Annotated in this window: 98 protein-coding genes, 1 pseudogene and 1 riboswitch (1 of these 100 running past the window's edge); of the genes and pseudogenes, 70 read left to right on the forward strand and 29 right to left on the reverse strand. The window is 73.2% G+C overall.

Annotated features, from left to right (window positions below; all coding sequences use genetic code 11):
* Window positions 1-330: 330 nt before the first annotated feature.
* Window positions 331-3,846: an ABC transporter ATP-binding protein/permease gene (locus BUS84_RS30840; RefSeq protein WP_074317844.1), complete on the forward strand. Its 3,516-nt coding sequence runs from the start codon at window positions 331-333 to the stop codon at window positions 3,844-3,846.
* A 45-nt stretch (window positions 3,847-3,891) separates the two neighbouring features.
* Here the strand turns inward: BUS84_RS30840 and BUS84_RS30845 are convergent, their stop codons facing one another.
* The 4 genes from BUS84_RS30845 to BUS84_RS30865 all read right to left on the reverse strand — a co-directional run bounded on the left by BUS84_RS30845 (window position 3,892) and on the right by BUS84_RS30865 (window position 8,213).
* A complete protein-coding gene (locus BUS84_RS30845) occupies window positions 3,892-4,959 on the reverse strand; it encodes an NADH:flavin oxidoreductase/NADH oxidase (RefSeq protein WP_074317846.1) in 1,068 nt (355 codons plus the stop codon).
* Between the two features lie 67 nt (window positions 4,960-5,026).
* A complete protein-coding gene (locus BUS84_RS30850) occupies window positions 5,027-6,331 on the reverse strand; it encodes a dicarboxylate/amino acid:cation symporter (protein ID WP_208869945.1) in 1,305 nt (434 codons plus the stop codon).
* A gap of 267 nt (window positions 6,332-6,598) precedes the next feature.
* Complete coding sequence (locus BUS84_RS30860) at window positions 6,599-7,255, reverse strand: DUF998 domain-containing protein (protein WP_074317853.1); 657 nt, start codon at window positions 7,253-7,255, stop codon at window positions 6,599-6,601.
* Complete coding sequence (locus tag BUS84_RS30865; protein ID WP_074317855.1) at window positions 7,248-8,213, reverse strand: glutathione S-transferase family protein; 966 nt, start codon at window positions 8,211-8,213, stop codon at window positions 7,248-7,250. Before BUS84_RS30865 ends, BUS84_RS30860 begins: the two co-directional genes overlap by 8 nt.
* A gap of 109 nt (window positions 8,214-8,322) precedes the next feature.
* Between BUS84_RS30865 and pcaF the strand changes: the two genes are divergently transcribed.
* From pcaF to BUS84_RS30890, 5 genes are all read left to right on the forward strand, one after another.
* Window positions 8,323-9,528: a 3-oxoadipyl-CoA thiolase gene (gene pcaF / locus BUS84_RS30870; RefSeq protein ID WP_074317857.1), complete on the forward strand. Its 1,206-nt coding sequence runs from the start codon at window positions 8,323-8,325 to the stop codon at window positions 9,526-9,528.
* 152 nt (window positions 9,529-9,680) lie between these two features.
* Window positions 9,681-10,493, forward strand: coding sequence for an SAM-dependent methyltransferase (locus tag BUS84_RS30875; protein WP_074319228.1), 813 nt, complete (start codon window positions 9,681-9,683; stop codon window positions 10,491-10,493).
* Window positions 10,494-10,497: 4 nt separating this feature from the next.
* Complete coding sequence (locus BUS84_RS30880) at window positions 10,498-12,663, forward strand: putative bifunctional diguanylate cyclase/phosphodiesterase (protein ID WP_074317859.1); 2,166 nt, start codon at window positions 10,498-10,500, stop codon at window positions 12,661-12,663.
* Between the two features lie 55 nt (window positions 12,664-12,718).
* Window positions 12,719-13,219 carry a DUF456 domain-containing protein gene (locus tag BUS84_RS30885; protein ID WP_074317860.1) on the forward strand — a complete coding sequence of 167 codons (501 nt, stop codon included), beginning with the start codon at window positions 12,719-12,721 and terminating at the stop codon, window positions 13,217-13,219.
* 313 nt (window positions 13,220-13,532) lie between these two features.
* The gene (locus BUS84_RS30890; protein WP_074317862.1) at window positions 13,533-15,119 is read left to right on the forward strand and encodes an amino acid permease; all 1,587 of its coding nucleotides are present in this window, start codon (window positions 13,533-13,535) and stop codon (window positions 15,117-15,119) included.
* An 18-nt stretch (window positions 15,120-15,137) separates the two neighbouring features.
* On the opposite strand, the gene BUS84_RS30895 is transcribed toward BUS84_RS30890, so the two are convergent.
* Window positions 15,138-16,205, reverse strand: a complete 1,068-nt coding sequence (locus BUS84_RS30895) for a PQQ-dependent sugar dehydrogenase (RefSeq protein ID WP_084757650.1) — start codon at window positions 16,203-16,205, stop codon at window positions 15,138-15,140.
* A gap of 166 nt (window positions 16,206-16,371) precedes the next feature.
* Between BUS84_RS30895 and BUS84_RS30900 the strand changes: the two genes are divergently transcribed.
* The 8 genes from BUS84_RS30900 to BUS84_RS30935 all read left to right on the forward strand — a co-directional run bounded on the left by BUS84_RS30900 (window position 16,372) and on the right by BUS84_RS30935 (window position 26,903).
* Window positions 16,372-17,736 carry a glutamine synthetase family protein gene (locus BUS84_RS30900; protein ID WP_074317864.1) on the forward strand — a complete coding sequence of 455 codons (1,365 nt, stop codon included), beginning with the start codon at window positions 16,372-16,374 and terminating at the stop codon, window positions 17,734-17,736.
* Window positions 17,737-17,844: 108 nt separating this feature from the next.
* The gene (locus BUS84_RS30905; protein WP_074317866.1) at window positions 17,845-19,200 is read left to right on the forward strand and encodes an aldehyde dehydrogenase family protein; all 1,356 of its coding nucleotides are present in this window, start codon (window positions 17,845-17,847) and stop codon (window positions 19,198-19,200) included.
* 44 nt (window positions 19,201-19,244) lie between these two features.
* Window positions 19,245-19,511: a recombinase family protein gene (locus tag BUS84_RS30910; protein WP_143728576.1), complete on the forward strand. Its 267-nt coding sequence runs from the start codon at window positions 19,245-19,247 to the stop codon at window positions 19,509-19,511.
* 53 nt (window positions 19,512-19,564) lie between these two features.
* Entirely contained in the window at window positions 19,565-20,914 is a 1,350-nt protein-coding gene (locus tag BUS84_RS30915) for an RNA-guided endonuclease TnpB family protein (protein WP_208869767.1), read from the forward strand.
* Window positions 20,915-20,933: 19 nt separating this feature from the next.
* Window positions 20,934-21,701: a 3-oxoacyl-ACP reductase gene (locus BUS84_RS30920; RefSeq protein WP_208869949.1), complete on the forward strand. Its 768-nt coding sequence runs from the start codon at window positions 20,934-20,936 to the stop codon at window positions 21,699-21,701.
* On the forward strand, window positions 21,698-22,453 hold the full coding sequence (locus BUS84_RS30925) for a gamma-glutamyl-gamma-aminobutyrate hydrolase family protein (protein ID WP_074317873.1): 756 nt from the start codon (window positions 21,698-21,700) through the stop codon (window positions 22,451-22,453). Before BUS84_RS30920 ends, BUS84_RS30925 begins: the two co-directional genes overlap by 4 nt.
* 48 nt (window positions 22,454-22,501) lie before the next feature.
* Window positions 22,502-23,053, forward strand: a complete 552-nt coding sequence (locus tag BUS84_RS30930; protein WP_074317875.1) for a pyridoxamine 5'-phosphate oxidase family protein — start codon at window positions 22,502-22,504, stop codon at window positions 23,051-23,053.
* 190 nt (window positions 23,054-23,243) lie between these two features.
* Entirely contained in the window at window positions 23,244-26,903 is a 3,660-nt protein-coding gene (locus tag BUS84_RS30935) for a SpoIIE family protein phosphatase (protein ID WP_074317877.1), read from the forward strand.
* A 60-nt stretch (window positions 26,904-26,963) separates the two neighbouring features.
* Here BUS84_RS30935 and BUS84_RS30940 read toward each other — a convergent pair whose 3' ends face one another.
* Window positions 26,964-27,278: an STAS domain-containing protein gene (locus tag BUS84_RS30940; RefSeq protein WP_208869768.1), complete on the reverse strand. Its 315-nt coding sequence runs from the start codon at window positions 27,276-27,278 to the stop codon at window positions 26,964-26,966.
* 95 nt (window positions 27,279-27,373) lie between these two features.
* Between BUS84_RS30940 and map the strand changes: the two genes are divergently transcribed.
* Both map and BUS84_RS30950 read left to right on the forward strand, forming a co-directional pair.
* A complete protein-coding gene (map, locus tag BUS84_RS30945; RefSeq protein ID WP_074317881.1) occupies window positions 27,374-28,231 on the forward strand; it encodes a type I methionyl aminopeptidase in 858 nt (285 codons plus the stop codon).
* Window positions 28,228-28,941, forward strand: coding sequence for a VIT1/CCC1 transporter family protein (locus tag BUS84_RS30950; RefSeq protein ID WP_074317882.1), 714 nt, complete (start codon window positions 28,228-28,230; stop codon window positions 28,939-28,941). Before map ends, BUS84_RS30950 begins: the two co-directional genes overlap by 4 nt.
* Window positions 28,942-28,947: 6 nt before the next feature.
* On the opposite strand, the gene BUS84_RS30955 is transcribed toward BUS84_RS30950, so the two are convergent.
* From BUS84_RS30955 to BUS84_RS30985, 7 genes are all read right to left on the reverse strand, one after another.
* On the reverse strand, window positions 28,948-29,685 hold the full coding sequence (locus BUS84_RS30955; RefSeq protein ID WP_074317884.1) for a hypothetical protein: 738 nt from the start codon (window positions 29,683-29,685) through the stop codon (window positions 28,948-28,950).
* 151 nt (window positions 29,686-29,836) lie between these two features.
* Complete coding sequence (locus tag BUS84_RS30960; RefSeq protein ID WP_074319229.1) at window positions 29,837-30,337, reverse strand: nitroreductase/quinone reductase family protein; 501 nt, start codon at window positions 30,335-30,337, stop codon at window positions 29,837-29,839.
* 64 nt (window positions 30,338-30,401) lie between these two features.
* Window positions 30,402-33,194, reverse strand: a complete 2,793-nt coding sequence (locus BUS84_RS39165) for an FtsX-like permease family protein (protein WP_084757653.1) — start codon at window positions 33,192-33,194, stop codon at window positions 30,402-30,404.
* Window positions 33,191-33,925, reverse strand: a complete 735-nt coding sequence (locus BUS84_RS30970) for an ABC transporter ATP-binding protein (RefSeq protein ID WP_074317886.1) — start codon at window positions 33,923-33,925, stop codon at window positions 33,191-33,193. Before BUS84_RS30970 ends, BUS84_RS39165 begins: the two co-directional genes overlap by 4 nt.
* Window positions 33,922-34,524, reverse strand: a complete 603-nt coding sequence (locus BUS84_RS30975; RefSeq protein WP_074317888.1) for a PadR family transcriptional regulator — start codon at window positions 34,522-34,524, stop codon at window positions 33,922-33,924. Before BUS84_RS30975 ends, BUS84_RS30970 begins: the two co-directional genes overlap by 4 nt.
* A gap of 52 nt (window positions 34,525-34,576) precedes the next feature.
* Complete coding sequence (locus BUS84_RS30980; protein WP_074317889.1) at window positions 34,577-35,014, reverse strand: ferritin-like domain-containing protein; 438 nt, start codon at window positions 35,012-35,014, stop codon at window positions 34,577-34,579.
* Complete coding sequence (locus BUS84_RS30985; RefSeq protein ID WP_244298782.1) at window positions 35,011-35,538, reverse strand: ferritin-like domain-containing protein; 528 nt, start codon at window positions 35,536-35,538, stop codon at window positions 35,011-35,013. Before BUS84_RS30985 ends, BUS84_RS30980 begins: the two co-directional genes overlap by 4 nt.
* Window positions 35,539-35,692: 154 nt before the next feature.
* Here BUS84_RS30985 and rimP point away from each other — a divergent pair, with 154 nt between their 5' ends.
* The 17 genes from rimP to BUS84_RS31070 all read left to right on the forward strand — a co-directional run bounded on the left by rimP (window position 35,693) and on the right by BUS84_RS31070 (window position 53,494).
* Window positions 35,693-36,379 (forward strand): ribosome maturation factor RimP, encoded by a 687-nt coding sequence (rimP, locus tag BUS84_RS30990; protein ID WP_074317891.1) that lies wholly within the window; start codon window positions 35,693-35,695, stop codon window positions 36,377-36,379.
* Window positions 36,376-37,419: a transcription termination factor NusA gene (gene nusA / locus BUS84_RS30995; RefSeq protein ID WP_074317892.1), complete on the forward strand. Its 1,044-nt coding sequence runs from the start codon at window positions 36,376-36,378 to the stop codon at window positions 37,417-37,419. Before rimP ends, nusA begins: the two co-directional genes overlap by 4 nt.
* A gap of 16 nt (window positions 37,420-37,435) precedes the next feature.
* Window positions 37,436-37,768 carry a YlxR family protein gene (locus BUS84_RS31000; RefSeq protein ID WP_074317894.1) on the forward strand — a complete coding sequence of 111 codons (333 nt, stop codon included), beginning with the start codon at window positions 37,436-37,438 and terminating at the stop codon, window positions 37,766-37,768.
* Between the two features lie 93 nt (window positions 37,769-37,861).
* Window positions 37,862-40,885: a translation initiation factor IF-2 gene (gene infB, locus BUS84_RS31005; RefSeq protein WP_074317896.1), complete on the forward strand. Its 3,024-nt coding sequence runs from the start codon at window positions 37,862-37,864 to the stop codon at window positions 40,883-40,885.
* A 90-nt stretch (window positions 40,886-40,975) separates the two neighbouring features.
* The gene (locus tag BUS84_RS31010) at window positions 40,976-41,272 is read left to right on the forward strand and encodes a DUF503 domain-containing protein (RefSeq protein ID WP_074317898.1); all 297 of its coding nucleotides are present in this window, start codon (window positions 40,976-40,978) and stop codon (window positions 41,270-41,272) included.
* 126 nt (window positions 41,273-41,398) lie between these two features.
* Window positions 41,399-41,890, forward strand: a complete 492-nt coding sequence (rbfA, locus tag BUS84_RS31015) for a 30S ribosome-binding factor RbfA (RefSeq protein ID WP_074317901.1) — start codon at window positions 41,399-41,401, stop codon at window positions 41,888-41,890.
* Window positions 41,887-42,945 carry a DHH family phosphoesterase gene (locus BUS84_RS31020; protein ID WP_074317902.1) on the forward strand — a complete coding sequence of 353 codons (1,059 nt, stop codon included), beginning with the start codon at window positions 41,887-41,889 and terminating at the stop codon, window positions 42,943-42,945. The genes rbfA and BUS84_RS31020 overlap by 4 nt, the downstream gene beginning before the upstream one ends.
* Window positions 42,946-43,071: 126 nt before the next feature.
* Window positions 43,072-43,479, forward strand: coding sequence for a hypothetical protein (locus tag BUS84_RS31025; protein WP_074317904.1), 408 nt, complete (start codon window positions 43,072-43,074; stop codon window positions 43,477-43,479).
* Window positions 43,479-43,688: a DUF6186 family protein gene (locus BUS84_RS31030; RefSeq protein WP_208869951.1), complete on the forward strand. Its 210-nt coding sequence runs from the start codon at window positions 43,479-43,481 to the stop codon at window positions 43,686-43,688. Before BUS84_RS31025 ends, BUS84_RS31030 begins: the two co-directional genes overlap by 1 nt.
* Window positions 43,689-44,218: 530 nt before the next feature.
* Complete coding sequence (locus BUS84_RS31035; protein WP_074319232.1) at window positions 44,219-45,550, forward strand: MATE family efflux transporter; 1,332 nt, start codon at window positions 44,219-44,221, stop codon at window positions 45,548-45,550.
* A 55-nt stretch (window positions 45,551-45,605) separates the two neighbouring features.
* Window positions 45,606-46,490, forward strand: a complete 885-nt coding sequence (truB, locus tag BUS84_RS31040; protein WP_074317909.1) for a tRNA pseudouridine(55) synthase TruB — start codon at window positions 45,606-45,608, stop codon at window positions 46,488-46,490.
* Between the two features lie 121 nt (window positions 46,491-46,611).
* A complete protein-coding gene (locus BUS84_RS31045) occupies window positions 46,612-47,541 on the forward strand; it encodes a bifunctional riboflavin kinase/FAD synthetase (protein ID WP_074317911.1) in 930 nt (309 codons plus the stop codon).
* Window positions 47,542-47,740: 199 nt separating this feature from the next.
* Window positions 47,741-48,010, forward strand: a complete 270-nt coding sequence (rpsO, locus tag BUS84_RS31050; protein ID WP_074317913.1) for a 30S ribosomal protein S15 — start codon at window positions 47,741-47,743, stop codon at window positions 48,008-48,010.
* A gap of 226 nt (window positions 48,011-48,236) precedes the next feature.
* Window positions 48,237-50,633: a polyribonucleotide nucleotidyltransferase gene (locus tag BUS84_RS31055; RefSeq protein ID WP_074317915.1), complete on the forward strand. Its 2,397-nt coding sequence runs from the start codon at window positions 48,237-48,239 to the stop codon at window positions 50,631-50,633.
* 49 nt (window positions 50,634-50,682) lie between these two features.
* Window positions 50,683-52,080, forward strand: a complete 1,398-nt coding sequence (locus BUS84_RS31060; RefSeq protein WP_074319233.1) for a M16 family metallopeptidase — start codon at window positions 50,683-50,685, stop codon at window positions 52,078-52,080.
* Window positions 52,081-52,187: 107 nt separating this feature from the next.
* Window positions 52,188-52,955, forward strand: a complete 768-nt coding sequence (gene dapB, locus BUS84_RS31065) for a 4-hydroxy-tetrahydrodipicolinate reductase (protein ID WP_074317917.1) — start codon at window positions 52,188-52,190, stop codon at window positions 52,953-52,955.
* Between the two features lie 68 nt (window positions 52,956-53,023).
* On the forward strand, window positions 53,024-53,494 hold the full coding sequence (locus BUS84_RS31070) for a GNAT family N-acetyltransferase (protein ID WP_074317919.1): 471 nt from the start codon (window positions 53,024-53,026) through the stop codon (window positions 53,492-53,494).
* 94 nt (window positions 53,495-53,588) lie between these two features.
* Here BUS84_RS31070 and BUS84_RS31075 read toward each other — a convergent pair whose 3' ends face one another.
* Window positions 53,589-55,694: an amylo-alpha-1,6-glucosidase gene (locus BUS84_RS31075; RefSeq protein ID WP_074317921.1), complete on the reverse strand. Its 2,106-nt coding sequence runs from the start codon at window positions 55,692-55,694 to the stop codon at window positions 53,589-53,591.
* A gap of 146 nt (window positions 55,695-55,840) precedes the next feature.
* Between BUS84_RS31075 and BUS84_RS31080 the strand changes: the two genes are divergently transcribed.
* The 4 genes from BUS84_RS31080 (at window position 55,841) to BUS84_RS31095 (ending at window position 60,203) form a co-directional block, all read left to right on the forward strand.
* Window positions 55,841-56,830, forward strand: coding sequence for a LacI family DNA-binding transcriptional regulator (locus tag BUS84_RS31080; protein WP_074317923.1), 990 nt, complete (start codon window positions 55,841-55,843; stop codon window positions 56,828-56,830).
* A gap of 24 nt (window positions 56,831-56,854) precedes the next feature.
* The gene (locus BUS84_RS31085) at window positions 56,855-58,105 is read left to right on the forward strand and encodes a sugar ABC transporter substrate-binding protein (RefSeq protein ID WP_074317926.1); all 1,251 of its coding nucleotides are present in this window, start codon (window positions 56,855-56,857) and stop codon (window positions 58,103-58,105) included.
* Between the two features lie 87 nt (window positions 58,106-58,192).
* A complete protein-coding gene (locus BUS84_RS31090) occupies window positions 58,193-59,314 on the forward strand; it encodes a carbohydrate ABC transporter permease (protein ID WP_074317928.1) in 1,122 nt (373 codons plus the stop codon).
* A gap of 1 nt (window position 59,315) precedes the next feature.
* Window positions 59,316-60,203: a carbohydrate ABC transporter permease gene (locus BUS84_RS31095; protein ID WP_074317930.1), complete on the forward strand. Its 888-nt coding sequence runs from the start codon at window positions 59,316-59,318 to the stop codon at window positions 60,201-60,203.
* 43 nt (window positions 60,204-60,246) lie between these two features.
* Here the strand turns inward: BUS84_RS31095 and BUS84_RS31100 are convergent, their stop codons facing one another.
* The 3 genes from BUS84_RS31100 to BUS84_RS31110 all read right to left on the reverse strand — a co-directional run bounded on the left by BUS84_RS31100 (window position 60,247) and on the right by BUS84_RS31110 (window position 62,371).
* A complete protein-coding gene (locus tag BUS84_RS31100) occupies window positions 60,247-60,627 on the reverse strand; it encodes a VOC family protein (RefSeq protein ID WP_074317931.1) in 381 nt (126 codons plus the stop codon).
* Between the two features lie 77 nt (window positions 60,628-60,704).
* A complete protein-coding gene (locus tag BUS84_RS31105) occupies window positions 60,705-61,679 on the reverse strand; it encodes a sigma-70 family RNA polymerase sigma factor (protein WP_074317933.1) in 975 nt (324 codons plus the stop codon).
* A gap of 95 nt (window positions 61,680-61,774) precedes the next feature.
* Complete coding sequence (locus BUS84_RS31110; RefSeq protein WP_074317935.1) at window positions 61,775-62,371, reverse strand: GNAT family N-acetyltransferase; 597 nt, start codon at window positions 62,369-62,371, stop codon at window positions 61,775-61,777.
* Window positions 62,372-62,406: 35 nt separating this feature from the next.
* Between BUS84_RS31110 and BUS84_RS31115 the strand changes: the two genes are divergently transcribed.
* Window positions 62,407-63,681 (forward strand): glycosyltransferase family 87 protein, encoded by a 1,275-nt coding sequence (locus BUS84_RS31115; protein WP_074317937.1) that lies wholly within the window; start codon window positions 62,407-62,409, stop codon window positions 63,679-63,681.
* On the opposite strand, the gene BUS84_RS31120 is transcribed toward BUS84_RS31115, so the two are convergent.
* Window positions 63,580-64,131 carry a GNAT family N-acetyltransferase gene (locus BUS84_RS31120; protein WP_074317939.1) on the reverse strand — a complete coding sequence of 184 codons (552 nt, stop codon included), beginning with the start codon at window positions 64,129-64,131 and terminating at the stop codon, window positions 63,580-63,582. The genes BUS84_RS31115 and BUS84_RS31120 overlap by 102 nt on opposite strands.
* Before the next feature lie 80 nt (window positions 64,132-64,211).
* On the opposite strand from BUS84_RS31120, the gene BUS84_RS31125 reads away from it, so the two are divergent.
* The 5 genes from BUS84_RS31125 (at window position 64,212) to BUS84_RS31145 (ending at window position 69,991) form a co-directional block, all read left to right on the forward strand.
* Entirely contained in the window at window positions 64,212-65,441 is a 1,230-nt protein-coding gene (locus tag BUS84_RS31125) for a winged helix-turn-helix domain-containing protein (RefSeq protein ID WP_074317941.1), read from the forward strand.
* A gap of 4 nt (window positions 65,442-65,445) precedes the next feature.
* Window positions 65,446-66,087, forward strand: a complete 642-nt coding sequence (locus BUS84_RS31130) for a DUF2752 domain-containing protein (protein WP_074319234.1) — start codon at window positions 65,446-65,448, stop codon at window positions 66,085-66,087.
* Between the two features lie 448 nt (window positions 66,088-66,535).
* Window positions 66,536-67,276, forward strand: coding sequence for an FAD-dependent thymidylate synthase (gene thyX, locus BUS84_RS31135; protein WP_074319235.1), 741 nt, complete (start codon window positions 66,536-66,538; stop codon window positions 67,274-67,276).
* 47 nt (window positions 67,277-67,323) lie between these two features.
* Complete coding sequence (gene dapA / locus BUS84_RS31140; RefSeq protein ID WP_074317944.1) at window positions 67,324-68,250, forward strand: 4-hydroxy-tetrahydrodipicolinate synthase; 927 nt, start codon at window positions 67,324-67,326, stop codon at window positions 68,248-68,250.
* A 52-nt stretch (window positions 68,251-68,302) separates the two neighbouring features.
* Window positions 68,303-69,991, forward strand: coding sequence for a ribonuclease J (locus BUS84_RS31145; RefSeq protein WP_074317946.1), 1,689 nt, complete (start codon window positions 68,303-68,305; stop codon window positions 69,989-69,991).
* A 62-nt stretch (window positions 69,992-70,053) separates the two neighbouring features.
* Here the strand turns inward: BUS84_RS31145 and BUS84_RS31150 are convergent, their stop codons facing one another.
* Window positions 70,054-71,694: a type III secretion system chaperone family protein gene (locus tag BUS84_RS31150; protein WP_084757657.1), complete on the reverse strand. Its 1,641-nt coding sequence runs from the start codon at window positions 71,692-71,694 to the stop codon at window positions 70,054-70,056.
* Complete coding sequence (locus BUS84_RS31155; RefSeq protein ID WP_074317948.1) at window positions 71,691-72,161, reverse strand: type III secretion system chaperone family protein; 471 nt, start codon at window positions 72,159-72,161, stop codon at window positions 71,691-71,693. The genes BUS84_RS31150 and BUS84_RS31155 overlap by 4 nt, the downstream gene beginning before the upstream one ends.
* 113 nt (window positions 72,162-72,274) lie before the next feature.
* Between BUS84_RS31155 and BUS84_RS40970 the strand changes: the two are divergent.
* Window positions 72,275-73,756, forward strand: a pseudogene (locus BUS84_RS40970) (DNA translocase FtsK 4TM domain-containing protein); the annotation flags it as partial.
* Window positions 73,757-73,864: 108 nt separating this feature from the next.
* A complete protein-coding gene (locus BUS84_RS40975) occupies window positions 73,865-76,219 on the forward strand; it encodes a DNA translocase FtsK (RefSeq protein ID WP_425293512.1) in 2,355 nt (784 codons plus the stop codon).
* A gap of 54 nt (window positions 76,220-76,273) precedes the next feature.
* Here the strand turns inward: BUS84_RS40975 and BUS84_RS31175 are convergent, their stop codons facing one another.
* Window positions 76,274-76,519: a hypothetical protein gene (locus BUS84_RS31175; protein ID WP_074317950.1), complete on the reverse strand. Its 246-nt coding sequence runs from the start codon at window positions 76,517-76,519 to the stop codon at window positions 76,274-76,276.
* Window positions 76,520-76,610: 91 nt separating this feature from the next.
* Window positions 76,611-76,925, reverse strand: coding sequence for a DMT family transporter (locus BUS84_RS31180; RefSeq protein WP_074319237.1), 315 nt, complete (start codon window positions 76,923-76,925; stop codon window positions 76,611-76,613).
* 60 nt (window positions 76,926-76,985) lie between these two features.
* Window positions 76,986-77,058: riboswitch (guanidine-III (ykkC-III) riboswitch) on the reverse strand.
* A gap of 119 nt (window positions 77,059-77,177) precedes the next feature.
* Between BUS84_RS31180 and BUS84_RS31185 the strand changes: the two genes are divergently transcribed.
* The 9 genes from BUS84_RS31185 (at window position 77,178) to pspM (ending at window position 86,259) form a co-directional block, all read left to right on the forward strand.
* Window positions 77,178-78,101, forward strand: coding sequence for an ornithine cyclodeaminase family protein (locus BUS84_RS31185; RefSeq protein ID WP_074319238.1), 924 nt, complete (start codon window positions 77,178-77,180; stop codon window positions 78,099-78,101).
* A gap of 146 nt (window positions 78,102-78,247) precedes the next feature.
* On the forward strand, window positions 78,248-78,814 hold the full coding sequence (locus tag BUS84_RS31190; protein WP_074317951.1) for a LemA family protein: 567 nt from the start codon (window positions 78,248-78,250) through the stop codon (window positions 78,812-78,814).
* 12 nt (window positions 78,815-78,826) lie between these two features.
* A complete protein-coding gene (locus BUS84_RS31195) occupies window positions 78,827-80,713 on the forward strand; it encodes a DUF2207 family protein (protein WP_074317954.1) in 1,887 nt (628 codons plus the stop codon).
* 86 nt (window positions 80,714-80,799) lie between these two features.
* Window positions 80,800-82,332, forward strand: a complete 1,533-nt coding sequence (gene rimO / locus BUS84_RS31200; RefSeq protein WP_074319239.1) for a 30S ribosomal protein S12 methylthiotransferase RimO — start codon at window positions 80,800-80,802, stop codon at window positions 82,330-82,332.
* Window positions 82,333-82,409: 77 nt separating this feature from the next.
* Entirely contained in the window at window positions 82,410-83,003 is a 594-nt protein-coding gene (pgsA, locus tag BUS84_RS31205) for a CDP-diacylglycerol--glycerol-3-phosphate 3-phosphatidyltransferase (protein WP_074317957.1), read from the forward strand.
* Between the two features lie 152 nt (window positions 83,004-83,155).
* The gene (locus BUS84_RS31210; protein ID WP_074317959.1) at window positions 83,156-83,755 is read left to right on the forward strand and encodes a CinA family protein; all 600 of its coding nucleotides are present in this window, start codon (window positions 83,156-83,158) and stop codon (window positions 83,753-83,755) included.
* Window positions 83,756-83,907: 152 nt separating this feature from the next.
* Entirely contained in the window at window positions 83,908-84,366 is a 459-nt protein-coding gene (locus BUS84_RS31215; protein ID WP_074317966.1) for a helix-turn-helix domain-containing protein, read from the forward strand.
* Between the two features lie 202 nt (window positions 84,367-84,568).
* Window positions 84,569-85,450 carry a PspA/IM30 family protein gene (locus BUS84_RS31220; RefSeq protein ID WP_074317969.1) on the forward strand — a complete coding sequence of 294 codons (882 nt, stop codon included), beginning with the start codon at window positions 84,569-84,571 and terminating at the stop codon, window positions 85,448-85,450.
* A 23-nt stretch (window positions 85,451-85,473) separates the two neighbouring features.
* Window positions 85,474-86,259 carry a phage shock envelope stress response protein PspM gene (gene pspM / locus BUS84_RS31225; RefSeq protein WP_074317970.1) on the forward strand — a complete coding sequence of 262 codons (786 nt, stop codon included), beginning with the start codon at window positions 85,474-85,476 and terminating at the stop codon, window positions 86,257-86,259.
* Window positions 86,260-86,300: 41 nt separating this feature from the next.
* Here pspM and BUS84_RS31230 read toward each other — a convergent pair whose 3' ends face one another.
* Together BUS84_RS31230 and BUS84_RS31235 are read right to left on the reverse strand one after the other, a co-directional pair.
* The gene (locus BUS84_RS31230) at window positions 86,301-89,987 is read right to left on the reverse strand and encodes a hypothetical protein (RefSeq protein WP_074317972.1); all 3,687 of its coding nucleotides are present in this window, start codon (window positions 89,985-89,987) and stop codon (window positions 86,301-86,303) included.
* Between the two features lie 169 nt (window positions 89,988-90,156).
* Window positions 90,157-91,002 carry a DNA-formamidopyrimidine glycosylase family protein gene (locus BUS84_RS31235; RefSeq protein WP_074317974.1) on the reverse strand — a complete coding sequence of 282 codons (846 nt, stop codon included), beginning with the start codon at window positions 91,000-91,002 and terminating at the stop codon, window positions 90,157-90,159.
* Between the two features lie 109 nt (window positions 91,003-91,111).
* Here BUS84_RS31235 and BUS84_RS31240 point away from each other — a divergent pair, with 109 nt between their 5' ends.
* The gene (locus BUS84_RS31240; RefSeq protein ID WP_074317976.1) at window positions 91,112-92,356 is read left to right on the forward strand and encodes a hypothetical protein; all 1,245 of its coding nucleotides are present in this window, start codon (window positions 91,112-91,114) and stop codon (window positions 92,354-92,356) included.
* 7 nt (window positions 92,357-92,363) lie between these two features.
* On the opposite strand, the gene BUS84_RS31245 is transcribed toward BUS84_RS31240, so the two are convergent.
* From BUS84_RS31245 to BUS84_RS31255, 3 genes are all read right to left on the reverse strand, one after another.
* Window positions 92,364-92,624, reverse strand: coding sequence for a CPCC family cysteine-rich protein (locus BUS84_RS31245; protein ID WP_074317977.1), 261 nt, complete (start codon window positions 92,622-92,624; stop codon window positions 92,364-92,366).
* A gap of 25 nt (window positions 92,625-92,649) precedes the next feature.
* The gene (locus BUS84_RS31250) at window positions 92,650-93,219 is read right to left on the reverse strand and encodes a GNAT family N-acetyltransferase (RefSeq protein ID WP_074317979.1); all 570 of its coding nucleotides are present in this window, start codon (window positions 93,217-93,219) and stop codon (window positions 92,650-92,652) included.
* A 401-nt stretch (window positions 93,220-93,620) separates the two neighbouring features.
* A complete protein-coding gene (locus BUS84_RS31255; RefSeq protein ID WP_074317981.1) occupies window positions 93,621-98,189 on the reverse strand; it encodes an ATP-dependent helicase in 4,569 nt (1,522 codons plus the stop codon).
* A gap of 178 nt (window positions 98,190-98,367) precedes the next feature.
* Between BUS84_RS31255 and BUS84_RS31260 the strand changes: the two genes are divergently transcribed.
* The 10 genes from BUS84_RS31260 to BUS84_RS31305 all read left to right on the forward strand — a co-directional run bounded on the left by BUS84_RS31260 (window position 98,368) and on the right by BUS84_RS31305 (window position 108,755).
* On the forward strand, window positions 98,368-98,754 hold the full coding sequence (locus BUS84_RS31260) for a hypothetical protein (protein WP_074317983.1): 387 nt from the start codon (window positions 98,368-98,370) through the stop codon (window positions 98,752-98,754).
* Window positions 98,755-99,062: 308 nt separating this feature from the next.
* Window positions 99,063-101,897: a Na+/H+ antiporter subunit A gene (locus tag BUS84_RS31265; protein WP_074317985.1), complete on the forward strand. Its 2,835-nt coding sequence runs from the start codon at window positions 99,063-99,065 to the stop codon at window positions 101,895-101,897.
* Complete coding sequence (locus tag BUS84_RS31270) at window positions 101,894-102,373, forward strand: Na(+)/H(+) antiporter subunit C (RefSeq protein WP_074317987.1); 480 nt, start codon at window positions 101,894-101,896, stop codon at window positions 102,371-102,373. The genes BUS84_RS31265 and BUS84_RS31270 overlap by 4 nt, the downstream gene beginning before the upstream one ends.
* 22 nt (window positions 102,374-102,395) lie before the next feature.
* Window positions 102,396-103,901 carry a Na+/H+ antiporter subunit D gene (locus BUS84_RS31275; protein WP_074317989.1) on the forward strand — a complete coding sequence of 502 codons (1,506 nt, stop codon included), beginning with the start codon at window positions 102,396-102,398 and terminating at the stop codon, window positions 103,899-103,901.
* Window positions 103,898-104,512: a Na+/H+ antiporter subunit E gene (locus BUS84_RS31280; RefSeq protein WP_074317991.1), complete on the forward strand. Its 615-nt coding sequence runs from the start codon at window positions 103,898-103,900 to the stop codon at window positions 104,510-104,512. The genes BUS84_RS31275 and BUS84_RS31280 overlap by 4 nt, the downstream gene beginning before the upstream one ends.
* Window positions 104,509-104,772, forward strand: coding sequence for an MrpF/PhaF family protein (locus tag BUS84_RS31285; protein ID WP_143728578.1), 264 nt, complete (start codon window positions 104,509-104,511; stop codon window positions 104,770-104,772). The genes BUS84_RS31280 and BUS84_RS31285 overlap by 4 nt, the downstream gene beginning before the upstream one ends.
* Window positions 104,769-105,131 carry a monovalent cation/H(+) antiporter subunit G gene (gene mnhG, locus BUS84_RS31290; protein ID WP_074317993.1) on the forward strand — a complete coding sequence of 121 codons (363 nt, stop codon included), beginning with the start codon at window positions 104,769-104,771 and terminating at the stop codon, window positions 105,129-105,131. The genes BUS84_RS31285 and mnhG overlap by 4 nt, the downstream gene beginning before the upstream one ends.
* A gap of 183 nt (window positions 105,132-105,314) precedes the next feature.
* Window positions 105,315-106,682 carry a hemolysin family protein gene (locus BUS84_RS31295; protein WP_074317995.1) on the forward strand — a complete coding sequence of 456 codons (1,368 nt, stop codon included), beginning with the start codon at window positions 105,315-105,317 and terminating at the stop codon, window positions 106,680-106,682.
* Complete coding sequence (locus BUS84_RS31300) at window positions 106,679-107,743, forward strand: hemolysin family protein (RefSeq protein WP_074317997.1); 1,065 nt, start codon at window positions 106,679-106,681, stop codon at window positions 107,741-107,743. The genes BUS84_RS31295 and BUS84_RS31300 overlap by 4 nt, the downstream gene beginning before the upstream one ends.
* An 82-nt stretch (window positions 107,744-107,825) precedes the next feature.
* Window positions 107,826-108,755: a sporulation protein gene (locus BUS84_RS31305; protein WP_074317999.1), complete on the forward strand. Its 930-nt coding sequence runs from the start codon at window positions 107,826-107,828 to the stop codon at window positions 108,753-108,755.
* A 10-nt stretch (window positions 108,756-108,765) separates the two neighbouring features.
* Here BUS84_RS31305 and leuE read toward each other — a convergent pair whose 3' ends face one another.
* The gene (gene leuE, locus BUS84_RS31310) at window positions 108,766-109,437 is read right to left on the reverse strand and encodes a leucine efflux protein LeuE (RefSeq protein WP_074318001.1); all 672 of its coding nucleotides are present in this window, start codon (window positions 109,435-109,437) and stop codon (window positions 108,766-108,768) included.
* On the reverse strand, window positions 109,437-110,678 hold the full coding sequence (locus tag BUS84_RS31315) for a bifunctional pyridoxamine 5'-phosphate oxidase family protein/GNAT family N-acetyltransferase (protein ID WP_074318003.1): 1,242 nt from the start codon (window positions 110,676-110,678) through the stop codon (window positions 109,437-109,439). Before BUS84_RS31315 ends, leuE begins: the two co-directional genes overlap by 1 nt.
* 34 nt (window positions 110,679-110,712) lie before the next feature.
* Between BUS84_RS31315 and BUS84_RS31320 the strand changes: the two genes are divergently transcribed.
* The 5 genes from BUS84_RS31320 to recA form a co-directional block, all read left to right on the forward strand.
* The gene (locus BUS84_RS31320) at window positions 110,713-112,053 is read left to right on the forward strand and encodes an aminotransferase class I/II-fold pyridoxal phosphate-dependent enzyme (RefSeq protein WP_074318005.1); all 1,341 of its coding nucleotides are present in this window, start codon (window positions 110,713-110,715) and stop codon (window positions 112,051-112,053) included.
* A 325-nt stretch (window positions 112,054-112,378) separates the two neighbouring features.
* Window positions 112,379-113,083 (forward strand): UdgX family uracil-DNA binding protein, encoded by a 705-nt coding sequence (locus BUS84_RS31325; RefSeq protein ID WP_074318006.1) that lies wholly within the window; start codon window positions 112,379-112,381, stop codon window positions 113,081-113,083.
* Between the two features lie 236 nt (window positions 113,084-113,319).
* A complete protein-coding gene (locus BUS84_RS31330) occupies window positions 113,320-114,705 on the forward strand; it encodes an MFS transporter (protein WP_074318008.1) in 1,386 nt (461 codons plus the stop codon).
* 4 nt (window positions 114,706-114,709) lie between these two features.
* Entirely contained in the window at window positions 114,710-114,910 is a 201-nt protein-coding gene (locus BUS84_RS31335) for a DUF3046 domain-containing protein (RefSeq protein WP_074318010.1), read from the forward strand.
* A 184-nt stretch (window positions 114,911-115,094) separates the two neighbouring features.
* Window positions 115,095-115,343, forward strand: the beginning of a protein-coding gene (gene recA / locus BUS84_RS31340; protein ID WP_074318012.1) for a recombinase RecA. Its footprint extends 798 nt past the window's final position; only the first 249 of its 1,047 coding nucleotides appear in the window; its start codon is at window positions 115,095-115,097; its stop codon lies off the right edge, out of view.

The raw sequence follows: 115,343 nt of genomic DNA on the forward strand, positions 1-115,343 counted from the left end.
GCAGGGGCCGGACGAGCCCATGATTGCCGCCGATCGGGGCTTGCCGTACCCAGCGCGGGATCACTGCGGACGGGGACCACCGACGGGTTGGGGACCGCAGCGCCCACCGTCCCCTCGGCGCTGTCCGGGGAGGGTCCGGTGGTGGCCGTGACCGGCTGGTCCTTCGACCCGACCGGCCCGATCGACGACGTGCGGGAGGCGCTGCTCGGTATCGTCCGTCGGGTTGCCCGGGCCTGACCGGAAGCCCTGCTCAGAGCGGGTAAATCGGTTGAGGGGGAGGGGCGCAACAGGCACGCTGGATTCTCCGCCACCCACGTCCGGAGGACACCGATGCGCCTGCTCCGTGATCTGTGGGGCACTTCACCACGTCGCCTGACGATCGTCGCCGTCCTGATCGTGCTCGGCGCCGCCGGCCAGGCGGGCGCGTCGGCGCTGGCGGGGGCGGTGCTGGTGCATCGCTCGGCCGGCTTCTTCGCCGTACTGGCCGCGGCGCTGGTCGCCGTGGTGCTCACCGATCTGGCGGTGAGCCTGCTGATGGCCGGCCTGACCGCCGACTGGTCCGCCGACGTGCGTCGGCGGCTCTGCCGGGTCGCGCTCGGGCAGGACCTGCCCACCCTGGAGACCACCCCCGTGGGTGAGCTGCTCGACCGCATCGACGGGGACGTCTACCAGGTGGCGTCGGCGGTCCGCAACCAGGGCACCCGGCTCGCCCAGGGCCTCTGCGTCGGCCTGCTGTCGATGGTCGTCGCGCTGGCCGTGTGGTGGCCGGCCGGGATCGCGATGCTGCTGCTCACGGTGGTGCTCGCCGTCGGCCTGCGCCGGCCCACGGCGCGGATCGGTCCGGCCCGGATGGCCGAGGAGGAGGCATGGTCGGACCTGGCCGCGGTGATGGAGGAGGCGGTGCACGGCCAGGACGACGTACGCACCAGTCTGGCCCGGCCGTACGTGCTGCGGCTGTACGCCCGGCGGGCCGCCGCCGTGCTGTCCCGGGGGCGTCTGGTCTGGGTGTTGTCCGCCCGGGTGGCTGCGGCCGCCACCGCGACGATCCGGGGCGGCATCGGGGTGGTCGTGCTCGGCGGTGCCTGGGCGTTGGCCACCGACCGGATCGACGCTGCCCGCCTCACCGCCATCTGGCTGCTCGCCCTCGCCTTCGGTGCCACCGCGGAACACGTCAGCCGGATGGTGCCGGAGCTCCAGGAGGCCCTCGGCGCGTGGGCCCGGGTGCAACTGCTCCAGAAGGCCCGGCAGGAGCCCCTCGGCGGGGCCAGCCCGACCGACGGTGACCTGCGCATCCGCGACCTGACGTTCGGGTACCAGGTGAGTGGGCCGGAGAGCGGCCGGGGGGCCGCGCTGCGCGGGGTCAGCCTCACCTTCGCGCGTGGCCGCTCGTACGCGCTGATCGGGCGGACCGGCTCGGGCAAGTCGACCCTGGCGAAGGTGCTCACCAGGGCCGTCGACGTGCCGCCGGGAACGGTCTTCCTCGGCGGCACCGACCTGTGCGACCTCGACGTCGAGCAGCTGCGCCGCTGGGTGGCGCTGGTGCCGCAGCGCACCGAGATCCTGGCCGGCACGCTCGCCGAGAACGTCGCGCTCTTCGACCCGGAACTGCTCGACGCCGCAGCCCGAGCGCTCGACGAGCTGGGCCTGGCCGGCTGGATCGCCGAACTGCCGGACGGGCTGGCGACCCGGCTGGGAGAGGGCGGGCACGTGCTCTCCGCCGGTCAGGAGCAGCTGGTGGCGTTCGCCCGGATCCTGGTCCGCGACCCGCACGTGGTGATCCTCGACGAGGCCACCGCACGGTTGGACCCGGTCACCGAGGCACGGGTGCAGCGGGCCACCGAGCGGCTGCTGCGCGACCGGATCGGCATCGTCATCGCGCACCGGCTCTCCTCCGTGCGCCGCTGCGACGAGGTGGTGGTGCTGGCCGACGGCGCGGTGGTCGAGGCCGGGCCGCTGGAAACGTCGACGCGCTTCGCCGAGCTGCTCGCGACCAGCCACGCCGCCGCGTACGCCGCAGTGGTGCCGGCCGGCCGCAGCGGCGCCGGCACCGACCTGCTGGTCGGCCCCGACCCGGCCGATGCCTGGCCGAGCGGGCCGGTGACCGCGCCGGTCGGGCCGGTCGAGCCGGTCGAGCCGAAACGTGCCGACCCGCCGCCACTGCCGCCCGTTCCGCCGGCCCGGACGCTGCGGGAGATCGTCCGACTCTGCACCAACGACCCCCGGTACGGGCTGGCCGCGATCGCGCTGTTCCTCGGGCTCTCCCTGCTCGGGCTGGATGGCCCGGTGCTGCCCTGGCTCTGGGCCGACCTGGTCGACGGGACCGGCAACCCGTACCTGCCGGCCCTGGGGATCGTGGCCGGGCTGCTGGTCACCCTGCCGCTGCCGTTCTACACCCACGTCTGGTTCCCGCAGTGGTGGGTACGGCAGATGCTGCGGATCGGCCTGCGCCTGGTGCACGGCCAGACCGGGCCGCGCCGGGTCAGCTCGCACACCCCGGCCGAGGTGGTGGCGCAGGGCGGTGACACCGAGCGGGTGGTCCAGCTCGCCGACAACGTGCTGGACCAGGCCGTCGCGCTGGTCCTGGTGGTCGCCATGACGGCGGTCACCGGCAGCGTCGTACCGGCGCTGTTCTTCCTCGGCACGATGGTCGTCTCCGGGCTGGCCGCGACGCTGTTCGGGCCGAAGCTCGAACGGGCGGCCCGGGCGACGGTGGCGGCGCGGGCCGCCTTCGCCACCGCGCTGGTCTCCGCGCTCTCCGCGGCGCGGACGGTGAAGCTCGCCGGCGCGACCGCGGCGGTGCTACGCCACCTCGCCGATCTGGACGTGCTGCGCAGCGACCGGCAGCGGCGGGAGATCTCGGTGCAGGTGTGGTCGCGTTCCACGCCGTCGGTGGCCAGCGGCCTGCTACCGATCGGCGCGTGGGCGCTCTACCTGACCGGTGAGCTCTCCGCCGGGGCGGTGCTCGTGGCCGTCTCCACCCTCGGCGCGGCCCGCTGGTTCGCCTGGACCACCGCGTCGTTGATCTCCCAGCTGCCCTCCGCGCGGGTCTGGACCCGGCGCACGGTGGCGATGACCGGGGTGGGCGGGTACTCGGCGGGGGTGCCCGCGGTCGACCTGGCCGCCGGGACGGCGCCCGCGCCGACCCCGCCGCCCCGGCACCCGCTACGCCGGCTGGAGCTGCGCGGTTTCGGCGTGGTGCACTCCGACGGCACGGTGGCCGTCCGGGACGTGGACCTGACCGTGCAACGCGGGCAGCTCGTTCTGGTCGTCGGGCCGGTCGGCTCGGGCAAGTCGTCGCTGCTGCGGGCGTTGGCCGGGATCGTGCACCACACCGGGGAGCTGTCCTGGAACGGTGACCCGGTCACCGAGCCGGAGCTGTTCCTGCGCCCCAACCAGGTCGGCTACGTCGGCCAGTTGCCCCGGGTGCTCTCCGGCACGGTGGCCGACAACATCGCGCTCGGCCACCAGGTGGACGCGGCCGGGGCGGTCAGCACCGCCCAGCTCGACCACGACCTCGCCGCCGCAGGCGGCGGGCTGGGCCTGCTCATCGGGCACAAGGGCACCCGGCTCTCCGGAGGCCAGCTGCAGCGGCTGGCGCTGGCCCGGGCGCTGGCGCCGCGTACCGAACTGCTGGTCGCCGACGACGTGTCGTCGGCGCTGGACGTCACCACCGAGCTGGCGCTGTGGCAGGCGCTGCGCGCCCACGGGGTGACGGTGGTCGGCTCGACCGCGAAGCGCGCCGCGCTGGTCCGCGCCGACCACGTGGTGGTGCTGCTCGGCGGCACGGTGGCCGCCCAGGGTGCCTGGCGGGACCTCGAGGGCGACTGGTCGCACCTGGCCGGCTGACGTTCGGGCGGCTGCCCTGCCAGGCAGCCGCCCGAACGGCGGGGATCAGTTGGCGCGGGCGTACTGGGCGGGCCCGGTGTACGCGACGCCGAGCTTCGCGGCTGCCCGGCGCGGCCAGTACGGGTCGCGCAGCAACTCCCGGCCGAGCAGCACCAGGTCGGCCTCGCCGCCGGCGACGATCTGCTCGGCCTGCTCCGGCTCGACGATCAGGCCGACCGCGCCGGTCGGCACGCCGGCCTCGCGGCGGATCCGGGCGGCCAGCGGCACCTGGTAGCCGGGGCCGAGCGGGATGCGGGCGTCCGGGCGTACGCCTCCGGAAGAGGCGTCGACCAGGTCCACGCCGACACCGGCCAGCTCGCCGGCGAGCACCACGCTGTCCTCGATCGTCCAGCCACCCTCGACCCAGTCGGTGGCGGAGATCCGGGTGAGCACCGGGACGTTCTCGCCGACCGCGGCGCGCACCGCGCGGGCCACCTCCAGGGTGAGCCGCATCCGGGCGGCCCGGTCGCCGCCGTAGGAGTCGGTGCGGTGGTTGGTCAGCGGCGAGAGGAACTCGTGCAGCAGGTAGCCGTGCGCGGCGTGGATCTCCACGGCCGCGAAGCCCGCGGCCAGGGCGCGTTCGGCGGCGGTGGCGAACGCCTCGACCACACCGTCGATGCCGGCCGCGTCGAGGGCGGTCGGCACCCGGTAGTCGGCGACGAACGGCTCGGACCCGGGGCCGACCGGCCTCCAGCCGCCCTCGGCGTCCGGCACGCCGCCGCGGCTCGGGGCCCACGGCCGGTACGTGGAGGCCTTGAACCCGGCGTGCGCGAGCTGGACCGCGGGCACCGCGCCGTGACCGGCGACGAACGCGGTCACCGGACGCCACGCGTCCACGTGTGCGCCGGACCACAGCCCGGTGTCCTGCGGGCTGATCCGGCCCTCCGGCAGCACGGCGGTCGCCTCGGTCAGCACCAGCCCGACCCCGCCGACCGCCCGGCTGCCGAGGTGGATCAGGTGCCAGTCGGTGGGCAGACCGTCCGGACCGGCGGTGTACTGGCACATCGGCGCCATGGCGATCCGGTTGGGCAGGGTGACCGCGCGCAGGGCGAGCGGCGTGAACAGGGAGCTCATTCAGTCATCCTCTCGGAAACGGCGACGGGCCCCCGCGGAGGGGCCCGTCGTCGTCGGTGAGAACTGGTCAGGCGGGGAGGGGGGTCAGCTCGTCCCGCCGCTCGGGCCGGCTGTCCGTGACCGGCTCCGGGTCGGTCAGGTCCCGCCGGCCGGCCGCCTCGTACGCGGCCCGGTCGAGGGTGCCCTCGCGGGCGGCGACCACGGTCGGCACCAGCGCCTGCCCGGCCACGTTGGTGGCGGTGCGGACCATGTCCAGGATCGGGTCGATGGCCAGCAGCAGGCCGGCGCCGGCCAGCGGCAGGCCCAGCGTGCTCAGGGTGAGGGTGAGCATCACGATCGCGCCGGTCAGGCCGGCGGTGGCTGCCGAGCCGACCACCGAGACGAAGGCGATCAGCAGGTAGTCGGTGATGCCGAGGTGCACGCCGAACACCTGCGCCACGAAGATCGCGGCCAGTGCCGGGTAGATCGCGGCGCAGCCGTCCATCTTCGTGGTGGCGCCGAACGGCACCGCGAACGAGGCGTACTCGCGGGGCACGCCGAGCCGCTCGACCGAGCGCTGGGTCACCGGCATGGTGCCCACCGAGGAGCGGGACACGAAGGCCAGCTCGATCGCCGGCCAGGCGCCGGCGAAGAAGCGCAGCGGGTTGAGCCGGCCGGCGGTGATCAGCACCAGCGGGTAGACCACGAACAGCACGATGGCGCAGCCGACGTAGACGGCGGTGGTGAACTTGGCCAGCGGGGCCAGCAGGTCCCAGCCGTACGAGGCGACGGCATTGCCGATCAGGCCGAGCGTGCCGATCGGGGCGAGCCGGATGACCCACCAGAGCGCCTTCTGGACGATCTCCAGCAGCGAGCGGTTCAGCGCCACGAACGGCTCGGCGGCGTCACCCACCAGCAGTGCCGCGGCGCCGACCACGAGGGCGAGGAAGACGATCTGGAGCACGTTGCCCTCGACGAACGCCCCGACCGGGTTGGTGGGCACGATGCCGGTGAGGAAGTCCGTCCACGAGCCGGTGTTCTTCGGCGGTGCCGCACCGCCCAGGTCGAGGGTCACGCCCTTGCCCGGGTTGGTGAGCAGGCCGAGGCCGATGCCGATGGCGACCGAGATCAGTGCGGTGATGCCGAACCACAGCAGGGTCTTCAGCGCGAGCCGGGCGGCGTTGGCCACGCCGCGCAGGCTGACCACGCTGACCACGATGGCGGTGAAGACCAGGGGCGGCACGGCCAGCTTGAGCAGCTGGATGAAGAGGCCGCCGACGGTGTGCAGGGTGCTGGTCAGCCAGCTCAGGTCGTTGGTGCGGGCCAGGAAGCCGAGCGCCACGCCGAGCACGAGGCCGAGCAGGATCTGCACGGAGAAGGGAATCTTGCGCAGGCCGAAAGGCATGAGGGTCTATCCAATGGTCTGGTCTGAACGGGGTAGGCGAAGGAGCGCAGCTACGCCGGACAGATGCCGCTGGCCTGCAGTCGAAGATCGACATACAGGCGAACGGTGAGGTCCCAGACATTGGTCATCGCCAGCCGACGATACGCCGATGGCTGGCCGTCGCAAGGAACGATCCACGTGACGCTCCTTACATGCCCGCTGATCAGCCGTTGAAAGGGGCCCTTCCTATACACGAGGCGTTAAAGGTGCCCTTCCTTACCGGCGGGTGAGGGCGAGCGCGATGGCGGTGGTGAGACCCCACAGGATCGCCAGCGCGAGGATCAGGCGCTCCAGCACGCCCACCACGGCGCCCCGGCCGATCACGAGCATGGCCAGCCCCACCGAGGCGCACAGCGGGAGGCTCAGCGCCCCGGCCCCGCCGGCCAGCCGGCGTACCGTCCGGCCGGCCGGGCCGGACACGGCGAGCGCGACCATCGCGAAGACCACCGACGCGGTCGCCGCGATGCTCGCGCCGCCGTGCACGAGGTCCGCCGCCGTGGCCCGCTCGAACGGCGGCAGCGGGCAGCCGGCGGAGCAGGTCACCGCCCCGGACGCGGCGGTGAACAGGGCACCGGCGGCGAGCAGCGCCGGCGCCGCCCGCACCCCGGGGGGCAGGGCCGCGGCGAGCAGCAGCAGCGAGCCGGCCAGTGCGAGGATCCCGATCCGGTACGTCGCGGCGTGGCCGCCGTCGGCGGTGCCCGCCTCGCTGACGTACCCGGTGAGCCACGGCCCGGAACCGGAGAGCACCGCGACCACCACCGCGACCGCACCGGCCAGCCCCGACCCGGCGGAGGCCCACCCGGCGGCCCGGCGCGCGACGTCCGCCCGGGCTGCCGGTGCGGTCGTGGTGCCGGACCGGCCCGGCTCAGCCACGCCCGTGCGGCGTGGTCCAGCCGGACTCGTCGGGCCCGAGCGGCACGATGCCGCTCGGGTTGATCTCCCGGTGGGTGCCGTAGTAGTGCCGCTTGATGTGGTCGAAGTCCACCGTCTCGCCGAAGCCCGGGGTCTGGAACAGGTCCCGGGCGTACGCCCAGAGCACCGGCATCTCGGTCAGCTTCTGCCGGTTGCACTTGAAGTGCCCGTGGTACGCGGCGTCGAAGCGGACCAGCGTGGTGAACAGCCGCACGTCGGCCTCGGTGATCGCGTCGCCCATCAGGTAGCGCTGCCCGGCCAGCCGCTCGGAGAGCGCGTCCAGCCGGGCGAAGAGCGCCCGGAACGCCTCGTCGTACGCCTCCTGGGAGGTGGCGAAGCCGCACCGGTAGACGCCGTTGTTGACGTCAGTGTGGATCTCGGCCATCAGCGCGTCCATCTCGGGGCGCAGCTCGACCGGGTACAGATCCGGGGCGTCGGGGGCGTGCAGACGCCGCCACTCGGTGGACAGGTCGAGGGTGAGCTGCGGGTAGTCGTTGGTGACCACCCGGCCGGTCAGCGTGTCGACCAGCGCCGGCACGGTCACCCGGCCGGTGTAGTCCGGGTCGGTCGCCAGGTACGCCTCGGAGAGGAAGCTGACGCCGAGCACCGGGTCGAAGCCGTCCGGGTCGAGGGCGAACGCCCAGCCCCGCTCGTCCCGGATCGGGTCGACGGTGCCCAGCGAGATCGCGTCGTCCAGCCCGAGCAGCCCGCGCACGATCCGGGCCCGGTGCGCCCACGGGCAGGCGCGGCACCAGATCAGTCGGTAGCGGCCCGCCTCCAGCGGCCAGCGGTCCTGCTCGTCCGGGCCACCGCCGGGCGGGGAGGTCGAGTCCGGGGTGACCCGGCCGGCGAACCGGTTGGGCTGGCGGACGAACGCGCCGCCGCCACTGGTCTCTGCGCTGAACTGGGCCCGAGCCATGCCGTCAACCTATCCGCTGTGGGCGCGGATATCCTGGCGGCTGGTAGCCCGCACGACCCCGGTGGGCGCCTCCACCCCCCCCCGCCGTCTCCACCCCGAAGGACTCGCGATGACCGTGGCATACCTGGTGGCCGGTGTCCGCACCCCGATCGGCCGGTACGCCGGCGCGCTGGCCGGTGTCCGTCCCGACGACCTGGCCGCGCACGTGATCCGCGAGCTGGTCGCCCAGCACCCGTCGGTGGACTGGGCCCGGGTGGACGACGTCGTGCTCGGCTGCGCCAACCAGGCCGGCGAGGACAACCGCAACGTGGCCCGGATGGCGGCGCTGCTGGCCGGCCTGCCCGAGGACGTGCCTGGCAGCACGGTCAACCGGCTCTGCGGCTCCGGGCTGGACGCTCTCGCCACCGCCGCCCGCTCCATCGTGGCCGGGGACGCGGAGCTGGTGGTCGCCGGCGGGGTGGAGAGCATGAGCCGGGCGCCGTTCGTGATGCCGAAGGCGACGTCGGCGTACTCCCGCTCGGCGGAGGTGTACGACACCACGCTGGGCTGGCGGCTGGTCAACCCGCTGATGCGCGACGGCTGGGGGATCGACTCGATGCCGGAGACGGCGGAGAACGTGGCCGCCGAGTACGGCGTCAGCCGGTCCGAGCAGGACGCCTTCGCGTACCGCTCGCAGCAGCGCGCGGCCAAGGCGCAGGCCGACGGCCGCTTCGCCGAGGAGATCGTGCCGGTCTCGGTGCCGGCCGGCCGCCGGGAGACCCGGCTGGTCGAGGTCGACGAGCACCCTCGGGAGACCTCGCTGGAGAAGCTTGCCGCGCTGCCCACCCCGTTCCGGGAGGGCGGCACGGTGACCGCCGGCAACTCCTCCGGCGTCAACGACGGTGCGGTCGCGCTGCTGGTGGCCGGCGAGGCCGCGGTGGCCCGGTACGGCCTCACCCCGCTGGCCCGCATCAGCGGCGCGGCGGCGGCTGGCGTGCCACCCCGGATCATGGGGATCGGCCCGGTGCCGGCCACCCGCAAGCTGCTCGACCGCGCCGGCGTCGAGTTGAGCGCGGTGGACGTGGTGGAGCTGAACGAGGCTTTCGCCGCGCAGTCCGTGGCGGTGCTGCGTGAGCTGGGGCTGCCCGCGGACGCCGAGCACGTCAACCCGAACGGCGGCGCCATCGCGTTGGGGCACCCGTTGGGCGCCAGCGGCGCTCGGCTCGCGTTGACCGCAGCCCTGGAACTGCGCCGTCGCGGCGGCCGGCGGGCCCTGGCCACCATGTGCATCGGTGTCGGGCAGGGCATCTCGCTGCTGCTGGAGTCGGCCGCCTGAGCGCTAAAAGGGCGTGAAGGGATCTCCCGGACGCGGGAGTCGGCGGCTTAGAGTGGTCGACACCACACGACCCGCGGGTCGACCGGTGGTCGCGCGTGTCCGCCGACGCCGGTGCCGTCCCGCGCCGCGGCGATGAACTGGGGAGCACGCTGATGCCGGACGGACTGCCGACCGAGATCGATCTGACCAGGCCGAGCGCGGCCCGGGTGTACGACTACTTCCTGGGCGGGGCGCACAACTTCGAGATCGACCGTCGGCTGGCCGAGCAGATCGCCAGCATGACCCCGAATCTCGCCGCCACCATGCGCTCCGGTCGGGATTTCCTCCGCCGGGCCGTCCGGGCTCTGCTCGACGCCGGTATCGAGCAGTTCCTCGACATCGGCTCCGGAATTCCCACCGTGGGCAACGTGCACGAGGTGGCTCAGGGGGCGAACCCCAAGGCCCGGGTGGTCTACGTCGACATCGATCCGGTTGCCGTCGCGCACAGCCGGGAACTGCTCGCCGGCAACGATCTGACCGGGGTGATCCACGCCGACCTGCGCGACCCGGAGCGGATCCTGGCCGAGACCCGCCAGCTGGGGCTGATCGACTTCAGCCGGCCGATGGGCATCCTGCTGGCCGGTGTCGTGCACTTCATCCCGGACGCCGACCGGCCCGAGGACATCCTGGCCACCCTGCGGGCCGCCGCCGCGCCCGGCAGCTTCCTGGTCATCTCCCACTCCACCTTCGAGGACCAGCCGCAGGAGATGCTGGACGCCCAGCGGCTCTCCTCGCGGACGGACACCGAGATCACCCTACGTTCCCGCGCGCAGGTCACCGGCTTCTTCGGCGACTGGACCGTCCTCGAACCGGGCGTGGTGCACATGCCGCTCTGGCGTCCGGACTCACCGTCCGATGTGGATGAGCACCCGGAGCGGTTCGGCGCCTTCGGAGGCGTCGCCCGGTACGACCAGCCCGCCGGCTGATCCCGTGGCCGCCGTCCCGGATCCGACCGGGGTCGACGCCGGCCGGGGTGACGCCCAGGGCTACGCCGCCGACTGGGCCCGCGCGGTACGCCGCCTCGGTTTCGTGCCGCTCAGCGCGCCCGAGACCGAGCGGCTGCTGCTGGTGCACACCGTCCGGCTGGCTCAGGCGGTACGGGCCGAGCCGTTCTCCGCCCGCCCCGCCGAGGAGGTCGGGCGGGCACTGGTGGAGGCGCACCTCACCGAGCCTCGGGCGCTCGAGTGGTCGCTGCGCGCCCTCGGTGAGGAATTCCCCCGGCGGGTGCTGGCCGCTGACGACGGGCCGGCGGACCTGACCGAGCGGATCGCGGCGGCGCAGGGCGGCCTGGCCGCCGGGTTCGCCCGTGCGCTGCGCGACCGCACCTTCAGTCAGCAGGAGCGGATCGCCCGGTCGGCATGGCAGGCGCGGGACGAGGTCGAGCAGGCGCTGCGCGACAGCGAGGCGCGGTTCCGGGCGGTCTTCACCGGCGCCGCCATCGGGATCGGCATCGCCGGCGTGGACGGCCGGATCATCGACGCCAACCAGGCGTTCGCCGACATGCTCGGCTACTCGATCGGCGAGCTGTGTGAGACCAACGTGTCGGCGTTGTTCCACGCCGACGACGCCGCCGGCATGTGGGAGCTGTACCAGGAGCTGATCGAGGGCAAGCAGGACTCGGTCCGGGTGGAGAAGCGCTACCACCGCAAGGACGGCAGCGTGGTCTGGACGGATCTGGCGGTCTCGTTGATCCGGCACGACGACGGCCGGCCCCGGTTCACCGTCGCGATGATCGAGGACATCACCGAGCGGTACGAGCTCCAGCAGCGGCTGCGCTTCCAGGCGCTGCACGACCCGCTGACCGGGCTGCCCAACCGCACGCTGTTCTTCGAGACGCTGGGCCGGGTCCTCGACACCGCCGGGCCCGAGCGGCGGGTCGGGGTGTGCTTCCTCGACCTGGACGGCTTCAAGGCGATCAACGACAGCCTCGGTCACGACCTCGGCGACCGGCTGTTGGTGATCATCGGCCGGCGGCTGGCCGAGTGCGTGGCCGACCATGGCCACCTGGTGGCCCGGATGGGTGGCGACGAGTTCGTCATCCTGGTCGACGGCGGGGACGACCTCGACGACGCGGTGGCCGTGGCGGAGGCCGCGTTGGCCGCCGTCGCCGCCCCGGTGCACGTGGGTGACCAGCAACTGGCCGTCTCGGCCAGCGTGGGCATCGTGGACTGCCCCGCCGCCGCGACCACCGCCTCGGAGTTGATGAAGGCCGCGGACACCACGCTCTACTGGGCCAAGGCCGCGGGCCGGGGCCGGTGGGCGGTCTACGACCCGGAGCGCAGCGCCCGGGACATCGCCCGGTCGGCGCTGGTCGCCGGGCTGCCGGCGGCGCTGGACCGGGGCGAGTTCGTGCTGCACTACCAGCCGATCGTGTCGCTGCTGGAGGGCACCATGCTCGCGGTGGAGGCGCTGGTCCGTTGGGAGCACCCGGAGCTGGGCCTGATCGGGCCGGACCGGTTCATCGGCCTGGCCGAGGAGACCGGCCTGATCGTCCGGCTCGGTGAGTGGGTGCTGCGGCGGGCCTGCCGCGACGCCGAGCGGTGGTGGCGGGAGTTCCCCGACGCCCGGTTGGTGGTCAGCGTCAACCTGGCCGCCCGGCAGGCCGACGACCCGGCGATCGTGGAGACGGTGGCCGACGCGCTGGCCACCAGCGGGCTGCCGGCGGAGCTGCTGCAACTGGAGCTGACCGAGAGCGCCGTGATGGGTAGCGCGGGCGAGCCGCTGCGCAGCCTGCACCGGCTCGCCGCGCTCGGCGTTCGGCTGGCGGTGGACGACTTCGGCACCGGGTACTCCAACCTGGCATACCTGCGGCGGCTGCCGATCCACTGCCTGAAGCTGGCCGGCCCGTTCGTCGAGGGCATCCGCGCCGACGGGACGGACGCCGTCGCCGACCACCGCGACGAGCGGATCGTCGACGCGCTGGTCCGGCTGGCGCACGCGCTGGAGCTGTGGGTCACCGCCGAGGCCGTGGAGACCGGTGTGCAGGCCGAGCGGCTGCGAGCGCTGCGCTGCGACACCGGGCAGGGGCGGTACTTCGGCGCTCCGGCGCCAGCCGAAGTGATCACTTCCCGGCTGCGTGGCGGGGCGGCAGCGTGAGCCCGGGATTTCGCCGGCCTGGCCGGGCCCGAGGGCGGCTACGGAAGGTGACAGCGTGAGCGTGACCGACTCGCAGACGGCGGTGACGGTGGTGGCCGCGTTGGCCATCCTGGCGGGGCTGGCCGGCGTGGTGGTGCCCGGCCTGCCGGCGCTGCCGCTGTGCTGGGGCGGGGTGCTGGTCTGGGCGATCTTCGGCGGCGCCGGCCCGGGTGGCTGGGCGGTGTTCGCCGCCGCGACGCTGGTCGCCGCCGGCGGCACCGTCATCAAGTACGCCTGGCCCGGGCGGAACCTGAAACGCACCGGAGTGCCGACGTCCACGCTGCTCGCCGGCGGGGTGCTCGCGATCGTCGGGTTCTTCGTGGTGCCGGTGGTGGGGCTGGTGCTCGGTTTCGTCGGTGGGGTCTGGGCGGCGGAGCGGCTGCGACTCGGCAGCAACCGGCTCGCCTGGCCGTCCACGAAGCAGGCGGTCAAGGCCGCCGGCCTGTCGATGCTGGTCGAGTTCGCCGCGGGCGTCGTCATCGCCGCGCTCTGGCTGGCCGGCCTGCTGCTGACGTGATCCGTCCCTGCTCATCTCAGCGGTGGGGGCGGCGGCGCGGGGCGGGTGTCGGGGCACGGCGGAGCCCGCCGTACCGGTGCGAGAGAGGTGACGTGCCCCGCGCCGCCGCGGTGCCGGGCGGTCCGAGCGCCCGGGGGTCGGCCCGTCGCGATCGGGCCTGGTCACGAGGTCAAGGATGCGGGCGGCCCGGCCACACGGCAACGTAATTAGCCGCGACGACGGTGAGATTCCCACCGTCATCGTATTGACCACCTTGATCGGCGGGACGACACTTTGCGCACTCGTACGCGGAATCACCTCAGGGAGGTGTGCAGTGGCCACGACGCCTGTGCCGACCGCCGAGCACCCGATGGACGACGACGCCCGCCGGCTCGCCGAACTCGGCTACAAACAGGAGCTGCGCCGCAAGTGGAGCGGCTTCTCCAACTTCGCCATCTCGTTCTCCATCATCTCGATCCTGGCCGGCTGTTTCACCACCTTCGGTCAGGCGTGGAACAACGGGGGACCGGTCGCCATCTCCTGGGGCTGGCCGCTGATCTCGCTGTTCATCCTGATCATCGGCTTCTGCATGGCCGAGCTGGTATCCGCGTACCCGACCGCCGGCGGGATCTACTGGTGGGCCGCGACCATGGGCCGCCCGGTGCACGGCTGGTTCACCGGCTGGTTGAACCTGATCGGCCTGGTCGCGGTCACCGCGTCGGTCGACTACGGCTGCGCGACCTTCCTCAACCTCACCCTGTCGGCGCTCTTCGACGGCTGGGCCGGCACGCTGCGCCAGGCGTTCGTCCTCTTCGTGATCATCCTGGTCCTGCACGGGCTGATCAACATCTTCGGGCACCGGATCATCGACGTGCTGCAGAACGTCTCCGTCTGGTGGCACGTGGCCGGGGCGGCAGCCGTGGTGGCCATCCTGGTCCTCGTTCCGGACAACCACCAGAGCTTCCAGTTCGTGTTCACCGAGCGGTTCAACAACTCCGGCTTCGGCGACGGGGACACCGCTGGGCTGACCTTCTGGTTCTACGTGCTGCCGTTGGGCTTCCTGCTCACCCAGTACACGATCACCGGCTTCGACGCCTGCGCGCACGTCTCGGAGGAGACGCGCGGCGCCTCGCAGGCGGCCGCCCGCGGGCTCTGGCAGTCGATCTTCTACTCGGCGGTCGGCGGCTGGATCCTGCTGCTGGCGTTCCTCTTCGCGGCCACCGACGTCGAGGCGATCAACGCGGCCGGCGGCTTCTCCGGCGCCATCTTCGAGTCCGCGCTCACCCCGGTCTTCTTCAAGGTCGTCATCATCATCTCCACCATCGGGCAGTTCTTCTGCGGGATGAGCTGCGTGACCTCGATGAGCCGGATGGCGTACGCGTTCAGCCGCGACCGCGCCGTGCCGGGCTGGCGACTCTGGTCCCGGGTGGACCGCAACGGCACCCCGGTCAACGCGATCATCGGCGCCACGCTGGCCGGCCTGGTGCTCACCCTGCCGGCGCTCTACGAGAGCTCCGCCGGCATCCCGATCGCCTTCTACGCCGTGGTCTCCGTCGCGGTGCTCGGGCTCTACCTGTCCTTCCTCATCCCGATCGCGCTGCGCCTGCGGATGGGCGACCGGTTCGTCCCCGGGCCGTGGACGCTCGGGCGGAAGTACAAGCTGCTCGGCTGGATCGCGGTGATCGAGATCGCGGTCATCGCGATCTACTTCGTGCTGCCGATCGTGCCCGCCGGGGTGCCCGGCAACGACGGGTTCACCTGGTCGGCGGTGAACTACGCGCCGCTGGCCGTGGGCGGGGTGCTGCTGGTCGTCGCCGTCTGGTGGTACGCCTCGGCCCGGAAGTGGTTCGCCGGCCCGGTGCGTACCGTCGACGACCCGGCGCCCGCACCCGACCCGGCGCCGGTCGACGGGCCGGGCTGACCCGCGCCCACCGGCGGATCAGGGCCGCGCAGAATCGGCGTGGAATCCGACGCGACCGGCGGGCGGTGGTTGCCGCTCGCCGGTCGTGAAGCGGAGGCCGCGGTCGTCGGCCGCCGTCGGCGTGCCGCGGCCGTCGCGGTTGCTGGTGGCCACCCAGAGCGAGCCGTCCGGCGCCCTCTCGACGGTACGGAGACGGCCGTAGGCCCCCACGAGCTCGGCGGACGGCGTGCCGACCTGACCGGCGGCGCTCACGGGCACGGCCCACAGCCGGGCCCCACGCAGCGCCGCGACGAACAGGGTGCCGTTGGCGAACGCGGCGCCGCTCGGGGACGCCTGAGCGGGGGTCCAGACGACGACCGGAGCACGGAACCGGGGGTCCGTGCTCGGACCCTCCACGACCGGCCAGCCGTAGTTGCCGCCCGGCACGATGAGGTTCACCTCGTCCCACGTGTTCTGGCCGAACTCGGTGGCGAACAGCCGGCCCCGCGTGTCCCAGGTCAGGCCCTGCACGTTGCGGTGGCCGTAGCTGTACACCGGCGATCCGGGAAACAGGTTGTCGGCCGGAACGCCGCCGCCCGGCCGGATCCGCAGGATCTTGCCGTTGCGGCTGGCCAGGTTCTGCGCGCTGGCGGGAACGCCGGCGTCGCCGATGCCGGCGTAGAGCATCCCGTCCGGGCCGAACGCGATCCAGCCACCGTCGTGGACGGACGCCCGCGCGAGGCCGCTGAGGATCACCTGCTGGGACTGCGGCGCGCCCAGCCGGAACCGCACGATTTGGATGTCCGAGGCGGTGGTGAAGCAGACGTAGACCCACCGGTCCAGCAGGTACCAGGGTGATACGGCCAGGCCGAGCAGCCCCGCCTCGCCGCCGGCGACCACCCCTGCGATCCGGGCGACCTGCACGGTTGGGCGGCCCGGTCGCAGCCGCAGCACGGTGCCCTGGTCGCGTTGGGCGACGAGGGCGCTGCCGTCGGTCAGGAAGTCGAGCCCCCAGGGAGCTTCGAGCCCGGTCGCGACAACCTGCGGCTCGGCGAAGTCGACATCGCCCGCGCCCAGCCCGGCGGCCGATCCGTGCTCCGGCCGCACGCCCGCCCCGGCGCTCGCCGGGTGTGATCAGCCCCACGGCGAGGACGGCGACGGCCAGGATGACCCGAAGACGCATGAGAGCTTCTCGCGTGGTTTGCCGCCGATCGCGCCGGGGGCATTGACGGTGATCCGGATTGCCAGTAGACCTTGTGATGGAGGCCCGCTGATGAGCAGAACGCCGTTCACGCTGGAAGAGTTGCGGGTCGCGGTCCAGGCCGGTGAGATCGACACCGTCGTGCTGGCCCTGGTCGACATGCAGGGCCGCTTGCAGGGCAAACGGTTCCACGCACCCTTCTTCCTCGATCAGGTTGTCGAGCATGGCAGCGAGGGGTGCAACTACCTGCTCGCCGTGGACGTGGACATGAACACCGTCGGCGGGTACGCGATGTCGAGCTGGGAGCGCGGCTACGGCGACTTCGCGATGGTGCCGGATCTCAACACGCTGCGAAGGATGCCGTGGCAGCCGGGCTCCGCGCTGCTGCTGGCCGACCTGACCTGGCTGGACGGCTCCGGTGACGTGGTCGCCTCGCCCCGGCAGATCCTGCGCCGGCAGCTGGGGCGGCTGGCCGAGCACGGGCTGACCGCGTACGCCGGCACCGAGCTGGAGTTCGTGCTGTTCCGCGACTCGTACGAGGACGCCTGGCGGCGCGGCTACCGCGACCTCACCCCGGCCAACCAGTACAACGTGGACTACTCGCTGCTCGGCACCGCCCGGGTGGAGCCGCTGCTGCGCCGGATCCGCACCGAGATGGCCGGCGCCGGGCTGACCCCGGAGAGCGCCAAGGGTGAGTGCAACCTCGGCCAGCACGAGATCGCCTTCCGGTACGACGAGGCGGTGGCCTGCGCCGACCACCACGTGATCTACAAGAACGGGGTGAAGGAGATCGCCGCCCAGGAGGGCATGGCCATCACCTTCATGGCCAAGCCGAACGCGCGGGAGGGCAACTCCTGCCACATCCACTTCTCGCTGCGCGACACCACCGGCGCCTCGGCGATGCTCGGCGACGGGCCCGCGCACCTGTCGGAGACCGGGCAGCGGGTGCTCGCCGGGCTGCTGGCCACGATGCGGGAGTTCAGCCTGCTCTTCGCCCCGAACATCAACTCCTACAAGCGCTACCAGCCGGGGTCGTTCGCCCCGACGGCGCTGCGCTGGGGGGTGGACAACCGCACCTGCGCGCTGCGGGTGGTCGGGCACGGGCAGGGCATGCGGGTGGAGAACCGCGTGCCCGGCGCCGACGTCAACCCGTACCTGGCGATCGCCGGGCTGGTCGCCGGCGCGCTGCACGGCATCCAGCGGGAGCTGGAGCTGGGGCCGGAGTGCACCGGCAACGCGTACGACGACCCGGAGGCCGAGCGGGTGCCCGGCACCCTGCGCGACGCCCTGACCCTCTGGGAGTCCTCCAGCGCCGCCGCGGACGCCTTCGGCCCCGAGGTGGTCGCCCACTACGCCAACCAGGCCCGGGTGGAGATCGCCGCCTTCGACGCCGCCGTCACCGACTGGGAGCTGACCCGTGGCTTCGAACGCCTGTGACCCCATCCACTGCGTCGATCATGGACGTGTGGTGGGCGGAACGCGCGTGATCGCGGCTTCCGTGCGGCACCACAACTCCATGATCGACCAGGGCGGGGGGTGGGACACGTGACTCTGGTGGTGGATCCGGCTTCCGGGGAGGCGTTTCGGGACGTGCCGGGGGCCTCGGTGGCGGAGGTCGACGCGGCGATCTCGCGGGCCGCGATCGCGTTCGAGGCGTGGCGGGCGGTGGCACCGGGGGATCGGGCCCGGATGCTGCGGCGGTTCGCCGCCGTGGTCGACGCGCACCTGGACGAGCTGGCCACGCTGGAGGTCCGCAACTCCGGGCACACCATCGGCAACGCCCGCTGGGAGGCCGGCAACGTCCGGGACGTGCTGGACTACTACGCGGGCGCGCCGGAGCGGCTGACCGGGCGGCAGATCCCGGTGCCCGGCGGGCTGAACGTCACCTTCCACGAGCCGCTCGGCGTGGTCGGGGTGATCGTGCCGTGGAACTTCCCGATGCCGATCGCCGCCTGGGGGTTCGTCCCGGCCCTCGCCGCCGGCAACACCGTGGTGCTCAAACCCGCCGAACTGACCCCGCTCACCGCGCTGCGCCTGGCCGAGCTGGCCCGCGAGTCCGGCCTGCCCGACGACGTGTTCACGGTCGTCCCGGGCGAGGGTGCGGTGGTGGGGGAGCGGTTCGTCAGCCACCCGGCGGTCCGCAAGATCTGCTTCACCGGCTCCACGGAGGTCGGCACCCGGATCATGGCCGGCTGCGCGGCCCAGGTGAAGCGGCTGACCCTGGAACTGGGCGGCAAGAGCGCCAACATCGTGTTCGCCGACGCCGACCTTGAACGCGCCGCCGCGACCGCGCCCGGCGCGGTGTTCGACAACGCCGGCCAGGACTGCTGCGCCCGGTCCCGGATCCTGGTCCAGCGCCCGGTGTACGACCGTTTCCTGGAACTGCTCGAACCGGCGGTACGCGCCGTGCGGGTGGAGGATCCGGCCCGGGACACCGCCGAGATGGGCCCACTGATCTCCGCCGGCCAGCGGGACCGGGTCGCCGGCTACGTGGCCGGGTCCCGGGTCGCGTTCACCGGTTCCTGCCCCGACGGTCCCGGCTTCTGGCACGCCCCGACGGTGCTGCTGGCCGACTCGCCGGCCGACCGGCACTGGCGGGAGGAGATCTTCGGCCCGGTGGTGTCGGTGCTCCCGTTCGACGACGAGGCCGACGCGATCCGGCTCGCCAACGACACCGAGTACGGCCTCTCCGGCTCCATCTGGACCCGGGACGTGGGCCGCGCGCTCCGGCTCGCCCGCGCCGTCGACTCGGGCAACCTCAGCGTCAACTCGCACTCCTCGGTGCGTTACTGGACCCCGTTCGGCGGCATGAAGCGCTCCGGGCTGGGCCGGGAGCTGGGTCCGGACGCGCTGCACGCCTTCACCGATGTCAAGAACCTGTTCATCGCGACAGAGGAGTGACTCTAGGCTTGCTTGCTTATCGAAGTTGTCTATGGTTTTCAACCGTGGGCAACGTCAAAGTCGGGCGAGTGGCAACTGTGGTCATCGCCCACAAGGACCGGCTGGCCCGGTTCGGCTATGACGACCTTGCGCACGAGGCTGAGACCGCTGGCTGCGAAATTCTCGTTGCTAACCAGGAGTCACTGTCGCCGCGAGAGGAGATGATGCAGGACCTGTTGGCGATCGTGGATACCTTCTCCGGCCGCCTTCACGGCCAGCGTCGTTACGAGAAGCAGCTGAACGCTGCAGACTTGACCGAGGTGTCGTCGTGAGGACGACCCGGATCGCCTACTCACACCGCCTCAACGCGGGGAAGTACCACTCGTTGACCGAGCAGGCGCGCCGGTTGGGTCGGGTCCGCAGTGAGGTGTGGCAGCGGTACGGCTCGGCGGGCGGTGCTGGGCTGACCGACCGGGAGGTTCGCGACCGGTGGCTTGCTGAGGGCATCCACCACCGGTTCGGGGTGTTGGCGAACGCGTGGAAGGAAACCGTCCGTGACGCGATGGCCGACATCGCCGCGGCCCGCGAGTCGGCCAAGACGCAGGTGCGCCGGGCTATTCGGCGCCGCACCGGCGATCAGGCAGAGCAGAGGCGGCTGTTCGGGCTGCTCAAGGCTGACCGGTGGGTCGACGATCCGTACCTGTCGCGGCAGATGCGCTCACATTGGCGGCGCGGGCACAACCGCACCCATAACCAGATCGTGGTGCGTGCCGATCAGCATCACACCCGGGCTGACGAGGGTGGACGGCTGTGGCTGGCCGTTCCCGGCCTGGTGCGGCGCCAGATGGTCCGCATCCCGTTGAACACCACCGTCGCTCCGACGGGCACGCTGCGGCTGATCCTGCGCGGCGACCGCGTGGAGATCCACTACCAAATCGACGCCGCCACCATGAAAACCTCACAGCGTCCGTGTGGCACCGCGACGCTGGGGGTGGACAAGGGTTACACCGAGGCGCTGACCGATTCCGATGGCAACCACCACGGCGATCGCCTCGGTCAGTTGTTGACCGCCGAGTCTGATCGGATCAAGGAACGCAACCGCCGCCGGGCGAAACTGCGTTCGATCGCCAACACCGCAGCCCGGCGCGGCGACCAGGCGAAGGCTGAGCGGATCGCCACGATCAACCTCGGCACGATCAAGCGAAACCGGCAGGCCGCCCGCCACCGCGGGCGGGTGCGCACGGAGATCTTCACCGCCGTGCATCAGGTAGTGGACAAGGCCGCCGTCGTGGTCGCCGAAGACCTGACCAAGACGTTCACCGGGCGCAAGCAGTTCGGCAGGAACACCAACCGGCGTCTCGCCGCGTGGACCAAGGGGGTCACCGCGCAGGCGCTGAAGGATGTGTCGGAGCGCAGAGGTTCTGCGCTCGTGCACGTCAACGCCGCCTACACCTCACAAGTCTGTCACCGCTGCGGCTGCTTTGGCCGCCGCGCCGGGGATCGGCTTCACTGCACGCTGTGCGGGGTGGTGTGGCAGGCCGACGTGAACGCCGCGATCAACGTCCTGCGACGACATGGTGACCCCGACATCACCCTGCGCACCCCGCATCGCGCGGTGAGGCAGATCGTGCAGGCACGGGCCGATCGCCACCGGAGCAGACTGCCGCTCCCGGACTCCAGCCCGGTACAGCGGGCGGAGAGCGAATCATCCGACGTGCTCAGCAATGAGCAATAACAAGGAAGCAGTGACGCCTGTGCAGGGTCGGTTGCAGGACCGGGTGGCCGTGATCACCGGAGCGGGCAGCGGGATCGGGTTGGCCACCGTCCGGCGGTTCGCCGCCGAGGGGGCCCGGGTGGTCTGCGTCGACATCGACGCGACGGCCGGCGAGCGGGCCGCCGAGGAGTGCGGCGGCGAGTTCGTGGCCACCGACGTCGCCGACGAGTCGGCGGTGCGTGACCTCTTCGACGGGGTGGCCGACCGGCACGGGCGGGTCGACATCGCGTTCAACAACGCCGGCGTCTCCCCGCCGGACGACGACTCCATTCTGGACACGGGCCTGGACGCCTGGGAGCGGGTGCTGCGGGTCAACACCACGAGCGTCTACCTCTGCTGCAAGTACGCCATCCCGCACATGCGCCGCCAGGGCAGGGGCTCGATCATCAACACGGCTTCGTTCGTGGCGCTGATGGGCGCGGCGACGTCGCAGATCGCGTACACCGCGAGCAAGGGCGGGGTGCTGGCGATGACCCGTGAGTTGGGCGTGCAGTTCGCCCGCGAGGGCATCCGGGTCAACGCGCTCTGCCCCGGCCCGGTGGCCACCCCGCTGTTGCTGGAACTCTTCGCCGCCGACCCGGAGCGGGCGGCCCGCCGGCTGGTGCACGTGCCGATGGGCCGGTTCGGGCAACCGGAGGAGATCGCCGCCGCGGTGGCGTTCCTGGCCAGCGACGACGCCTCGTTCATGACCGCCGCGCAGTTCGTGGTCGACGGCGGCATCACCGGCGCGTACGTCACACCTCTATGAAGAGGCCGCTGATCGGGATCAGTGCGTACGTCGAGCCTGCCGACTGGGCGGTCTGGCGGGGCGTGCGGGCCGTGCTGGTGCCCGAGGCGTACGTGCGGGCGGTGACCGTCGCCGGCGGTCGGGCGGTGGTGCTGCCGCCGGACGACGAGGACGGCGACGTGCTGGCCGTCCTGGACGGGCTGCTGCTGGCCGGTGGTGCGGATGTCGGCCCGGGGCGGTACGGCCAGCCGCCCGACCCCAGGACCGAGGACCGGCCGGACCGGGACGACGGCGAGCTGACCCTGTTGGCCGCGGCGCTCGCCGCGGAGCTGCCGGTGCTGGGCGTCTGCCGGGGGATGCAGCTGCTCGCCGTCGCCTACGGCGGCACCCTGCACCAGCACCTGCCCGACGTGGTCGGTCACGAGGCGCACCGTCCGGCGCCGGGCGTCTACGGCGCGCATCCGGTGCGGTTCGCGCCGGGCAGCCTGGCCGCCACGGTGTTGGCCGGGGTGGACCGGGTCAACTCGTACCACCACCAGGGGGTTGCCGACCCCGGGCGGCTCGCCGTCAGCGGCTGGGCGGAAGACGGTGTGATCGAGGTGGTCGAGGATCCGGAGCGGCCGTTCGTGCTCGGTGTGCAGTGGCATCCGGAGAACGAACCGGATCCCCGCCCGGTCGCCGCGCTGGTCCGGGCCGCCGGCCAGCGACCGTCCAGCCCGCCCGTCACCGCGCCCGACGAGGCCGTGCGATCGGTGCGACCCCGGGCGACGTGACGTTACGTCGCACCCACCGGGCGTGGTGGCCGGTGGGAGGATCGGCACATGGGCAAGGTCTATCCGGAGATCGACGGTCGGCTGCGCGACTTCATCGCGGCCCAGCCGGTCTTCTTCGTGGCCACCGCGCCGTCGGGTGCCGAGGGGCACGTCAACGTCTCGCCGAAGGGCATACGGGGCACCTTCGTGATCCTCGGTCCGCACCGGGTGTCCTACCTGGACTACCACGGCAGCGGCGCGGAGACCATCGCCCACCTGCGGGACAATGGCCGGATCACGCTGATGTTCTGCGCCTTCGACGGGCCGCCGAAGATCGTCCGGTTGCACAGCCGGGGCACCAGCGTCGCGGTCACCGAGGAGGCGTTCGCCGACCGGCTCGCCGAGTTCCCCGAGCCGCCGGACGTGCACGCCGTGCGGGCCGTGATCACCGTCGAGGTGGACCGGGTCAGCGACTCCTGCGGGTACGCGGTGCCGCTGATGGACTACCGCGCGGAACGCGACCTGTTGCTCAGCTCACACGCGCGCCGTACCGCCGACGACCTGGTGGCCTACCGGACCACCAGGAACGCGGCGAGCATCGACGGGCTGCCCGTCTTCTGAGCCGTTAGGTCGCTCCGCCGAAGGTCGCCCCGGCGCTGCCTCCGCCCCACTGTCGGGTGGCTGACGGGTCCGGCGCAGGTAACCAGCGTCCGAGCGGCGTCATGCGTTACGCGGCGCGTCCGCCGGGGTACAGGTCGGGACACGACAGGCGGAGATCAACGGCTGGGGCACGGCCGGAGCGGGAGGCTGTATGAGCTCGGGCCTGGGGGGCGCCGACGCGGAGGATCCCTTCGCGGTCGGCGCGGACCTCCCCCCGATGCTGGCGGCCGCGTTCGCGGCGGGCGGAGAGTTGGGTGAGCGGCTGAGCAACCTCGACTGGTCCTCGACACCGGTGGGGGCCCCGGGCAGCTGGCCGCCGGCGCTCTCCAACGCGGTCGGCATGATGCTCGCCTCCAGCGCGCAGATCGTCATGTTCTGGGGCGACGACCAGCTCGCCTTCTACAACGACGCCTACCGCGCCACGATCGGCGGCAAGCACCCCGGCGTGCTCGGTCAACCGGCGTCGCAGCACTGGGTGGAGACCTGGGAGGTGCTGGGCCCCCTGCTCGAGGGCGTACGGCACACCGGGCGCTCCTACCGGGGCGAGGACCACCCCTTCCTGCTGGACCGGCACGGCTTTCTCGAAGAGACCTACTTCGACGTCTCGTACGACCCGATCCGAGGCGCCGACGGCTCGGTCAACGGCGTCTACTGCATCGTCAACGAGACCACCGGCCGGGTTCTCGGCGAGCGTCGGCTGCGGGCGCTGGCCGAGCTGGGCGCCGAGCTGGCCGACGTGGGCAGCGCGGCCGAGCTCGGCCGGACCGTCGCCGAGGTCCTCGGTCGGCACCGGGCCGACGTACCGTTCGCGCTGATCTACCTGGCCGACGACGCCGGCCGGTTCACTCTGGCCGGCTCCGACGGCACCGGCCGGGACGCCGTCGACGTCGACCCCGAGGTGCTCTCCCGGGTGGCCGCCGAGGGCGTGCCCGTCACGATCGACGTTGCCGGGCTGCTCGACCCACCGCCGGCCGACGCGGCCGACCAGGCGCTCGTGCTGCCCGTCACGGCGACCAACGAGAGGGTCGGCGCGCTCGTCGTCGGCGTGGCCCGCCGGCTGCCCCTCAACGACGAGTACCGGAACTTCCTCGACCTGGTCGCCGCCCAGATCTCCCGGGCGGTGGGCAAGCAGCGGGCGTACGAGCATGAACGGGCCCGCGCCGCGGAGCTGGCCGCGCTGGACCGGGCGAAGACCAACTTCTTCGCCAACGTCAGCCACGAGTTCCGGACCCCGCTGACGCTGGTCCTCGGCCCGCTGGAGGACCTGCTGGCCGACCCGGTACTGCCCGCCGGCTACACCGACCGGCTCACCATGATGCACCGCAACGCGCTGCGCCTGCTCAAGCTGGTCAACACCGTGCTGGACTTCTCCCGGCTGGAGTCCGGTCGGCTGGCCGCCCACTACCAGCCCACCGACCTGGCCGGCTACACCGCCCGGCTGGCCAGCACCTTCCGCTCGGCCACCGACCGGACCGGGCTGCGACTGGTGGTGGACTGCCCGCCACTGCCGGCACCGGTCTTCATCGACCGGGACATGTGGGAGAAGATCGTCCTCAACCTGGTGTCGAACGCGCTCAAGTTCACCTTCGACGGCGACATCCGGGTCCGGGTCCGGGCCGTCGACGGCGCCGCCCGGCTGGAGGTGACCGACACCGGCGTGGGGATCGTGCCGGCCGAGCTGCCGCACGTCTTCGAGCGGTTCCACCGGGTGCCCGGAGTCCGCGCCCGGACCCACGAGGGCACCGGGATCGGCCTGGCGCTGGTCCGGGAGCTGGTGGAGATGCACGGCGGCGAGGTCGGGGTGACCAGTCAGATCGACGAGGGCAGCACGTTCACGGTGAGCATCCCGTTCGGATCGGCGCACCTGCCCGCCGACCGGGTGGCGCCATTCGCCCCCCTGCCGGAGGACGAGCCCGACCAGTCCCGGCTCTACGTGGCGGAGACCGCGCTGTGGACCGGCGCAGAGCCGACGCCCGAGTTCGGCAGCCAGCCGGCGGAGGTCGCCCCGGCCGGCCGGATCCTGGTCGTCGACGACAACGCGGACCTGCGTGAGCACGTCACCCGGTTACTCTCCCCGACCTGGGAAGTGGTCACCGCGAACGATGGCCTGGTGGCCCTGCCGCTGGCCCGTGAGGGTGGATTCGACCTTGTGCTCGCCGACGTGATGATGCCCCGGCTGGACGGGTTCGGCCTGGTCGGCACGCTGCGCGCGGACCCGCGTACCCGGCACGTGCCGATCGTGCTGCTCTCCGCCCGGGCGGGCTCCGCGGAGGCGGTCGCCGGCCTCTCCGCCGGCGCCGACGACTACCTCACCAAGCCCTTCTCCGGGCAGGAGCTGATCGCCCGGGTCCGGGCCAACGTCGAGCTGGGCCAGCTGCGTGGGCAGATCATCCGCCGGCTCCGGGCGCTGGCCGACGCCGCCGTGGCGGTGAACACCGCCCGGTCCACCGCCGAGGTGCTTCGGATCGCCGCCCGGCACGCGCTCAGCCTCGCCGAGGCCGCCCGGGTGGTGGTCACCGCGAGCGGGGCCCGGGCCGAGGCGGATGCCGGGGGTACTGCCGCCACCGATCCGTCCTTCGTGGCCGAGCTGACCGGCACCGCCGGCGAGCAGCTCGGCGAGTTGCGGGTCTGGCGGCCGCCCGGCGACGACGCGCGGGCCGACGAGGCCGCACTGACCCAGCTGGCCCGGCTGGTCGGGGTGCGGCTGGAGAACGCCCAGCTCTACGAGACCGAGCACCGCGTCGCCACCACGCTGCAGCACAGCCTGCTGCCCCGGTCGTTGCCCCAGCTGCCCGGCGCGGTGGTGGCCAGCCGCTACCTGCCCGGCACCACCGATGTCGAGGTCGGTGGCGACTGGTACGACGTGATCGCGCTGGAGGGCGACGAGCTGGTGCTGGTCATCGGTGACGTCGTCGGCAAGGGGGTCCGGGCCGCGGCGGCGATGGGACAGCTGCGCAACGCGCTGCGGGCGTACGTCCTGGAGGGCTTCGACCCGGGTGAGTCGCTGACCCGGCTCAACCGGCTCGTCACGTCCACCGAGGGTCGCTCCTTCGCGACCGTGGTCTGCCTGCTGTTCAGCTCGCGTACCGGCCGGCTGCGGTACGCCAGCGCCGGCCACCCGTCCCCCCTGCTGATCCGCGGCGACGACGCGGCGTTCCTGCACGACCGTGCGCTCGGCCCACCGGTCGGCGCCATCCCCGACACGACGTACCGGGCGGTCGAGGGGGAGCTGCCCGTCGGCAGCCGGCTGCTGCTCTACACCGACGGGCTGATCGAGGACCGTCAGCTCGGCATCGACGATGCGCTGGCCCAGCTGCGCGTCGACGCGGCCATCCCCGGTGAGCACGTGGAGGACCTGATCGACGCGGTGGTCGAGCGGGTCGCCGGGCGGCCGCGCCGCGACGACGTGGCGGTGCTCGCCCTGGAGGCGGCCGAGCTGAACCGTTTCGCGTTGCGGCTGCCGGCGGACCCGACCCGGCTGAGCGTGCTGCGCAAGCGCCTGGAGGATTTCCTGGTCGCGCACGGGGTCGGCGAGACGGACCTGTTCGACCTGACCGTGGCGATCTCCGAGGCCGCCGCGAACGCCATCGAGCACCCGGTCCTGCCCGCCGAGCCGATGATCAGCGTGGAGGTGGCGATCGAGGACCGCACGGTGACCGCCACGGTGCGCGACAGCGGGCAGTGGCGGGAGTCGACCGGCTCCGGGTTCCGGGGGCGCGGGCTGGCTCTGATCAAGGCGTTGGGTGACCTGTCGGTGCGGCGTACCGACGAGGGCACCGAGGTCACGTTGCGCCGGCAGTTGCAGGCCTGAGCACGCGCGGCGGTCGCCGCGTACCGCGGGTGCCCACAGAGGGTGCGGAGCGCGGGCCTCTCAGGCCGGGCTCAGCCAGCTCTGGTCGCCCAGGCCGGAGATGTCCAGCACCCGACGGACCTGCCGGGACGGCAGCACGGTGAGTGTGCCGGGAAACTGCTGGGCGAGCCGGACCAGGGCGTGGATGGCGGCCGAGTCGAAGAAGGTGACCGCGCTCAGGTCGAGGGTGATCCGCGCGGCGGGCTCACGCAGCGCGGTCTGGAGCATGGTGTCGGCGGTCGACATGTCGACCTCGCCGGCCACCACCACCCGGAGGTGGTCACCGTCGGTCTCCGCGCTGGCGGAGAAGACGGGTGGTGCTCCTCCTTGATCCACGCAGACACCATGGCACAGCGGACCTGGCAGGGCAACAACCGGTCCGGACCGGCCGTGGCGCGGGTCACCAGCGGGTCCGGCGATAGGCTTGTGGCATGACCGTCCGTCCGCCGCTGACCCCAGGCACGCTCTCCCCGATGCGACCCGTGCCGGCCCACATTCCCCGACCGGAGTACGTGGGCAAGAAGCGTCCCCAGGAGTGGCGCGGCTCGCACGTGCAGACGCCGGAGACCATCGAGAAGATGCGGATCGCCAGCCGGCTGGCCGCCCAGGCGACCCAGCTCGCCGGTGAGCACTGCAAGCCGGGCGTGACCACCGACGAGATCGACCGGGTGGTGCACGAGTTCCTCTGCGACCACGACGCGTACCCGTCGACGCTCGGCTACAAGGGCTTCCCCAAGTCCTGCTGCACCAGCCTCAACGAGGTCATCTGCCACGGCATCCCGGACTCCACCGTCCTGAAGGACGGCGACATCATCAACGTCGACGTGACCGCGTACATCGGTGGGGTGCACGGCGACACCGACGCCACGTTCTGCGTCGGCGAGGTCAGCGAGGAGGCCCGGCTGCTGGTCGAGCGGACCCACGAGGCGATGATGCGCGGCATCCGCGCGGTCGCCCCGGGCCGGCAGATCAACGTGGTGGGCCGGGTCATCGAGTCGTACGCCAAGCGGTTCGGCTACGGCGTGGTCCGCGACTTCACCGGCCACGGCATCGGCGAGTCCTTCCACAGCGGGCTCTACGTGCCGCACTACGACAGCCCACGGCCCACCGACATCATGGAGCCGGGGATGACGTTCACCATCGAGCCGATGATCACGCTGGGCACCTACCAGTACGACATGTGGGACGACGGGTGGACCGTGGTCACCAAGGACCGGAAGTGGACGGCGCAGTTCGAGCACACCATCGTGGTGACCGACGACGGCCACGAGATCCTGACCCTGCCGTGACCGACACCCCGGCGGCGCTGCGCGAGGCGCACCACGCGGACGTCTCCGGCGGCTGGCTGCGCCCGGCCGTCTTCGGCGCGATGGACGGGCTGGTCACCAACATCGCCCTGATCGCCGGGGTCGGCGGCGGCGGGGTCTCGCCGCGCAGCATCGTGCTGACCGGCTCCGCCGGTCTGGTGGCCGGCGCGATCTCGATGGGGCTCGGCGAGTACACGAGCGTGCGCTCGGCCAACGAGCAGGTCGCCGCCGAGGTGGCCAAGGAACGGCGGGAGCTGGAGCGGCACCCCGAGGCGGAGGCCCGCGAGCTGGCCGACGCGTGGGTGGCCCGCGGCCTGCCGCGGGATTTGGCCACCCAGGTCGCGGAAGCGGTGCGGCGCGACCCGGAGGAGGCCCTGCGGGTGCACGTCCGTGAGGAGTTGGGCGTCGACCCCGACGACCAGCCCAGCCCGTGGACGGCCGCGATCTCCTCGTTCCTGTTCTTCTCGGTGGGCGCGCTGGTGCCGCTGCTGACGTACCTGTTCGGGGCCACCGAGCTGTGGCTGGCGCTCGCCGTCGGTGGGCTCGGGCTGTTCGCCGCCGGAGCGGTGGTGGCCCGGTTCACCAACCGGCCCTGGTGGACCAGCGGGTTGCGCCAGCTGGTGCTGGGCGCCGCGGCGGCCGCCGCCACCTACCTGATCGGCTCGCTGATCGGCGTGCAGGGCGGGCTGTGACGCCGGTCAGCCGGTGAGCAGCTCGTCGACCGTGCCGTCGACCGGGCGGCCACGGGCGGTGAGCTCCTCGGCCTGCCGGGCCAGCACCAACCCCACCTCGGTCATGTCCGCGCCGGCCAGCCCGGTGCGTCGCACCGCGTCCCCCGGGTCACGAAAGTAGGTGCGGCTCAGCAGCCCCGTCACCGTGGCCGCGGCCAGCCGTGCCTCGCCGAGCATCAGCAGCGCCTGATCCGTCTCGTACCACTCGGCCAACCGGGCGGCCCGGGCATGCGCCGCGCTGCCCCGGTACCAGGCCTGCCGGGCGGCGGTGCTGAACTCCGCCGGCCGGGCCCGGGCCAGCCGACCGAGGTGCTCGTCGCGCAGCGTCGGCAGCCAGCCGGTCGGGTCGTGCAGCGCCCGGGTGGTGACGTACCGGTCGGCGGTCAGCGGCCACAGGGGGGAGAGCACCCGGGCCTGCCCGAGGTAGTCATCGGCGGCGGCCACGGTCAGGTCGACCAGCACCCCGTCCACCCGCCGCGTCGCCGGTGCCGGGCCGGTGCCGGGCCGGTAGGTGACCACCAGCATGCCCACCTCGCGGTCTCCGCCGCCGTCGTCGTCGCCGTGCGCCAGCGGCCCGTGCACCGCGACCGCGAGCACATCGGCCGGGAAACGCCGCCGGGTAGCCGCGGCGACCTGCTCCGCCACCGTCCACCGTCGATCGTCGAGGCCCCGGTCGACACCGGCCTGCTCGCTCCTCGCGCTCACCGGGCCACCTTCGTTCGCGACTGCGGGGCTCGCAACACCGGCTCACTCCTCGCGCTCACCGGGCCACCTTCGTTCGCGACTGCGGGGCCCGCAACACCGGCTCACTCCTCGCGCTCACCGGACCACCCCCGCCTCGTGACTGAGCGTCAGCCTAGCCAGCCGGTGGCGGGCCGGCCGGCGCGCCGCGCCCGGTCGGCACCAGCCGGAAGATGCGAATCTCCCGGCCGCCGGCCCGCTGCACATACGTGCGGTACGCCGGCCACTCGGTCACCAGGAGCTGCCACAGCCGGTCCCGTTCCGCGCCGGTGGCCGGCTCGGCCCGTACCGGCACCCGACGTCCCTTCACGTCCACCTCGGCGGCCGGCTCGGCGAGCAGGTTCATCGCCCAGCCGGGCTGGTGGGTCTGCCCCCAGTTGGAGCCGATCACCACGTACGCGTCGCCGTCCGGCACGTAGAGCAGGGGATTGCTGCGCGGCCTGCCGGAGCGGCGGCCGGTCGTGGTGATCACCAGGGACGGGATCAGACCGAGCGCGACCACCCGGCCCCGGGTGAGCCGGCCGACGATCCGGTCGGCCGGCACCAGCAGGCGGGCGGCGGCGCCGAACCAGCGGTGGTGACCGACTCGACGGGTGAGGGTTCCCAGCACTGACACGCCGACAGTCTGCCGGCTGCCGCGCCCCGGCGGCACCCCCGAATGCCCCGCCGGAGAGCCCTGGTCAGTCCAGCCGCCGCTCGATCGGCAGCCGGGCGCGGGTGAACAGGCCCGCGCCGAGCATCGCCACCACCGGCACCAGCACCAGGACGCCGAGCGCCGGCCAGGGCACCAGGAACGGGTACGGCTCGCGCACCGGCCAGGCGGTGGCGTACTGCCGGTTGACCGAGAGCAGCACGATCGCGGCGGTGCCCAGCCCGGCCACGATGCCGAGCACCGAGCCGAGGCCGGCGATGATCCCGGCCTGGCAGATCGCCAGCAGCCGGCGTACCCCCGGGGCCGCGCCGACCGCCGCGAGGGTGGACAGCTCGGCGCGCCCCTCGGCGGCGGCGAGCGCGGTGGCTATCCCGGCCGCGCCCACCGTGATCAGCCCGGCCGCCGCCGCGAGCAACAGGAGCAGCGGTGAGTTGTCGCGTGGCGCGGCCCCCTCCTCCACGCTCAACGAGAATGTCCCCAACGACTGCAGGGCGGCGGTGAAGCGCTCCTGCTGGTGCACGTCCGGCGGGCTCGGGGTGCCTATCACCCAGCCGCTCGGGGACCAGCTCAGGCCGAGGTCTCGGGCCGCGCTCGGGGACAGCAGCAGGCTGGGCTGGCCGACCGTCGGGCTCAGCGCGTACGCGGGCACGTCGCCGGTGGTGACGATCGGCCCGTCCGACCCGCTCTCCACCTGGTTGACCTTCACGGTCACCCGGCCGTCGTGGAGATAGCGTCGGTCGGTCACCACGGCGCCCCCGGCGCGCAGCACCGCGGTGGCGGCGGCGGTCTCCGCCGGATCCGCGCCGATGAGGAGCGGCAGCGCGCTGCCGTCGTCCACCAGTGTCTGCACGTAGCTGCCGTAGTAGTCCCCGACCGGGACCACGCAGCGCGGGTCCGCCCGGGCCTGCCGGCGCTCCGCCTCGGAGAGGCCGTCCCCGGGTCGCCAGGGGCAGGCCCGCTCCGGTGGTAGCTCCGGCTCGACGAAGCAGTAGCCGCCGGGGGTGGCCGCCGGTTGGCAGGCCGCGGCGTGCAGCGGGGCCACCGCCTCGGCGTCGAGCTGCGCCCGGGCCGCCGTGGTGACCTGGGCCAGCGTGGGCGCGGGTTCCCGGGTCGACTCCGACGGGCTGACCAGCACGTGACCGGTCGGCAGGATCGGCTGGTAGGCGCGCGCTTCGCGGGCCCCGTTGCTGGCCAGGTACCCGCCGAGCGCGACGCTGCTGGCCACCGCCGCCATCACGGCGCAGATCGCCGGCGCGGCGGCGGCCCGGTTGCGGCTGGCGTCGCGCAGCGCGATCCGGGGCGCCAACGGCAGCACCCGGCCGAGGCGGGCCAGCGCGCCGATCAGGGTGGGCGTGCAGCAGACCAGGCCCAGTTCGCCGAGGATCAGGCCGGTCAGGATCACCGCCGGCGAGGTCTGGGTGGCCCCGAACGCCGCGAGCGCCGCCCCGCCGATCACCAGCGTCAGGCCGAGGACCAGCCACCGCGTCCGGGGCGGGGGCGGTGTGCGTCGCCCGGCGAGCCCGGCGATGACGTCCTGCCGGGCGGCGGTCCAGGCCGGTGCGAGCGCGGCGAGCACCCCGGCCAGCACGGCGACCCCACCGAGCAGGACCAGCGCCGACGGCCAGCAGCGGTACCCACCGAAGCGGGCGCCGAAGACGTACTGCTCGATCAGCGGGCGGCCGGCGAACGCGGCGCCGACGCCGAGCAGCAGGCCGGCGGCGGCGCCCAGCACACCCAGCACCACGCCGTCGGCGAGCACGACCCGACGAAGTTGGGCGGCGTCCCCTCCGGCCACCGCGACCAGCGCGAGGTCACGTCGCCGACGGCGGACGCCGACCGCGAAGGCCGGTCCGACCAGCAGCACGACCTCCAGCAGCCCGAGGCCGGCGATCAGCACGCCGGTGCTCAGGTCGGCCGCGTCGGCCGGACCGATGAGCCCGGGCCAGCGCCGGGACGGTTGCGCCGCCGGGCCGCTGGGGTGCCGAGGGGTGACCAGCACGCCGCGCTCGTTGAGCCGGGACACCAGCGCCGCGTCGACGCTGCCGGGCACGTCCACCAGCCAGGTGCTGCTCGGCTCCGGATCGGTGCGTGGCACGGCAGCGGGGTGCAGCGCCACCACCGGGCCGAGATTGTCGGGGAATTCGACCACCCCGACCACGGTGTACGCCCTGGTCCCGTCGGCGGTCGCCACGGCCCCACCGAGGCGCAGGTCCAGGCGCCGGAGCGCTGCCGGGCTCACCGCGACCTCGCCGGGCTGCAGCGGCGCCCGTCCGGCCCGGAACCGCACCAGCCCCCGGGCCAACGGGTCGGTGAGGTCCAGCACCCGTCCTTGCACGTTCTCGTCGCGCTCTGGTCCGTGCACCGCCAGCGGGAGTGGGGCGCGCACCTCGGTGACCCGGCTGCCCGGGCGGAGCAGCGCGGTCACCTCGGAGGCGGTCGCCAGCCGACGGCCCGACGCGTGGTCACCCTCCCGGGAATACCAGGTGTCGCCCCACTCGTCCTGTCCGATCGGGGTGTCGGCGAGCCAGCGAAGCTCCGCGTCGGCGACACCGAGCCGGCGGTCGATCCGCTCCTGCGGGGTCAGCTCGGCCATGTCGTAGCTGGCCGCCAGGAAGGCCAGCACCAGCACCGGCAGGGCGATCATCGCGAGCACCAGGACGGTTCGCCGGCGGGTCCGGCGCGACTCGCGCCGGGCGATCCGCAGCGCCGCCCGCCAGGAGCCGACCAGCTCGGCCAACCGCCGTCGGCCCGGTGGCGCGACCGGCGGGGCCGCCGGGGCGTCGGCGCGGCCGGGGGCCCGCAGCGCCCGGCGGATCGTCACCGGCCGCTGCCGGACAGCAGTTGCTCGACGCTGCCCAGCGGCGCGGTCGTGTCGACCAGCACCCCGTCGCGCAGGAACACCACCCGGTCGGCCCAGCCGGCGTGTCGCGCCTCGTGGGTGACCAGGACGCCGGCGGCGCCCGCGTCGACCCGGCGGCGCAGCAGGTGCAGCACGGCCTCGCCGGTCTGCGAGTCCAATGCCCCGGTCGGCTCGTCGGCGAGCACCAGTCGCCGCTCGCCGACCAGCGCGCGGGCGATGGCCACCCGCTGCTGCTGGCCGCCGGAGAGCTGGTCGGGGAACCGGTCGCCCAGCGCCGGCAGGCCCACCTCGGCCAGCGCGGCCAGGGCCGCGGCGCGGGCCCGGCGCCCGCCGGTGCCGTCGAGCTCCAGCGGGAGCGCGACGTTCTCCAGCGCGCTCAGGCTGCCCAGCAGGTTGAGCTGCTGGAAGATGTAGCCGATCCGGCGGCGGCGCAGCTGGGCCAGCCCTCTGCGGTCCAAAGCCCCCAACGGCTGCCCCTCGACCCGGACCTCGCCGCCGGTCGGGCGGTCCAGCCCGCCGGCGAGGGCCAGCAGCGTCGACTTGCCGGAGCCGGACGGACCCATCACGGCGACCAGCTCACCGGGCCGGACGACGAGGCTGACGCCGCGCAGGGCGTGCACCGCCGCGGGGCCGGCCCCGTGGGTGCGGTGGACGGCGCGTAGCTCCAGCACCGCGTCGTCCGCTCCGCTCACCGTCGCGCCTCCTCGTCGGCCCACCGCGCCGCGTCGGACGCCCCGGCGTCGCCCGGTCTGGGCAAGGGTGCCCCGGGGGCCGCGGGTTGGTGCCGCACCAGACTGGTCTCGCAGTGGTCCAGCCAGCGCACCTCCGCCTCGGCCTGGAACACCATCGAGTCCAGCACCAGCCGCCAGGGCAGGTCCTCCGGCCGGTCGCTGCCGTACTTCAACCGGGTCAACTCCTGCAACGCCCGCATCGTCGCGCTGCGCTGGGCCTGGACCACCGAGCGGACGTCCACGCCGGGGGTCGTCAGCGCCAGCGCCAGCTTGATCGCCAGTTCGTCACGGGGACGGTCGGTACGGCTGACCGGGGTGGCGAACCACAGCGCCAGGTCCGCCCGGCCGGCGTCGGTGATCTCGTACGGTCGTTGCCCGGCCTCGCTCTCCGGCAACGGGCGCACCAGACCGTCCCGCTCCAGGCGGGACAGCGTGGTGTAGACCTGCCCGATGTTCAGCGGCCAGGTCGAGCCGGTCGACTCCTCGAACGCGGCGCGAAGCTGGTAGCCGTACATCTGGCCGCGTTCGAGCAGGGCGAGCAACCCGTGACGGATGGACATGGCAACGGAGTATGCATACCTGGTATGCGCTCCGCAACCGCGGCGAACCCGTTCAGGCCGGGCGGCCGGGAAACGCGACAGTCGGCGGGGTGAGTCCGGCGGCCTTTCGCCACCTCGTGGCGCGCACGGCGTACTCGACCAGGGCGGCCAGCGCCTGGTCCCGGTCGGCGCCGGTGGTGGAGGCCAACGCGGCCCGCCAGTGCGCCGCCGTGCGCTCCTCCACCTCGACGGCCAGGCGCAACGCGCTCGCCCGGTCGGTGACCGGAAACGGCAGCGCGTACCCGGCCCGGTCCGCCGGCACCGTGCTGCCGGCGGTGCTGAGCTGCACCACCAGCGCGTCACGGCGGCGTCGGTGGGTGGCCTCCGCCTGGTGCGCGGCGTCCCGGGCCGCCCCGGTGAGCCGGACGCCGATCCGCCCGTAGGCGTAGATGGCCGCGTACTCGGCGGAGAGGGCGGCGGCGAGCGCCTCTGCGGCGGACGGCTGCCTCACTTCAGTGCCTCCTGGTGGGTGGCCCGGGCGGCGGCGATCGACCCGAGCAGCGCCGCCCGTTCCGCCGGGGCGGAGGCGCAGGCGACGGTGGCGGACCGCTGGCCGGTCTTCTCCAGCGTCCGCAGGGCGGTCAGCGCGCCGGCCGGGTCGGTCGCCGGGGCGATGGTCGGGTCCGCGGCGGGCGCCGACGGCACCGCTACCCCGATCACCCGGGCCAGCTCGGTGGCGTGCGCGGTGTGCGCCTCGGCGATGGGGCCGAGCCGGTCGGCCAGCTCCGGGTGCGCCGCGGCGCTCGCCCGGTGCGCCGCGGCCAGCGCGAGCGACTCGTCGACCATCGGCCGCAGCGGGTCCGGTGGCGGCGCCGGCTCGTCGTCACGGTCGAAAAGATCACAGCCGGTCAGCGGCGCCGCTGCGCCGCCGAGCGCCAGCAGCGCCCCGGCACGCAGGAGCTTTCGCCGGGAATGCCCGGATGCCTGGTCGCGCTGTGTCGTTCTGCCGATCCCCACCGGGCAAGTCAACACCATCCGCGCCGCTCCGGGGGCCACTGGCGTCGGTGCGCCGCCCGGCCCGCCGACGGGCAGGCGCGTTACGCTCTGCGCAGCCACCGGCGCGTCCGCTCCGGTGGCGTGCCGGCATGGCGGGACGAGCGGGACCGTCGACCAGGGAAAGGGTGCGGAGATGACGCAGCGTGGCCGTGCCACCAGGTCGACAGGTCGACCCCGCGACGGCGCGGGTCCCCGCGGTGGTGATCTCGCCGCGCGGCGTACCCGGTTGCGGGCTGTGATCGAGCCGGTGGTCAACGGCGTCGGCTACGACCTGGAGGACCTCTCGGTCTCCCGGGCCGGCCGGCGGCACGTGGTGCGGGTGATCGTGGACGCCGACGGCGGGATCGACCTGGACGCCGTCGCGGACGTCTCCCGCGCCGTCTCGGCCGCGCTGGACGCTGCCGAGGAGACCGGCGGCGACATCGTCGCCGGGGAGTACCAGCTGGAGGTCAGCTCGCCGGGAGTGGACCGGCCGCTCACCCTTCCCCGGCACTGGCGGCGCAACGTGGGGCGGCTGGTCAAGGTCACCGTCCGGGGCGCGGCCGCGCTGCCCGGCCAGCGCGGCGAGCAGCCCGCCGGTGACCGTCAGCTGACCGGCCGGGTGGTCGGCGCCGACGACGACGGCGTGCAGTTGGAGACCGACGACGGCCGCTCCACCTGGGCGTACGCCCAGCTGGGGCCGGGCCGGGTGCAGGTCGAGTTCACCAGGCTCGCCGAGCTGGGCGAATCGGACGAACTCGACGACGCGGACGAGACCGACGAGATCGACGATTCAGACGACATCGACGACGAAGATGATGTGGAGGACGAGGAGAGGTGAACATCGACCTCGCGGCGCTGCGCGCACTCGAGCGCGAGCGGGAGATCCCGTTCGACACGATTCTCGCGGCGATCGAGACCGCGTTGCTGACCGCCTACCGGCACACCGACGGTGCCGAGTCGCACGCCCGGGTGGAGATCGACCGTAAGTCCGGCGCCGCCCTGGTGTACGCGCAGGAGATGGACGAGGACGGCACCCTGGTGCGGGAGTGGGACGACACCCCCCACGACTTCGGCCGGATCGCCGCCATGACCGCCAAGCAGGTGATCCTCCAGCGGCTGCGGGAGGCCACCGACGAGGTGCACTTCGGCGAGTACGTCGGCCGCGAGGGCGACCTGGTCACCGGCGTGGTGCAGGCGCACGAGACGCGGACCGAGAAGGGCATCGTCAGCGTCGACCTGGGCAAGCTGGAGGGCGTGCTGCCGCAGTCCGAGCAGGTGCCCGGCGAGCGGTACGCGCACGGCGAGCGGATCCGCTGCGTGGTGGTGCACGTGGCCAAGGGCATGCGCGGGCCGCAGATCACCCTGTCCCGGTCGCACCCGGCGCTGGTCAAGAAGCTGTTCGCGCTGGAGGTGCCGGAGATCGCCGACGGCACGGTGGAGATCGGCGCGATCGCCCGTGAGGCAGGTCACCGTACGAAGATCGCCGTACGCTCCACCACCCCCGGGGTGAACGCCAAGGGCGCCTGTATCGGCCCGATGGGCCAGCGGGTGCGCGCGGTGATGAGCGAGCTGCACGGTGAGAAGATCGACATTATCGACTGGTCGGACGACCCGGCCACCTTCGTCGGCAACGCGTTGTCGCCGGCCAAGGCGCTGCGGGTCGAGGTGGTGGACCTGGCCGCCCGGGCCGCCCGGGTGACCGTTCCGGACTTCCAACTCTCCCTCGCCATCGGGCGGGAAGGGCAGAATGCCCGCCTCGCGGCCCGATTGACCGGTTGGCGGATCGACATTCGGTCCGACGCGGAGCAGACCAGTCCGGCTGCGCGGGGCGCGGCTGATCACGTGCCGGAACCGGGCGGCGCGATCTCGGGCAGCTAGGGGTAGACTTCCTCCAGTGGTACGACGCGCGCAGCCGGAGCGCACCTGTGTGGGTTGCCGGCAACGTGCGCCGGCCAGCGAATTGCTGCGGATCGTCGCGGTCAGGGGCGAGGCTGGTTACAGCCTCCAGCCTGATCCGCTCCGCAGGCTGCCGGGTCGGGGAGCGAACATGCACCCGGATCCGGCCTGCTTCGCGCTGGCGGTGCGGCGCCGCGCCTTCGGGCGTGCGCTGCGCATCACCGAGGTCCTTGACCACGGTGTGCTGGCGGAGCACGTCGATGCGCCAACCACTACGTCCGGTCAGCCCGACCGGGCGAGGGTCGCTAGCAGGGTAGGACGACCGACATGAGCACACGATGAAGTCCCTGAAATGACCAGGCTTCAAGTGCACGAGTGAGGTCGCTGCGGGTGCTGCCCGCACGACCTCGGAGTGAGGAGTGCAGTGGCAGGCAAGGCCCGCGTACACGAGCTTGCAAAAGAGCTCGGGGTCGAGAGTAAGACCGTTCTCGCCAAGCTGAAGGAAATGGGCGAGTTCGTGAAGTCCGCGTCCAGCACCGTCGAGGCGCCCGTCGCCCGGCGGCTGCGTAACGCATTCGTCGCGTCCGCCGGTACTCCGGCGCCGGCCGCCCCGTCGGCGCCCGCGCCGGCGCCGGCTTCGACCCCGACCCCGACGCCGTCCCCGACCCCGGGCGCGCCTCGGGTCTCGGCCAAGCCGATGCCGCCTCGGCGGCCGGCCGCGCCGGCCCCGGGTCCGAAGCCGAAGGGTCCGGTGCCTGGCGCGCCGCAGCCGGCGGCCCCGGCTCCGGTCGCCAAGCCGGCGAGTGCCCACGACATCGAGGTGGCGGCCGCGGAGGCGCGTGCCGCCGCGCTGAAGGCTGAGCAGGAGGCCGCGGTCAAGGCCGCGCAGGCCGCCCGTCAGCAGCAGCGGGACAACGTCCGCCGGGAGCCTCCGGCCGACGGCAACCGCCCCGGCCCCGGCCCTCGGCCGGGTCCCACGGCGATGCCGCCCCGTCCCGGTTCGCCGGCCGCCCGTCCGGGCACGCCGGCTCCCGGTCCGGGTGCCCGGCCGGGCGGTCGCCCGCCGGCGCGCGGCGCCGGTAACAACCCGTTCGGTATCCAGGGTGGCCAGCAGCGGCCGCCGGCCGCCGGCGCGGGTGGACCGCGGCCCAGCACCCCGGCGGGCATGCCGCCGCGGCCGAGCCCGGCTTCCATGCCGCCGCGGCCCAGCCCGGCGTCCATGCCGAGCCAGCGTCCGGCTGCCGGTCGCCCCGGCCCCGGTGGCGGCGCAGGCCGTCCCGGTGGTGGCGCAGGTCGTCCCGGTGGCGGTGGCGGTGGTTTCCGTGGCGGTCCCGGCGGTGGCGCCGGTGGCGGTGGCGGTTACCGCGGCGGCCCCGGTGGCGGCGCAGGTGCCGGCGGTGGCGGTGGCTACCGTGGCGGCCCCGGCGGCGGTGGCGGTGCTCCCGGTGGCGGTTTCCGTCCGGGTGCTCCGGCCGGTGGTGGCGGTCGTCCGGGTGCGGGCGGTCGTGGCCGTGGCGGTGGCGCCGCGGGTGCCTTCGGGCGTCCGGGTGGCCGGCCGACGCGCGGTCGCAAGTCCAAGAAGCAGCGCAGACAGGAGTTCGACAACCTGTCGGCCCCGACCATGAGCTCGGGTGCTCCCCGGGGTCAGGGTCAGGTCGTCCGGCTCTCCCGTGGCGCTTCGCTGTCGGACTTCGCCGACAAGATCAACGCCAACCCGGGTTCGCTGGTCCAGGAGATGTTCAACCTGGGCGAGATGGTCACCGCGACCCAGTCCTGCTCTGACGACACCCTGCAGCTGCTGGGTGAGCACCTCGGATTCGACATCCAGATCGTCAGCCCGGAGGACGAGGACCGCGAGCTGCTCGCGCAGTTCAACATCGACCTCGACGCGGAGGTGGCCGAGGAGCGTCTGGTCAGCCGTGCGCCGGTCGTGACCGTCATGGGTCACGTCGACCACGGTAAGACCAAGCTGCTCGACGCGATCCGCAAGGCGAACGTCGTGGCCGGCGAGGCCGGTGGCATCACCCAGCACATCGGTGCCTACCAGGTCCACGTGCCGCACGACGGCGTGGACCGCGCGGTGACCTTCATCGACACCCCGGGTCACGAGGCGTTCACCGCCATGCGTGCTCGTGGTGCGCAGGTGACGGACATCGTGATCCTGGTGGTCGCGGCCGACGACGGCGTGATGCCGCAGACGATCGAGGCGTTGAACCACGCCAAGGCGGCCGACGTGCCGATCGTGGTCGCGGTCAACAAGGTCGACAAGCCGGAGGCCAACCCGGACAAGGTTCGCCAGCAGCTGACCGAGTACGGCCTGGTCGCCGAGGAGTACGGCGGCGAGACCATGTTCGTCAACGTGGCCGCGAAGCCGGGCATCGGCATCGAGGAGCTGCTCGAGGCTGTCCTGCTGACCGCCGACGCGTCGCTGGAGCTGACCGCTCCGATCGACGGGCCGGCGCAGGGTGTGGCCATCGAGGCGCACCTGGACAAGGGCCGCGGTGCGGTGGCGACGGTGCTGGTGCAGAAGGGCACCCTGCGGGCGGGCGACTCGATCGTCGCCGGTGGGGCGCACGGCCGGGTCCGGGCCATGCTCGACGAGAACGGCAACCAGGTCGCCGAGGCCGGGCCGGCGCGTCCGGTCATGGTCCTGGGTCTGACCGCGCCGCCCGGCGCGGGTGACACGTTCCTCGCCGCGGCGGACGACCGTACGGTGCGGCAGATCGCCGAGCAGCGCCAGGCGCGGCGGCGGGCGGCGGCATTCGCCAACTCCCGTGGTCGGGCCACCCTCGAGACGCTCATGGAGCAGCTCAAGGAGGGCGAGAAGACGTCGCTCAACCTCATCCTCAAGGGCGATGGCTCCGGTTCGGTGGAGGCCCTGGAGGACGCGCTGTTCAGCCTCGACATTCCCGAGGAGGTCCAGCTCAAGGTCCTCGACCGGGGCGTCGGCGCGATCACCGAGAGCAACGTCATGCTCGCGAGCGCCTCGTCCGAGCCGGTCACGATCATCGGCTTCAACGTGCGGGCCTCGAACAAGGTCCGTGAGATAGCCGACCGCGAGGGCGTGGAGATCCGGTACTACACCGTCATCTACCAGGCCATCGAGGAGATCGAGGCTGCGCTCAAGGGCCTGCTCAAGCCGGAGTACGAGGAGGTCGAGCTGGGCAGCGCGGAGATCCGCGACGTCTTCCGCTCGTCCAAGATCGGCAACATCTCCGGTTGTATCGTCCGGTCGGGCATCATCCGGCGCAACGCGAAGGCGCGCCTGCTTCGGGACGGGACGGTCGTGGCGGACAACCTCACGATCACCTCGCTCAAGCGGTTCAAGGACGACGCCACGGAGGTCCGCGAGGGCTTCGAGTGTGGTCTGACCCTGGGTGGTTACAACAACGTCCAGGTCGGCGACATCATCGAGACCTTCGAGATGCGGGAGAAGGTTCGCGCCTGATCCGGCGGTGACACGCTGATCAAGGGGTTTACGCCGAATGGCGTAAACCCCTTGATCATGCGGGGCGGGTTGGCGGTATCGTCCGGGGCGATGTTCACCGGAACCGCGGTCTTCGACCTGCTGCTGCCGGGCGACTCCCGGTCGCTCAAAGCCAAGAGATCATATGTACGGCCGATCGTGGCGGCGCTGCGCCGCTTCGAGGTGTCGGCCGCCGAGGTGGGAGCGCTCGACCTGCACGGTCGAGCGCAGATAGCGGTGGCCGTGGTGGCCGCCGAGGCGGCGCACGTCCGCGAGGTGCTGGACTCCTGCGAGCGCCTGGTGGCCGGTCGCCCCGAAGCCGAGCTGCTGTCGGTCCGGCGCCGGTTGTACGGCGCGGAGGACGACTGACCAGGGTGCCGGCGGTGCCGGGCGACCCGGCCGGTCGCGAAGGTAATGTTCGAGATGTTGGCCGGTCGGCCGGCGGCCCGCGGGTCGCCGCGTCGGCCGGGAGCAGGACGCCGTGGAGGTGGCGAGATGTCTGATCCGGCCAAGGTACGCCGGCACGCGGAACGGGTGCGTGAGCTGGTCGCGTCGGTGGTGCGGAGCCAGATCAAGGACCCGCGGCTCGGCATGATCACCATCACCGACGCCCGGATCACCGCGGACCTGCGCGACGCGACGGTCTTCTACACGGTGCTCGGGGACGCGGTGGCCCAGGCGGACACGGCGGCGGCGCTGGAGAGCGCCAAGGGGCTGCTGCGCAGCACCGTCGGCAAGGCGCTCGGGCTGCGGCACTCGCCGACGCTCACCTTCGTCCTGGACGACGTGCAGGACCAGGTCAAGCACATCGACGACCTGCTCGCCGCGGCCCGCAACGCGGACGCCGAGGTGCAGCGGCTCGCCGCTCAGGCGAAGTACGCGGGCGAGGCGCAGCCGTACCGGGTCGACGAGGACACCGACGAGACCGCCGAGACTGCCGAGGGCGCCGAGGTCCCGGAGAACCCCCGGGGTGGGGAAGCGCGGTGACCGGCACCGCCGGCCCCCAGCTCGCCACGGCGGTCGGTGCCGGCCCCACCCAGGCGGACTGGGCGGCGGCCGAGGCGCTGGTGCGCGCCCTTCCGCCGACCGGCCGGGTGCTGCTGATCTGTCACGTCAACCCGGACGGCGACGCGCTGGGCAGCATGCTCGGCTTCGGCCTGGGCCTGCGTCAGCTCGGCGTACGCCACCTGCAGGCGACCTTTCCCGGGCCGCCGGAGGTGCCTGAGCCGTTCCGGGGGATGCCGGGCCTGGACCTGCTGGTCCCGGCCAGCGCCGCGGATTCCGACCCGGACCTGGTGATCTGCTTCGACGCGGCGGGCGAGTCGCGCCTCGGTGAGCTGGTCGGGCGGCTGTCGTCCGCGCGCGCCGCGCTGGTGCTCGATCACCACGCCTCGAACAGCGGCTTCGGCACGGTCAACCTGGTCGACCCGGCCGCCGCGGCGACCTCCGTGGTGGCCGATCAGCTGCTGGCCCGGCTCGGTGTGCGGCTGGACCGGGCCATCGCGGAGTGCCTCTACGTGGCGCTGACCACGGACACGGGCTCGTTCCGGTTCGAGGCGACCACCCCGGCGGTGCACCAGCTGGCCGCCCGGCTGCTGGCCACCGGCATCTCACCCGGTGACATCTCCCGGCGGGTCTTCGACACCCGCCCCTTCGGCGCCGTCCGGCTCTTCGGCGAGGTGCTGGGCCGGGCCCGGCTGGAGCCGGCCGAGGCGGACGGTCGGGGTCTGGTGTGGACCTTCGCCACCCTAGACGACCTGGCCCGGCACGACCAGCGGCCGTACGTGCTGGAGGCGTTGATCGACTCGGTGCGGTGCACCGCCGAGGCGGACGTGAGCTGCGTGCTGAAGCAGACCAGGCCCGGCGAGTGGGCCGTGTCGATGCGCAGCAAGGGCGCGGTCGACGTCAGCCGGGTGGCGGTCGCGCTGGGCGGTGGCGGCCACAGGTTCGCGGCCGGGTTCACCGGCCGGGGCACCGTCGAGCAGGTGGTCGAGGCGATCCGCGGCCAGTTGGACGCGGCGCTGATCCGCCCCGGCGGCTGACCGGCCCCGCGCTGTCGTACGGGGTGGAAACGCCAGCCAGCTACCGCCCGGCGAGAGGCAAGATCAGGGTCAACTCCGGGGAGTGTTGGTCTTCCCGCGTTCGGTGAGACCGGGAAGAATTGCGGGATGGAGCAGCCGCACGACCTCACCGTGGAGGCCCCCCGCGCCTGGGACCGGCCTGCCGTCTCCGTACCGGTCCTCGTCTGCCTGTCGCTCGTCGGTGGCCGGTTCGCGTCATTCTCCACCGAGGCCAACCTGTACACCCTCGGCACCGGCGGGGTGCTGATCTGGCTCGGTCTGAGCAACCGGGTGCCCCGTCGCCCGGCGCCGCGCCGGCTGGGCGCGGGCGCGGCCTGGTGGGCGCTGCCGGTGGTGGTCTTCGGGGTCTTCGAAGGCGCCACCTTCGTGCTGGCGGTGGGTGACGAGTTCCCCACCTTCTCCCGGCTGGCCGATCCCCTGCTGGAGGATCATCTGACCCGCTCGGCAGTCTGGTTCGCCTGGCTGGCCGCGTTCTGGGGGTTGGTGCGCCGATGATGCGGGTGCTCGCGATCGGCGGCTTCCTCACCGCACTGGCCCTCTTCGGCATGGTCGAGTGGTTGGCCCGGCGGGAGGGCTCCCGGATCCCCACCCTGGGCGAGGTCTGCGCGTACGTGATGCGCTACGAGGTCGGCCCGGTGCCGGTGGGCCGGATCGGTCTGTTCGGCTTCTGGTGGTGGCTGGGCTGGCACTTCCTGGCCCGCTGAGCCGGCTCCCGGGCTGTCCAGATGGCGGGAACCGTGAGCAGTATGTGGACCTGAACGATAGCTTGGGAGACGGCCGGCACCGCGTTGCGGTGCAGGTCGCGGGTGGTGGTGCCACACCTCGTGCCGCCTCCCTCCAGGGTCGGACCGACCCGGGCTCATGCCGCCCAGCCGGCTGCTCCGGTAACCCCGGACCGCCGTGGGGCGCTCAGCACGACCGCCCGTGAGGGCCGCCGCGTGCCGGTGGCTCGCACCCTGGAAGGAGCGCCACCATGCCGAACAAGCCCAAGCCGGAGACCACCGACGACGCCCGCGAGCAGGCCCGCCGCGCGCTGCAGACGTCGATGGACACCCGTCAGTGACCCGACCCGTCCGGCGGTGACGCCGCCGACGGCCTCCGTCCACGGCGTCACCGCCCCACCGGCCTCGTCCCGCCCGCGCCGGGCCACCCACTGATCCCGCACCGCCGCACGGGTAGCCCCGCCGGTCATCGTTGGTAAGTGCTGGCCAACCTTGCGATCCTTACCGAGCTCATGACAGGATCGCCGGCGATGGACACCAGCACGCTTGCCGCGTCCCCCCGCCGGATCGCCGGCCTCGCCCTGCCCGCCCTCGTGGTGCTGGCCGCCGAACCGCTCTACGTGCTGGTCGACACGGCCGTGGTCGGTCACCTCGGCCGGGTGCCGCTGGCCGCGCTCGCCGTGGGCGGCACGGTCATGACGCTCACCGCGTGGCTCGGCACCGTGGTCGCGTACGGCACCACCGGGCGTTCGGCCCGCCGCTTCGGCGCCGGCGACCGGGCGGCGGCGGTGGCCGAGGGGGTCCAGTCATCCTGGCTGGCGTTCGGTGTCGGGCTGCTGGTCGCCGTCGGCATGCAGCTCGGCGGAGGCGCGCTGGCACGTACCCTCGCCGGAGGTGGCGGTGAGGTGGCCGACGCCGCCGCGCAGTGGCTGCGCATCGCGGCGCTCGGCGCCCCCGGCCTGCTGCTCGCCGCCGCCGGCAACGGCTGGCTGCGCGGCGTGCAGGACACCCGCCGCCCGTTGGTCTTCGTGCTCGGCCCCAACCTGCTCTCCGCACTGCTCTGCCCGCTGCTGGTCTACCCCGCCGGGCTCGGCCTGGTGGGTTCCGCCGTGGCCAACGTGATCGCGCAGACGCTCGCCGGGGTGCTCTTCGCCGCGGCGCTGGTCGCCGAGCGGGTGTCGCTGCGCCCCCGGCCCCGGCTGATCCGCCAGCAGTTGGTGCTCAGCCGGGACCTGCTGATCCGGGGCGTGGCGTTCCAGGCCAGCTTCCTCTCCGCGACCGCCGTCGCCGCCCGCTTCGGCGCCGCCGCCGTCGGCGCCCACCAGATCGCGCTCCAGCTCTGGTTCTTCACCGCGCTGGTGCTCGACGCGCTGGCCATCGCCGCGCAGTCCCTGGTGGGCGCCGCGCTCGGGGCCGGCGACGAGGCGGGCGCACGGGCGCTGGCCCGCCGGATCGCACTGTTCGGCGGTATCTGCGGCGTCGGCTTCGCGCTGCTCATCGCCGCCGGCGCCGGCGTCGTTCCGTCGTGGTTCAGCTCCGACCCGGGGGTACGCGAGCAGGCCATGGTGGCCTGGCCCTGGTTCGTGGCCATGCAGCCGCTGGCCGGGGTGGTGTTCGCACTCGACGGCGTGCTCATCGGCGCCGGCGACGTGCGTTACCTGCGCAATCTCACCATCGTGGCGGCGCTCGGCGGCTTCCTGCCGGCCATCTGGCTGGCGTACGGGCTGGACCTGGGGCTGGGGGGCATCTGGGCCGGTCTCACCCTGTTCGTGGTGATCCGGCTGGTCGCCCTGCTGCTGCGAATGCGCACCGGCGCCTGGGCCGTCGTCGGCGCCGTTCGCTGAGGCGGGGCCTGCCCACACACTCCGGCGTCCGGGGCGTCTGGCAGGCTTGGCCGACGTGAGCACCGATGGTCTGATCGTGGTCGACAAATCCGGCGGCATGACGTCGCACGACGTGGTGGCGCGGATCCGCCGGCTGGCGAAGACGCGGCGGGTCGGACACGGCGGCACGCTCGACCCGATGGCCACAGGCGTGCTGGTGATCGGTGTGGGCCGGGCCACCCGGCTGCTGACGTACGTGATCGGCGCGGGCAAGAGCTACACCGGCACCATCCGGCTCGGCCAGGCCACCGTCACCGACGACGCCGAGGGCGACGTGATCGCCACCACCCCGGCCGGTCAGGTCACGGACGACGCGATCCGGGGCGCGCTGACCGCGTTGACCGGGGAGATCGACCAGGTGCCGAGTGCGGTCAGCGCCATCAAGATCGACGGGCAGCGGGCGTACAAGCGGGTGCGCGACGGGGAGAGCGTCGAGCTGCCGGCGCGGCGGGTCACCATCTCCCGCCTTGAGGTGCTGGCGATCCGCCGCACCGAGCCGGACGTGGTGGACGTGGACATCGACGTCACCTGCTCCTCCGGGACGTACATCCGGGCCATCGCCCGGGACGCGGGCCTGGCGCTCGGCGTCGGTGGGCATCTGACCGCGTTGCGCCGGACCGCGGTGGGCGGCTTCACCCTCGCCGAGGCGGCCACCCTCGACGAGCTGGAGCAGCGCGCGCCGGACGTGGTCAACCTGCCGCTCGACGCGGCGGCCGACCGGTTCTTTACACGCCGGGAGGCCACGCCCGACGAGGCGCGGGTGCTCGCCCACGGCGGGCCGCTGGACCCGGCCGGCCTCGCCGGGCCGTACGCCGTCTTCGGGCCGTCCGGCGGGCTGATCGCTATCGTCAGCGAGCGGGACGGGCGGGCCCGGGCGGAGATCGTGCTCGCCCCGGCGTGACGGCGGGCGCTGGTGCGCCGGCCCGCGCCCGGCGGCGCGGATCCGCCGGCGAGCGTTGACAAGGGGCCCTTCCTACGCACGAGGCGTTGAGAAGGGGCCCTTCCTTACGGAGAGGAGCGGCATGCAGCGGTGGCGTGGGTACGACGCGGCGCCCGGCGGGTGGGGGCGTTCGGTCGTCACCATCGGCGTCTTCGACGGCGTGCACAAGGGGCACCAGGCGACCATCGGGCACGCCGTGACCCGGGCCCGGGAGCTGGGCGTGCAGTCGGTCGTGGTCACCTTCGACCCGCACCCGGCCGAGGTGGTCCGCCCCGGCTCGCATCCGGCGGTGCTCACCGAGCCGGCCCGCAAGGCTGAGCTGATCGAGGCGCTCGGCGTGGACGTGCTCTGCGTGGTGCCGTTCACCCCGGAGTTCTCCCGGTTGCCCGCCGAGCAGTTCGTGCACGACGTCCTGGTCGAGCATCTGCACGCGGCCCTGGTGGTGGTCGGCAGCAACTTCCGCTTCGGGCACCGGGCGGCCGGCGACGTGGCGCTGCTGGAGACGCTGGGCCGCACCTTCGGCTTCGGCGTGGAGGGCGGCCCACTGGTCGCCGAGGACGGCACCGTCTTCTCCTCCACGTACATCCGCTCCTGCGTTGACGCGGGCGACGTGGGCGCGGCGGCGGCCGCTCTGGGTCGCCCGCACCGGCTGGAGGGCGTGGTGGTCCGTGGTGACCAGCGTGGGCGGGAGCTGGGCTTCCCCACCGCCAACCTGCTCTGCCACCGGTACGCGGCGGTGCCCGCCGACGGGGTGTACGCGGCCCGGCTGATCCGCCGCGGGCAGCGCGAGCCGCTGATGGCGGCGGTGTCGGTGGGCACCAACCCGACCTTCTCCGGCCGGGAGCGGCGGGTGGAGGCGTACGCGCTGGACTTCGACGGCGACCTCTACGGCGAGCGCCTGGCCCTGGACTTCGTGGCGCACCTGCGGGGGCAGATCCGGTACGACTCGATCGAGCCGTTGATCGCCCAGATGAAACAGGACGTCGAGCGCACGCGGCGCGCTTTGGGCTGATCGTCCCGGGCCAGGCAGCCCTCGCCGAGGCCCTTGACCGGGTGCTAGGGGCGAGTGCTGGTAGTCTGGCGGAAACGTCGGGTGACCGGCGTGGGGCCTCGCGTGCCTGCTCGACGCCGCGGGTGCGAGGTACCGGTCCGTTCCCGGTCCATCGGGACGACGGACACCTACTTGATCAACCCACTGAAACAGGGAGAACATGGCGCTCGACCAGGAAGCCAAGGCCACGATCCGCGCGGAGTACGCGACCGCCGAGGGCGACACCGGTTCGCCGGAGGTCCAGGTCGCGGTCCTCACCAAGCGGATCGCTGAGCTGACCGAGCACCTGAAGGTGCACAAGCACGACCACCACAGCCGCCGTGGGCTGCTGCTGCTGGTCGGCCGGCGCCGTCGGCTGCTCAACTACGTCCAGAAGAAGGACATTGCCCGCTACCGGTCGCTCATCGAGCGGCTCGGCCTGCGCCGGTGACGTGACGGGGGAGTGGCCGACCGGCCGCTCCCCCGATCGGCGTCCCACCTGAAGAACACGGGCCGCGCGACCACCCGACAGGGAGCCGGTCAGCGTACCGGTCTCCGGTAGTGGCCCCCGGGAATCCCGGCATCATGCCGGCCACCCGGGCGCTTCGATCGAAGACCGGCCGGCTGAGCAGTTCCCCGTGTCGTGGGGCCCACGACGCGAAGGAGCACTACAGCACATGACCGAGACCAACCTCGGCACCGAATCCCGCACCGCCGTGATCGACAACGGGTCCTTCGGCACCCGTGAGATCACCTTCTCCACCGGTCGGCTGGCTCGCCAGGCCGCCGGTTCCGTCGTCGCCCAGCTGGGCGAGACGGTCGTTCTCTCCGCCACCACCGCCGGTAAGCACCCGAAGGAGCAGTTCGATTTCTTCCCGCTGACCGTCGACGTCGAGGAGCGGATGTACGCCGTGGGCCGGATCCCCGGCTCGTTCTTCCGCCGTGAGGGCCGGCCCAGCGAGGACGCCATCCTCACCTGCCGGCTGATCGACCGGCCGCTGCGCCCGTCGTTCGTCAAGGGCCTGCGCAACGAGGTCCAGGTCGTCGAGACCGTCCTCGCGCTCGACCCGCAGCACCCGTACGACGTGGTGGCCATCAACGCCGCCTCGATGTCGACCAAGCTCTCCGGCCTGCCGTTCTCCGGTCCCATCGGGGCGACCCGGGTCGCGCACATCGACGGCCAGTGGGTCGCCTTCCCGACCCTGGAGGAGCTGGCCCGCGCCACCTTCGACATGGTCGTGGCCGGCCGCACGCTGCCGGACGGCGACGTCGCCATCATGATGGTCGAGGCCGAGGCCACGCCGCACGCCGTCGCCCTGATCTCGGCCGGTGCGACCGCGCCGACCGAGGAGATCGTGGCCAGCGGTCTGGAGGCCGCGAAGCCGGCGATCCGTGAGCTGTGCCGCGCGCAGAGCGAGCTGGCCGAGGTCGCCGCCAAGCCGGTCACCGAGTTCCCCGTCTTCCTGGACTACCAGGACGACGTGTACGACGCGGTCGCCGAGGTGGCCCGCACCGAGGTGGCCGAGGCGATCACCATCGCCGGCAAGGCCGACCGCGAGGAGGCCCTGGACCGGGTCAAGGCCCGGGTCGCCGAGGCGCTGGGTGGTCGGTTCGAGGGTCGGGAGAAGGAGCTCAGCGCTGCCTTCCGCTCGCTGACCAAGTCCGAGGTGCGCAACCGCGTGCTGCGTGAGCAGGTCCGCATGGACGGCCGTGGCCCGCGGGACATCCGCCCGCTGACCGCCGAGGTCGGCGTGCTGCCCCGGGTGCACGGTTCGGCGCTGTTCGAGCGGGGCGAGACCCAGATCCTGGGCGTCACGACGCTCAACATGCTCCGTATGGAGCAGATGGTGGACACGCTGTCCCCCGAGAACCGCAAGCGCTACATGCACAATTACAACTTCCCGCCGTACTCGACCGGTGAGACCGGCCGGGTCGGCTCGCCGAAGCGGCGCGAGATCGGCCACGGTGCGCTCGCCGAGCGGGCGCTGATTCCGGTGCTGCCGTCGCGCGAGGAGTTCCCGTACGCCATCCGGCAGGTCTCCGAGGCGCTCGGCTCCAACGGCTCCACCTCGATGGGTTCGGTCTGCGCTTCGACGCTGGGCCTGCTCAGCGCCGGTGTGCCGCTGAAGGCGCCGGTGGCCGGCATCGCGATGGGGCTCATCTCCGACGAGGTGGACGGCAAGACCCAGTACGTGACGCTGACGGACATCCTCGGTGCCGAGGACGCGTTCGGCGACATGGACTTCAAGGTCGCCGGCACGCCGGACTTCGTCACGGCGCTCCAGCTCGACACCAAGCTCGACGGCATCCCGTCGGACGTGCTGGCCGCCGCGCTGCAGCAGGCGAACGAGGCCCGGCAGGTCATCCTCGGGGTGATGCGGGCGGCGATCGAGGCTCCGGCCGAGATGTCGGACTACGCCCCGCGGGTCACCACCGTCAAGATCCCGGTCGACAAGATCGGCATGGTGATCGGCCCGAAGGGCCAGACCATCAACGCGATCCAGGACGAGACCGGCGCCGAGATCTCCATCGAGGACGACGGCACGATCTACGTCGGCGCCACCAACGGCCCGTCGGCCCAGGCGGCGGTCGACCGGATCAACGGGATCGCCAACCCGACGCTGCCCAAGCAGGGCGAGCGGTTCCTCGGCACGGTGGTCAAGACCGCCGCGTTCGGCGCGTTCATCTCGCTGCTGCCGGGCCGTGACGGCCTGCTGCACATCTCCAAGGTGGGCGACGGCAAGCGGGTCGAGCGCGTTGAGGACTTCCTCAACGTCGGCGACCGGGTCGAGGTCGAGATCGCGGACATCGACGCCCGCGGCAAGATCTACCTGGACAAGGTCCGGCCGGAGGGCGCCGAGGCGCCGGCCGCCGGTGAGGCCGCCGGTGGCGACCGGCCGGCCAGCCGCGACCGGGGTGACCGTGGCCCGCGTGACCGGGGCGACCGCGAGCGTGGCGGCGACCGGGGCGGCCGTGGTCCGGAGCGCGGCGACCGTGGCGAGGGCGGCGGCAACGGCGGCGGTGAGGGTGGCGAGGGCGGCGAGCGTCCGCGCCGCCGGACCCGGCACAGCTGATCGTTCCCTTCATCGCATCACCCACCCCTCGTCGATCTGGGAGCAGTACGTGAGTCGGGCCTTCAGTGCGCCGTTTCCTCCGGATCGACGGGGGGTGGCCGCGTCCCGGGACACCGGGGCGGGCCGCTCCGGCGGCACCGCCCGGGCGGTGACCCGGACGCTCAGCGACGACCCGCTGGGCGGCACGGTACGTCGTACCGTGTTGCCCAGCGGCCTGCGCGTGCTCACCGAGGCGATCCCGGCGATGCGCAGTGTCTCCTTCGGCATCTGGGTGGCGGTGGGCTCGCGGGACGAGACCGGCCCACAGGCCGGTGCCGCGCACTTTTTGGAGCACCTGCTCTTCAAGGGCACCCACAAGCGCAACGCCCTGGAGATCTCCTCGCAGATCGAGGCGGTGGGTGGCGAGACCAACGCCTTCACCACGAAGGAATACACCTGCTACTACGCCCGCGTGCTGGACGAGGACCTGCCGCTGGCGATCGACGTGATGTGCGACCTGGTCGCCGACTCGCTGCTGGAACCGGCCGACGTGGAGACCGAGCGCGGCGTGATCCTCGAAGAGATCGCCATGCACGACGACGAGCCCGGCGACGAGGTGCACGACCTCTTCGCCCGCGCCGTCTACGGTGACCACCCGCTGGGCCGCCTGATCTCCGGCACCGAGGAGACCGTCACGCCGATGACCCGGCGGCAGATCCAGAGCTTCTACCGGCGCCGTTACACCGCGCCGCAGATCGTCATCGCCGCCGCCGGCAACCTCGACCACGCCACGGTGGTCAAGCTGGTCCGCCAGGCGGTGCGCGGCACCCCGCTGGACAGCGACCCGGCGACCCCGGCACCGCACCGCGAGGCCACCCCTGCGGTACGGACGCGGCTTGCCACCACCGTGGTGGAGCCGAAGGAGACCGAGCAGGCGCACGTCATCCTCGGCTGCCCCGGCATCGACCGCATCGACGAGCGGCGCTTCGCCCTCGGGGTGCTCAACAACGTGCTCGGCGGCGGCATGTCCAGCCGGTTGTTCCAGGAGATCCGCGAGCAGCGCGGTCTGGCGTACTCGGTGTACTCCTACGCCAGCCAGTACGCCGACAGCGGCCTGTTTGCCGTCTACGCCGGCTGTGCTCCGGGCAAGGTGGACGAGGTGCTGGCCCTGACCCGTGCCGAGCTGGCCCGGGTGGCCGCCGAGGGGCTGACCGAGGCCGAGGTGGCCCGGGGCAAGGGGATGAGCAAGGGCTCGTTCGTGCTCGGCCTGGAGGACACCGGCTCGCGGATGAGCCGGCTGGCCAAGGGTGAGCTGCTCTACGGCGACCTGATGCCGGTCGACGAGCTGCTCCGCCGGGTCGACGAGGTCACCGTGGAGGATGTGAACGTCCTCGCCGCCGAGCTGCTCAGCCGACCGATGTCGCTGGCCGTGGTGGGCCCGTTCGGCGCCGGCGACTTCGCGGTCTGAGGTCTGCCGCCCGGCCCGGTCGAGGCATCCCGGTCGGGCGTCCCGGCCGGTGGAGCACAGCGGATCCGGCCGGAAGGGCCCGTCCCGATTGGGATAGGTTGTGCCCCGTGACTGATGAGCAGGGAAAGGCCCCGGCCCAGCAGCTGCGGGTCGGCGTGTTTGGTGCGCGCGGCCGAATGGGCATCGAGGTCTGCAAGGCGGTCGACGCCGCCGACGATCTCGCCCTGAGCGCGGCGATCGACCAGGGTGACAGCCGCTCCGCCGTCTCCACCGCTGAGGTGGTCGTCGACTTCACCACGCCTGACGTCGTCATGGACAACCTTCAGTGGTGCATCGAGCAGGGCATCAGTGCGGTGGTCGGCACGACCGGCTTCACTGAGCAGCGGCTGGAGCAGGTGCGCGGGTGGCTGGCCGACAAGCCCGAGGTGGGCGTGGTCATCGCCCCGAACTTCGGCATCGGCGCGGTGCTGATGATGCAGTTCGCCGCGCGCGCCGCCCGACACTTCGAGTCGGTCGAGATCATCGAGCAGCACCACCCGCGCAAGCTGGACGCCCCTAGCGGCACCGCCACCCACACCGCCCGGCAGATCGCCCAGGCCCGGGCCGAGGCCGGCCTCGGCCCGGTGCCGGACGCCACCAAGGACGAGGTGCTGGGTGCGCGCGGCGCCGAGATCGACGGGGTACGCGTCCACGCGGTGCGCGCCACCGGCCTGGTCGCCCACCAGGAGGTGCTGTTCGGCGGCACCGGCGAGACGCTGACCATCCGGCACGACTCGTACGACCGGGTGTCGTTCATGCCGGGTGTGCTGTTGGCCGTCCGCGCGGTGCGCAACCGCCCCGGCCTCACCGTCGGCTTGGACGCCCTGCTCGACTGACCGACCCCGGGTCCTTCCGGGGCGAAACCTGGTCGCGGCGCGGGTCCGACCGCCCCTACGCTGCCCCGATGATCGATGGCGGACATGGTGACCGGGCCGGGCGGCGAGTGACGCTGCGGCCGGTCGACGACGACAACTGGCGGGCGGTCGCCGACGTCGCCCCGCGCGACGACCAACGCCGGTTCGTGGCCGCGCTGGGCGCGCGTTACCTGCTGGTCAGCATGCGCTCGGAGGTGTGGAACTCGCTCGCGGTGTACGCCGACGAGACCGTCGTCGGCCACGTCATGTGGGGCGTGGACGACGACGGCTCGCACTGGATCGGCGGGATGCTGATCGACGCCGCCGAACAGGGCCAGGGCGTCGGCCGGGCCACCGTGCAGACGCTGGCCCCCTGGCTGGCGGCTCAAGACGGTAACCCCCCGGTCCGCCCGTCGTACCACCCCGACAACACCCCAGCCGCAGCCCTCTACACCTCCCTGGGCTTCCACCCCACCGGTGCGGTGGACGACGGCGAACTGATCGCCGAACGAATCCCCTGACCCGCCGCGATCTTGCACTTCCGGTCGGGACATAAGGTGCATCCTCCGCGTCTCGACCGCCGAAACTGCAAGATCGCCGGGTGTTCGGTCCGGCCTAGCGGAGGAGGGTCGGGGTTGTTGGGCGGCGTTGGGTGGGGAGGGCCGGGGTCAGCGGGGTGGGGAGACCGGTGACGGTGGCTTCGCCGGTGCGGTCGACCGTGACGTGCACGGGGGTGTTGGCCACGCGGAAGCCGTCGACCGCGACGGCACCGAGCTCTGCTCCCGCCAGGGGTGCCAGACGAACCGTGCCGCCCGGTACGTCCGGGTAGAGCCCCGTGGCGGCCTGGAGCAGCAGCACCGCGCCGGCCGCGGCCCACGCCTGCGGTCGGCACGCGGCCGGGTACGGCACCGGGCGGTTCACCAGTGATCGGTCGTCGCCGCCGTACAGCTCGGGCAGCCGGTAGTCGAACGCCTCGGCGGCGGCGAGCAACCCTTCGGCCAGGCCGAGCGCGGCGTCCCGATGCCCGGCCCGGGCCAGCCCGGCCAGCACGATCGCGGTGTCGTGCGTCCAGATCGAACCGCAGTGGTACGACAGCGGGCTGAAGCCGGCGTCCTCGGTGGACATGGTCCGCAGCCCGAAGCCACCGGCCAGCGTGTCCGTGGTGAGCAGGCGGGCGACCTGGTCCTCCTCGTCGCCCGTGAGCAGGCCGGTGCCGAGCAGGTGACCGATGTTGCTGGTCAACGAGTCGACCGGCCGCTTGTCCCGGTCCAGGGCCAGCGCGGGCTGCGGGCCGTACCGGCCGTCCACCCAGAAGCTGTCCCGGAACCGGCGGGCCAGCGCGGCCGCGTGCTCACGCCAGCGGTCCCCGCCGGGGCGGCCGAAGGCGTCCAGCAGCGCGGCGCCGTTCACCGCCGCCTCGTGCGCGTACCCCTGCACCTCGGCCAGCACGATCGGCGCGGTGGCCAGCGAGCCGTCGTGGAACCGGACGGCGTCGCCGGAGTCCTTCCAGCCCTGGTTGGACAGCCCGTGCCCGGTGGTGTCGACGTACTCGACCAGCCCGTCGCCGTCCGGGTCGGCGTGCTCGCCGAGCCAGCGCAGCGCCGCCTCCAGGTACGGCAGCAGCGGCTCGATCTGCTCGGCCGGCAGACCCCAGCGCCAGGCGTCGTGCAGCAGGTTGACCCAGAGCATGGTGGCGTCGACGGTGCCGTAGTAGACCGGTGGCAGGCGCAGCCCGTCGTCGGGCAGCGCGAACTCGTGCCGGCGCAGCTCGTGCAGGATCTTGCCGGGGGCCTCGCCGGTGGCCGGATCGACCCGGGTGCCCTGTCGCCGGGCCAGCACGCGCAGGGTGCCGGCGGCCAGGTCGGTGCCGAGCGGCAGCATCATCCGGGCGGCCCAGAGGCTGTCCCGGCCGAACAGGGTGAGGAACCAGGGCACCCCGGCGCCGAGGAAGACGTCGCGGGGTGCGCCGGTCTCGGCCAGTCGCAGCCCGCGCAGGTCGTCGAGGCTGCGGTCGAGCAGCCGGACCAGCCGCCGGTCGTCCGCGGTCACGTCGGGCCGGGACCACTCCGGCTCGCCGGCCGGGCCGATGACCACGGCGCGCGGATCCTCGACGGTCAGACGCCAACGCAGCACCGTCTCGCCGCCGGGAGGTAGCTCGACCGGCCAGGCCAGTCGGGGGGCGATGATCCGTTCCCCGGTGGCGAGCACGTCGGCACCCGCGCCGGTGACGGTGACCGTGATCCCCTCCGCCGACCAGGTGAGCACGCCGGGCTGACCGGTCTTGGCCTCCAGTGGGGTTACGGCGCCACCGGACTTGACCACCTCGATGGGCGCCAGGTCGCAGCCGAGGTCGATGCTGACGGTGGCGCGTACCGGCACGGTAGCGGTGGAGACGACCCGCAACTCCTCGGTGAGGCCGTCGCGGGTGGCCCGGCGGAGCCGGTCGACCCGGACGGTGGGGTCGGGCACGGGGTCGCCGAGCCAGCGCGCCAGGCTCACGAATCGGGCGCCGTGCGGGCCGTCGTCGCCGCGGGTCAGTCCTTCCAGCTCCCGGTCGTCGACCCGCAGCTCGGCCCGGGAGAGCACCCTGGCGTCGGCGTGGAAGACGCCCTGGACGCCGGTCGGGCGGATCTGCCCGGTCGCGTCCCCCAGCGCGCTGGTGGGGGCGAGGACCACCCCCACCAACTCGTGCAGGAGGGGTTGCAGCTGGCGTTCGATCACGGTGTGGCTCCAGATCCTCAGGGTGCGGGACGGACGTCTTGACAACGCGCCCCTGGCGGTGCAAAGTGCGAAACATTCCAGAAACTTGAACGATCTAATCCTGCCTTATCCAGATTGGATCGTTCAAGGTGGCGAGAGGGATTTAAGTGGCCGAAAAGGTGACCATCGCGACGGTGGCCCGGCACGCCCGAGTGAGCCGCCAGACAGTGTCCAACGTGCTCAACGCCCCGCACATCGTGCGGGAGGAGACCCGGCTACGGGTCCAGGACGCGATCAACGCGCTCGGCTACCGGGCCAACCAGGCCGCCCGGCAGATGCGCACCGGTCGGTCCCGGCTGATCGCCGCACGGATCGAGCCGACCCGCGACGGCATCAACGGTTCGGTGCTCGACCGCTTCCTGCACGGCCTCACCGAGACCGCCGACGCCGCCGGCTACCGGGTGCTGCTCTACACCGCCACCGACGACCAGCGGGAGATCGCCACCTACGACGACCTGCTGGGCACGTACGAGCTGGACGCGTTTGTGCTCGTCGGCACGAAGTACGGCGACCCGCGTACCGCCTGGCTCGCCGGCCGGGACGTGCCGTTCGTGACCTTCGGCCGGCCGTGGGACGCGCTCGACGCCCACCCGTGGGTGGACGTCGACGGCGCAGCCGGCACGGCCCAGGCCACCCGGCACCTGCTGTCCTCCGGGCACCGGCGGATCGCGTTCATCGGTTGGCCGCTCGGCTCCGGCGTCGGCGACGACCGCCGGGCCGGCTGGCGCGACGCGCTGCGCGCCGCCGGCGTCGACCCGACCGGGCTGCACCGGGAGACCGAGGACGGCATCGCCGAGGGCGAGCGGCTGATGCGCGACCTGCTCGTCACCGTGGCACCGACCGCTGTGGTCTGCGCCAGCGACTCGCTCGCCCTCGGCGCCCTCCAGGCGATCCGCGGCACCGACCCGCCCGTGTCGGTGATCGGCTTCGACGACACGCCGGTGGCCGCCGCGGTCGGGCTGGACAGCGTCAGCCAACCGCTCGGCGAGGCCGCCGCCCGGTGCGTGGACCTGCTCACCGGTGTCCTCGACGGCAACCACCAGACCTCCACCCACGTGCTGCTCCAGCCCGCGCTGGCGCTCCGGCACACCGCGTAGTCCCTTCCCTCACCAGGAGAAACCATGGCACCTCGAACCCTCACCCGGGCGGCGGTGGCCGGCCTCGCCGCCGTCGCCCTCCTCGGCTCCGCGGCCTGCGGCAGTGGCTTCGACGACTCCTCCGGCGACGCCACCCAGTCCAGCGGCCCGGCCAGCCTGCAGATCCTGATCGGCTCCTCGGGCGAGGCCGAGACCAAGGCCGTCCAGGACGCCGCGGCGAAGTGGGCCGGCAGCTCCGGCAACACCGCCACGGTCACCCCGGCGCAGGACCTCACCCAGCAGCTCGGCCAGGCCCTCGCCGGCGGCACCCCGCCGGACGTCTTCTACGTCGACGCGGCCCGGTTCGCCGACTACGCCAGCGTCGGCGCCCTGGAGCCGTACGGCGACAAGGTCAGCAACCCCAGCGACTTCTACGAGAGCCTGCGCACCGCCTTCACCTACGACGGCAAGCTCTACTGCGCGCCCAAGGACTTCTCCACCCTGGCCCTGCAGATCAACACCGACCTGTGGGCCAAGGCCGGGCTGACCGACGCCGACGTGCCGACCAACTGGGACCAGCTCACCGCGACCGCCCAGAAGATCAAGGCCAAGGGACAGGTCCCGCTGGCCCTCGGTGACACCCGCGACCGGATCGGCGCCTTCATGGTGCAGAACGGCGGCTGGCTGATGAGCAAGGACGGCAAGCAGGCCACCGCCGACACCCCGGAGAACCTGGCCGCCCTCCAGTACGTCAAGACCATGCTGACCACGGGCCTCGCCAAGTACCCGAAGCAGCTCGACGCCGGCTGGTCCGGTGAGGCGTTCGGCAAGGGCAAGGCCGTGATGACCATTGAGGGCAACTGGATCAAGGGCGCCCTCCAGAACGACTTCCCGAACATCAAGTACAAGGTCGTCCCGCTGCCGGCCGGCGCGAAGGGCCAGGGCACGCTCTCCTTCACCCAGTGCTGGGGCATCGCGGCCAAGAGCAAGTACAAGGACCAGGCGATCAAGTTCGTCGAGGCGATGACCAGCGGTGAGCAGCAGATGAGCTTCGCCAAGGCGTTCGGCGTGATGCCGTCCCGGCAGTCGGTGCGCGACCAGTACACCAGCGCCTTCCCGGCGGACAAGCCGTTCATCGACGGCGCCGCGTACGCCCAGGGCCCGGTGAACGCCCCGAAGATGGACAGCGTCCTGGTCGACCTGGACACCAGCCTGCAGGGCCTGACCAATGGTGACCCGAAGACGGTGCTGCAGAACTTCGACAAGAACGCGAAGGCGGCGCTCGGCGCCAGCTGACCTGTTGGGAAGGGCCCCTTCTTATCGCCAGGCATCAACAAGGGGCCCTTCCTTTCACCGTCGGTCCGAGTGAGGGAGGGAGGGGAGATGGCAACCGAAACACTGAGCGCCGTGGCCACCGCGTCCGGGGGGAGCCCCCGCCGGCGTCGGGGCGGCATCCGCAGCAACGAGAACGTCGCCGGCTGGCTCTTCGTCGCGCCGGTGATCGTCATTCTGGGGCTGTTCCTGCTGCTGCCGATCCTGATGGCGCTCTGGGTCAGCCTGACCGACTGGAACGGCCAGGGCAGCCCGTTCACCGGGGACGTTCCGTTCGTCGGCGCGCACAACTACACCCAGTTGTTCACCGAGGACGGGCTGGCCCGCCGCGACTTCATGACCAGCATCCGCAACAACATCTACTACGTGGCGATCGTGGTGCCGGCGCAGACCGTGCTCGCGCTCGGGCTGGCGCTGGTCGTCAACAACCGGATGCTGAAGGGCAAGAGCTTCTTCCGCAGCGCCTTCTACTTCCCCTCGGTCACCAGTTCGGTCGCGATCAGCGTGGTGTTCCTGTTCCTGTTCGCCAACTCCGGCGCGGTCAACGCGTTGCTCAGCGTCCTCGGCATCGACGGCCCGGAGTGGTTCGCCGACTCGCGGGGCGTGCTGCACCTGCTGTTCGGCGCGGTCGGCGTCGACTCGCCCCCGGCGGCGCTGGCCGACGGCGGGCCGTTCGGGCTGAGCTGGTGGGACTGGCTGGCCGGACCCAGCGTGGCGATGATGTCGATCATCACGCTGGTGGTCTGGACCACCTCCGGCACCTTCATGCTGATGTTCCTGGCCGGCCTGCAGAACGTGCCGGTGGCGCTGGACGAGGCGAGCACCCTCGACGGCGCGTCCCGGTGGCAGCGGTTCCGTCACGTCACCCTGCCGCTGATCCGGCCCACCACCTTCCTGGTGCTCACCCTCGGCCTGATCGGCTCCTGGCAGGTCTTCGACCAGGTGTACGTGATGAGCCAGGGCGACCCGGCCAAGACCACACTCACCCCGGCCTACCTGTCGTACCGGACCGCCTTCCGGGACTTCGACTACGGCTCGGGCGCGGCGATCTCGTTCGTGCTGTTCCTGATCATCATCGTGCTCACGCTGATCCAGCGCCGGGCGCTGGCCGAGCGGGACACCGACCGGCCGCGACGCGGCTGGCGGCGCCGACGCGTACCGGAGAGGTCCTGAGATGGCCGTGCTGACCGACCGCCCGGCGGCGGCGCCCGCGCGGCGCGACCAGCGCGCGGCCCGCACCCTGGCCACCCGCTTCCTGGGGTACGCGACGCTGATCTTCTTCGGGCTGGTGTTCCTCTACCCGTTCGTCATCCAGATCGGCAATTCACTCAAGACCGAGCCCGACGCGGCGGCCAACCCGCTCTCGCCGTTCCCGGACCCGCTCACGCTGGCCGGCTTCGAGCGGATCTTCTCCGGTACCAACTTCCCGCTCTGGCTGGGCAACTCCCTGCTGGTGACGGTGCTCGTCACGCTCGGCCGGGTGTTCTTCGACTCGCTCGCCGGATACGCGCTGGCCCGGCTGCGGTTCCGGGGACGCGGCGGGCTGTTCGCGGCGGTCATCGCGGTGATGGCGGTGCCCGGAGTGGTGCTGCTGATCCCGAAGTTCCTGGTGCTCAACCAGCTCGGCATCTACAACAGCTACGCGGGTCTGGTGGTGCCGCTGCTGGCCGACGCGGCAGGCGTGTTCATCATGAAGCAGTTCTTCGAGTCGATCCCGTTGAGCGTGGAGGAGGCCGCCCGGATCGACGGGGCGAGCATCTTCCGGACCTTCTGGTCGGTGGTGCTGCCGATGGCGAAACCGGCGCTGATCACCCTGACCATCCTGTCGTTCCAGGGCTCCTGGAACGAGTTTCCGCACAGCCTCGTGTCGGTGCAGGACCCGGACCTGTTCACCCTGCCGCGTGGGTTGGCCGACCTGGTCAGCGGCTCGCTCGGCAAGGGCACCCAGTATCCGCTCAAGCTGGGTGCGGCGCTGCTGGCCACCATCCCCGTCGCGATCATCTTCGTGCTGTTCCAGCGGTACTTCGTCCGGGATGCCAACGACGGCTCGGACAAAGGCTGACCGACCGGTGGGGCGGCTCCGACGGGCGGAGCCGCCACACCGGTCAGCTCTGCTGGAGGACGGACAGGATGTTGCCGGCCGGATCGGTGAACCACGCGATCGCCGGCCCCTGCCCGCGCATGACCCCCTTCTCGTCCTGCGGCATCCCGTCGTAGCGGGCGAAGTCGACCCCCCGCGCGATCAGCTCGTCGACCGCCCGGTCGATGTCGTCGACCGGGAAGTTGAGCACCGTGTAGGTCGCGGGGACGTGGTCATCCTTCGGATAGACCAGGACGGGCCGATCCCCGGCGATGTGCAGGGTCAGCAACCCGCCCATCGCGGCGTCCCGGGTGACCCGCAGGCCGAGCGTCTCGCCGTAGAACCGCTCGGCGCGCCCGGTGTCGTCCACCGAGAACCCGCTGAACGCCTTGGTGTCTGTGAACACGGTGATCTCCTCGTTGTCGACGTACGAGGGGTGGACGATGTCGCCGGCCGGAACTCATCGCCCGGCCGGCCTCATGGTCAGGGATCGAGACGGGCGGGCAGGCCGAAGCGCGCGAAGAGCCCCAGGTCGAGGTAGTGGGTGAGGCGAGCGATCCGGCCGTCGACGACCTCCGGCAGCTGGATCGAGAACGGCCGGTGCCCGCCCGCCGGGTCGGACCGGTACTGGGCCAGGGCCGGGCCGCCGTTGGCCGCCACCTGGATGAGCCGGGAACCACGGCAGCCGGCCCCCGGCCCGGCCAGCCAGCGGCCGATGTCGTCCGCGCCGCGCAGCCACATCCGGTACGGCGGCATGCTCTGGACGGCGTCGGCGCGCAGCAGGCCGACCAGGGCGTCGATGTCGTAGCGCTCGAAGACCTGCACGTAGCGGTCGAGCAGGTCGCGGTGCTCCCGATCCAGCGGCCGGCCCGGAGCGTCGCCGACCCGGTCGGCCAGCGTGGCCCGGGCCCGTTGCAGCGCGCTGTTGACCGCGGGCACGGTGGTGTCGAGCAGGCCGGCGACCTCCTCGGCCCGCCACCGCAGCACGTCCCGCAGGATCAGCACCGCACGCTGCCGGGCCGGCAGATGCTGGAGCGCGGCGACGAACGCCAACCGGACCGACTCCCGAACCACCGTCAGCTCGGCCGGATCGGCCGCCGTCGGCAGCACCGCCGCGTCCGGCGCGGGCCCCACCCAGCCGGTCTCGGGATCGCCCACCGCCGTGGCCACCGGCGACGAGGGATCGCCGAAGTCCATCGGCAGGGCCCGCCGTCGGCGACCCCGCAGCAGGTCCAGGCAGACGTTGGTGGCGATCCGGTAGAGCCAGGTGCGCGGGCTGGACCGGCCGTCGAAGCCGTCCCAGCCACGCCAGGCCCGCAGCAGCGTCTCCTGCACCGCGTCCTCGGCGTCGTACAGCGAGCCGAGCATCCGGTAGCAGTAGCCGGTCAGCTCGACCCGAAACTCCTCCAGCCGGCCATCCCCGGTCGGCGCCGTCACCGGCGCGGTCGCTGCGCTCATGGGCCGACGGTAGGCGACCCGTCCGACATCGGCACCCGCGACGGCCCGGACGCGCCGCCCCGACCCGGCCCCGCGACTCCGGCCGGGATCGCGCGTCAGTCGCCGGGCTGGTCGTCCGCCGGCACCTTCTCGGCCGGGACGCCCACGTGCAGGCGCACCTGGGGCACCAGCATGTCGTCGACGTCCAGCGCGCGGGCCGCGCCGTCGGGCTCCCAGCCGGTGCTGGTCAGGAACTTCCGGGTCGCCTCGTCGCCCTCGAACGCCCAGGCCACGGCCCGACTGAGCCCGTCCTCCCGCCACAGGTCGACCGTGGCGGCGAGCAGGCGGCTGCCGTGCCCACGCCGACCCCAGCGCGGCTCGACCAGCAGGTCGGTCACCGCGGCCACGTCCGGGCCGAGCGCCTCGGCCGGCTCGCCCGGGGCCAGCGCCTCGGCGTCGGCCGGGCCGGAGGCGGCGAACCCCACCAGATACGATTGCTCGGCCTGTTCGACGGCGACCAGCACCCGGTGCGCGCCCGAGGGCGGCTCCTGCACCGCGGCGCTCCACCGCCGGGCGAGGAACGCCTCGTCCAGGTTGTCGAGCACGTGCCGAGGCAGGATCCGGCGGTACGCGACCCGCCAGGTCGCGAGCTGAATGCGTGCGATCTCGCCGGCGTCCTCGGGACGCGCCGGGCGGACGTACCCGAGAGCCATGGGACGGAAGCCTACGCAGGGCCAGGGAGGCGACGGTGGCGCAGGGTGCCAACAGGACGGCCGCGCAGGTCGTCGGGGTGGTGGTGCTCGCCGCGGCGGTCACCGCGTTCCTCGCCGTCGCGGCCGTCCGGCACGGCTTCTTCGACCTAAAGGTCTACTACGGCGCGTTGACGTGGTGGGTGCACGACGGCGGCGAGATCTACGACTACCTCAAGCCGGGCACCCAGTACGGCTTCACCTATCCGCCCTTCGCGGCGATGGTCATGCTGCCGATGGCGTACCTGCCGTGGTCGGCCGCGATCGTGGTGAGCGTGCTGGCCAGCGTGGTCACCACCACGGTGCTGATCTGGTGGCTGGTCGACCCGATCGCCCGCCGGGCCGGCTGGACCCGGTGGTTCGCCCTCGCCGTGGCGCTCTGCCTGGCCGCCGCGTTCGAGCCGATACGGGAGACGGTCAACTTCGGCCAGGTCAACACGCTGCTGCTCTTCCTGGTCGCGGTGGACCTCCTGCGGCTGCTGCCCTCCGGTAACCGGTGGGCCGGGGTGGGCATCGGGTTGGCGACCGCGATCAAGCTGACCCCGGGCATCTTCATCGTCTACCTGCTGGTCACGGGGCGATGGCGGGCGGCGCTCACCGCCAGCGGCACCGCCGCCGGGGTGTCCCTGCTGGCCGGCGCGCTCTTCCCGGACGCCTCCCGGGAGTTCTGGACCGAGGCACTGTGGAACACCGGTCGGGTGGGCGAGCTGGCGTTCGTCTCCAACCAGTCGCTGCGCGGGGTGGTGGCCAGGCTCGACCCGGAGCACCCGAGCACCCTGCTCTGGCTGCTGCTGGTGCTCGGCACCCTGGCGCTCTGGGCCGGGCGGTCCCGGGCGGCCGTCGCGACGGGCGACGAGGCGACCGGCCTGGCGCTGACCGGTGCGGTGATGTGTCTGGTCAGCCCGGTCACCTGGGTGCACCACCTGGTCTGGCTGCTGCCCGCGCTGATCCTGCTGGTCGACAACGCGATGGCCGCGCCGGCCGGTAACCGGCGGCGGGTCCTGCTGGCCGCGGCGACCGTCGGGTACGCGCTGCTGATCAGCCGGACCGTCTGGTTCTGGGAGAAGGACTTCACCGGCGTCGACGGCTTCGTGGGGAGCAACGCCTACGTCTGGATCAGCCTGGCGCTGCTGGCCTTCCTGCCGATCCGCCGGTGGCTGGCGCCGGGCGGGTCAGTCGTCGAGGCGCCCGGCGTACCGCAGCTCGACCAGTCCGACGGGCGGGCTCCCACCGGCGAGCGGCACCTGGTAGGTCGACCGTTCACCGTCCGGTGACAACCCGGCCCGCTCGTAGAACCGGCGGGCCCGCCGATTCTCCGCCAGCACCCACAGCCGGTAGTCGGTCCAGCCCCGCTCGGTGAGCCCGGCTCGGGCGGCGGCCAGCAGCGCGGCGGCGGTGCCGTCGCCCCAGCACTCCGGCTCCACGTAGAGCGCCAGCACCTCGCCGACCGTCGGGTCCAGGTCGTCGCGGTCCTGGTTGCGGCGGTACGGCCCGAAGGTGGTGAAGCCAGCCACCAGCCCGTCCACCTCGCCGAGCAGGGTGGTGAACGGATGCTCGGGGTCGGCGGTGCCGATGTCGCGGCGGCGTTGCGCCCAGGCCAGCACGTTGAGCCGTCCGAGCACCTCGTCCGGCATGAAGCCGGCGTAGCCCGCCTGCCAGCCGTGCACGTGTACCCGGGCGACCGCCTCGGCGTCGTCCGGCTCCTCCCGGCGGATGGTCAGCATTGCACCGTTCTATGCCCCGGCGACCGTCCGAGTCCAGCTTCCCGCACCGGCGTCGTACCGATGATTTAAGGTCGCCGACGATGGCCGCACCGGAATCACTCTCGCTCGCCCAGGCCCGGCGGGTGGCGCTCGCCGCCCAGGGCTTCGCCGACCCGGCGCCGACCGGGGTGCCCACCCGGCGGCATCTGCGCCGGGTGCTCGACCGGGTCGGTCTGATCCAGATGGATTCGGTCAACGTGCTGCAACGCGCGCACTACCTGCCGCTCTACAGCCGGCTCGGGCCCTATCCGACCACCCTGCTCGACCAGGCCGCCTACCGCCGCCCACGGGAGCTCTTCGAATACTGGGGCCACGAGGCGTCGCTGGTCCCGGTCGGGCTGCACCCGATGCTGCGCTGGCGGATGGCCCGGGCGCACAGCGAGTCCTGGGGTGGCATGCGGCGGATCGCCCAGGAGCAGCCGGAGCTGGTCGCCTGGGTGCGCGACGAGGTGGCGGCCCGTGGTCCGCTGACCGCCGCCGAGATCGAGCACGACGCCCCCCGGGAGACCGGCAACTGGGGGTGGAACTGGTCGGCCGTGAAGCGCGCACTGGAATACCTGTTCTGGGCCGGCGAGGTGGCCGCCGCGGAGCGCACCACCTCCTTCGCCCGCCGCTACGACCTGCCCGAGCGGGTGCTGCCCGCCGCCGTGCTGGCCGCGCCGACCCCGACCGACGCCGAGGCGTACCGCAGCCTGGTGGCCCTCGCCGCGCGGTCGCTCGGAGTGGCCGCCGAGCCGGAGCTGCGCGACTACTTCCGGCTGCCGCTGGCCGGTGCCCGCCAGGCCGTCGCGGAGCTGGCCGAGGCGGGTGAGCTGGTGCCGGTCACCGTGCCGGGCTGGCGGCAGCCGGCCTGGCTGCACGCGAGCGCCCGGCTGCCGCGCTGGGTCCGGGGCAACACGCTGGTCAGCCCGTTCGACCCGCTGATCTGGGAGCGCGGCCGCACCGAACGGCTCTTCGACTTCACCTACCGGATCGAGATCTACGTCCCGGCGCCGCAGCGGGTGTACGGCTACTACGTGCTGCCATTCCTGCAGGGCGACCGGTTCACCGCGCGGGTCGACCTGAAGGCCGACCGCAGGGCCGGGGTGCTGCTGGTGCCGGCCGCGTGGATCGAGCCCGGCGCCGACCCGGGGGAGACCGCGGTGGCGCTCGCCGGCGAGCTGTACCGGCTGGCCGGCTGGCTCGGGCTGGACGCGGTGGCGCCCCCCGCGGCCGGCGATCTGGCCGGTCCGCTCACCGCCGCGTTGGCCGGCGTGTCCGGTGTACCGTGAGCGCGTGACGAGCACTCCCGGACCGGTCGACCAGCCGCAGCCCGCGCCCGGTGCGGTCGACCCGCGACCGGAAGCGCAGCCGGTCGCGTCGACCCCGACGGTCACCGCCGACCCGGCCGCTGGTTCGCCGGCCGGTGCTGTCGGAACCGACCCGGCCGGCTGGCCGACGAGCCCGCCGGGCGGATACCCGGCCCCCGAGCCGGACCGGCTCACCCGGTTCGTGCTGCGGCTCTACGAGCGCTCGCCGCGTTGGGCGGTGCCGCTGGCCGCGGTCGGCTGCGTCGCCGCCGGCATGGGCTACGCGCTGCTCAGCAACCCGACCCACGCCGACCCGGACGCCGCGCCGACCTGCCTGCTCAAGCTGACCACGGGGCTGGACTGTCCGGGCTGCGGCGGCACCCGAGCGCTCTGGTACGTGCTGCACGGTGACCTGCCGGCCGCCGCCCGGCACCACTTCCTGTTCGTCTTCGCGCTGCCGTTCCTGGCGTACCTCTTCGTGGCCTGGGCGGGCAACCAGGCGTTCGGCTGGCGGCTGCCCGAGCTGCGGATCAGCTCCAAGGTCATCGGTGGCTTCCTGGCCGCGTGGCTCGCCTTCTCGGTGCTGCGCAACCTGCCCTGGGCGCCGTTCACCGCGCTGTACGTCTGACCCCAGCGGCCCGGCTCCCCGAAGCCCGGAGGTGTGGTGCGGTGCGGCCGGTCTCTGCCCGGACCAGGACCGTCCTGTCGAGCTGCCCCAGACATGGGGCGCGGCGCCGTGCCCGGCCTGAGGTACCGGATGGCATCGGTCCGGAGAGCGCGGTTCGCCGGGTGGGCCGATGCCGAGATGGCAGGGGCTTGGACGGCGCGGGTCAGGCGGCACGGCTCGGCTGATGGGCGGCGATGCCGTGCCCCTTATCCGGGGCAGCTCGACAGGGCAGCCGGGGACATGGCCAGGGCCGGCCCGGCGCTGGCTCGGTTCGTCGAGACCTTCGACACCTGCGAAGCCACGAGGACCGCGAAGTGTCGGCGGTTTGGCGGCGACTGGGCGGTTTCGCCACCGCGAGCCCGAGTTGGGCGCAGGGCCAGGGACCACTACAGTCCGAGGCATGCCGGAGATGGTGCAGCCCCAGGTCAGGTTGATCGCGTGGACCCAGTTCGCGGCCCCGGACGACGTGCCGTGGTCGACGGACGCGGAGGGTGGCCAGGCGCTCGCCGAGTTCGCAGGCCGGGCCTGCTACCAGTCGTGGAAGAAGCCGAACCCGGCGACCGCCACCAACGCCGGCTACCTCGCGCACATCCTCGAGGTCGGGCACCTCTCGGTGCTGGAGCACGGCTCGGTCACCTTCTACTTCACCGGGGTGTCCCGCTCCTTCACCCATGAGCTGATCCGGCACCGGCACTTCTCGTACTCGCAGCTCTCCCAGCGGTACGTCCCGGAGCGGGACGCGGCCATGGTCGAGCCGGCGGTGATCGCCGACGACCCGGAGCTGCACAAGCGCTTCGTGGAGGCCGCCGAGGCGAGCGTGCGCGCGTACAACGAGCTGCTGGAGGGGCTGGAGCAGCGGTTCTCCGACGAGCCGAACGCGACGCTGCGCCGCAAGCAGGCCCGGCAGGCGGCCCGCGCGGTGCTGCCCAACGCCACCGAGACCCGGATCGTGGTCACCGGCAACTACCGGGCATGGCGGCACTTCATCGCGATGCGGGCCACCGAGCAGGCCGACGTCGAGATCCGTGAGCTGGCCGTGGAGTGCCTGCGCCAGTTGCAGGGGGTCGCCCCGAACGTGTTCGCCGACTTCGTGATCTCCACGCTGCCGGACGGCACCGAGGTGGCGGCCAGCCCGCACGAGGCGTCCTGAGGCCTTCCCCGGCAGGCCCCGGCTGGTCGTCCGCTAGGTTGGAGGGTATGACGCACGACCACCCTGACGCCGCCAACCGATCGGTGTCCCGCCCCTTCGGGCGGCTGCTCACGGCCATGGTGAGCCCGTTCACTCCCGACGGCTCGCTCGACCTCGACGGCGCCGCCCGTCTGGCGAGCCACCTGGTCGACGAGCAGGGCAACGACGCGCTGGTGGTCAACGGCACCACCGGTGAGTCGCCGACCACCACCGACGCGGAGAAGGAGCGTCTGATCCGGGCCGTGGCGGAGGCCGTCGGTGACCGCGCCAAGGTGGTCGCCGGCGTCGGCACCAACGACACCCGGCACACCATCGAGCTGGCCGCCGCCGCCGAGAAGGCGGGTGCGCACGGCCTGCTGGTGGTCACTCCGTACTACAACAAGCCGCCGCAGAGCGGCCTGCTGCGGCACTTCACGGCGGTGGCCGACGCGACCGGCCTGCCCGTGATGCTGTACGACATCCCGCACCGCGCCGGCGTGCCGATCGAGACCGAGACGCTGGTCCGGCTCGCCGAGCACGGCCGGATCGTCGCGGTGAAGGACGCCAAGGGCGACCTGACGGCCACCAGCTGGGTGACCAGCCGGACCTCCCTCGCCTTCTACAGCGGCGAGGACGCGCTCACCCTGCCGGCGCTGGCCGTCGGCAGTGTCGGCCTGGTCGGCACCTCCACGCACTTCACCGGGGCGCTGACCGCACAGATGATCGAGGCGTACGACGCGGGGGACATGCCGGCCGCGCTCGCCCTGCACCGGCGGCTGCTGCCGCTGTTCACCGGCATCTTCCGCACCCAGGGCACCATCCTGGTGAAGGCGGGCCTGGCGTCGCTGGGCCTGCCGGCCGGCCCGGTGCGACCCCCGCTGGTGGACGCCACCGACGACGAGATCGCCCAGCTGCGCGCGGACTTCGCGGCAGCGGGCCTGGAGCTTCCCGAATGATCGAACGACACGATGGGCGCCGAGTGACGGCGTCGCAGAATGAGGTGAACGCGTGACCGAGGCGCACATCGAGGCGGAACTGCCCCCGCCGCTGCCGGAAGGTGGCCTGCGGATCATCCCGCTCGGCGGGCTCGGCGCCATCGGTCGGAACATGACCGTCTTCGAATTCGACGGCAAGTTGCTGATCGTCGACTGCGGGGTGCTCTTCCCCGACGTCGAGCAGCCGGGCGTGGACCTGATCCTGCCCGACTTCGGCCCGATCCTGGACCGGCTGGCCGACGTCCAGGCGATCGTGCTGACCCACGGCCACGAGGACCACATCGGCGCGGTGCCCTACCTGCTCGCCCACAAGCCGGACATCCCGCTGGTCGGCTCGCAGTTCACCCTCGCCCTGGTCGAGGCGAAGCTGGCCGAGCGGCGGATCCAGCCGTACACGCTGACCGTGCGGGAGGGCGGCCGGGAACGGCTCGGCCCGTTCGAGTGTGAGTTCTTCGCGGTCAACCACTCGATCCCGGACGCCCTGGCCGTGGCCATCCGTACCCCGGCCGGCCTGGTGCTGCACACCGGCGACTTCAAGATGGACCAGCTCCCGCTGGACGGCCGGATCACCGACCTGGCCGGCTTCGCCCGGCTCGGCGCCGAGGGCGTCGACCTGCTGCTGTCCGACTCCACCAACGCGGAGATCCCCGGCTTCGTCACCCCGGAGCGGGAGATCGGGCCGGTGCTCGACTCGATCTTCGTGAAGGCGAAGGGCCGGATCATCGTGGCCTCGTTCGCCTCGCACGTGCACCGGGTGCAGCAGGTCTTCGACTCCGCCGCGGAGCACGGCCGCAAGGTGGCGCTGATCGGCCGGTCCATGGTCCGCAACATGGGCATCGCCCGGGACCTCGGCCTGCTCAACATCCCGGCCGGCCTGGTCATCGGGATCGAGGAGGCGACCACGCTTCCTCCGGACCAGATCGTGCTCATGTCCACCGGCTCGCAGGGCGAGCCGATGAGTGCGCTGGGCCGGATGGCCAGCGGCGACCACCGGCACATCACCATCGCCCCCGGTGACACCGTCGTGCTGGCCTCCTCGCTGGTGCCGGGCAACGAGACCTCGGTCTACCGGGTGATCAACCGGCTGGCCCGGGCCGGCGCGGTGGTCGTGCACAAGGACGTTGCCAAGGTGCACGTCTCCGGGCACGCCCCGGCCGGTGAGCTGCTCTACCTGCTCAACGTGGTCCGCCCCAGCAACCTGATGCCGGTGCACGGCGAGTGGCGCCACCTGCGCGCCCACGCCCGGTTGGGCATCGAGTCCGGGGTGGCCGCCGACCGGGTGGTGCTCTGCGAGGACGGCGACGTGGTCGACCTGGTCGAGGGCCGCGCCAGCCTGGTCGGGCACGTGAAGAGCCGGTACGTCTACGTCGACGGCCTCGCGGTCGGCGACGTCAGCGAGTCCCTGCTCACCGAGCGACGGATCCTCGGCGACGGCGGCTTCATCGCCACCACGGTGGTCGTCGACTCGGTCACCGGCAAGGTGGTCGCCGGCCCGACCCTGTCCGCGAAGGGCTTCTCCGAGGACCCGGAGGCGTTCAACCCGGTGATCCCGCTGGTCACCGAGGCGCTCAACCGGGCCGCCGCGGACGGCATCACCGACCCGCACCAGCTCCAGCAGATCGTCCGGCGGACCGTGGGGCGGTGGGTCAACGACGCGTACCGTCGTCGGCCGATGATCGTGCCCACCGTCGTCGAGGTCTGACACCCGCGCGTCACGACGCCCGCCCGCACCCCGTGTGCCGGCGGGCGTCGCCATTTCACGGGTCAGGGCAGCGCGGCGACCGCCTCGGCGTAGGCGACGCCGGTGGCGATCGCGGCGTCCACCAGCACCAGCAGCTGCGCCGGCGCCACCCCGTGCGCCAGGTCGGTGGCCACGTCGCCGGCCAGCACCAGATCCTCACCGAGGTCGTGCGCGTACGCCTTGGGCAGCAGCCGGTCGTGGTTCCACGCGTTGCAGAAGGCGTACGCCTCGGCGCGCCGCGCCACCGGCAGTCGGCGCACCGCCATGGCCCGGGTGTGCAGCACCTCGCCCCTCTCGCCCGCCCGACGGAACTGGATCACCGCGGCACCCCACCGGCCGACCACCGTGCCCCCCTCATCCACCAGGTACCGGTCGCCGCGCCGGTCCAGCGCCGCGGTGACCATGTCGAGGGTCAGCGCCAGCAGCTCACGTTCGCCCAGCCCGTCATCGGGACCCTCAACGGGCTCGTCGTCGGCGGGCAGCGGGACCGGCTCCGCGAGTGGGCGCTCGGCCAGCCAGGCAGCCATCCGACCGGAGTGGTGGCCGGTGCCGTTGCGGGCGTCGAAGCTGCCGGCCAGCTCGCTGGCGACCCCGACCAGCAGCGCACCGAGGGTGGCCACGTCCGGCTCGGTGGCCGGCCGGTCACCGTACGCGGGGCGGTGCACCGTCCGCCCGCCCAGGCCGGCCTCCACGGCCAGCCCGCAGACCAGGGCCCCCGCGGCGGCGAACTCCATCGCGGCGAGGTCGTCGGTGGGCCGGTCCAACCGGGGCAGCTGCTCGGTCAGGACCTCCAGCCCGCGTTCCAGATGCCCGCCCAGCGCGCAGAACCGCAGGTGCGCGGCGAGGTGCGGGAACGCCGCGCGCTCGCGCCGGTGCCGCCGGTACGCCCGCACGTGTGCCGCCGCGGCCCGCTCCGGCTCGCCGGCCCGCAGAGCGGGCAGCAGCCCCGCGACCAGCGCCCGCTCGGGCTGGTCCGTGCAGGCCCCCGGCTCGTCCGCGCACTCCCGCAGCTCGGCGAGCGCGGCTCGCCACTCGCCCCAGCCGGCGAGCAGCTCCGCGCGCCGGGCCGGGGCGCAGCCCGGGCAACCGCCGGTCGCCCCGGGACGCGTCCCCGCCCACCGCTGGTACCAGTGGCGGGCGGTGGGCTCGTCGCCGAGGTGGTCGGCGATCCGGCAGCGCAGCTCCGCGACGGTCGGCGCGTCGGGCCCGTCCGCGCCGACCCGGTGAGCCAGATCGTCGAGGAGGGACCGGGTCTGGTCCAGCCCGACCCGGGGGGTGCCGAGCAGCGCCTCCACCGCGAACCGCTGGTAGCGCAGCAGCGAACCGGCCTCGGCGTCGGTGAGCAGCTCGGGCCGGTGGTCGGTGGCGACCCGGCAGCGCCGGACCGGCTCGACCAGCCGCCACCGCTCCCCGTGCAGCAGGTACGCCTCGATCAGCGCGAAGCGGGCCTCCACCGCGGTCCGCGCGTCCCCGGCCGCGTCCGCCCGCTCGGCGAGCCCTTCCAGCGCCACCAGCCGGCCCGACCCGTCGGGCAGGTCCCGGGCGTCGGCGAGCGCCGTTACCAGCGCCGGAACGCGACGGACGGCGGCCCGGTCAGCGGGCCCGGCGCCCGGCGCGCCGGGATCGTCGGTCCGGCTGCTCGTGGACTCCTCCCGGCCGGTCATGCCGGCACCGCGCCGGGCAGCCGGCCGACCGCCACGGCGAGCTGGCAGCCGGCCGAGATGCCACAGTCGAGCAACTGGTCGAGCTGGTGCGGGGTCACCCCGCGCTCCAGATCGGTGATCACCTCGCCACAGACCCGAGCACGGCCGTCGTCGTCGACGTGCACGAACGCCTTCGGCCAGAGCCGGTCGTGGTTCCACGAGTTGCAGAAGGCGTACAGCGCGGGCACCTGCTCGATGGGGAAGGTCGGCGCGACCAGGGTGCGGACCTGGAGCAGCTCGCCGTCCCCGCCGAGGCGCAGGAACCAGATCAGGTTGTCGTCGAAGCGGCCCACCAGGTCGCCGTTGACGGCTCGACCGACCGGCCGGCCGCGCGCGGCGAGCACCGCCGCGACCAGTTCGCCGGTCAGCGGACGCAACGCGTCAGGGTGTCCGGCCAGCGGATCGTCCTCGAATCCCGGCGACGCCATCGGGCATCCCTTCTGAGGCGGATATCACGGCCGGCGGCGCGGTCCGTGGTGCGACGCGCGGACACGACCCGGAAAAGCGGCGATCTGCCGGGTCCCGCCGTTACCGTGACTCTATGGCGGGCCGTACCTCTCAGGCGAGCCGGCGACGCGGCGCGTCGCCGCGCGGTGGCACCAACAGCCGTGCCCGTCAACCGGCGAAGAAGACCCGGGCACCGGTTCGGCGCCGCACCGCGGCCGCCCGACCGGGGCCGGCCGTCTACGTGGGCCGCGCGATCGGTGCACTGTGGATGGGCCTGGCGCACGGGATGGGCTGGGCGGTGCGAGCCGCCGGCCGGCAGGCCGCCTCCGCCCGCGACCTCGACCCCGAGCACCGCCGCGACGGTGGCGGGCTGCTGCTGTTCGGCCTCGCCCTGCTCAGCGCCGTCGCGCTCTGGTTCTCCGGTGCGGGCCCGGTCGGCGCGCGGCTGGCCGACACCGTGCGGCTGTTCCTGGGCGCGATCTCCGTGGTCGTGCCGGTGCTGCTGATGATCGGAGCCTGGCGGTTGATGCGCCAGCCGGCCGATCCGGCACACCGGGGCCGGGGGCTGATCGGCTGGGGTTCACTGCTCGTGTCGACCGCCGCGCTGCTCCAGATCGGGCAGGACCCGGTCGACCCGGTGCAGCGTGACTTCGCCGGCGGTCTGGTCGGCGCCGGCGTCGGCGGCCTGCTGGAGCGCGCGGTCACCGCGTGGGTCGCGGTGCCGCTGCTGATCCTGCTGCTGCTCTTCGGCCTGCTCGTGGTTACCGCGACGCCGATCAACAAGATTCCCGAGCGGTTGGGTCTGCTCGCCGGTGGGCTGGTCGCCCCGCCGGACGCCACCGAGGAGGAGGCGGACGAGACGGCCCTGCGGCCGGCGCGTAAGCGACCGGCGAAGCGGATGCCGCCGCTGGTGGACCCGGACGACTTCGACGACCTGGACGGCGCCGACCTCCAGGAGACGATGGTGCTGCCGCGCAAGGCGCCGGCGAAGGTGCCGGCCAGCCGCAAGCCGGCCGAGCCACCGGAGCACTCGCCCGCGCCGACCCGGGCCGAGCAGCTCGCGTTGACCGGCCTGGCCGGCGACTACACCCTGCCGCCGGCCAACATGCTCAGCGCCGGCGCCGCCGCGAAGACCCGCAGCAAGGCCAACGACGAGGTCATCGCCGCGCTGACCGGGGTGTTCGACCAGTTCGACGTGGACGCCGCGGTCACCGGCTTCACCCGGGGCCCGACGGTCACCCGGTACGAAGTGGAGCTGGGGCACGGCGTCAAGGTCGAACGGATCACCCAGCTCTCCCGCAACATCGCGTACGCGGTCAAGTCGCCGGACGTGCGGATCCTCAGCCCGATCCCGGGCAAGAGCGCGGTCGGTGTGGAGATCCCCAACACCGACCCGGAGAACGTGGCGCTCGGCGACGTGCTGCGCTCGCGGGCGGCGACCAGCGACCACCACCCGATGGTGGTGGCGCTCGGCAAGGACATCGAGGGCGGCTACGTGGTGGCCAACCTCGCCAAGATGCCACACATCCTCATCGCGGGCGCGACGGGTGCTGGGAAGGCGCTGGCCCTCGATACACCGATCCCGACGCCTGACGGCTGGTCCACCATGGGTGCCCTCCGGGTAGGCGGGAAGGTGTTCGACGAGCAGGGCCGGCCGTGCACCATCGTCGCCGCCACCCCGGTCATGTATGACCGCCCCTGTTACGAGGTGGAGTTTTCCGATGGCACGGTCATCGTTGCCGACGCCCAGCATCAGTGGCAGACGACGACGAGGGCTGGCCGGACCCAGCGAACCCACCGTTGGAAGGATGGTTCCTACTGGTCCGTCAATGATGTGCAGCGGGTGACTGCACGGGCCGACACTGTGCTGTCGGATCTCGATCGGCCGGTGTCGACTGACGAGGTCATCGCAGATGTCGGCCAGCAGTTCCGGAACGTGCTGTACCGGATCGTGCGTGGGTTGCCCAAGGAACCAGGAAACGCGCTGACCAGCTACCTGCGGGGTAGTCGCGAGGTGACCCGCCGGGTCCCTACCTATTCCCGTCACCGGGTCTACCAGGCATTGCGCGAGCTTGTCGCAGATCCGGGACGATCAGGTCGGAGGCGCAGCTTTGACGATCGACCAGTCACGACGGCAGAGATAGCAGCCTCGCTACGGGTGGTCGGGCGTAGCGGATCCTGGACCAATCACGCGGTGGCAGTGTGCGGAGCGCTTGACTATCCAGAGCAGGATCTACCGATCGCGCCGTACACCTTGGGCTGCTGGCTGGGTGATGGCACCACCGGGTCGGCGGGTTTTACGTGCGACGAACAGGAGTTGCTGGACAACATTCGTCTGGACGGGTACGTCGTGACGAAGCATCCCGCCAGCCGGATGCAGTACACGATCTCGAACAGGCCGGAGCGGGACGGGCGAATCGCCGAGGCTGTGGAGCTATTCACCCGGGGCGTGAGCCTCGCTCGGGCGGCCAGGCAGCTCGGGGTCGGCCTTTCCGCGGTGTGTCTGGCAGCCCGCGGTCAGGAAAGGCTTCAGCCGCCGAGCCACATCGAGCCGGGAGCTCCTTCCCGTGACCGATACCGGACGCTGCGGCAGTTGTTCCGCGAGCTTGGTACGAAACACATCCCTGCCATCTATTTGCGATCTTCTGAGCAGCAGCGGCGAGCCCTGCTGGCGGGTCTGTTGGACACCGATGGCACGGTTTCCGCGCGAGGCGGAGTCGAGCTCGCACTCACCAATGAGCGTCTGGCGCAGGATGCTCTCGAGTTGATCATCGGGCTCGGTTACCAGGCCACAATGACGACCAAGCGGGTAAAAGGTCGGAGTGAGTTGACCTCCACCTGCTATCGGATCCACTTCACCCCGGCTGACAAGGTCTTTCGGCTGACGCGCAAAGCAAGCCGCCAGGTGATCAGTACGCGCGCGACGACCTCGCAGCGCTACATCGTGGACGTGCGGCCGATCCCCTCGGTACCCGTCCGATGCATCGAGGTCGACAGCCCGAGCCACCTGTACCTGGCCAGTCGTGCGTGCATCCCCACGCACAACTCCAGTTGCCTGAACACACTGCTGGTGTCCGTACTCACCAGGGCCACCCCGGACGAGGTGCGGCTGCTGCTGATCGACCCGAAGCGGGTCGAGATGACCGGCTACGAGGGCATCCCGCACCTGGTCACGCCCATCGTGACCAATGCCAAGAAGGCTGCCGACTCGCTGGACTGGGTCGTCCGTGAGATGGACATGCGCTACGACGACCTCGCCGCCAACGGGGTCCGGCACATCGACGACTTCAACCGCAAGGTGCGCAACGGCGAGATCAAGGCCCCGCCGGGCAGCGAGCGGGAGATGCGCCCGTACCCGTACCTGCTGGTGATCGTGGACGAGCTGGCCGACCTGATGATGGTGGCGCCGCGCGACGTGGAGGACTCCGTCGTCCGGATCACGCAGCTGGCCCGGGCGGCCGGCATCCACCTCGTGCTGGCCACCCAGCGGCCCTCGGTCGACGTGGTGACCGGTCTGATCAAGGCCAACGTGCCGTCCCGGCTGGCGTTCGCCACGTCCTCCCTGGCCGACTCGCGGGTCATCCTCGACCAGCCGGGCGCGGAGAAGCTGCTCGGCCGTGGTGACGGGCTCTTCCTGCCGATGGGCGCCTCGAAGCCGGTGCGGATCCAGGGCGCCTGGGTCACCGAGCGCGAGATCGCCGACGTGGTGAAGTTCTGCAAGGACCAGCGCGAGCCGGAGTTCCGCAAGGACGTGCTGGCCCCCGCGCAGGACACCAAGAAGAAGATCGACGAGGACATCGGCGACGACCTCGACCTGCTGACACAGGCGGTCGAGTTGGTGGTCACCTCGCAGTTCGGCTCGACCTCGATGCTCCAGCGCAAGCTGCGCGTCGGCTTCGCCAAGGCGGGCCGGCTGATGGACCTGATGGAGACCCGTGGCGTGGTCGGCCCCTCGGAGGGTTCCAAGGCGCGCGACGTGCTGGTCAAGCCGGACGAGATGGAGGAGGTCCTCGCCGGCCTGCGCGGCGACGGGGAATGACCGTGCAACGCGACGGGCCCGCCGGTGTCCGGCGGGCCCGCGGCGGAGAAGTGGTCAGTTGTTGATCAGCGCGGCGAAGACCACCAGGCCGATCACGGCCGCGACGACGCTGGCCGCGGCGGCGTACCAGCCCAGCGGCTTGTCGCCGAGCACGGCGCCGACGATGCCCGCGATCACGCCGAGCACGCCGAAGATGATCGGGTTGAGCAACAGGGCGAGGACCGCGAAGACGAAGCCCACGATGGTGAGGATCCGGGCGGCGTTGCTGCGCGGGCGGGCGGTGCTGGGCATGTCGGCCATGTCTGCCTCCGGTTGAGAGCCTGTCGTGATGGATCGATTTCTACCCACTGTGGGCGCTGGTCACGCGTAACGGTGCCGCGCCGCGCGGTACTCAGTGGAAGATCTTCAGGCCGACGACGCCGGCCACCACCAGCAGCAGGCACAGGATCCGAGGCAGGCTCGTCGACTCGCCGAGCGCCAGCATCCCGACCAGGGCGGTGCCGACCGCGCCGATGCCGACCCAGACCGCGTACCCGGTGCCGACCGGGATCTCCCGCAGCGCGTACGCCAGCCCGCCCATGCTCAGCAGCAGGGTCACCGCGAACACCAGCGACGGGACCAGCCGGCTGAAGCCGGCGCTGCGGTCCAGGGCGATCGCCCACGCCGTCTCCAACATTCCCGAGATCACCAGTACCAGCCAGGCCATCATTCACCTCACGGGGAGCGCCCGGGCTCTCGCGCCGGGACGAGCGGAGTCTGCACGTGACACGGGGCGTCTTGGCCTGACCGGGTACGCCCACCACTCGTCCGGAGTGGCCACGGGCGAACCGGGCCACCGCCATCGACGCTAGCACCGGGCCCCGTCGGCGGCGTGCGGTCGGTCGGTCCGCCGACGACTCGGTGACCCCCGCCACCCCACGTTGACCTGCACCTCACTTCAACTTGCAGTATGGCGGTCATGACCTTGCTCTACGCCGACCCCGAGGTCGCCGCCGCGCTGGACGCCGCCACCACGGTCGACGCCATGCGCGCCGCCCTGCTGGCCGCGTACGAGGGGCGGCTGGTCGCCCCGCCCCGGGCCGCCGCCCCGCTGGGTGGTGGGCGGATGGTGCTCACCGCTGGTCACCTCGTCGACGAGTGGTACGGCTTCCGCTCGTACGACACCTTCGGCCACCCGCAGGGCGAGCAGCTGGTGGTGCTGCACGACGCCCGCACCGGCGCGATCCGGGCGGTCGCGGTCGGCGAGGAGCTGGGTTCCCGGCGTACCGGAGGGCTGGGTGGCGTCGCGGTCGACGCGCTGGCCCGACCGGACGCGGCCACCCTCGGCGTGATCGGCTCCGGTCGGCAGGCGTGGACCCAGGTCTGGGCCGCCGCGGCGGTCCGCCCACTGCGGGAGGTGGTGGTGCACAGCCGCTCCGCCGCCCGGCGGGACGCCTTCGCCGCGCGGGTCCGCGCCGAACTGGGTGTGCCGGCCCGCGCGGTCGCCGAGCCCAGCGCGGCGGTGACCGCGCGGGACATGGTGGTGCTCGCCACCACCAGCCCGACCCCGGTGCTCCGCGCCGCCGACCTGAGCCCCGGCACGCACGTCAACGCGGTCGGCTTCAAGCAGCGTGATCGCAGCGAGTTCGGTGCCGACCTGCTGGACGCCGCCGACCTGCTGGTCACCGACTCGCCGGCCCAGGCGGCGGACTACCGGCCGCCGATGCTCGCCGCCACGCCCCCGTACGCCGGGCGGCTGCGCGACCTGGGCGGCATCCTGGCCGGCGCGGTCCCCGGCCGGACAACCGCGGACCAGGTCTCCGTCTTCTGCTCCACGGGTCTGGCCGGGACCGAGGTCTTCCTGCTCGACCGGCTGACCCGGGTGGGAGCCGCGACGCGCTGACCGGTTCGCGAGCCGGCGCGATCGGGACTGACCGAACAGTGGACGGTCGCATAGGCGACCGGGCGGAGTTGCCGGCCCCGGGAACCGATCATCATGGGGGCGACCGCCGCGACGGGGCCGGCGGAGCAACCCGAACGTGAGGTGTCATGAACCTCGGGCTGGTGCTGGTAGCTGTCCTGGTGGTGCTCGTCGTCGTGCTGCTGGTCGTCGCGGTCGGCGGCTACAACCGGCTCGTGCGGTTGCGGGCCCAGGTGCATGCGTCCTGGGCGCAGGTGGACGTCCAGCTCAAACGGCGACATTCGCTGATCCCCAACCTGGTGTCGACGGTGCAGGGCTACGCCGGGCACGAGCGGGCGACCCTGGAGGCGGTGACCGCCGCACGGGCCACGGCCACGACGGTGGCGGGTGGTGGGCCGGCGCGGGTCGACGCCGAGGATGCGTTGACGGTGGCGCTCGGCCGGCTGTTCGCCGTCGCCGAGGCGTACCCGCAGCTGCGGGCGAGTGAGAACTTCGCCGGGCTGCAGCGGGAGCTGGCCGCCACCGAGGACAAGATCGCCTACGCGAGGCAGTTCTACAACTCGTCCGTTCAATCGCTCAACACGGCCGTGCAGACCCTGCCCACCAACGTCATCGCCGGGCTGGGCGGCTTCCGTCCGGAGTCGTACTTCGAGGCGACCGGTCCGGAGCGCACTGACGTCTCCGTCCGGTTCTAGCCGCCCGCCGTGATGGGACTCTCCGACCCGGTCGTCGAGATCGGCCTGCCGGTCGCGAGCCTCGCCCTCTGGGCGCTGGTCTACGGGATCACCCGGCTGGCCAGCCGGCCCGCCGCCGTGGCCTCGGCGCCCCCTGCCATGGAGTTCCCCGGCCAGGAGCCGCCGGCCGTGGTCAGCCTGCTGGCCAACCGTTGGAAGATCACCGTGGACGCCGCCGAGTCCACCCTGCTCGACCTCGCCGCGCGCCACTACCTGGAGCTGCGCCAGGCCGGCCCCGATCCCCGGCACACCACGGTGCACCTGACCGGCCGCGCCCCCGACGACCTCAACCGGTACGAGCGGCAGGTCTTCGACCGGGTGACGGCCCGCGCGGTCGACAGGATGGTGCCGCTGACCGCACTGGGATTCTCGGAAGCCAACCGATCCGCCTCGTGGGCCAAGCGGCTGCGCCGGTCGATCGTGGCCGACGCCCAGCGGCTCGGGCTCTCCCGTCGGCGATTCTCGCGGGCACTGGTTGCCCTGCTCACCGTGCTCGGCGCTGTCGCCGCCGGCGGGGTCGCGGGCGGGGTCTGGCACTACGTGGCCCGCTCTGGCGAGGACCCGTTCGCTCCCGTCGCCGCCTTCCTCGTCACCATCGTCGCGCTCGCCGGCCTCGCCGGCCGGGACCTCGGAGAACGGGACACCCCCGCCGGCCGGGCCGCCGCCGCCCGCTGGCTGGGGTTTCGCGCCTGGCTCGCCGGGCACGAGAGCTTCGCCGACCTGCCGCCCGCCGCCGTCACGGTCTGGGACCGCTATCTGTCGTACGGGGCCGCGCTCGGCGTCACCCGGGTGGCTTCGCAGGTGATCGACCTGGGCATGGCCGACCGGAGACGGCTTTGGTCGTCGTACGGGGGCCGGTGGCGCCGGGTCAGCGTCAGCTATCCGCGCGGGCTGCCCAGGTACGGCCAGCCGCTGGGCTGGGTCGTCTTCCGGGCGTTGATCGCCGGCCTGCTGGGCTGGACGTTCGCTCGGGTGGTCGGCGGGGTGTTCCTCGCCTCGACCGGGGACTCGTCGGCCGGCTCGATGGGGTTCACCGACCTCCGCCCGGTCACGCTCGGCTTCGTCCTGCTCGGGTTCGCGCTGCTCGGCCTCGCCGGATATCTCCTCCTCCGGGCGCTGGTCGACCTGGTGGCCCCGGCCACGGTCACCGGCGAGGTGCTCTGGCACCAGGTGTGGCAGCGGCAGACGTCGGACGATGGGCCGGGGCGGACGATCAACCATTACCTCGTCATCGACGACGGCCACGCCGAGCGGCTCCGCGCCTGGATCATCCCGGAGCAGATCGCGGGGGAGTGCCGGCTCGGCGACGTGGTCACCGCACGGGTCCGGCCGTGGACCCGGCGGGTGCTCGGGGTGACCGTCCAGCGCGCCGCTCCCGAGCAGGCCGACCCGGACGCGTACGCCGACGACGACCTGCTGCCCGGCACCGCCCTGCCTGCCACGGCGACTCACCGCGCGGTCCAGCCGGAGCGCCTGCTCAGCGCGGCGGAGGTGGGCGCCGCGACCGGTCGGCGGGTGTCGTTGGTCAGACCGGCCACGAGCACCGGTCAGGTGCGGGGCACGGCGTCGTTCGTCGACGGCAGCGGGGCGACGGTCCTCGTGCTCCAGGTCACCCGGGGGATGATGGCGCGGTTCAACCTGACCGTCGGGCGGAGCACGGGTGTCCCGCTGCCCGGGGTGGGTGACGAGGCGTACGCCGGGCCGGATCGGGTGGTCGGTCGGCGGGGGGACCTCGTGCTGCTGCTGGTCCGCGGGCCGGGCGCCGGCGAGATCGAGGCCGCACAACTCGGCGGGCTGCTTTCTACCGCCCTGTCCCGACTGCCGAGCGAGTCCGCACCGCAGCACAGCGGGGCGGGCTGAGGAGCGGGCCGGGGACCGAAGGGGGTGCGCCCGATCTCTCGGCCGCCCGCGTGCACGGGCTTTCCCGGCTGGCCCGGTACCCTCGGATGGTGTCTGCCACCTCCCCTTCCGACTCCAGCTCGGCGCCGCTGGAGCTGTCGTCCGCCGCCGAGGGCCGTCGCGTCGCCCTGCTCACCCTGGGCTGTGCCCGCAACGAGGTCGACTCGGAGGAGCTGGCCGCCCGGCTGCACGCCGACGGCTGGCAGGTGACCACGGATGGTGAGGGCGCCGACGTGGTGGTCGTGAACACCTGCGGTTTCGTGGAGAAGGCCAAGCAGGACTCGATCCAGACCCTGCTCGCCGCCGCCGAGACCGGCGCGAAGGTGGTGGCCGCCGGCTGCATGGCCGAGCGGTACGGCCGGGAGCTGGCCGACAGCCTGCCCGAGGCGCAGGCGGTGCTGAGCTTCGACGACTACCCGGACATCGCCGCCCGACTGAACGCGGTCGTCGCCGGCGAGCAGGTCACCGCGCACACCCCCCGGGACCGGCGGGAGCTGCTGCCGCTCACCCCGGTGAAGCGGCGCGACGCCGCGGTGTCGCTGCCCGGCCACGGCACGCCGGCGCGCACGGCCGTCGACACCGACGAGCACACCCCGGCGCACCTGCGTCAGGTGCTGCGCCGCCGGCTGGACACCGGCCCGGTCGCCTCGCTGAAGCTGGCCAGCGGCTGCGACCGGCGCTGCGCGTTCTGCGCCATCCCGGCCTTCCGTGGGGCGTTCGTCTCGCGTACCCCTGACGAGCTGCTCGCCGAGGCCGAGTGGTTGGCCAAGTCCGGCGTCCGGGAGCTGGTGCTGGTCAGCGAGAACTCCACCTCCTACGGCAAGGACCTGGGCGATCCCCGGGCGCTGGAGAAGCTGCTGCCGCAGCTCGCCGCGGTGTCCGGCATCGTCCGGGTCCGGGTGAGCTACCTCCAGCCGGCCGAGACCCGGCCCGGGCTGGTCGAGGCGATCGCCGCCACGCCGGGGGTGGCTCCGTACTTCGACCTGTCGTTCCAGCACTCCAGCGAGCCGGTGCTGCGCCGGATGCGCCGGTTCGGCTCCACCGACCGGTTCCTGGAGCTGCTGGCGGGCGCCCGGGCGCTGGCCCCGGAGGCGGGCGCCCGGAGCAACTTCATCGTCGGCTTCCCCGGCGAGACCCGCGCCGACGTCGACGAGCTGGTCCGGTTCCTGACCGAGGCCCGGCTCGACGCGATCGGCATGTTCGACTACAGCGACGAGGACGGCACGGAGGCCGCCGGGCTCCCTGGCAAGGTCTCCGCCGCGACGATCAAGCGGCGCTACGACCGGCTCAGCGCGCTCGCCGACGAGCTCTGCTCGCAGCGGGCCGAGGATCGGCTCGGCTCGACCGTCGAGGTGCTGGTCGACTCGATCGTCGATGGCGTGGTGGAGGGCCGGGCGGCGCACCAGGCGCCGGAGGTGGACGGCTCCACCACCCTGGTCGCCCCGGTCGAGGGCGGGGTCGACCTGGCCGCGCTGCGCCCGGGTGACCTGGTGCGGGCCCGGGTGACCGGCACCGAAGGGGTGGACCTGCTCGCCGTGCCGGATGAGATGATCTCGGCGGCGCCCGGCGCGGCACGGTGACGGCGGGCCCGAGTGGAGCGGGGGAGCCAGGTGGTGCGGTGTCGGGAACGCCACGGCGGCCCGAGTGGGGCGAGCCGGTGACTGGGGCGACGGAGTCGACGCCGGCCCGGGTGGTTCCTCGGGTGCCGCCGGTGCTCAACGCGGCCAACGCGCTGACCGCGTTGCGGCTGGTGCTGGTGCCGGTCTTCGCCGCCTCGGTGGTCGTGTCCGCGATGAGCCACGCCGGTTGGCGGATGGCCGCGTGTCTGATCTTCGCGGTGGCGTCCGCGACCGACCTGGTGGACGGCTGGATCGCCCGCCGGTTCGGGCTGGTCACCTCGGTCGGCAAGGTCGCCGACCCGATCGCGGACAAGGCGCTCACAGGCGCCGCCCTGGTGCTGCTCTCCTGGTACGACCGGCTGCCCTGGTGGGTGACCGCGCTGATCCTCGTCCGTGAGCTGGGCATCACCGGGCTGCGGTTCTGGGTGATCCGGCACGGCGTGATCGCGGCCAGCCGAGGCGGAAAGATCAAGACTGCGCTCCAGATCCTGGCCATCGCCTGGTACCTCTGGCCGATGCCGGCCGCCCTCGCCGCCGTCGGCCCCTGGATCATGGCCGCCGCCGTCCTGGTCACCGTCGCCACCGGCTTCGACTACATAGCCCAGGCCCTCCGCCTCCGCCGCCCCCGCTGACCCCACCCGCGCTGCCCCCCCGGCCCCCGCCGCACCCCCCGTCGATCATGAAGTTATTGCCGTCCGGCGCGGCGTGTCGGGGCGATACCTTCATGATCGACAGCGCCGGTCCGGGAGGGTTGGGCGGGCACGGGTGGGGAAGGACGGGGTGTATGGAGCGAAAAGAGGGTCGGGAGCGGCCGGTGGGTAGCCCTGAGGTCGGTAGTCCCGCCGCGGGCGTGGTGCACAGCCTGTCGCAGAGGCACGAGACCCTGGCAACGGTCGAGTCGCTCAGCGGTGGGCTGCTCGCCGCCTCGATCGTGGAGATCGCCGGAGTCAGCGGGGTCTACCAGGGCGGGCTGGTGGTCTACGCCACCGATCTGAAGGCCGAGTTGGCCGGCGTACCGGCCGAGCTGCTGGCCGAGCGGGGGCCGGTGGACCCGGACGTGGCGGCGGCGCTCGCCGAGGGTGGCCGGAAGCGCTGCCGCGCGGACTGGGGGCTCGCCACCACCGGGGTCGCCGGTCCCGAGCCGCAGGACGGCAAGCCGGTCGGTCTCGTCTACGTCGCGGTCGCCGGCCCGAACGGCGGTGAGGTGCGCCAGCTCGACCTGGACGGCGGGCGGGACCACGTCCGCTCGACGGCGGTGACCGAGGCGCTGCGGCTGCTCGCCGAGCGGATCCACGCCGCCGATGCGGCGGACGCGGACGCCGCGGAAGCGGCGGGGACCGGCAGCGCCGCCGAGGCGGGAACCGCCGGGGCCGGGCGACGGTGAGTCGTCCCCGGCGAACCGACGGGCGGGGCGGGATGTCGCCCGGGCCCACACCGGGTACGGTTGCGGGAAGGCTTCGGCGCTCGGGGCCGGCGCGGTCCGCCGCGACCGGCTGCGGGACGCCGGGCGAGAGGTATCCCTCAGGGGGAGGTGCGATGGTCCTGCTACGCCGGGTGATCGGTGACGCACTGCGGGCGCGCCGGCAGGGGCAGCATCGCACCCTGCGCGAGGTGTCCACCGCCGCCAACGTCAGCCTCGGTTACCTCTCCGAGATCGAGCGCGGGCACAAGGAGCCGTCCAGCGAGCTGCTCGCCGCGATCTGCGACGCGCTCGGCGCCCGCCTGTCCGAGTTGCTGCGCGAGGTCAGCGACACGGTGGCGCTGGCCGAGCAGATGCCCGGGGTGCTGGTCCCGATGCAGGACGAGTCGGCCGAGGCCGTGCCCGTCGGCGCCGCCCCCACTGTGCGCCGGAACACCAACCGGGGCGTTCGCCAGGTCACCTCCGACGGCAAGGTCGCCGTCTCCGTCCGCCAGGAATCGCCGCTCAAGGCCACGCTGCGCAGCACCCGGGTCCGCCCCACCGAGCGCGACCGGGACGTGGTCTGCGCCGCCTGAACCCGTCCTTCCGGTTGACCATGGGCGAGTTGGCGCCAGCCGCGTAGGGTGGCGCGCAGGAGCTGCCGGTGTGCCGTCGACCGCCCGGTACGGATGCCTCGTTGGCCTCCGGCTGGGACGATGGAGACCGGCCGGGTCGTGGTCGGCCGGACCATCCGGCCGGGCCGCGGTGGAGCGACGCTACTGAGGGGATACGGCGGAGATGGCGAACCCGTTCGTCAAGGGCTGGAACTACCTGATGGCGCTCTTCGGTGCCAAGATCGACGAGCACGCCGATCCCAAGGTGCAGATTCAGCAGGCCATCGAGGATGCCCAGCGCCAGCACCAGGCGCTGGTTCAGCAGGCTGCCGCGGTGATCGGCAACCAGCGTCAGCTGGAGATGAAGCTGTCCCGGCAGATGTCCGAGGTCGAGCGGTTGCAGGGCAACGCCCGGCAGGCCCTGGTGCTCTCCGACCAGGCCCGGGCCAAGGGTGACGAGACCGAGGCCGCGCGGTTCGAGCAGTCCGCGCAGACCCTGGCCACCCAGCTGGTCTCCGCCGAGCAGGCCACCGAGGATCTCAAGACCCTGCACGACCAGGCGCTGGGCGCCGCCGCGCAGGCCCGCCGGGCGGTGGAGAACAACTCGATGATCCTTCAGCAGAAGCTCGCCGAGCGCACCAAGCTGCTCAGCCAGCTGGAGCAGGCCAAGATGCAGGAGACGGTGGCCCGCTCGCTGGAGTCGATGTCGTCGCTGACCGCACCCGGCACCACCCCGTCCCTGGACGAGGTCCGCGACCGCATCGAGCGGCGGTACGCCAACGCGATGGGCCGCGCGGAGCTGGCCGGCAACTCGGTCGAGGGACGGATGCTGGAGATTCAGAAGGCGACCATCGACTCGGCCGGCTCGGCCAGACTGGAACAGATCCGGTCCAGCATGGCCGGGGAACAGCTCGGCGGCGCTGCGCAGCGACCGGCCGTGCCGCAGGGCGAAACGACCGGCGCGGCCGCCCCGGCCAGCGACCCGGCCGCCGCTGCCCGGCTGGACGAGCTCCGGGCCAGCATGGCCCGCGAACGGGGCACCGGCGACCCGACCGCCGCCGGCTGAACGACCGGTCCGAGGAGGTCAGAGTGGCAGACGAGCGGACGCGGTACTTCCGTCGATTGGGCCGGCTGCGCCGGTCCGCCCGGCGGTGGAGCGTGCTGGCCGGTGGGCTCGGCGGCGCTGCGGCCGTCCTGACCCCGTACGCCGGCCTCGGTCTGCCCGACGCGGCCTGGGCCGGCACCGCGGGCGGTGCGCTGGCGCTAGCCGCCTGGCGCTGGATCGACCTGCGCGCGCTGGCCGCCCAGCCGGCGCCCCCGGCCCTGGACCCGGCCGAGGCCGCGGCCCGCTCGCGGGCCCGGCTGGTGGCGGCGGTCGAGCGGCTGCCGGTCGGTGCGGGTGTGCTGGCCGAGGTACGCCGGGTCCGCAGCCGGGTCGCGCTGCGCGGCACCAGTGCCGGGCAGCAGTGGGTCCGACTCGACCGGGCAGCCCTTACCCTGGCCGGGATGGCCCCCCGGCTCACCGGGCTGGCCGAGCCGGCGGTGCTGGAGGCCGCCGCCGCCGATCAGTCGCTGCGTGACCTGGCCGCCCGGGTGGCCAGCGTCGAACGGGCGCTGCGGCTGGCCCCGGCCGACGCCCGGGCACCGCTGGCCGAGGCGCACGGCGCGTTGACCGCCCAACTGGAGAGCGGGGTCGCGGCCTACGAACGGCTGGTGGTCGCCGCCGCCGGCTACCTGGCCGAGGACGCCCGACCCGAGACCGCCCACCCGGCCGCCGCCCGGCTCACCGAGGCGACCGACCTGCTGCACGGCGTGGCCTCGGCGCTGGCCGAGCTCCGTGCGGTCGGCTCCCCGCTGCGCGCACCCACCCGCTGACCGGCGCCCACCCGCTGACCGGCGCCGCGCACGTCGCCAGGTCACGGCGGAGTGGTGACCGGCATCGGGTCGGTGTACGGCGAGCTGCCCACGACGTTGAACGACCGGATCCGATAGTGGTAGGTCACGCCTCGCACCAGACCGGTGTTGGTGAAGCCGCGACCGGTCACCGTGAAGGTGGCCACCTCCCGACCGAAGGCCGGGTCCAGCGCCCGCTGCACGATGAACCCGGCCCCCGGGCCGACCGGTGTGCTCGCCGCCCAGGCCAGGACCACCGTCGCGGTGTCCGGCCCCGGCGCGCTGGCGGTGACACCGACCCCGCTCGGCGTGACCGGCGCGCGTGGGGTGCTCACCGCGGCCACCGTCGACCAGGCCGAGGCGGCGCCCAGGTACGTGGTCCGCACCCGGTAGTAGTACGTGGTGTCCGGGGCGACCGTGACGTCCAGGTGGTTGTCACCGACCCCGATCGCGGTGGTGCCCGGACCGCTGGTGAAGGTCGGGTTGGTGGCCCGCTGCACGTCGATGCCGGTGGCGAAGGAGCGGTTCGTCCAGCGCAGCGCCACCCGCAGCGGCGCGGCCGGCGGGATCGCCGCGGCCAGCCCGCTCGGTGTGGCCAGGTGCACCGAGGCGGGCACGCTGTTCGACCAGGACGAGTAGCTGACGGCGTTCTCCGCCCGGATCCGATAGTGGTAGGTGACCCCGGGGGTGACCGTCGCGTCGGTGTAGCGGGTGGCGGTGGCCGCGACGGTGATGGTGGTGACCTCGCCGCCGAAGGTCGCGTCGGTCGCCCGTTGCAGCAGGTGACTGGTGGCTGGCGGGCGACCGCCGTTGCCGGTCCAGGCCAGCGCGATCGCCGGGAGCGCGGTGGCCGAGCCGGGCGCCGGCGTGGCGGTCAGCCCGGTCGGTGCCTTCGGCGCCACCCGCAGCACCAACGGCCGGTTCATCCCGAGGTCGCGGTGGCCGGCGAGCTGGCTGTGCCAGCGGTACTCCCAGCCCAGGTTGACCAGATGGTTCACCACCAGGGCGGGTCGCCCGTCGGCCGGGCTGATCGGGGTCGAGCCGGTACGGGCGCCGGCCGGGCGGCCCGGGTCGAGCAGCCGGACGCTGTCGCCCAGCTTGAACGGCAGCGTCGGTGCGACCGGGCGTAGCGCCACCACCACGTCCTCCCGGGGATTGACCCGGACGATCTCCTTCCAGCCCAGCTCGCTGCCGTGTGGGAGCCGGAGCGTGCCGTCCCAGCCCACCCGGTTGATCAGCTGCACGTCGCAGCCGCCGATGCCCAGCGGCTCGGTCTGCCGCACGTTGCCGCTGATCCGCCAGAGCTGGGTCCCGTCGGTCGGCGCGCCGACCGGCACGGCCGGATCGGCGGCGAAGAGCACTTCGGTGACGGGGTCGGTGGGGCCGAGCGGCAGGGTCGCCGGGGTGAGCGGCCCGGCGTGCGGGTGCCCGACACCGAGTCGGCCGGCCAGCCGGCCGTGGTCGGGCTCGAAGACCTGTTGCGCGGCCTTCACCGCGACGGGCAGGGTGACCGGCCCGGTGGCGCCCGCCGGGGTGAAGGTGACCGTGCCGGCGTGCACCGGCACGGTCGTCTCCCGCGCGGTCCGCGTGCCGAACGCCGGATCGTACGCCGGCTGCGGCACGATCGGCGGGCGCTGGCTGGCCGCGTACGCGAGGGGCAGCCGGCCGCGCAGCCGGGCAAGGTCGTACGGCGGCGCCGGCGCTCCGGTCACCCGGAACTGGAGCAGCGTGCGGGTGTTCGGGCCGTACCCCGGCTCGGTGGGGGGTGGGCCGCCCTCGGCGCTCCGGTCCGGCGCGTCGGTGTGCTGGTCGTAGCGCGGGTCGAAGCCGGGCAGCGGCGCCGGGGCGTCGTTGTACAGGATCAGCGTGCTGCCCGGGGGTACGGCGGAGAAGTCGATGAGCACGTCGGCCCGCTCGCCGGGGGCGAGCAGCAGCGTGTGCCCGTCGACGTTCAGCACGGTCGGGTCGAGCCGGTCGTAGCGGTAGCCGATCGGCCGGTTCGGCAGCACCACCGGGGCGGGCAGCAGCCCGGCCTCGTTGCCGATCTGGATGAACGCCGGCCCGGCGGCGCGCGGGTCCGGCACCCCGCCGTCGCGCCCGTCGGTCGGCCAGTCCGGCGGTCGGTCCGCCGACCGCACAGCGGGCACCATCGGCACCTCACCGGCGTCGGGGTCGGCCAGAGCGCCGTCGTCCGTCCACATCGGTGAGTCCGAGCAGGCCCGGTAGAGCTGGAGGTTGAGGCTGCGGCCCAGGCAGGCGTTGAGGATCCGGAACCGGTACGCCCGCGGCCGCACCTCCAGGTACGGGTAGGCGGCGCCGTTGACCAGCGGGGTGTCGCCGTACACCTCGGGCACCGCGCACGGGTGCGGCGTGCCGGGGCCCAGCGGCGGCTCGTCCGGCGCGCCGACCGGGTCGTGGTGCGGGTTCGGCACCGGGCCGGGTCCGGTCGGCGGCGGTCCGCCGGTGACGCCGTCGGCCGTCGGCCAGCCGTCCACCGCGGGCCAGCCGTCGCTCCGGGTGCCGTCCGGGGCGGTGGTGCGCGACCAGGGGCCGTAGTCCCACCGGCCGGTCGGGTTGCGCCCGCCGGACCGGTACGGGTTCTGCCGGGGCTGGTAGACGTGTGGGTGCCAGAGGCTGCCCCGGGCACCCCAGCGTTCCCGGTCCCAGGTCGGGTCCTCGGCGGCCAGTTGGGTGTCGTCCGGCACGAACGTCTTGTCCTCGATGACCAGCGGTAGCTGGTCGGCCGGCAGCACCCCGTCCGCGACGAGCTGGTCCTCGGCCGGGTCGGTGAGCAGGTAGAGCGCGAGCTGCCCGCCGTAGACGGTGAGCCGGGCCAGGCCGAGGGTGTTGTCGTGGAACCACAGCAGCCGGCCGCTCTGCTCGTTGGGGTAGTAGAGCGTGGTGGCGCCGGCCCCGGGCGGCGGCATGTCCGGCACGTGGGTCAGGCCCGTCCCGGTCGGGTACGGGGTGATCTCCCCGGCCGGGGTGATCCACTGCCCCGGGTTGCCGGCGCTCGTCCAGCCGGTCTGCGCCCCGGCCAGGTGCAGCACCGCCCGGTTCTGCGGGTACGGCGCCGGGCCGTCCAGCGGCCCGGTGCCGGCCCCCTCGACCGTGTCGTCGACCGGCAGGAACAACTCGCCGGCCCGGCCGGTGGGGAGCTGGTTGATGAACTTCACCCGGACCGGCCGGCCCCGGCGGGCGAGAATCATCGGCCCGAGGTGCCAGGGCCGCTCCGGGGGCGCCACCGTGTTGTGGCCGGACGCGTCGGTGCCCAGGTTGAGCTGCCGGTAGCCGCGCAGCCGGGTGGCCGGCAGGTCCCGGTGCAGCCGTTGGGCGTACTCCTGCAGGCCGATCTCGTAGTAGTCGCATCCCGGATAGCTGATCGTGTCCGGCACCGCCACCGGCAGGTACCCACCGAGGTCGCTGCGGCCCAGCTGGCCCGGGGTGGGCAGCACGTCGACGAACTTGCGCAGCCCGGTGCCCGGCACGACCCGTCCGTGCGGATCGCGTGCCGGGCGGGGGCTGTGCGCGAAGTTCGGCACCGGGCCGAAGCAGTGCGGCACGACGGCCGGGTCGAGACTGGGCGCCGGGGCGGCCTCCTCGACGGTGCGTGCGGCCGGCACGGACGCCACCCGTCCATTGGCACCGCCGTTGCCGTCGCGGGCGCTCCGCTCGAACCAGGTGGAGCGGAGTCTGCGGAAAATCGCCATGGCTCTCCCCGGGGTCGGGGCACGAGGGCCGCCACCCCGGCGTGGCGACCTGGTCGGGCCCGGCACTCTGACGATCGGTGAGCACTCAACCGCAGCATGCGACTCCGGCGGCCGGTTAGGAATTACCCAATCGTCCGTATCTGGGGCGACCTCGGTCCAGGTGGGGTGGTCAGGCGGGCGGAGGGGCCTCCTGGTGCTCCGGTTGGCAGACCGGGCACCAGTAGGTGACACGTTCGCCCAGCTCCTGCTTGCGGATCGCGGTGCCGCAGCGGCGACAGGGTTGAGCGCGGCGGCCGTACACGTAGCTGGTCTTCCCCCGGTGCAGCGAGCCGGTGGTGCTCTGCGTCCAGCGGCCCCGGTTGGCGGCGAGCAGCCGCTGCGCCAGGGCCACCGTGCCGGCCAGGTCGGGCACCGCACGCACCGGCGTCCACGGCGACACCCCGCGCAGGAAGAGCACCTCGCACTTGTAGAGGTTGCCGACGCCGGCCAGGTTGCGCTGGTCCAGCAGCGCCTCGCCGATGGTCTGTTCAGGATGGGCGGCGAGCCGGCGGACCGCCTCGGCCGGGTCCCAGTCGGGGCCGAGCAGGTCGGGGCCGAGGTGGCCGACCAGGGTGTCCTCCTCTGCGGCGGGCACCAGGACCAGCTCGTGCAGGTGGTAGCCGACCGCGACCGCCCCGGGGCTGCGCAGCACCACCCGGATCAGGTGCGCCGGCCGGCCACTCCAACGTTCCCCCGGCGCGTACGCCCGCCAGGCGCCGTCCATTCGCAGGTGCGAGTGCAGCGTCCAGTGCGCCCCGCCCACGGTGGGCCCGCCGGTATTGGCGCGGCTCGGGTCCGGGGCGGTGAGGCGGAGCAGCAGGTGCTTGCCCCGGCTGGCCGACTCGCGGACGGTCCAACCGGTGAGGTCCGTGGTGGCCAACTGGGGCACCCGGAAATCACTGCCGGTGAGACGCGCGCCAGCCAGCGCGCGGTGCAGCACGCGCGCGGTGTTCCAGACGGTGTCGCCTTCGGGCACCCCGCTATCTTCCCTCCTTCGAGCAAGATTGGCATGTGTCGTCATTTGTACCCAGGTTCCTCATGATCTCCCGACATACGAGGGTCGGGGAGTTCTGAGGAGAATGCCCATGACACGACCCCGATGGCGTCCTCGCTCCGTCGTCCTCGTTCCCACCCTGGCTCTCGCGCTCACCGCCGCGCTCGTGCCCGCCACCAGCCCGGCCACCCCCGCAGCCGGCCAGCCGCTGACCCTCACCGCCGCCGCCCCCGGCGGCGAACGGTGGAACGCCGACCTGTCCGTCGTCGACCGGGACGTCAACGTCCGGCGCAGCGCCGCCGGGCTCCGGCTGCGGGAGGCTCGGGCCGCCGGGCACAGCCGCAGCGCGGTCGCCGAGGGAATGCTGCTGACCGCTCCGCGCACCCTCAGCCGGCCGGCCACCCGGGTCCGCGCCGAGATCACCGCCTCAGTCCCCGCCGGTGCCACAGTGGAGGCGCAGGTCCGGGGCTGGCGGGTCAGCGGCTGGACCGAGTGGCGGGGCGCCACCGCCGGCGCGGTCTTCGACCGGCCGGTCAGCCGGGTGCAGACCCGGGTGGTGCTCACCGCGTGGGCCGGTGGTGCCACCGCGACGGTACGCGGTGTCCAGCTCACCGCCGACGCGACCGCCGCCGTCTCCGCCGCCACCCCCGGCCTCACCTACCGGGTGTACGCCACCCGGATCGGGCTGGTCGGCGAGCTGACCGCCAACGGCCGTACGGTGCAGCCACAGGACCACTTCGTGGCGCTGCCGTCGCGTCGTGGGCTCTCCCCGCTCAACAGCGGCGACTACACCGTGCGGGTCTGCACCACCACCGGCTCGCGCTGTGAGTACGCGCCGGTCTGGGACGTCGGGCCGTGGAACACCCGCGACGACTACTGGAACCCGTCGGCCGTGCGGGAGAACTGGAAGAACCTGCCACAGGGTCGGCCCGAGGCACAGGCCGCGTACCAGTCCGGCTACAACGGCGGGCGGGACCAGTTCGGGCGTACGGTGCTCAACCCGGCCGGCATCGACCTGGCCGACGGCACGTTCTGGGACGGCTTGCAGCTGACCACCAACGCCTGGGTGGACGTGGCCTACCTGTGGACCGGTGGCGGGCCGCGCGGGGTGGTCGGCGACGAGCCGCTCAACATCCGCACCGGGGCCAGCACGTCGTACCCGATCCGTGGCCTCGCCGCCCGGTTCGCCAACGTGCCGATCCAGTGCTACGTCACCGGCCAGTCGGTGGCCGGCCCCTACCGCACCACCACCCGGTGGAACCGCCTGGCCAGCGGGCACTACGTCAGCCACGCGTACATCTCCGCCGTGTACGGCGGCTCCGTGCCGGTCTGCTGACCCGGACTCAGCCCCGCCGGGCGCCGTCCGGGCGCTCGTCGGGGCGGGCCAGGCGCACCATGTCCTGGTAGCGCGGGTGGCTGGCGCCGTAGACGGCGTAGTTGAGTCGGGCGTGCGAGAGGCTCAGGTCGCCGTTGGGGCCGCCCCGGACCGCGTCGGCGTCGGCGTCGGACTGACCGTCATCGGTCCAGAAGCAGACCGGGCAGGTCCCGCCGCCGGTCCGGGAGGCACAGCAGGGACAGGCCACGGGAACTACGTGTTCACCCACCGGGGAAGCATTCCACAGTCGAATATCAGCCGGCGACCCGCAGGAGGTCACCGGGGGCCACCGCAGAGATCCAGGGCGTGGCGGACATGTCGGGAGGCTGACCCGCGGCTCCGATGCGCAGCTCGAGGACCATCTCGTCGTGCAGCGGGATCCCGTCCTCGCCCACCAGCGGGATCTCCGGTTTGAGCAGCCGGGCCCGGTCCACCGCGCCCCGGTCCACGCGGACCAGCCGCATGCCGCGCCGCTGGTAGAACCGCAGCGCCCGCAGGTTGTCGTTGGTGGTGATCAGCCACACCCGGGCCAGGCCCGCCGCGGCGGCCGTCGCGGTCGCCGCCGACAGCAGCGCGGTGCCGACGCCGCCGCCGGGCACGGCCGCGACCACGCTGACCACTTCCAGGCCGTCGGCGTTGGCCCGGTGGGCCAGCGCACCGACCACCACGCCCGCGCCGTCCACCGCCACCAGTGTCGGCAGGGTACGCAGGTCGTACCGGGTGTCGTGGGCGATGACGTACGGGCCGCCCCACTCGCGTTCGTGCAACGCGTCGACCGCCGCCCGCTCGGCGGGGCCGACCGCCCGCACCTCGAACCCACCCACGTCCCCGCCTCCCGCGCCGCCCCGTCTGCTCCGCCGGCCGAAGAGCGTACCCGCGTCGCTCGGTCGACGGCGGCTGGCGGATATGGGACACGGCACTGGCCGACCGGCCACTCCCGCCGCCGGGCGCGGTTGGGCAGACTGCCCTGGTGATACATCGGTCGTACCGGCGCGGCGCGGTGGTGCTCAACTACCTCGAGGCGAAGACCCCGGCCGCGGACCGTACGCGCTACGAGAAGGTCCTCGCCAACCTCGGCCGAGCACCAAGTCCGTGGCGCCGGCGGGCATGTCTGTCTGCTGAGCGTCATACCTGTGAGTCATAGATATGCCTCACAGGCATGACGCGCAAGAGGGTGCGGTCCGCCGGGCGTAGGCCGTGCGGCGGGTGGGGTGCTTCCGCCGGGTCAGCCGCGTAGGCGCAGGCCGCGCGGGGTGGCCCGGAAGCCGGCGGCGGTCAGCGCGTCGCGCAGCGGCGAGGAGTGCACCGCCTCACCGTCGGCACGCTCCACCGACATCGCACCCAACGCTCCGGAGTGGACGGCGTCGGCGAGTGCCTTGCCGGCTGCGGCGAGCGTGTCGGCGTCATCGGTGAAGGAGAGCAGCGTCCGGCCGCCGCGTTCCACGTAGAGCACCAGGTCGCCGGCGACCTGCACCACCAGCGCGCCAGCCTTGCGGCCGGCCCGATGCCCGGTCGCCGGGGCGGCGCCGTCGCCGGAGTCGATCACCCGGTCCGGCCAGGGCAGCGCCGCGCCGTACGGGTTGGCCGGGTCGGTGGCGGCGAGCACCGTCGCCGACCCGCCCCGGGCCCGGGCCCCGTCGGCCGGCTCGGCCAGCGCACGCAGCCGGTCCACCGCGCCGGGCACCGCGAACTGCGCCGCGCCCAGCCCCTCCACGAAATAGCCCCGGCGGGCCGCGCCGCGCTCCTCCAGCGCCGACAGCACCGGGTAGACCGCGGCGAACCCGCCGACCACCTGCTCGGCCATGACCGCGCCGCGGGTGACCACCCCGTGCCGCTCGAGCAGCACGTCGGCCAGAGCGGCGGCGCGCCGGGTCGGGTCGAGGTCCCGTTCCGGCAGCCGCGACCAGCGACCGGCGACGGTCGGCGGGCCACCCCGGGTGGGCAGCGCCACCCGGCCGGGCCGCCGGTAGCGGGTGCGCGGCGCGGACGGCCGTGAGCGGTGCGCTCCGCCGGCGCCGAGCACCGCGCGCAGCGGGGCGAGGGTGTCGTTGGTGAGGTGACCGGCCCAGACCAGGTCCCAGATCGCCGCGGTCAGCGCGGCGTCGTCGGTCGAGCCCACCCGGTCGGCCAGCGGCCGGAAGAACAGCGCCTGCCCGTCGCCGAGCGCGTCGAGCACCGCCTCGTGCAGCGGGGTCCGGGTCAGCGCCTCGTCGGGTGGGGGCAGCAGCAGCGGCGCGGTGTCCGCGTACGCCAGGGTGACCCAGCCGTCGCCGCCGGAGATCGCCCCCGACCCGGCCCAGACCACCTCCCCGCTGGCGCACAGCTCGTCGAGCTGGGCGGGGGAGTAGTCGGCGACCCTGCCGGGCAGCACCAGCCGCTCCAGCGCGGACGCCGGTACCGCCGCGCCCTGCAACTGCTCCACCGTTGCGGCGAGCGCCTCGACCCCTCGGGCGGACGAGCCGACCTGCTGCCAGCGGGGCAGGAACGTGGCCAGCGCCCGGGGCGGCACCGGCTCGATCTCCCGACGCAGCGCCGCGAGCGAGCGGCGACGCAGCAGTCGCAGCACCTCCGCGTCGCACCACTGGGCGCCGGCGGAATCCGGGGTGAACTCCCCGGACACCACCCGACCGGTGGCGCCCAGCCGGCGCAGTGTCTGCTCGACCACGAACACGCCGAGCCCGAAGCGGGCCGCGCAACTCGCCGCGGCGAACGGCCCGTGGGTGCGCGCGTAGCGGGCGACCAGGTCGCCGAGCGGATCGGCCACCGGGGCGAGGTACGCCTCGGCCACCCCGACCGGCAGCGCCACGCCGAGCGCGTCGCGCAGCCGGGCGGCGTCCTCGATGCCCACCCAACGCTGCTCGCCGGCGATCCGGACCCGCAGCACCCGGCGGGCGGCCTCCAGCTCGGTCAGCCAGGTCTCCGGTGCGCCCCGCTCGGCCAGCTCGGCGTCGCTCAGGTCGCCGAGCACCCGCAGCAGCTCGACCACGTCCTCGGCGTCGCGCGGGCGGCGCTGCTCGGTCAGCCAACGTAGCTGCCGCTCGGTCTCGGTGAGGACCGTCGGGTCGAGCAGTTCGCGCAGATCGACCCGGCCGAGCAACTCACCGAGCAGCGTGGAGTCCAGGGCGAGCGCGGCGGCGCGCCGCTCGGCGAGTGGCGCGTCGCCCTCGTAGAGAAACGCCCCGACGTAGCCGAAGAGCAGCGACCGGGCGAACGGGGACGGTTGGCTGGTCTCCACCTCGACCAGCCGCACCTTGCGGGCGGCCAGGTCGCGCATCAGCCCGGCCAGCGCCGGCTGGTCGAAGACGTCCTGGAGGCACTCCCGGGCGGCCTCCAGGGTGACCGGGAAGTCGGCGTACTCGCGGGCCACGTCGAGCAGCTGCGCGGCACGTTGCCGCTGCTGCCAGAGCGGCTGGCGGCGGCGCGGGTCGCGGCGGGGCAGCAGCAGCGACCGGGCGGCGCACTCCCGGAACCGGGCGGCGAAGAGCGCGGAGGTGCCGACCGATTCCTCCACCAGCTGGGCGATCTCGTCGGGCTCGAAGACCACCACGTCGGCGCCGGGTGGCTCCTCGGCCGTGTCCGGCAGCCGCACCACGATGCCGTCGTCGGAGGGCATCACCTGGGCGTCCACCCCGTACCGCTCGGCCAGCCGGCGGCCCACCGCGAGGGCCCACGGCCCGTTGACCCGGGCACCGAGGACGCTGTGCACGGCCAGCCGCCAGTCGCCCAGCTCGTCGCGGAACCGTTCCACCACGATGGTGCGGTCGTCCGGCAGCGAACGGGTGGCCTCGCGCTGCTCGCGCAGGTACGCCATCAGGTTGGCGGCGGCCCAGTCGTCCAGCCCGCCGTCGCGCAACGTGGCCAGCGCCGCCTCGTCGCTCTGCCGCAGCAGGGTGCGCACCCGGGCGCCGATGGCCCGGCCGAGCTCCACCGGCCGGCCCAGCTGGTCACCCTTCCAGAACGGCATCCGGGCAGCCTGCCCCGGGGCTGGCGAGACCAGCACCCGGTCGGGGGTGATCTCCTCGATACGCCAGGAGGAGGAGCCGAGCAGGAAGACGTCGCCGACCCTGGACTCGTAGACCATCTCCTCGTCCAGCTCGCCGACCCGCGCGGCCCGCTCGGCGCCGGCCAGGAACACGCCGAACAGGCCCCGGTCGGGGATGGTGCCACCGCTGGTCACGGCGAGCCGCTGCGCGCCGGGGCGGCCGGTGAGCACGTCGGTGGCCCGGTCCCAGACCAGCCGGGGGCGCAGCTCGGCGAAGGCGGTGGACGGGTAGCGGCCGGAGAGCATGTCCAGCACGGCGTGCAGCGCGGAGTCGGGCAGCTCGGCGAAGGGCGCGGCCCGGCGGACCAGCACGGCCAGGTCCCCGACCGGCCACGGCTCCAGTGCCACCATAGCGACGATCTGCTGGGCCAGCACGTCCAGCGGGTTGCGCGGGTAGTGCAGCTCCTCGATCGCGCCGTCGGTCATCCGCTCGGCGACCACCGCGCAGGAGAGCAGGTCGCCCCGGTGCTTCGGGAAGACCACCCCGCGGGAGACCGCGCCCACCTGGTGCCCGGCCCGGCCGACGCGTTGCAGGCCGGCGGCCACGCTCGGCGGCGCCTCGATCTGCACCACCAGGTCGACCGCGCCCATGTCGATGCCCAGCTCCAGGCTGGAGGTGGCCACCACGGCCGGGAGCTGGCCGGACTTGAGCGCCTCCTCGATGTGCTTGCGCTCCTCCCGGGAGACGCTGCCGTGGTGCGCTCGGGCGATCACCGGCGCCGCGCCGGCGGCCGCGCCGGACTGGGCCATCACTTCCGCCGGGAGCCGGTTGCGGCCCGAACCGGCCGGGCCGTCCGCCACCTCCTCGGCGGCCAGCTCGTTGAGTCGCGCGCAGAGTCGTTCGGCGCTGCGCCGGGAGTTGGTGAAGACGATGGTCGAGCGGTGCTCGCCGATCAGCGAGAAGACCCGCTCCTCGACGGCCGGCCAGATCGAGGCGCGGCGCGGCCCGGGACCGCCGAGGTCGTCCTCCGGCGGCTGCTCCTGCTCGTCCAGGCGGGTCATGTCCTCCACCGGCACCTGCACGCTGACCTCGATGGTCTTCGCGGTGGCCGGCTGCACGACGTCGACCGGCCGGGCCCCGCCGAGGAACCGGGCGCAGGCGTCGATCGGCCGGACGGTGGCGGAGAGGCCGATCCGCTGCGCCGGGGCGGGCAGCAGCTCGTCGAGGCGTTCCAGCGAGAGGGCGAGGTGGGCGCCGCGCTTGCTGCCGGCCACCGCGTGCACCTCGTCGACGATCACCGTCTGGATGCCGCGCAGTGATTCCCGGGCGGCGGAGGTGAGCAGCAGGAACAGCGACTCGGGCGTGGTGATGAGGATGTCCGGTGGGGTGCGGGCGAAGGCTCGTCGCTCGTCGGCCGGGGTGTCGCCGGTGCGCATGCCGACGGTGATGTCGGGCGGGGCGACGCCGAGCCGGGTCGCCGCCTGCCGGATGCCGGCCAGCGGACCGCGCAGGTTGCGCTCGACGTCGACGGCGAGCGCCTTGAGTGGGCTGACGTAGAGCACCCGGCAGCGCTGCCGGGCCTCGGCCGGGGCGGGCTCGCGGGCCAGCCGGTCGAGGGACCAGAGGAAGGCCGCGAGCGTCTTGCCGGAACCGGTGGGCGCCACCACGAGGGCGTTGCGGCCGGCGGCGACCGATCGCCAGGCGCCCACCTGGGCGGCGGTGGGGGCGGCGAAGGCGGCGTCGAACCAGGCCCGGGTGGCCGGGCCGAATCCGGCCAGCACCCCGGCTTCGTCTGCGTCTGCGCCGGTCACCGGTCCATCGTGCCCCGCCGGTACGACTACCACGAGCGGCCGGCGGTGAAGTGTGTCGGAGTCAGAGGCATAAGCACTAGATGCGCCCTTAATGCGTTAAGTCTCACTTAACTGCTTGCATGTGAGGAGCAACATAAAGTAACTTCACTCGCAACGCGAACCGGGGTGGGGGGATCGGATGGCCGGCGAGCAGCGGAATGTCGAACCCGGCACCGACGTGCTGATCCGCAAGGTCGACAGCCACCTGGCCACGCTCCGTGGCGGCCTGCACGGGCCGGAGCTGGAGCTCGCCGAACGCCTGGCCGGCTGCCTACGTGAGTTGGTCATCTCCACCGCGCAGGCCAGTGCCGCCGACCGCGGCCAGGTCCGCGCCGCCGTCCACTACTTCGTGCTGCGCCGGGAGAGCCGCGGCCGGCTGCTCTCGGTGCGGTCGCTGGCCGCCGCGGAGCGGGTGGTCGACAAGGTCGCCCGCCAGCTCGGCCGCGTCGACCTGCTGGCCGAGCTGCGCCGCGACCGCCCCGTGCCCGACGACGCGCTGCCCGTCGGGGACGCCCTGCTGCGCTGACGCCGCCGCATCCCGCCGGTCACGCGCTCACCACCGCAAGGCGGACGAATTCCGGCAAAACGGCCCGATGGGCGACGAACTGGCGTCTGATCGCTGTGGGGCGTGTTTCAGAAGTGCTGGCCGGTCTGCGCCGGGCCCAGGCGCCGCCCGGCGGCGTTGTCGCAATGTCCGGATGCAACACCGGTATCCGGACACCCTCCGCCTTGCCGGACGACGCCTGGACTCCGGTTCGGCTCGACCGGCACCTCTGAAACACGCCCTCGGCGCCACCGCTGTGCGGGCGTCGGCCACCTCGACCGGGAGCGCGGGTGCTGGTACTGCTCATCCTCCATCTCGTGGCGGCCCTCGTCGCGCCGCTGTTCGTCCGGTGGTGGGGTCCGCGTGCGTGCTACCCGTTGGCGCTGGCGCCGGCCGCCGCGTTCGGCTGGGCGGTGGCCCGCACCCCGGCCGTCGGCGACGGCGGGGCGGTGGTCGAGACGTACCCGTGGATCCGGCAGTTGGGCCTCGACATCGCGTTGCGGCTCACCACGCTGTCCTGGCTGATGACCCTGCTGATCGGCGGCATCGGCGCGCTGGTGCTCGTCTACTGCGCCCGGTACTTCGCCGCCGGCTCGACCGGGCTGGCGCAGTTCGCCGCGGTCCTGGTCGCCTTCGCCGGCGCGATGCTCGTCCTGGTCTTCGCCGACGACCTGCTGCTGCTCTACGTCGGGTGGGAGCTGACCACGATCTTCTCGTACCTGCTGATCGGGCACAGCACCGAACGGCGGTCCAGCCGGTGGGCGGCGGCGCAGGCGCTGACCGTCACCACGCTGGGCGGGCTGGCCATGCTGGTCGGGTTCATCCTGCTCGGCGAGCACGCGGGCAGCTACCGCTGGTCGGATATCTCCGCACAGCCGCTGCCCGGCGGCGGTTACCTGGTCACCGCCGTGCTGCTGATTCTGGCCGGCGCGCTGTCCAAGTCGGCGGTGCTGCCGTTCAGCTCGTGGCTGCCGGTCGCGATGGCGGCGCCCACCCCGGTCAGCGCGTACCTGCACGCGGCCGCCATGGTCAAGGCCGGCGTCTACCTGGTCGGGCTGCTCGCGCCGGTGCTGGCCGTGGTCGGGCCCTGGCGGCCCGTGGTGCAGGTCGCCGGCCTGGCCACCATGCTGGTCGGGGGCTGGGCGGCGCTGCGGCAGACCGACCTGAAGCTGTTGCTGGCGTACGGGACGGTCAGCCAGCTCGGTCTGCTGGTCGTGGTGACCGGGTCCGGCACGCCGGACGCCGCGCTGGCCGGTACGGCGATGCTGCTGGCGCACGCGCTGTTCAAGGCGGCGCTGTTCCTGGTCGTCGGCGTCATCGATCACGGCGCCGGCACCCGCGACCTGCGCGAGCTGTCCGGGCTGCGGCACTGGTCCCGACCGCTGTTCGTGGTCGCGGTGCTGGCTGCGGCGTCGATGGCCGGCGTGCCGCCGTTGGTCGGCTTCGTGGCGAAGGAGGCGGTGTTCGCGGCGTTCACCGACCGGCCGGTGCTCCTCGCCGGTTTGGTCGCCGGGACGGTGCTCACCGTCGCGTACAGCGCCCGCTTCGTCTGGGGCGCGTTCGCCGACCGGCCCGGTGTGGAGCCGGTCCAGGCGGGCCCGATCGCCGGGTCGCTGCTGGTCCCACCGGCCGTGCTGGCCGGCGTCAGTCTGCTCGCCGGCCCGGCCGCCGGCGTGCTGGACGGCCTCCTGCGCCCGTACGCCGATCTGCTCGGCGGGGTGCACGCGCACCTCGTGCTGTGGTCCGGACCGACCTCGGCGCTCGGCCTGTCCGTGTTGGCGCTCGCCGGCGGCGGCCTGCTCTTCGCGCTGCGCGGGCCGCTCGCTCCGGTGCTGGCCCGGCTCCGCTGGCCGGTCAGCGGCAACCAGGGCTACGAGTGGATCGTGGGCCGGTTCGACCGGATGGCCATCGAGGTCACCGGAGCGACCCAGCGCGGCTCCCTGCCGCAGTATCTGGGCATCATCCTGGTCGTCCTGGTGCTGCTGCCCGGCGGGGCGATGCTCGCCGTCGGCCCGTGGCGGGCCCGGGTCCCGCTCTGGGACACCCCGCTGCAACCGGTGGTCGTGCTGGTGATCGGGGTGGCCGCGGTGCTGGCGGTCCGAGCCCGCCGCCGGCTGACCGCGATGCTGCTGGTGGGGGTGACCGGCTACGGCAGCGCCATGCTGTTCGTCCTGCACGGCGCGCCCGACCTCGCGCTCACGCAGTTCCTGGTGGAGACCGCGACCATCGCCGTCTTCGTGCTGGTGCTGCGCCGCCTGCCCAACCGGTTCTCGGCCCGTCCGCTGCGCCGCAGCCGGTGGGCCCGCCGGGCGATCGGGGTGACGGTGGGCGTGGTGGCCGCCGGGCTGGCCCTCGTCGCCGCCGGCGCCCGCCGGGCGCCGGACATCTCCACCGATTTTCCGGACCTGTCGGTGGCCCAGGGGTACGGCCGCAACGTGGTCAACGTGACCCTGGTCGACATCCGGGCCTGGGACACCATGGGTGAGCTGGCCGTGCTGGTGGTGGCGGCGACCGGAGTCGCCAGCCTGATCTTCGAGCGGTCCCGCACCGGGCCCCGGCCGCGCCGGGCGGAGTCGGCGGGCCCGCCGGATCAGACCGACCGGTCGGTGTGGCTGCGCGGCGGACCCACGCTGTACGAGGAGCGCCGCTCCATCGTGCTGGAGGTGATCATCCGGCTGATCTTCCACACCGTGGTGCTGTTCTCCCTGTTCCTGCTCTTCTCCGGGCACAACGCGCCGGGCGGTGGCTTCGCCGGCGGGCTGGTGGCGGGGCTCGCCCTGGTGGTCCGCTACCTGGCCGGCGGCCGGTACGAGCTGGCCGAGGCCGCACCGGTCGGCGCCGGCACGGTCCTCGGGGCCGGGCTGGCCCTGTCGGTGGGTACCGGCGTGGTGGCGCTGCTGGCCGGGGGATCGGTGCTGGAGAGCGCCAAGGTCGACCGGTCCCTACCGCTGGTCGGCGACGCGCACCTGGTCACCTCGCTCTTCTTCGACATCGGCGTGTACCTGGTCGTGATCGGGCTGGTGCTGGACATCCTGCGCAGCCTCGGAGCCGAGGTGGACCGGCACATCGAGGCGACCGGAGCCGCCACCGGCGGGCTCGCCGTCGACAAGGGGGACAGGTCATGACCACCAGCGGCGCCGGGCCCGTGCTGGTGCTGGTGCTCGCCGTCGGAGTGCTGGTCGGTTGCGGGGTGATCCTGCTGCTGGAGCGCAGTCTGACCCGGATCCTGCTCGGCGTGATCCTGATCGGTAACGGGGTCAACCTGCTGATCCTGCTGGGCGGTCGGTCCGGTGGGGCACCGATCGTCGGCACCGGCCCGGTGGACCGGATGAGCGACCCGCTGTCGCAGGCCATGGTGCTGACCTCCATCGTGATCACCTTCGGGTTGACCGCGTTCCTGCTCGCCGTGGCGTACCGGAGCTGGTATCTCACCGGCGACGATGAGGTGCCCGACGACCTGGAGGACCGGCAGATCATCAGCCGGGCCGAGCGCAACGAGGTGGGCACCGCCGATCTCGGCGGGGAGGGCCCGGACGACGATCCGGAGCAGGTCGATCCCGAGCCCGCCCGACGCCGGCTGCGGCGCGGGAACGAGGCGTGATGGCCGGGACGCGAGGGACGCGATGAGCCGGCTGCTGCCACTGCCGGTGGTGATGCCGCTGCTCGGCGCGGCGCTGACCCTGCTGCTGGCCGCCCGGCCGGGGCTCCAACGCGCGGTCAGTGTGCTCTGCCTGAGCGGCACCCTCATCGTGGCGCTGCTGCTGCTGGTGCAGGCGTACCGGTACGGGCCGGTGGTGATGGCGATCGGCGGGTGGCCGGCGCCGGTCGGGATCGTCCTGGTCGCGGACCAGCTCGCCGCGCTGATGCTGGTGGTCTCCTCGTCGGTCATCCTCTGCGTGTTGCTGTACTCGATCGGCCAGGGCCGCAGCGAGACCGGCGAGACCGCGCCGGTGGTCATCTTCCACCCGACGTACCTGGTGCTCACCGCCGGCGTCACCAACGCGTTCCTCGCCGGTGACCTGTTCAACCTCTTCGTCGGCTTCGAGATCCTGCTGGCCGCCAGCTTCGTGCTGATCACCCTGGGCGGCACCGAGATCCGCATCCGCACCGGATCGACGTACGTGGTGGTCAGCATCCTCTCCTCGATGATCTTCCTGGCCGGGGTAGGGCTGGTGTACGCGGCCACCGGCACGCTCAACCTGGCCCAACTCGCCCAGCGCCTCGACGACCTGCCCGCCGGCGTGCGGCTGACCCTGGAACTGATGCTCCTGCTCGCGTTCGCCATCAAGGCGGCGGTCTTTCCGCTCTCGGCCTGGCTGCCGGACAGCTATCCCACGGCGCCGGCTCCGGTCACCGCGGTCTTCGCGGGGTTGCTGACCAAGGTGGGCGTCTACGCGATCATCCGCACCGAGACGCTGCTCTTTCCGGGCGGGCAGGCCGACGAACTGCTCATGGTCGTCGCCGGGCTGACCATGGTGGTCGGCATCCTGGGCGCGGTGGCCCAGTCGGACATGAAGCGGCTCTTCTCGTTCACGCTGGTCAGCCACATCGGCTACATGATCTTCGGGGTGGCGTTGAGCACCGTCGCGGGGCTCTCCGGCGCGATCTTCTATGTGGTGCACCACATCACCATCCAGACCACGCTGTTCCTGGTCGCCGGGCTGGTCGAGGAGCGGGCCGGCAGCACCGACCTGCGCCGCCTCGGCGGGCTGGCCCGGATGGCACCGCTGCTCGGCGTGCTGTTCTTCGTCCCGGCGATGAACCTCGCCGGCGTGCCACCGTTCTCCGGTTTCCTCGGCAAGCTCGGCCTGCTCCAGGCCGGGGTGGCGGCCGGCGGGCCGCTGCCCGGGGTGCTCGTCGCGGCCGGCACGCTGACCAGCCTGCTCACCCTCTATGTGGCCTCCCGGCTGTGGAACATCGCCTTCTGGCGGTCGCCCCGGTTGGCCACCACCGAGCCGGCCGTCCAGCTGCCCAGGCTGATGGTCGGGGCCACCGTGGCCCTGGTCGCGTTCGGGTTGGCGCTGACCGTGCTGGCCGGTCCGCTCTTCGAGGTCACCGCCGACGCGGCCGCCGATTTGCGCTCGCGCACCCCGTACGTGCGGGCCGTGCTGCCGGTCGGCGCGCCGTGACCGGCGCGAGCGGGTCGGCCCCGAGCGGCGCCGACGAGCCGGCCGCGCCACGGCGGCGCCGGCTCGGACGCTGGCGGGACCAGGCGCTGGCGCTCGGCTGGCTGGTGGTGGTCTGGAGCCTGCTCTGGGGCGAGGTCAACTGGGCGAACCTGGCCGGAGGCCTGCTGGTGGGCGGCGCGGTGCTGCTGTTCTTTCCGCTGCCGGCGGTCACCTTCGCCGGCCGGCTGCGCCCCCGCGCGCTGCTGGTGTTCGCGGTCCGGTTCGGCACCGAACTGGTCGGCGCGAGCCTGCACGTGGCCCGGATCGCGGTGCAGCCCGGCTACCGACCGCGCGGGGCGATCATCGCGGTGCGGCTGCGGGTGCCCACCGACCTGAACCTGGCGCTCACCGCGGAGGCGGTCTCGCTGGTGCCCGGCACGCTGATCCTCGAGGTGGACCGGGACTCCGGAACGCTCTACCTGCACGTGCTGGACACCCACGGGCCCGCGGAGCTGACCTCCGCCCGGGAGCGCACCCTCGCCGTCGAGCGGCGGATCGTCCGGGCGGTGGGCTCCGCCGCCGAACTGCGCCGCGTCGAGACCGATCCTGTCGAGAAGGGAACCCTGCCGTGATCACGTTCCTGGCCGTCGTCCTCACCGCCCTGCTCTCGGTGACCGCGCTGCTCGCGCTGACCCGGCTCTACCGGGGCCCGTCGCTGCTGGACCGGGTGATCGCCGCGGACATGCTGCTCGCCACCATGGTCGGCGCGGTGGGCGCCGAGGCCGCGGTCAACCGGCACGCCACGACGCTGCCCGTCCTGGTGGTGCTCTCCCTGCTCGGCTTCGTCGGTTCGGTGTCGCTGGTCCGCTTCGCCGTCCGGGAGCAGGCATGATCGGGACGATCGCGGACTGGCTCGGTGCCGGTTGCCTGGTGGCCGGCGCGCTGCTCGGCCTGGCCGCCGGGATCGGCGTGCTGCGCTTTCCGGACGCGCTGTCCCGGATGCACGCGGCCACCAAACCACAGGTGCTCGGGGTGCTCCTGTTGCTGCTCGGCATCACGCTGCGGCTGCGGTCCCAGGCGGATTTCGGCATGATCCTGCTGGTGGCGGTCTTCCAGCTGGCCACCGCGCCCGTCGCGGCACAGATGATCGGTCGGGCCGCGTACCGGGCCGGCCGGTTCGACCGGGACCTGCTCGACGCGGACGAGTTGGCCGAACGCGGACCGGGCGGCGGGCCGGCGGGGCCGGGGTGACGGCCTGGGCCGCCGCTCAGGAATCGGACGATCGGCGCCTTCGGCCCACCCTCAGCGGGGTCCCAGCCAGCACCGATAAAATGGGGGCATGATCGACTCTTCTGCCCAGGAGGGCAGCAGTAGCCAGCCGGGTCGTGCCCGGCATATTCCCGTTCCGACGACCCCGGGAGCCCTGAGCGACCCGTGTTGATCGTCGTCGGTCTCCTTCTGATCATCGTGCTCACCGCCGCCACCGGTTACTTCGTGGCGCAGGAGTTCGGCTATGTCGCCGTCGACCGGGGCAAGCTCCGCCAGCTCGCCGATGACGGCGACGCAGCCGCCGCCCGGGCCCTGACCGTCACCAGCCGACTCTCCTTCATGCTCTCCGGCGCGCAGCTCGGCATCACCGTCACCGCGCTGCTGGTCGGGTACGTCGCCGAGCCGTACCTCGGCGGCGGCCTCGCCGACCTGCTCGGCGTCGCCGGCGTCGGCGAGGCGGTCAGCCTGCCGCTGTCGGTGGTGTTGGCGCTGGTCATCGCCACCGTGGTCCAGATGGTCCTCGGTGAGCTGGCCCCGAAGAACCTGGCCATCGCCCGGGCCGAGCCGCTGGCCCGGGCGCTGAGCCGGTCCACCCTGGTGTACCTCACCGTCGCCGGGCCGGTGATCCGGCTCTTCGACCGGGCGTCGGTGCGGCTGCTCCGTCGGATCGGCATCGAGCCAATCGAGGAGCTGCCCAGCGGAGCCACCCCGGCCGACCTGGAACAGATCATCGCCGAGTCCCGCGAGGAGGGCAGCCTGGACGCGGAGATGTCCACGCTGCTCGACCGGGGGCTGGATTTCCGCGAGCTGACCGCCGGCGAGGCCATGGTGCCCCGAGTCGACGTGCACACCGTACGGGCGCACGAGCCGGTGAGCCGGGTGGTCGAGCTGCTGGACAGCGGCCACTCCCGTTTCCCGGTGCGCGGCGCGGAGGGCGTCGACGACCTGATCGGCGTCGTCGGCATCGCCGACGTGCTCGGCGTACCGCCGGGGGAGCGGGCCACCACCCCGGTGAGCGCGGTGGCCGGGCCGCCGCTGCTGGTGCCCGAGACGTTGCCGTTGCCCACGGTGCTCGACCGGCTGCGGTCCGGGCATCGGCAGATGGCCTGCGTGGTCGACGAGTACGGCGGCTTCGCCGGCGTGATTACGCTGGAGGACATCGCCGAGGAGCTGGTCGGTCCGATCCGGGACGAGGACGACCCACCGGAGCGGGCGCCCGCGCGGCAGGACGACGGGTCCTGGGTGGTGCCGGCCCGCTGGCGGATCGACGAGGTCGCCGACAGCACCGGCATCGCCCTGCCCGAGGCCCCGGAGTACGACACCCTCTCCGGCCTGGTCATGCGGGAGCTGGGCCGGGTGCCGGAGGTCGGCGACCGGCTGGAGATCAGCCTGCTGCCCGAGGGCGCCGACGCCGAGGACGGCGAGGCGGAACCCCGGGCACTGGTCGAGGTGCTGGCCGTGGACCGGCACGTGGCCGATTCGGTGCGGTTGCAGCTGACCGAGCCGGGCGAGCGGCGCGAGGTGGCCGCATGAGTCCGGGGATCGCGCTGTTCAGCTCGGTGATCCTGCTGGCGCTGAACGGGTTCTTCGTGGCCGCCGAGTTCGCCCTGGTGGCCAGCAAGCGGTACCGCCTGGAGCAGGCGGCGGCCAGCGGTGGCCGGGCGGCACGGGCCGCGCTGGACGGCGTCCGCGAGTTGTCGCTGATGCTGGCGGGCGCGCAGCTCGGCATCACCCTGTGCACCCTGGGCCTCGGTGCGCTGGCCGAGCCGGCGATCGAGCACCTGCTCAGCCCACTGCTGCACGCGGTGGGGCTGCCGGACGCGGCCAGCCACCTGATCGCCCTGGTCTTCGCCCTGGGGTTGGTCACCTTCCTGCACCTGGTGGTGGGGGAGATGGCGCCGAAGTCGTGGGCGATCACCGACGCGGAGCGCTCGGCGACGCTGCTCGCGCTGCCGTTCCGTGCCTTCGCCCGGGTGGCCCGGCCGGTGCTCTCCGCGCTGAACGCGCTGGCCAACGCGATCCTGCGGCTGGTCGGGGTCAACCAGCAGGATCAGCTGGCCCAGGTGCACGGCCCGGACGAGCTGCGGATGCTGCTGGAGCAGTCGCGTGAGCACGGGCTGCTCGGCGCCGAGCAGCACCAACTGCTCACCAGCATGTTGGAGTTGCAGGGCACGTCGGTGGCGCAGGTGATGGAGCCGTTCGCCACCATGGTCACGGTCCGCCGGGACGACCCGGCCGAGCGGATCGAGCAGGTCAGCCGGGACAGCGGCCGGTCCCGGCTGGCGGTGCTGGACGCGGCGGGTGACGTCTGCGGCCTGGTGCACGTGCGGGAGGCGGTGCGGGTGGTCACCACCGGTCGGGTCGCCACCGCCGGTGAGCTGATGACGTCCGCGTTCACGCTGCCCGCGACGTCCTCGGTCACCGAGGCGGTGGCCGCGATGCGGGCCCGGCAGTCCCAGCTCGCGCTGGTGCGCAACGGCGGTGGCCCGGCCCGGCCGATCGGCTTCGTCGCCCTCGAGGACCTGCTGGAGGAGGTCATCGGCGAGTTCGACGACGAGACCGACACGGTGCCGCGCGGGCGGCGGTTGCGCTGATCCGGCGGGCTTGAGGTGACCTCGACCGGGTAGGCGCGGCTGGTGCGGACCAGCAGGGTCCCTTCCGGAAAAAGGGGGCGCGGTGCGGCTGACGGGGGTGTCCCGGGAGTCCGGCTGGACAGGGCTGTCCGTGCAGACCACGCTTCCCAACCCGAGTACCCGTCCGGGCCTGCGCCTGCCGGGGCGGGTGACGTTGGCGGCCGGGCCGGACGACGTCCTGGTGCGGCACATCCGGCTCGGCCTGGTCACCACGGTCGAGCCGGATGACCCGGCCGCCGCCAAGCGCCTGGTGCAGTTCTTTCAGCTGCCGATCGCCGGCCGGTTCGTCGTACCGGCCGGTCGGCGGCGGGCGGTCGACTTCGCGCTGCCGCTGCCGTGGGAGACCCCGGTGACCATCTTCGGCGGGGTGCCGCTGCTGAGCCTGCGGATGGGGCTGCGTACCGAGGTCTCCGTCGACCCGGATCTGGATCAGGGGGCCATGGTGCCGGTCTTCGTGCACCCGATCCCGACTCAGGAGCACGTGCTGGCGGCGCTGGAGACGCTGGGTTTCATGATCCGCCAGGCCGGGCTGCAGGAGGGTGGGCTGCCCGGGGTGGCGCACACCCTGCCGCTGCATCAGCGGTGGGGCTACTGGGTGGCGCCGCTCTACGCCGGTCCGATCACCGAGCTGGAGGTGATCTTCGTGACCAACTCGGCGGGCCTGGAGGCGATCTTCTGGATGGACCGCCGGCTGGCGCTGGCCGGGATCACCCACCAGAGCATCAGCCGGTTCCGGATCTGGCATGCGGACGCCGACAGGCGGGACTGGGTCGCCACCGTGGACGGCTGGCTGCGCCAGGCGATCAACCGGCACGCGGCGGCGGCGGCACACGCCGACTGGTCCGCTCAGCTCAACGAGTCCGCCCACGTCAGCCGCCACCCCGACGAGCCGGTCCAGCACGGCTACGGGCTCGGTGGCACCGCCGGCGCCGCCGGGGTCGGTGGCGGCGGCTCCGGCGGCGACGGCACCTGACCCGGGCGGGTCAGCCGGCGCTGGCGGTGGCCAGTTTGAGGCTGAAGGCGAGGAAGAGCGCGGCGACGGCGGTGGTGCCGCCGACGGCGAGCCGGCGACGCTGGCGGAACTGCGCGGCCAGGAAGGTGCCCGCGAAGATCAACGCGGTCAGGTAGATCGCGCTGGTCACCTGGGCGATCAGCCCGAGCAGCAGGAACGACAGCGCCGGCCAGGCGTAGCCGGGGTCGACGAACTGGATGAAGAACGAGATGAAGAACAGGATCGCCTTCGGGTTCAGCAGGCTGATCACCAGCGCCTTGCGGAACGGGCTGCGCATCGCCGCCGGCTCGGCGGCGTCGATGAGCCGCGGCGTGCTCGGGTCGTTGCGGTCGCGCCAGCGACGCCAGGCGCCGCGCAGCATGGTCACCCCGACATAACCGAGGTACGCGGCGCCGGCGTACTTGATCACCAGGAACAGCGGTGGGTACGCCTTGAGCACCGACGCCACCCCGGCGGCGGAGAGGAACATCAGCACTCCGTCGCCGACGAACACCCCGCCCGCCGCCCGGTAACCGGCCGCCACGCCCCGCTTGGCGGCGGTGGAGAGCACGAAGAGCGAGTTCGGCCCGGGCAGCAGGATGATCGCCACGGTGCCCAGCACGTACGTCCAGATGTCGGTGATCCCCAGCACGCCCGCCATCATCACGCCACGGGTGCCGTCCGGTGAAGCCTTTCCCGCAGCCTGGCCTGTGCGTTCGGCCACTCGTCGACGGTCATCGCGTACTGCACGGTGTCCCGCCAGGAGCCGTCCGGGCGCTGCCGGTGCATCCGCAGCACGCCCTCCCGGGTTGCGCCGAGCCGCTCGATGGCCGCCTGCGAGCGTTCGTTGCGGATGTCGGTGTGCCAGGCCACCCGCACCGCGCCCAGCTCGTCGAAGGCCCGGCTGAGCAGCAGCAGCTTCGCCTCGGTGTTGATCCCGGTCCGCCACCACGGCCGGCCGAGGAAGGTGTGCCCGATCGCCACCGATCGCCGCTCCGGGTCGATGTCGTAGTAGGAGGTGGTGCCGACCACCGCCCCGGTCGCCGCGCAGCGCTGCGCCCAGGCCACCCGCTCGCCGCGGTGCTGGGCGGCCAGCGCGCCGGTGATCACCTCGGCGGTTCCGGCCGGGGTGGTCGGCAGCGCGACGTTGAGGTGCCGCCAGACCTCCGCGTCGGCGGTGGCGGTGTGCAGCTCGTCGGCGTGTGTCAGGTCCAGCGGCTCCAGCCGGACGTGCTCGCCGGCCATCGGCGTCGGGTCGTGCCAGGGCGTGCGGGTCGCCCGCAGGTACGCCGGCAGCGGCGCGGTGACCCCGGCGTCCGGCTCCGGCAACCCGGGGGTGAGCCGTAGCGGCAGCACGCCGGCCCAGTGCGGCAGGTGCAGGTCGGCCTCGTCCTCGCGGACCCCACCGGTGCGGGCCCGGACCGACACCTCGCGCAGTGGCAGCGCCAGCACGGCGGTCTCGGCCAGCTCCCGCCGGTTGGGCGGCCGGCTGGCCGCGCTGCGTCCCGGGCCGACCTTCTCCACCAGCGCGGTGAGCATGGCGCTCTTCTCCCGCTCGTCGGTGACCAGTCGGGCGGTGCCGATCGCGACCACCGAGCGGTAGTTGGCGCTGTGGTGGAACTGGGAGCGGGCGTAGACCAGCCCGTCGAGCAGCGTCACCGCGACGCAGACCGGCAGTCCGTCGCCCCGGGCGGCGAGCAGTGGCCGGCTGCCGGTGGAGCCGTGCAGGTAGAGCGTGTCGCCGATGCGTACGTGCAGGGTGGGCAGCACCCGCGGCTGGCTGTCGACGGTGAAGCCGAGCGCGCAGTGGTACGCCTCGTCGAGCACGGCGTGCGCGGTGGCCCGGTCGTAGCTCATCCGGTCGCGGGAACGGCTGGGGATGGTCCGGGCGGTGGGTGGGTACATGCTCGCCCCTTTGTTCTAGTACAATCTCTTATTTGTGTCAGCACGCTATCAGTTCGCCGGGGCGACGGCCGTCGCGATTTCGGCCAGCATCGAGTCGGGCATCCGTACGGGGGGCCTGGCGCCCGGTGCCGCCCTGCCGCCGGTCCGGGTGCTCGCCGCCGAGCTGGGCGTCAGCCCGGCCACGGTCGCCCGCGCCTACCAGGAGCTGCGCCAACGCGGCCTGCTCGCCACCGCCGGTCGGCACGGCACCCGGGTCCGCCCCCGCCCGCCCGTGGCCGCCCGCCGCTCCGCGTTGCGTCCGGCGCCGTTGCCCGGGGCCCGTGACCTGTCCCGGGGTGAGCCAGATCCCCGGCTGCTGCCCGCCCTCGGCCCGCACCTGGCGGCGCTCGCCGCCGAAACCGGCCCGCCGGTCGGCTACTCCGACGCCGGTGTGCTGCCCGAGCTGGCCGTGGCGGCCCGCGCCCGACTGAGCGCCGACGGTGTGCCGGCCGGGGATCTCACCCTCACCGGTGGCGCGCTGGACGGCATCGAGCGGCTGCTCGGCGCCCACCTGCGCCCCGGCGACGCGGTCGCGGTGGAGGACCCGGGCTGGGCCAACCTGCTCGACCTCGTCGCCGCGCTGGGGCTGCGCCCGATCGGCGTACCGCTGGACGACGAGGGGCCGCTGGTGGCCGGGGTGGCCGCCGCGTTGGCCGCCGGGGCGCGGGCATTGGTCGTCACCAGTCGGGCGCAGAACCCGACCGGCGCGGCCGTCTCCGCCGCCCGGGCCGGGGAGCTGCGGGCGCTGCTCGCCGGCCGGCGGGACCTGCTGCTGATCGAGGACGACCATGCCGCCGAGCTGGCCCGCGTACCGCTGCATCCCCTGGCCGGCGCGACCGCGAGCTGGGCCTTTCTCCGTTCGGTGAGCAAACCCTTCGGCCCGGACCTGCGGCTGGCCGTGTTGGTCGGCGACGAGACCACGGTGGCCCGGGTGACCGGCAGGACGCGGGTCGGCGCCGGCTGGGTCTCCACCGTGCTCCAACGGCTGGTGCTCGCGCTGTGGCGCGACCCGGCGGTCGCTGAGGTGGTGGAGCGGGCGGCGGAGAGCTACGAGCGGCGGCGCGAGGGGTTGCTGGCCGCCCTGGCCGAGCACGGCCTGCCCGCGCACGGCCGCAGCGGCATCAACGTCTGGCTGCCGGTGGCGGACGAGACCAGCGCGGTCACCGCACTGCGCGACGCCGGCTGGTCGGTGGCCCCCGGAGCCCTCTACCGGATCGCCGCCCCGCCCGCCCTCCGGATCACCGTCAGCCCTCTCACCGCCCAGGATCTGTCCCCCCTGGCGGCCGCTCTGGCCCGCGCCGCCCATCCCACCCCGCCCCCCGGCTTCTCCACCTGACCCACGGGAGTTGCCGCGGCGGTCGCCGCCAAGCCGGACCGTCCCGGTTTGGTAGGGGCAGAAAGTGCGGTATCGCGACGATTCGAGACGGTTGGGGTGGGTATGCGGGCCGCCGGAGGTGGATGACATGGCTTCAGGTGGCTCACGCAAGGGGCTCTGGATCGCGGTGGCGGTGGTGATCATCATCATCGTGATCGTGCTGATCGCGCTCGCGTCCGGTGGTGATGGTGGCGGCAACGGGTACTGACGCGGCGCCGCCGACGGTGCCGGCGCTCCACCATGGCGTACCGGGCGTCGGACGGCGAACGGGTATATAACAGTCGGCATGGCCGAGCAGACCGGGAGCGCCCCGGGCGCCCAGCGGTTCATCCCGCCGGGCGCGGACACCATCGACGAGCTGCGCGCCGCCTCGGGCGGCTGCCAGGGGTGCGAGCTGTACCGGGACGCCACGCAGACGGTCTTCGGCCGGGGCGACGAGAGCGCCCGGGTGGTGCTGGTCGGCGAACAGCCCGGCGACATGGAGGACCAGAAGGGGCTGCCCTTCGTCGGTCCGGCCGGCCGGCTGCTGCGCAAGGCCGTCGACGACGCCGGGCTCGACCCCGCGCAGATCTATCTCACCAACGCGGTGAAGCACTTCCGCTTCGAGGTGCGCGGCAAGCGGCGTATCCACCAGACCCCGGACCGGATGCACATCACCGCCTGCCGACCCTGGCTGGTCGCCGAGTTCGCCCGGCTCGACCCGGAGATCGTCGTGGTGCTCGGCGCCACCGCCGCGAAGGCGCTGCTCGGCCCGACGTTCCGGGTGACGAAGCAGCGCGGGGAGCTGCTGCCCTGGCCGGCGTCGGCCCAGCATCCGGAGGACTTCACCCAGGTGCCGGTGGACAGCGCCGGCAGGGTGGCCGACGCGCCCCAGGCCCGCCTGCTCGCCACCATCCACCCGTCCGCGGTGCTGCGCGCCGACGATCAGGACAAGGCATACGAGGGCCTGGTCACCGACCTCACCGTCGCCGCCCGCGCCCTGGCCGGCTGACACGTTGCCGTGCGGCTCCAGATCTTGGACCGTTTCCGTTCGCTGCGATCGACAACTGTCCAAGATTGACGACGCGGCTGAGATTGCGGGCGTCCGGCGGATGTCCTGAGCTGACCGCGCCGAGCCCCTGCGGCGACGCCGGAGCGACGAGCGTCGGCTCGGCCGACAGCGAAACCCACTGCCGCTGATCGGCACGGGTGCGCGAGGATGGGTCACCCCCGTCCTGAGGAGCGCCGATGGCCACCGACCTGACCGCGCCGCGTACCGTCCGGCCCGACGTCGCGCCGATCCAGCGGCGTACCCTGCGGCTGCTCTTCACCACCCAGATCATCGGCGGCGTCGGCGTGACCATCGGCATCGCCGTCGGTGCGCTGCTCGCCGCCCGGATCGCCGGCACGGCGGTGGCCGGGCTGGCGCAGAGCGCCGGGGTGGTGGGCGCGGCGCTGCTCGCCATCCCGGTCACCCGGATCATGGCGCGGCACGGCCGGCGGCCGGGCCTGGTGGTGGCGTACGCGGTCGGTGCCGTCGGCGGCGTCCTGGTGGTGCTGGCCGCGGCCACCCGCTGGGTGCCGCTGCTCTTCCTCGGCATGCTGCTCTTCGGCGGAGGCACCGCCGCGAACCTCCAGGCCCGCTACACGGCGGTGGACCTCGCCGAGCCGGCTCGCCGGGGCCGGCAGCTCTCCCTGATCGTGTGGGCCACCACCATCGGCGCGGTCGCCGCGCCGAACTTCGCCGCGCTGGCCGACCGGGTCACCACCGGCTGGGGGCTGCCGCCGCTGGCCGGCCCGTTCGCGTTCAGCGCGGTCGCGTTCGTGCTCGCCGGCGGCGTACTCCTCGGATTGCTCCGGCCCGACCCGCTGCTCACCGCGCGCCGTCTCGCGGCGGCTGACGCACCGCCCGCCGCCGACGTGCCGGCGACTGTCGTGGCGGCCGAGGCGCCGGCGGACGGTGGTCCGGCCGGTGGCGGTGCGGCACCGGCCACCGCGCCGGTCCGGGCGCGCCCGTCGCGCAGGGCCGGGATGCGGACGGCCTGGTCGGTGGTACGCGGACGGCCGGCGGCCCGGCTCGGCATCGCGGCGGTGGCGGTCGGCCACCTGGTGATGGTGGCGGTGATGTCGATGACCCCGGTCCGGCTCGGTGAGTCGCACGCCGACGCCGACGTGCTGCGGCTGGTCGGCATCGTGCTGAGCCTGCACATCGCCGGCATGTACGCGTTCTCCCCGCTGGTCGGCTGGCTCACCGACCGGCTCGGCCGGCGGGCGGTGATCCTCGGTGGGGTCGGGCTGCTGCTGGCGGCCTGCGCGGTCGCCGGCACCGCCGGGCACCACACGCCCCGGCTCTCGGTGGGTCTGGTCCTGCTCGGGCTGGGATGGTCGGGGACGATGGTGGCCGGCTCGACACTGCTCTCCGAGTCGGTGCCGGCCGACGTGCGGCCGAGCGTCCAGGGACTGTCCGACCTGACCATGGGGCTGGCCGGAGCCGGCGCCGCCATGGTCAGCGGGTTTGTCATGCAGATGGCCGGTTATCCGGTGCTCGCCCTGCTCGCGGCGGTCGCGACGGTGCCCCTGGTGGCGCTAGCGTTGCGGCCGGTGCCGACCGGGGCACCGGATGAGGAGGGCTGATCACGTGCGGCTGACCGACTTCTGGGCGCGGCTGGAGGAGGCGTTCGGCCCCGGCTACGCGGCCAGCATCGCCCGCGACCAGGTGCTGTCCCAGCTCGATGGGCGCACCATCGAGCAGGCGCTGGCGTCGGGGGAGCAGACGCACGTGGTGTGGCGGGCGGTCTGCGCCGCGTACCCCGACCGGGTGCCCGCTCGACTACGCTGAGCAGCCTTTTTGTGGCTTCCGCGTGTCGCTTGTCGAGTCGTACACCTGTTCGGCTATTGTCCACAGCGGGGTGCTCGTCCACAGCTCGCGGCCCGTCGGCTGGTTTTCTGTCGGACCCAGCGCCTAGCGTGTCCGCGTGACGCGAAGCTCAGCAAAGACGCCGGCGAAGGCAGGGGTGGCAACCATGGCAGCAGGGCCTGACCGGGAGAAGGCACTCGACCTTGCTCTCGCTCAGATTGACAAGCAATTCGGCAAGGGCTCGGTGATGCGGCTGGGGGAGCGGCCCGTCATCCAGACCGCCGTGATCCCGACCGGTTCCATCGCGCTCGACGTGGCGCTCGGCGTGGGTGGCCTGCCCCGCGGCCGGGTGGTCGAGATCTACGGCCCCGAGTCCAGCGGTAAGACCACGGTGGCGCTGCACGCGGTGGCCAGT

The sequence above is a fragment of the Micromonospora cremea genome (assembly GCF_900143515.1).
Taxonomy (GTDB): domain Bacteria; phylum Actinomycetota; class Actinomycetes; order Mycobacteriales; family Micromonosporaceae; genus Micromonospora; species Micromonospora cremea.

Coding starts and splice junctions, on each gene's coding strand:
- BUS84_RS30840 (WP_074317844.1), top strand. CDS start 331: ATGCGCCTGCTCCGTGATCTGTGGGGCACTTCACCACGTCGCCTGACG.
- BUS84_RS30845 (WP_074317846.1), bottom strand. CDS start 4,959: ATGAGCTCCCTGTTCACGCCGCTCGCCCTGCGCGCGGTCACCCTGCCC.
- BUS84_RS30865 (WP_074317855.1), bottom strand. CDS start 8,213: ATGGCTCGGGCCCAGTTCAGCGCAGAGACCAGTGGCGGCGGCGCGTTC.
- pcaF (WP_074317857.1), top strand. CDS start 8,323: ATGACCGTGGCATACCTGGTGGCCGGTGTCCGCACCCCGATCGGCCGG.
- BUS84_RS30875 (WP_074319228.1), top strand. CDS start 9,681: ATGCCGGACGGACTGCCGACCGAGATCGATCTGACCAGGCCGAGCGCG.
- BUS84_RS30900 (WP_074317864.1), top strand. CDS start 16,372: ATGAGCAGAACGCCGTTCACGCTGGAAGAGTTGCGGGTCGCGGTCCAG.
- BUS84_RS30925 (WP_074317873.1), top strand. CDS start 21,698: ATGAAGAGGCCGCTGATCGGGATCAGTGCGTACGTCGAGCCTGCCGAC.
- BUS84_RS30930 (WP_074317875.1), top strand. CDS start 22,502: ATGGGCAAGGTCTATCCGGAGATCGACGGTCGGCTGCGCGACTTCATC.
- BUS84_RS30935 (WP_074317877.1), top strand. CDS start 23,244: ATGAGCTCGGGCCTGGGGGGCGCCGACGCGGAGGATCCCTTCGCGGTC.
- map (WP_074317881.1), top strand. CDS start 27,374: ATGACCGTCCGTCCGCCGCTGACCCCAGGCACGCTCTCCCCGATGCGA.
- BUS84_RS30975 (WP_074317888.1), bottom strand. CDS start 34,524: ATGTCCATCCGTCACGGGTTGCTCGCCCTGCTCGAACGCGGCCAGATG.
- BUS84_RS30985 (WP_244298782.1), bottom strand. CDS start 35,538: ATGGTGTTGACTTGCCCGGTGGGGATCGGCAGAACGACACAGCGCGAC.
- rimP (WP_074317891.1), top strand. CDS start 35,693: ATGACGCAGCGTGGCCGTGCCACCAGGTCGACAGGTCGACCCCGCGAC.
- BUS84_RS31010 (WP_074317898.1), top strand. CDS start 40,976: ATGTTCACCGGAACCGCGGTCTTCGACCTGCTGCTGCCGGGCGACTCC.
- rbfA (WP_074317901.1), top strand. CDS start 41,399: ATGTCTGATCCGGCCAAGGTACGCCGGCACGCGGAACGGGTGCGTGAG.
- BUS84_RS31025 (WP_074317904.1), top strand. CDS start 43,072: ATGGAGCAGCCGCACGACCTCACCGTGGAGGCCCCCCGCGCCTGGGAC.
- BUS84_RS31030 (WP_208869951.1), top strand. CDS start 43,479: ATGCGGGTGCTCGCGATCGGCGGCTTCCTCACCGCACTGGCCCTCTTC.
- BUS84_RS31035 (WP_074319232.1), top strand. CDS start 44,219: ATGACAGGATCGCCGGCGATGGACACCAGCACGCTTGCCGCGTCCCCC.
- BUS84_RS31045 (WP_074317911.1), top strand. CDS start 46,612: ATGCAGCGGTGGCGTGGGTACGACGCGGCGCCCGGCGGGTGGGGGCGT.
- rpsO (WP_074317913.1), top strand. CDS start 47,741: ATGGCGCTCGACCAGGAAGCCAAGGCCACGATCCGCGCGGAGTACGCG.
- BUS84_RS31055 (WP_074317915.1), top strand. CDS start 48,237: ATGACCGAGACCAACCTCGGCACCGAATCCCGCACCGCCGTGATCGAC.
- BUS84_RS31070 (WP_074317919.1), top strand. CDS start 53,024: ATGATCGATGGCGGACATGGTGACCGGGCCGGGCGGCGAGTGACGCTG.
- BUS84_RS31085 (WP_074317926.1), top strand. CDS start 56,855: ATGGCACCTCGAACCCTCACCCGGGCGGCGGTGGCCGGCCTCGCCGCC.
- BUS84_RS31090 (WP_074317928.1), top strand. CDS start 58,193: ATGGCAACCGAAACACTGAGCGCCGTGGCCACCGCGTCCGGGGGGAGC.
- BUS84_RS31095 (WP_074317930.1), top strand. CDS start 59,316: ATGGCCGTGCTGACCGACCGCCCGGCGGCGGCGCCCGCGCGGCGCGAC.
- BUS84_RS31105 (WP_074317933.1), bottom strand. CDS start 61,679: ATGAGCGCAGCGACCGCGCCGGTGACGGCGCCGACCGGGGATGGCCGG.
- BUS84_RS31110 (WP_074317935.1), bottom strand. CDS start 62,371: ATGGCTCTCGGGTACGTCCGCCCGGCGCGTCCCGAGGACGCCGGCGAG.
- BUS84_RS31120 (WP_074317939.1), bottom strand. CDS start 64,131: ATGCTGACCATCCGCCGGGAGGAGCCGGACGACGCCGAGGCGGTCGCC.
- BUS84_RS31125 (WP_074317941.1), top strand. CDS start 64,212: ATGGCCGCACCGGAATCACTCTCGCTCGCCCAGGCCCGGCGGGTGGCG.
- thyX (WP_074319235.1), top strand. CDS start 66,536: ATGGTGCAGCCCCAGGTCAGGTTGATCGCGTGGACCCAGTTCGCGGCC.
- dapA (WP_074317944.1), top strand. CDS start 67,324: ATGACGCACGACCACCCTGACGCCGCCAACCGATCGGTGTCCCGCCCC.
- BUS84_RS31150 (WP_084757657.1), bottom strand. CDS start 71,694: ATGACCGGCCGGGAGGAGTCCACGAGCAGCCGGACCGACGATCCCGGC.
- BUS84_RS31155 (WP_074317948.1), bottom strand. CDS start 72,161: ATGGCGTCGCCGGGATTCGAGGACGATCCGCTGGCCGGACACCCTGAC.
- BUS84_RS40975 (WP_425293512.1), top strand. CDS start 73,865: ATGTATGACCGCCCCTGTTACGAGGTGGAGTTTTCCGATGGCACGGTC.
- BUS84_RS31175 (WP_074317950.1), bottom strand. CDS start 76,519: ATGGCCGACATGCCCAGCACCGCCCGCCCGCGCAGCAACGCCGCCCGG.
- BUS84_RS31180 (WP_074319237.1), bottom strand. CDS start 76,925: ATGGCCTGGCTGGTACTGGTGATCTCGGGAATGTTGGAGACGGCGTGG.
- BUS84_RS31185 (WP_074319238.1), top strand. CDS start 77,178: ATGACCTTGCTCTACGCCGACCCCGAGGTCGCCGCCGCGCTGGACGCC.
- BUS84_RS31190 (WP_074317951.1), top strand. CDS start 78,248: ATGAACCTCGGGCTGGTGCTGGTAGCTGTCCTGGTGGTGCTCGTCGTC.
- BUS84_RS31195 (WP_074317954.1), top strand. CDS start 78,827: ATGGGACTCTCCGACCCGGTCGTCGAGATCGGCCTGCCGGTCGCGAGC.
- rimO (WP_074319239.1), top strand. CDS start 80,800: ATGGTGTCTGCCACCTCCCCTTCCGACTCCAGCTCGGCGCCGCTGGAG.
- BUS84_RS31210 (WP_074317959.1), top strand. CDS start 83,156: ATGGAGCGAAAAGAGGGTCGGGAGCGGCCGGTGGGTAGCCCTGAGGTC.
- BUS84_RS31215 (WP_074317966.1), top strand. CDS start 83,908: ATGGTCCTGCTACGCCGGGTGATCGGTGACGCACTGCGGGCGCGCCGG.
- BUS84_RS31220 (WP_074317969.1), top strand. CDS start 84,569: ATGGCGAACCCGTTCGTCAAGGGCTGGAACTACCTGATGGCGCTCTTC.
- BUS84_RS31230 (WP_074317972.1), bottom strand. CDS start 89,987: ATGGCGATTTTCCGCAGACTCCGCTCCACCTGGTTCGAGCGGAGCGCC.
- BUS84_RS31240 (WP_074317976.1), top strand. CDS start 91,112: ATGACACGACCCCGATGGCGTCCTCGCTCCGTCGTCCTCGTTCCCACC.
- BUS84_RS31260 (WP_074317983.1), top strand. CDS start 98,368: ATGGCCGGCGAGCAGCGGAATGTCGAACCCGGCACCGACGTGCTGATC.
- BUS84_RS31270 (WP_074317987.1), top strand. CDS start 101,894: ATGACCACCAGCGGCGCCGGGCCCGTGCTGGTGCTGGTGCTCGCCGTC.
- BUS84_RS31275 (WP_074317989.1), top strand. CDS start 102,396: ATGAGCCGGCTGCTGCCACTGCCGGTGGTGATGCCGCTGCTCGGCGCG.
- mnhG (WP_074317993.1), top strand. CDS start 104,769: ATGATCGGGACGATCGCGGACTGGCTCGGTGCCGGTTGCCTGGTGGCC.
- BUS84_RS31300 (WP_074317997.1), top strand. CDS start 106,679: ATGAGTCCGGGGATCGCGCTGTTCAGCTCGGTGATCCTGCTGGCGCTG.
- leuE (WP_074318001.1), bottom strand. CDS start 109,437: ATGATGGCGGGCGTGCTGGGGATCACCGACATCTGGACGTACGTGCTG.
- BUS84_RS31315 (WP_074318003.1), bottom strand. CDS start 110,678: ATGTACCCACCCACCGCCCGGACCATCCCCAGCCGTTCCCGCGACCGG.
- BUS84_RS31325 (WP_074318006.1), top strand. CDS start 112,379: ATGGCCGAGCAGACCGGGAGCGCCCCGGGCGCCCAGCGGTTCATCCCG.
- BUS84_RS31330 (WP_074318008.1), top strand. CDS start 113,320: ATGGCCACCGACCTGACCGCGCCGCGTACCGTCCGGCCCGACGTCGCG.